A 115,343-nucleotide genomic window follows, 5' to 3' on the forward strand; every position below is an offset into this window, starting at 1 on the left:
AGCATCAGAAGCAACTGGCTGGGTCTTTACCTGACGGCTTGAAGAGGCAAATCGAAATGGGCCATTCCCGCGGCGACGCGGGGATGGCTTTTTCTCTTTTCAGGTCCTCGGTGCGTTAGAGAACCATCTCCTCTAACGCACCGAGGACGCAAAACCGGGCGGCTAGAGGGTCTCCATCATCTTCGTGAGATCTTCGCCACTCAACCAGGCGGTATTGGTGTCGCTCGCGTAGCGGAAATCCGGAACGACCATCTTCGCACCGCCATCGAGATAGTCCTTCATCACCCGGTCGCTGTGCGCCGGCAGGATCACGTAGCGGTCTTCAAGCTCCACCGTGGTCCGGGAATCGTCTTCCGAGATCATCACTTCATGCAGCTTCTCGCCCGGACGGATGCCAACGTTGCGCAGCGGCAGATCCGGCGCCATGGTCTTGGCGACGTCGACAATCTTCATGCTCGGGATCTTCGGTACGAAGATTTCCCGCCCCTTCATCATCTGCAGGCTGGAAAGAACGAAATTCACCCCCTGCTGCAGCGTGATCCAGAACCGGGTCATGCGTTCGTCGGTGATCGGCAGGTCCGTCGCTCCTTCGTTCATCAGCTTGCGGAAGAAGGGGATTACGCTGCCCCGCGAGCCGATCACGTTGCCGTATCGCACGACCGAAAACCGGCAGCCCTCATGGCCGGCAATGTTGTTCGCGGCGACGAAGATCTTGTCCGACGCGAGCTTGGTCGCGCCGTAGAGGTTGATCGGATTGGCGGCCTTGTCCGTCGACAGCGCGATGACCTTCTTTACTCCACTCCGCAATGCCGCTTTAACGACGTTCTCGGCGCCGTGAATGTTGGTCTGCACACATTCGAAGGGATTGTATTCCGCCGCCGGCACATGCTTCATCGCCGCCGCATGAACCACGTAGTCGACCCCGCGCATCGCCAGCTCGAGCCGGTCGACGTCGCGTACATCGCCGATAAAGTATCGGATCGGCCGGCCCGGAAGCGGCGGGAATTCCTGGGCCATGTCGTAATGTTTCTGCTCGTCCCGGGAAAAAACGATGCAGCGGCGCATCTCGTTATTGGCGAGCGCGGTGCGGATGAACTCCTTGCCGAAGGACCCGGTCCCGCCGGTCACGAGGACCGTCTTGCCGTCAAGGTCGATCAGGTTCTTGTCGAAATTGAACGCCGTGTAGCTCATGCGATCGTGGGCCTCACCCTAAGATATTCGAATCAGGCTATTTTGCCCCGTTTGCGGAAACCGGGAAACCGCCTTCACAGCTTCAGCACGGAAGCGAGTTCCTCGACCACCCGGTCGACGTCGCTTTCCTCCATCGCCGGGAACAGCGGCAGACTGAGACAGCGGGCGTAATAGGCATCGGCCCCGGGCAGGTTCAGCGGACCATATCGCCTGGCGTAATAGGGCTGACGGTGTACCGGAATATAGTGGACCTGGGTGCCGATTCCGCGTTCCCTGAGGGCGTTCATGACCTCCGTGCGTGCGGTTCCGAGCGCGTCAAAATCGATCAGCGTCACGGCCAGATGCCAGGCTGGATTGCAGCCACCGGCGACGCGCTGCATCTTCACATGCGGCCCCAGACCGGCGACGCGTTCCGCATAGCGGTCGCGCAGCGCACGCCGCTTGGCGACGAAGACATCAAGCTTCTTCAGCTGGCTGAGGCCGAGTGCCGCGTTTACGTCCGACAAGCGGTAGTTATAGCCCGGCAGATGCATCTCGTAATACCAGGGCGCCGGATTGCCGCCTTCGAAGCCCATGGCCTGATTCTGGAACCGCTCCGGCTCCCGTACCATACCGTGGTTCCGCGCCCAGCCGAGGCGGTTGGCAAGAACGTCGCTGTTCGTGGTCAGCACGCCCCCCTCGCCGGTCGCGATGGTCTTCACCGGATGGGTCGAGAACATGGTGATACCGCCGAGCGGACAGGACCCGACCGGCACCATGCCTTGACCGACATCGTACTCCCCGCCGAGGGCGTGACAGGCATCCTCGACCATGGCGAGATGGGGAAACACCTTGCGAAGCCCGGCAATGTCCACGGTGTGACCCGTCAGATGGACCGGGAAAATCGCTTTCACCGTCCCTTCGCTCAGGCCCGCGATGGCGCGCGCCACATGTTCCGCACCCATCAGCCCGGTCTCGGGGTCGACATCCGCGAAGAGCACGTCGGCGTTCACGTACCGGACCGCGTTGGCGGTCGCGAGGAAGGTGACGCTCGGCACGACGACCACATCGCCGAAATCGAGCCCGAGCGCGATGGCCGCCATGTGGAGTCCGGCGGTGCCGCTTGAGCAGGCAACCGCATGTTTCGCACCGACACGTTCGGCAAATGCCTTCTCATATGTATCGACGGTCGGCCCGGTGGTCAGGAAGTCCCCACGCAGCACCTCAAGCACGGCCTGCTCGTCCTCGGCGTCGATCTGCTGACGGCCGTAGGGAAGAAAACTCTTGGGCGGGGCCGTGTCTTTCATGGTGTCAATTTTCCCTCAAACCAAGCTCGAAGCTGCGAACCAGCGGCGCGAGCAGATATTCAAGCAGGGTCTGATCCCCTGTCGAGATAATTACGGTCGCCGGCATGCCCTGTACGAGCTCGAGCTCCGGCTGCTTGGCAAGGCTATCCCGGTCAAGTTCCACCCGTGCCTCATAATAGGGGGCGCCGCGCTCGGGCTGGACGATATCGGCCGAAACGGTGAGCAGCTTGCCGTCGATCGGCTGGGTGGTGCGCTGGCTGAACGAGGTCAGACGCACACTGGCCATGGCCCCCACCTCGACGACGTCGATATCCGCCGGATCGATCCGCGCCTTGACGACCAGAGTGTCGCCCTGGGGAACGATGCCCAAGATCGGCTCGCCCGGACCGATGACACCGCCCACCGTAAAGAACCGCAGACCGTAGACCCGTCCACTCTGCGGCGCCCGGATCCGGGTCCGGTCAAGCGCGTCGCGCGCGGCCTTGAGACGATCCTTCAGATCGATCAGTTGATCCTGAACCTCGCGCAGGCTGGTCTCCACCTCGGTCTTGAACCGCTCCTGTGTGTTGAGGAGCTGAAACTCGGTCTCGGCGATGGTCTGCTCCGCCCGGGCGATCAGCGCCTTGCGGTTGCCGATGCTGCCTTCGAGCTGGACGGCGGTGCGCTCCAGCGCAAGCAGGCGCGGCTTTCGTTCCAGTCCCTTCTCGTAGAGCACCCGGACGTCCGCGATCTCTTCCTGGATCAGTTCGTACTGCCGCGCATCCGCCCGCTGCTGGGCCAGAAGCGCGGTGATCTCTTCCCGGGTTTTCTGGATCCGTCGCTTCAGCAGCCCGAACTGGCTGTCCCGCGCGCTGATCCGGTTGGCGAAAAGCCGCTGCTGTCCGGCGATGACTTCCTGAACGTCGGGATCGGATGCCGCCGCGACCAGCTCCTGGGGAAAGTTCACCTCGGCAAGGTCGTCCCGTTCAGCCTCGAGGCGCGCCTTGGTGCCGAGATGTGTCAGGTACTGCTTGCGGAGCAATTCGAACTCGACCGAGGCACGGGTATCGTCGAGCCGGATCAGGATGTCCCCCTCGCGAACGACATCTCCGTCCCTGACATTGATCGCCTCGATGATTCCGCCTTCGAGGTGCTGCACGGTTTTCTGGTTGCTGGAGACCTGCAACTGACCCTGGGCGATCGCGCCGCTGCCAAGCGGCGCCAGCGCCGCCCACAGCCCAAAGCCGCCAAAGAAGAGTAACAGGACCACGAACCCGGCCCAGACGACCGGACGCCAGGCTTTCGGATTTTCGGCTTCCGAAAGCTCGAAGGCATCGTTCAGATCGTTGGCCGCATTCGACATCTTTGGTCCCTATTGCGGGTCGGCGTAACCGGGCCCGGGCGAAGTGTTACTGCTTGGCACGGGGGCGCCCGGAGATGGACTGAATATCCTCGATATTGAGCGCCGCGGCCGGACGGATATTGGACGGCGGAGCAACGGATATCGGTCCCCGGGACGGCTTGGCCGTCTCGGCGGGAGCCTGTGGCTCCGGCGTCGAATTGTTTGCGGGTCTCGGAGCGGGCCGGACCGGGATGGCCTGCGGCGGCGGATGCATGCGCACCGTCTCCACCATTTTCGGCGGCCGCACCATCGGACCGGAACCTTCATCTGCGGGCGCCGGAGCGGTGCCCGGGGCCGGGCCCCGGCGGGCGAGGATTTCCATCGCCTGTGCAGATCCCTGACCCAGCTTCGGACGGACGCCATGCCCGGTTCCTGGCTGCAACGTCGGCGGGATACCTTCGTTCGATCGGGCCCTGCGCGCAGACGGCATCCCCGACGGCATGGCCGGCGGCGGGGGAAGATTTGCGGCCGGCACGCCCGGAATTCCCCTACGGGCGGGACTCGGGCCCACCTTTTGCTCGACGGGCTCAGGCCGTTCTGGCGGCGGCATGCGGCGGCGATCAGCCTCCGGCCGGCCACTTTGCGGCCCGGCTTCGTCAGGTTTTCCGGACGGCCTGGCCTGCTGCGGGGGCATCGTCGTCGGCCCCATCCCCGCGCTGGCCAGCACCTCGTCGCGCGAGCCGTATTTGTTGATCATGCCCTCCTGCAACACGAGCAGCTTGTCCATGTTGGCAAGCGCCTGCACCCGGTGGGTAATCATGATGATAGTCGCCCCGCGTTCCTTGAGCTCGTTCAGCGCCTTTACCAGCGCTTCGTCGCCCTTGGAATCCAGGTTCGAGTTCGGCTCATCCAGAACCACCAGCGACGGTTCGCCATAAAGCGCCCTCGCCAGGGCAACCCGTTGCCGCTGACCGCCGGAGAGCAACGCTCCGGAATTGCCGATATCCGTGTCGTAGCCGTTCGGAAGCTGCAGGATGAGATCATGCAGCCCCGCCAGCTTGGCGGCCGCGATCACCTGTTCGGGATCCGGCTCGGAATCCAGCCGCGCGATGTTCTCGGCAATGGTTCCGCCGAACAGCTCGATGTCCTGCGGCATATATCCGATGTGCCTGCCGAGGCTTTCGGTGCTCCAGTTGTAAATATCGGCACCGTCGAGGCGTACATGCCCGACATGCGGTTTCTCGACCCCCACGATCAGGCGGGCGAGAGTCGATTTTCCGGCCGCCGACGGCCCGACAACGCCGAGCGCTTCGCCCGGTTTCACCTCGAGACTGATCCGTTGCAAGATCGGCCGCGGCGCCCCACGCGGCTGATATCCGACGCCTTCAAGCACCAGATGGCCCTTCGGCGCAGGCAGTTCCATCCGCCGTATGCCGGACTGGGCATTGACCAGCGCCGTTTCGATAGTGCGATAGGCGGAGAGCGCCTCGACCAGGTGGCGCGCCTGCCCGATCGCCATTTCGACCGGCTGCAGCGCCCGGCCGAGGATCAGCGAGCAGGCAATCATCATGCCCGGCGTCATGTCGACTTCCGGGTTGATGATCTGCAGCACGGCCACAGTCATGATCACCATCTGCAGGAGCATGCGGGCGGACTTCGAGACAGCGCTGAGGATCGCGGCCCGGTCGCTCGCCCGCCCCTGCAGGCTAAGCACCTGCTCGTTCTCGCGGTGCCAGCGCCCCATGATGTTGCGGCGCATCCCCATGCTCTCGACGACAGCGGCGTTACGCACTGCGGATTCGGCGGCGGAGTAGGCCTTGGAGGAGAATTCCTGCGCCGCGTTCAGCGCCGGCCGCGTCATCCGGTCGTTGATCACCCCGAGCGCGAACATCACGAGCGCACCGATCGCCGCGGCGAGTCCCATGGCCGGATTGATCCAGAGAATCAGCGCGAGAAAGACCGGGACCCACGGCACGTCCAGCATGGTCAGCATGCCGGGGCCGGTGAGAAACATGCGCAGCGTGCTGAGCGAACGCAGCGGGTTGCTGTTCGGCTGACTGCCGCGGTCGAGCGCGTCTGTGATGATGGAGGAAAGCAGGATCGGGCCGATGCGGCGGTCGATCCAGCCGCTGATGCGCACGAAGGCATAGGCCCGGATGGTGTCGAGCGTGGCCTGGATCGCAAGCGCGAAGCCGGCAATCCCGAGCAGCAGGAACAGCGTCGCTTCGCTGCGGCTTGCCAGAACCCGGTCGAAAACCTGGAACATGAAGACCGGCAGGGTCAGCATCAGCAGATTGACGGCGAAGCTGAACACACCGGCGGAGAAAAGCGCCGTGTAGCAGGCTCGCATCAACCGGTTGACGGTTACGGGCTGATCCGCCCCTGCCATGAAATCACCTCGGTACGACCATCCGGACACAACCGCGCAAATTTTCACGCGGCTTTTGGCTCAAAGACAATCAATACCATACATGATTCGCCGAAGCGAAACATGAAGTCTCTGGTCTTGGTTATTGATTTTTAGTCGAAAAGGCCGGATGGCCGAGACTTCAATCCTCGGTGAATTTCGCCAGGTCGATATCGCCGTGACGGAACGGGACCCAATACTTGGTCTCCGGATTGAACTGCAGACCGTAGATGTTGGTGCAGAAAATCTTGGTCGGCGGGGTCTGGCCCTCGCCTTCGGTACGGGCGACGTCGACCAGATCGGCCGGCTTGAAATAGGTTTCCCAGGCCGCCGAGACGTCGGAGCGCTCTTGCTCGGAGAGATCGTTCACCTGCATGGCGAGATCCCAAGTCTGCTCAAGATCATTCCAAAGGTCGTCGAGATACTTGCCCATCGGTCCAAAATCCACAGTGTCATGTGCGGTTTGTCTTCATCGCCTTATATCGGATCGGTTTCGGCAGGTGAAGGTATAAATTACAGCTTGGCGGAGCGCCGGGCCTTGGAATATCAAAGCGCTTCACGTGTTGTCGCACCTTTCAAGGTGCAGGAGTCGGTGTGCTTTTCAAGCTGTTCGAGAACCTGTTTTCCCACCCGGACACGACCAGTCCGCTGCTCATCGGAGCCACCGGCGGCTCGGGGACCCGGGCCCTGCACGGCGCCCTCAAAGAAGCAGGCTTCTTCGTCGGAGAGCGACTCAACCATGCCGGCGACGCGATGGATTTCGAACCGTTTCTCGATGCCAACATCAATCCGGTTCTGCGCGAAACCCGGTCCCTCGACTACAGCCTCGATGACCTGAGCGACAGTGTGCGCTCGGCGGCGGTCCGCGAATTCCGCGCCGCTCTCAAGCATTACACGCGCGAATTGCCGCGGAATGCGTCGAACTGGGGTTGGAAGAATCCTCGCAGCATGTACGTTCTGCCGATCGTAGCAGACGCCTGCCCCGGCATGCGTTTCCTGCACCTTGTCCGGGACGGCCGCGACATGGCCCTGAGCGACAACCAGAACCAGCCGAACAAGCACTACGACGCCCTCTTCGGTGAAACCTACAGCGGCGAGAGCCCCGAAAACGCGATCCGCCTCTGGGCGACCGCAAACATGCAGGTCGCGGATTGGGGCGAGCGCGTCCTCGGCCAGCGCTATGTGCGAATTCGTTTCGAAGATCTCTGCGCGACACCGCGCGCAACCCTGACGGAAGCGCTCATTGCCAACGGTTTGGAGGAGGACCTCGCCGGTCAGGTCGGCTCGGCCGCCGAAGCGGTGATCCGAATGCCGGAGTCCGTCGGCCGCTGGAATCGGCTTCCAGATCAGGAGAAGGGCAGCCTCAGCGAAATCGGCTCGAAAGCTCTCGCGCGCTTCGGCTACGCGACGTGAAAGCGCCGGTTCGCTCCCCTGTACCAGCCAATATCGCGGAACCGGGAGCTTTGTGATATCCAAGCGACCGATTACGCGAACCGCCGACAAAGAACACGCAGCGAGTCCCCAATTCATGGCAGCGAAGACCACGCCCAAGAAGAAGATGAAGACATCGACCGCGGTCGTCATTCTCGGCATGCACCGCAGCGGAACCTCTGCGCTGACCCGGGTCTGCAATATTCTCGGCGTCGAGTTGAGCGATAACCTGCTGCCGCCGGTCGAAGGCAACAACGAAACCGGCTTCTGGGAACATCTCGACACCGTCGTCACCGACGAGCAACTGCTGACCGACTTCGAGATGTTCTGGGACGACCCGCGCGCCTTGCCGGCCGGATGGACCGGAACAGAGGCGGCGGAGAAAGCCCGAAGGACAATCCTCGAATTCCTTGAGAAGGATTTCGCCGGGGCGAAGCTCTGGGGCATCAAGGATCCCCGGATGTGCCGCCTGATGCCGCTATGGGAACCCGTGCTGGAAGAGTTCGGGGCCGAGCCGGTCTACGTGATCATGCAGCGCAATCCGCTCGAAGTCGCGCGCTCCCTGCACCAGCGGGACGGGCTCTCGACCGGCCGCGGCCTCGTGCTCTGGCTACGCCACGTGATCGAGTCCGAGCGCGCGACACGCGGCAAGCGCCGCGCGTTCCTCAGCTACGACGGGCTGATGGCCGACTGGCAGGGCACGATCGAAAGCATGGCCAAGCGCCTCGACCTGCCGCTCGAAAAGGTCTCGGACGAATCGCGCGCCGAAATCGAGAGCTTCATCCGGCCCGGGCTCCGGCACTTTGCCCTGCACGACACCGAACTCTACGGATCGGAAATGCTCTCGCGCTGGGCCGGCCGCGTCTTTGCCGCCTGCCGTGCGCTCGAAAGCGATCCGGACGATGCCGCCGCCATCGCCGCCATCGACCTCGTCGCCGCGGAACTGGAACTCGCCGGCGCCTATTTCGACGATATCGTCGGCGAGGCCGCACCGCGCGAGAAGAAACAGCGCGAGGAGATCGTCGACCTGCACCGCAAGGTCGCGGAACGTCAGAACTGGGCGACGGAACAGATCAGCCGGGTGGCGGAACGGGACGCCCGGCTTCAGGAACGCGACCGGATGATCCACTCGCTGATGGTCCAGCGCGAGGATCTGCACGCGAACTACAAGCAGGCGCAGCACGACCTCAACATCGAGAATGCGCGCATCCACCGCGAGTTGCGCTTCATTACCGGCACCTGGTCCTGGAAACTCACCCGCCCGCTCCGGGTGATAAACCGGCTCTTCCTGCGCACCCTCGGCGCCATGCGGGTGCTGAAGCACGACATGCATGTCGCTTCGGCGATCCATGCCGAGGCCCTCGGCGGCGACGTCTTCCGCTCAACAGAACCGAACCCGCAGCTGATTCTCGGCTCGCCCTGGCGCTTCCTGCCGGAAGGCTGGGTCGAGGTTTCCTACGAGATCGAGGCCAAGCGCGGCGCCTCGCCGTTCCTTTTCGCCGATGTCGGCTACGGCTTCGAGGAAGCCTACCGGTTCCGTCTGCCGCCGACCCGCGGCGGCACGGGCAAGGCCATTGTCCGGCTGCCGAAAGGGATCTTCCAGCTCCGGTTCGACCCGGTGCATTTCGTCGGCACCTTCGAGATCAAGCATATCCGGATTCGTGAGGTCAGCCGCATCCTGCTCACCCTGCGCACGCTCTGGAGCCGCATCCGCGAGGTGGTCGAGCACAAGGATGCGCGCAAGAGGGTCGGCAAACGGCTGTTCGACCTGGTGGTGAAGCGGGACGTCAAGGGCTTCTTCGAGGGTGTCGCCCGGCTCGGCCCGGACCCGGTCAGCAGCTATACCCGCTGGTTCGAGCTCTATGGCACGCTGACGGACGACGACCGCGCCGCGATCACGAAACATATCGCGACGATGAAGAAGAAGCCGCGCTTCTCGATCGTCATGCCGACCTACAACACGCCGGTGCAGTTCCTGCGGAAGGCCATCGAGTCGGTGCAGAACCAGCTCTATCCGGAGTGGGAACTCTGCATCGCCGACGACGCCTCCAGCTCGCAGGAGACAAAGGATCTGCTCCGCCGCTATGCGAACGAGGACGACCGGATCAAAGTCACCTTCCGGGAGAAGAACGGACACATCTCGGCCGCCTCAAACAGTGCCCTGGAACTCGCGACCGGCGACTACATCGCCCTGCTCGACCATGATGACGAGCTGACGCCGCACGCGCTCTACATGATGGCGGTCGAGGTCCGGGATCATCCGGATGCGGACATCATCTATTCGGACGAGGACAAGGTCGACGAGAACGGCGACCATTACGCGCCCTATTTCAAACCGGACTGGGCACCGGACATGTTCCTCGGCCAGAACCTGATCAACCATCTCGGCGTCTATCGCCGCAAGCTGGTCGAGAAGGTCGGCGGTTTCCGCCTCGGCTACGAGGGCAGCCAAGATTACGATCTCGCACTCCGCGTGATCGAGCAGACAAAGCCGGAGAACATCCGGCACATCCCGCACATCCTCTATCATTGGCGCGCCGCCGAAGGCTCGACCGCGCTCGCCGAAGAGGAGAAAGACTATACCGGCAGCGCCGCGATCCGGGCGATCCAGGATCATCTCGACCGTTCGAAGATCAAGGCAAAGGTGGTGCAGGGCCGGGACATCTACAGCCAGCGGGTGATCTACGAGCTGCCGAAGAAGCCGCCGCTGGTCAGCCTGATCATCCCGACCCGCAACCGGGCCGACATCCTGAAGGGTGCCGTCGACGGCATCCGCGAGAAGAACGACTATCCGAACTGGGAAATCATCATCGTCGACAATGGCAGCGACGAGGAAGAGACCCTCGACTATCTCGCCAAGCTGGAAAAGGACGAGCGGATCCGGGTGCACCGGGACGACGGGCCGTTCAACTATTCCCGCCTCAACAACGACGCCGCACGGCTCGCCAAGGGCGAAATCATCGGCCTGATCAACAACGACATCGCGCCGATCAACGAGGACTGGCTCTCCGAGATGGTCCGCCAGGTGACGCAGCCTGGCGTCGGTGCGGTCGGGGCCAAGCTCTATTACGAGAACGATACCCTGCAGCATGGCGGTGTGATCGTCGGACTCGGCGGTGTCGCCGGACATTTCGACAAGCGCCTGCCGCGCGACAGCCGCGGTTATTTCGGCCGTGCGATGCTGGTGCAGAACTTCTCCGCCGTCACCGCGGCCTGCCTGCTGGTACCGAAGAAGGTGTTCGAGGAAGTCGGCGGGCTCGACGAGCAGAACCTCGCGGTCGCCTTCAACGATGTCGATTTCTGCCTGAAGATCCGCGAGGCCGGTCACCGCATTGTCTGGACGCCCTATGCCGAGCTCTATCACTACGAGTCGATCAGCCGGGGCGAGGATACCGATCCGGACAAGCGGGCCCGCTTCAACGCGGAATCCGAATATATGCAGAAACGCTGGGCCAAGGTCTGCGAGCACGACCCCTATTACAGCCCGAACCTGACGCTCGACTTCGAACAGCCGTCACCCGCCGATCCGCCGCGCGCGCTCAGGCCGTGGAACGACTATTTCGAGCTGGAAGACGCGGCGGAGTAAGGGGCCTAGCGGCCCTCGCGGAGCTGCTTCACGAAATCGGTCAGACCGAGCTGACGGTCGCGCTTCAGGCGCTCGGCCGTCAGGATCGCGCGCACCTTCTCCACGCTCGCCTCGAGATCGTGATTCACGATGATGTAGTCGTATTCGCGGTAGTGGCTGATTTCTTCGGCGGCCTTGGACATGCGCTGGGCGACGACCTCGGCGGAATCCTGGTTGCGGCTGAGCAGCCGGCGCTCAAGCTCACGGATCGAGGGCGGCAAAATGAAGACGCTGACGAGATCGTCGCGCGCCGCGTCGGCGAGCTGCTGCGTGCCCTGCCAGTCGATGTCGAACAGCACGTCCCCGCCGCCGCCGAGCACCTTCTCGACGCGGTCCCGGGGCGTGCCGTAGTAGTAATTGTTGCCGAGGACCTTGGCATATTCGAGGAACTCGCCCCGGTTGATCCGGAGCTGGAACTCGGTCTGGTCGATGAAGAAATAATCGGTTCCGTCGACTTCCCCCGGCCGGCGCGGACGGGTGGTGGCGGAGACGGACATCGCGAGATCGTCTTCGAGCTTCAGCAGTTCGCGGCAGATCGAGGACTTGCCCGCCCCGGACGGAGAGGACAGCACCAGCATCAGGCCGCGGCGGTGCAGCTCGGTATCGTTTTCGTAAGCGGTGCTCATTCGACGTTCTGCACCTGCTCGCGGAACTGCTCGACGGTGGATTTCAGTTCGAGCCCGATATTGGTGAGCGCCAGCGAGGCCGCCTTGGAGCAGATCGTGTTGCTCTCCCGGTTCAGCTCCTGGCAGATGAAATCCAGCTTCCGTCCGATCACGCCGCCAGCCTTGATGAGGTCGCGGCAGGCGTCGATATGGGCGTCCAGCCGGTCGACCTCCTCGCGGATATCGGCCTTGGTGGCGAGCAGCGCCAGTTCCTGACCGAGGCGTTCTTCAGAGACCGGCGGCGACTGTTCGAGCAGTTCCGCGATCTGCTGCTTCATCCGTTCGCGCTGCTGTCCCGGCTGGAGGTCGGCGGTGCCCTTGGCCGAGGCGGACAGTCCGGACAGAGCCTTGAGATGAGTCGTGAGCATCTCGGCGAGCCGCTTGCCCTCTTCCGCGCGCATCGCCGAAAGAGCGCCCAGCGCCTCTTCAAGCCCTTTCAGAAGTGCCGTGAGCAGCGCGTCCTTCTGCTCCGCATCCTGTACCGGATCCTCGTCCGTCTCCAGAATGCCGCGCACCGAGAGCAGGCTGTCGAGCCGCGGGGGAGACGGGTAGATCTTGCCTTCGGCTTCAAGCGTGGTCTGCAGTTCGAGAATCTGTTCGATCAGATCGCGGTTCACGTTGAGCGCCTTGACCGCGCTCCGGCGGGCGACCGACAGGGATACCGAGAGGGATCCGCGTCCGAGCTTCGCCCCGATCAGCTTGCGGGCCGGAATCTCCAGCGCATCGTAACCGCCCGGCATGCGGAAGCGGATATCGAGGCTCTTGCCGTTGACCGACTTGACCTCCCAGCTCCACTGCCATTCTCCGGCGCCGTCGCCAGCGTCATGGGTTCCCTCGACACGGGCGTAACCCGTCATGCTGTTGATCGCCACCGATACCACCAGATCTTTGCTATAGAAGACGCGGGCGCACTATATCCGTGCGCGGTTACGGCAACAAGACGCGGAGGCCCTGATGCATGCGCCGAAATCGATCCTGATCACCGGCGCCTCCAGCGGGATCGGTGCCGCGCTCGCCACCGCCTATGCCGCGCCGGGCGTCACCCTCTTCCTCGGCGGCCGGGACGAAGCGCGTCTCGCGGAGGTCGCCGGAGACTGCGCTTCCAAAGGCGCCTCGGTTCATACATGCCGGATCGACGTCACCGACCGGGCCGGCACGGAGCGCTGGATCGCAGAGGCCGACGCCCTGGCGCCGCTCGATCTCGCCATCGCCAATGCCGGGATCTCCCTCGGCACCGGGGACGGCGGCCCGGAACCTGCCGAGCAGGTCCGGCGGCTTTACGCGGTCAATGTCGATGGGGTTATGAACACAATCCTTCCGGCGCTGGAGAGGATGCGTCCGCGCCGCTCGGGACAGATCGCCATCATGAGTTCGCTCGCCGGCTTCCGGGGCTTTCCCGGCGCCCCGGCCTATTGCGGCTCCAAGGCCGCCGTTCGCGTGTTCGGCGAGGGCCTGCGCCCGATGGCCGCGCGCGAGGGAATCGGTGTCAGCGTGATCTGCCCGGGCTACGTCCGCTCCCCGATGACGGCTGTGAACGATTTCCCGATGCCGTTTCTGCAGGACGTCGACAAGGCGGCGAAGAAGATCCAACGAGGGCTCGCCCGCAACAAACCGCGGATCGCCTTTCCCTGGCCGCTCTACGCCGCCGTGCTGCTCCTGCAGATGCTGCCGCCCGCCTGGATCGACGGGCTGATGGGACGCCTGCCGACCAAGGGGTCGTCCGGCCACTGATCCGCGCTCAGGTTTTCCAGAAGTCTCGGTCGAAGGCGACGAGGACAGTGAAAATTTCCAGACGCCCGAGGATCATGACGAAGGAGAGAAGGATCTTCGCGCTGTCCGGCAGGCTTTCGAAGGTTCCGGCAGGGCCCACAATTGCGCCGAGCCCCGGCCCGACATTGGTGATCGCCGTCACGCTCGCCGAGTAGGAGGTGTCGAGATCAAGCCCGAGAAAGGTCAGCGCGACCGTGCTGATCGCGATGGTGGCCACGAAGAGAGCGAGGAAGGCGAGCACGCCGAAAGCCGCCTCGTCGGGCAGCGGACGGCCGTTGAAGGAGGTCGGAACCACGCGGTGCGGGCTGGTCAGTCTTTTGACATGCGCCTTGATCACCTGCAGCAGCACCTGAAAGCGATAGATCTTGATCCCGCCCGAGGTCGAGCCCGAACAGCCGCCGACAAAGGTCAGCACCAGGAACAGACCGATCGCGCCGGCACCCCATGTCGTGTAATCGTCGCTCGCGAAGCCTGTCGTCGTCACGATCGAGGTCACGTTGAAGAAGGTCAGGGTGATCGCTTCGAACAGGCTGGCCTCGCTGCGCTGATGCAGCCAGATACCCGCCACCAGACTGACGATGCAGAGAAACCCGACCAGAGCCGTGACCTGGCTGTCCCGGAACATCGCCAGGCGATTGCCGCGCGCGACCTTGATATAGAGGAAGAACGGCACCGCTCCGGACAGCATGAAGATCGTGCCGGCCCATTGCATCGCGGCACCCTCGAAATAGCCGAAGGATGCGTCATGGGTAGAGAAGCCGCCGGTCGAGATCGTCGCCATGGCGTGGCAGACCGCGTCGAACCCGGTCATCCCGAGCGCCCAGAAGGTCGCGGTACAAAGCGCCGTCAGGCAGAGATAGATCAGCAGGATGTCGACCATCATGACCGACCAGCGGGATTCGACCTTGTCGGAGGTGTCGGAGCTCTCGCTCCGGAACAACTGCGCGCCGCCGATCCGCATGAAGGGCAGCAGCACAACCGCCATGACGAGGATGCCGATGCCGCCGATCCATTGCAGCAGGGAACGCCAGAGCAGGATACCGGGTGGCAGCCCGTCGAGCCCGGTGAGCACCGTCGATCCGGTCGTGGTCAGCCCCGAGGTCGCCTCGAAGACTGCATCCGCATAGTCGAGACCGAGACCGAGAAACGGCAGCGCAGTGAAGAGGGGCAGCACGATCCAGCAGAGCCCCGTGAGCAGGAAAGCGGTGCGCAGCGACATATCGGTCGAACGCTCGCTCCAGGTCGCCAGGATGACGGATACGCTGACGAACCCCATGAACGCCGCCGAACTGGCAAACACCTTCCAGTCGGGGTTGCCTGCGAGCAGATCGACCAGCATCGGCAGCAGGGCCCCGAGGGCGGAGCCGAAGACCACAATCCCGACAATGTGGAAGACAAACTTGATCTGCATTTCGGTCTCCTTGACCGTCCCGCAAAACGCCCCGCCCGGCCATTCTGGTGAGCTTGGCGACCGTCAATGCACCGTCAGTTGGCGTCCCTGATCTTGCGCCATTTCCGGACATTGCGATTGTGTTCCGGCAAGGTCCGCGCAAAAGCATGCCCGCCGGTCCCGTCAGCAACGAAGTAGAGAAAGTCCGTTTCCACCGGATTCATCACCGCCCGGATCGCGTCGATCCCGGGATTGGCGATCGGAGTCGGCGGCAAACCGTCGATGACATAGGTATTGTAAGGCGTTTCGACTTTCAGGTCGGCGCGGGTCAGGGGGCGATCAAGGCCCGCGGGGGAGAGTCCGTAGACCACCGTCGGATCGGACTGCAGGCGCATGCCTTTCCGCAGCCGGTTGACGAAAACCCCGGCAACCAGTCCGCGTTCGCGCGCAATGCCGGTTTCCCGCTCGACGATCGAGGCGAGGATCAGCGCCTCCTCCGGAGATTCCAACGGAAGGTCCGGAGCCCGCAATTCCCACAGTCGCCCAAGCGCGTCGCGCATCGAGTCCTGCATCCTGGCCAGCAACTCGGCGCGCTGGTCTCCGTAGGAAAAATGATAGGTTTCCGGAAGCAGCGAGCCCTCGTCCGGCATCGCGACATCCCCGAACAATCCCTCGGCGCGCTGCAGTCGATCCACCACCTCCGCGGTGGTCAGCCCTTCCGGAATGGTCAGCCGCCGAACGACGGTCTTGCCGGAAGCGAGGATGTCCATCACCTCCCGCGGACTGGCCTTCGCCGGGATGTGATACTCACCGGCTTTGAGTGAACGGGCCTTCTCGAAGGCCCGCGCGCCGATCGCGAAGATATAGTCGTGGCGTATGATTCCGGCACCCCGCAAGACCGAGGCGATACCGTCCAGCCCGGTTCCCGCGGGTATGATCACGTTCCGGGCCACCTGAAGCGGACCGGGTCCGGTGAATTGGGCATAACCCCAAGCGAGGACAACCGCCACCGCGACCGCCAGAACGGTGCCCCCCGTTATCAGCCGGAGCACTGCGCGCCCCACCGGGCGTTACTCCGGAGCGGAGAAAATCAGGGAAGCGTTGGTACCACCGAAGCCAAAGGAGTTCGACAGGGCGTGCTTCACCTTGCGCTCTTTTGCTTTCAGCGGGACGAGGTCGGCCGCGCCGACCTTCTCCGACGGATTGTTCAGGTTCAGGGTCGGCGGAAGAATACCGCGCTGGATCGCCAGGACGGAATAGATCGCCTCGACCGCTCCCGCGGCCCCGAGAAGGTGACCGATCGCGGACTTGGTCGAAGACATCGACGCCCCGCCGAGATCGTCGCCCATGAGCCGCTTCACGGCGCCGAGTTCGATCATGTCGCCGAGCGGTGTCGAGGTGCCGTGGGCATTGATGTAGTCGATCTGGTCCGGCGCGAGCCCGGCACGCTTCAGCGCCGCCTTCATAGCGCGAAAACCGCCGTTTCCGTCGTCGGCCGGCGCGGTGATGTGATGCGCGTCGCCGGACATGCCGTAACCGGTCACCTCGGCATAGATCTTCGCGCCGCGCTTCTTGGCGTGTTCGTATTCTTCGAGAACGACGCAACCGCCGCCTTCGCCCATGACGAAGCCGTCACGGCCCTCGTCCCACGGACGCGAGGCCTCGGTCGGGGTATCGTTGAAACCGGTGGAAAGCGCCCGTGCAGCGGCAAAGCCAGCCACACCGAGACGGCAGACCGCGGCTTCCGCGCCGCCGGCAACCATCACGTCGGCATCGTCCAGCATGATCAGCCGGGCGGCGTCGCCAATGGCGTGGGCGCCGGTCGCGCAGGCGGTCACGACCGCGTGGTTCGGACCGCGAAACTTGTAGCGGATGGAGACATGGCCCGAGATCAGGTTGATCAGCGCGGCCGGAATGAAGAACGGGCTGATCCGGCGCGGACCGCGCTCAAGCAGCAATTGTTCGGTGCTGGCGATGCTGGTGAGACCGCCAATACCGGAGCCGATCAGCACGCCGGTACGGTCCTGGTCTTCCTCGTCTTCCGGCAACCAGCCGGAATCCTTCACGGCCTGGTCGGCGGCAGCCATGCCGAGCATGATGAACCGGTCGACCTTGCGTTGTTCTTTCGGCTCGAGATAGGCGTCGGGATTGAACAAACCGTCCCCGCCTTCGCCTTCCGGGACGATTCCCGCGATCTTGGCGGGCAGATCGGAGACATCGAACGCATCGATGCTTCTGATGCCCGAGTCCCCGTTGATCAAACGGGTCCAATTGTGCTCGACCCCGTCCCCGAGGGGCGTGACCATACCAAGTCCGGTAACAACAACGCGTCTCATCACCAGGGCATTTCCAGAAATGTCATGGGACCCCGGGCGGCATCAACCGCCCGAGGGGAATCGATAGCCGGTTAGTTGGACGACTGCTCGATGAAAGTGATCGCGTCCTTGACGGTCAGGATCTTTTCGGCGGCATCGTCCGGAATCTCGACGCCAAACTCTTCTTCGAACGCCATGACAAGTTCAACCGTGTCGAGGCTGTCCGCCCCGAGGTCGTCGATGAAGCTCGCGGAATCAACCACCTTGGCCTCGTCAACGCCGAGATGCTCGACCACGATCTTCTTCACGCTAGCGGCGACGTCACTCATTTTTGTTTTCCTCGAATCTTAAGCTCTACGGTTTTACCGGCAGCACGTCTGCGTTTACCGGCCTCAATATACCCCAAGAAACGCGCATTCCGTCATGGAGTAAGAAACACTTTGGCAGTACGCCTATGCGGGGCGGCGGGATACCACACTTTTTTTTAATTGCCTAGCATCAGAAATCCCGGCGCCATATCCCCAAAACGGCCGGAAGCGCGCGCGACTCGCCCGCTCTCCCGCTCCGCCCGGTCAGAGCATCGCCATCCCGCCGTTCACGTGAATGGTCGCTCCGGTGACATAGGCCGCTTCCTCGGAAGCAAGATAGACCACCGACGCCGCGATGTCCTCGGGCGTACCGAGTCTTCCGGCCGGCACGCCCGCCAGCAGCTTCTCGTGCTGCGCCTCGTCAAGTACGTCGGTCATCGCGGTCTTGATGAATCCCGGCGCCACGATGTTCGCGGTAATCCCGCGATTGGCGACTTCCTGGGCGAGCGACTTGGTGAAACCGACCATCCCTGCCTTGGAGGCGGCGTAGTTCGCCTGGCCCGGATTGCCGGTCGCGCCGACGATGGAGGAAATCCCGACGATCCGTCCCCAGCGCCGCTTCATCATGCCGCGCAGCAGGGCACGGGACAGACGGAAGCCCGAGGTCAGGTTGACGTTCAGCACGCTTTCCCAGTCCTCGTCCTTCATCCGCAGCATCAGACCGTCACGGGTGACGCCGGCATTGTTGATGAGAATGTCGATTCCGTCGGTAGCGACCTCTTCGGCCGTCTTCGCCAAAGCGGCGACCGAGTCCGCATCGCCGAGATTGGCGGTGACCACATGGGCGCGGCTGCCGAGTTCGTCCGCCAGCGCCTGCAGGGCCTCCTCGCGCGTGCCCGACAGCACGACCTCGGCTCCCTGGGCATGCAGCGCCTTGGCGATCGCATTGCCGATACCGCCGCTCGCCCCCGTCACCAGAGCCGATTTTCCATCCAGACGAAACATATGCCTTCTCCCTCGCCCGTTCCCGGGTCGACCAGACTTCTTTAAAGAGTTTCGAGAAACGCCGCGATCTCTTCCGGCGTGCCGACGGCACGGCCGGCGAGCGAACGGTCGATCCGCTTCGCAAGCCCGGTCAGAACCTTGCCGGAGCCGAGTTCGACGATCTCGGTGACGCCCTGCCCCGCAAGCCAGAGCACCGACTCGCGCCAGCGCACCATCCCCGTCACCTGTTCGACCAGCCGGGTGCGGATCTCGCGCGGATCGCTGATCTTGTCGGCCAGCACGTTCGCGACGAGCGGCACGACCGGCTGCCGCAGGTCTGTGGTCGCCAGCGCCTCGGCCATCGCGTCTGCCGCCGGGGCCATCAGGCCGCAATGGAAGGGGGCGCTGACCGGAAGCAGCACGCTCTTCCGCGCGCCTTTCTCCGCCGCCGCCGCGACCGCCTTCTCGACCGCAGCCTTGGAGCCGCTGATCACCACCTGCCCCTCGGCATTGTCGTTCGCGATATCGCAGACCCCGCCATCGGCCGCACCGGCCGCCGCGACTTCCTGCGCGAGCTCGAGCGAAACGCCCAGCAGAGCAGCCATCGCGCCCTCGCCCACCGGAACCGCGGTCTGCATGGACTCGCCGCGCAGCCGCAGCAGCTTCGCCGCGTCGGCGACGTCCAGCGCGCCGGCCGCCGCGAGCGCGGAATACTCGCCGAGGGAATGCCCCGCGACGTAGCTCGCCATGTCTCCGATCGACTTGCCGCTCTCGCTCTCCAGGACCCGGACCACAGCAAGGCTCACCGCCATCAGCGCCGGCTGGGCGTTGCGGGTCAGGATGAGCTCCTCTTCCGGCCCTTCGAACATCAGCCGGGACAGGGGCTCGCCCAGCGCATCGTCAACCTGCTCGAAAACCTCGCGCGCGGCGCCATAGGCGTCGGCGAGCGCTTTGCCCATTCCGACCGCCTGGGACCCCTGGCCGGGAAACGTAAATGCGCGAACCGTCGTCATGTTTGAAATCCTTGTATTTTAACCAAGGTATTGTTCTGTCCTTCCACGCCGGGCCTTGCGCCCGCGTGAAGGCGGCGTTTGCTACACGCCCTCTTTTCAGCGGCGCCAAAGAGAACGAGCCGGAAAAGCGCTGTCAAGCGGAACCGTCTCTCAGGTTGCGCGCCTCGGGGTTTTGTGTATATTCCGCCGGTCTCGCGCTAAGGCACCCCGGTGCCGGGGCGGGATTTTACATAACTCCTTGCCGGCAGAGCCGGCTTAGCAGCGTCCCTTTGAACGGGGCGTTCTGATTATCCGTAAGGAGATAAAATGCCTCTCTATGAGTGCGTGTTCATTGCACGCCAGGACATCTCGTCCGCCCAAGCCGAGCAGCTCACCAGCGATTTCTCCGAGATCATCACCAACATGGGTGGTGAGATCAAGAACACTGAGTCCTGGGGCCTTCGCTCCCTCGCTTACAAGATCAAGAAGAACCGCAAGGGCCACTATGTGCTGATGCACGTCGATGCCCCGTCCGATGCCATCCTCGAGATGGAACGGCAGATGCGCATCAATGAAGACGTGCTGCGCTACATCAGCCTGCGGATCGAGGAAGTGCCGGAAGGCCAGTCCGCGATTCTTCTCGCCAAGTCCGAACGCAGCGACCGTGGTGGCCGTGGCGGCCGTCCGGGTGGCGGCCGGTTCGACCGTGGCGACCGTCCGGAACGTGGCGACCGCCCGGATCGCGGCGATCGCTTCGACCGTGGCGACCGCGGCGACCGTGACAACAGCGAAGCCCAGGGAGACTGATCCATGAGCACTCTTACGATTTCCCGCGCCGCCGTTCGCAAGCCGTTCATGCGCCGCCGCAAGTCCTGCCCGTTCTCCGGCCCGAATGCGCCGCAGATCGACTACAAGGACATCAAGCTGCTGCAGCGCTTCCTCTCCGAACGCGGCAAGATCGTTCCGAGCCGCATCACGGCCGTTTCGGCCAAGAAGCAGCGTGAGCTGGCGAAAGCCATCAAGCGCGCCCGCTTCATGGCCCTGCTGCCGTACGTGCTCAGCTAAGGGATCAGCCGACACCTGCTTTCGCGGGTTCGACGAGGCAAGATGTGGTCAAAGTGGTTTCCCATAGGAGCGGCGGCACTCGCGAGCGCGCTCATGTATCTCTCCACGATCCTTGGATCGTTCGGAGCGATTCTGCTCGCCTTCCTGTCTCCGCTTCCGCTCTTCGCCCTCTCGCTTTCGCGGGGGTGGATGGCGGGGCTGACCGCGACCCTGGTTGCGGGGGCGATCGTTCTGGTCGCCGCCAATTCCATGGCCGGCCTGTTCTTCGTGATCATTTCCGGTCTGCCGGCGGTGCTGCTGACGCGTCAGGCGTTGCTGGCACGGCCGCTGAACGACGATCCGGAGAACACGGAGCTCGAATGGTATCCGGCCGGCATGCTGGTCATGTGGCTGACGGCGCTTCCCGCTGTGGGATTGCTGACAGCCGTTCTGGTCGCGGGCCTGCAGGGGCCGGGACTGGAAGCCATGGTCCGGACCGAGGTCGAGGGGATGTTCGCCGCGATGGGGACGGCAAGCGAAGGAATCTTCGCCCTGCCCCAGGAGCAGCTGGACGCCGCCATGAACCTCACCGTTGCCGTCTTTCCCGGCATTGCCGGACTGCAATGGTCCATGCTGACCCTCGTCAACGGCCTGCTGGCCCAGGGCGTGCTTGCGCGCTTCGACGCCAATCTGAGGCCGTCGCCCCGAATGCGGGACATCCGATTGCCGGTCTGGGCGCCCTTTCCGCTCGCCATTGCCGCCCTGGCGGCGATGCTCGCGGACGGAGCCCTCGGCTATCTCGGCTGGAACGCCGTGCCGATCCTGTGTCTGCCCTTCTTTCTCTCCGGTCTGGGGCTCATCCATGCCCTCGCCGGAGCGCCGAACGGCAAGCGCTGGCTTCTGCATGCGACCTATACGCTGATGGTCCTCTCCTTTCTGCTGCCCGCCCTGCAATTCATCTGGGTCCTGCTCGTTTTCGCGGGACTGGTGGATCACTGGGCGGATCTGAAGGGGCGGATCGCACGGAATTCGAATCAAACGTGATCCCGGTCGGAACCGGCCCGCGCCGCAGCTTCGCGGCAGAGGCCCCGGCCACAAAGGAGTAAGAGAAATGGAAGTCATTCTTCTGGAGCGTATCGAACGTCTCGGCCAGATGGGCGACGTCGTTAACGTGAAGCCGGGCTTCGCCCGCAACTTCCTGCTGCCCCAGGGCAAGGCCCTGCGTGCGAGCAAGAACAACCTGACCCACTTCGAAGGCCAGCGCGCCCAGCTCGAAGCGGAAAACCTTGAGCGCAAGGGCGAGGCCGAAAAGGTCGCGACCAAGCTTGAGGGCTTGGTGGTTCCGGTGATCCGGGCGGCCGGCGACAGCGGCCAGCTCTACGGCTCCGTCACCTCCCGCGACATCGCGGACGCGGTCACCGCCGCAGGCGTTACCGTCAGCAAGCGCCAGGTCATTCTGGACCGCGCCCTGAAAATGCTCGGCCTCGAAGAGATCCGCGTCGTGCTGCACCCGGAAGTGTCGGTGAACATCACCGTGAACATCGCCCGCAGCGCCGACGAAGCGGAACAGCAGAAGCTCCTCGGCCGCGCCGTCGGCACCGAGGAAGCCGAGGAAGAGGAAGAAGCCGGTCTGACGGCCGAAGCCGCTTCCGAGCTGCTCGAGGAAGGCCTCGCCGAAGCGGCTGCCGAAGAGGAAGAGAAGACCGCCGAGGCCTGAGCCTCTTCGCGTCCCTCTAATACTGTTCCGGAAACGGCCGCCCGTCGAGGCGGCCGTTTTCTTTTTCACAGGGCCAAGCCCTTGGATTTCGGGCCGCAAATCCAAGATATCCCCGTAATTCAGCTTTATACACAGCCGTAAGTCTTTGATAAATCACGGCTTGGGGATAAGATTGCTGGAGACGTCCACAGCCCTTCTTGGTATGTGTATTCGATGTCCAGTTCAGAGCCCTTCTCGACCATCACGTCGCTCACGCGCGCGGAACCGCAGACCAGCGAATACCGCGAGCCTCCCCACAACCTGGAGGCGGAACAGGGTCTGCTCGGCGCCATCCTCGTCAATAACCGGGCCTTCGAGAGGGTCAGCGAGTATCTGGCGCCGGAACATTTCGCCGACCCTGTCCATGGCCGAATCTTCGCTGCCTGCGGCCGGCTGATCGAGAAAGGTCAGATCGCCAACCCCGTGACCCTGAAGCCGCTGTTCGATCAGGACGATTCCCTGCAGGAGGCCGGCGGCGCGCAGTATCTGGTCCGGCTCGCCGCCTCCGTCGTCACCGTGATCAATGCGGACGATTACGGCCAGGCGATCTATGACAGCTTCCTGCGCCGCGAACTGATCGATCTCGGCGGCGAGATCGTCAACGTGGCCTACAAGCACGATCTCGACCTGCCGGCGGCCGATCAGATCGAGGCCGCGGAATCGAAACTCTTCAGTCTCGCGGAACGCGGCTCCAGTCAGGGCGGCTTCCAGGATTTCGGCGAGGCGCTCACCACTGCGGTGCGGATGGCGGAGGAAGCCTTCAAGCGGGACGGCGGTCTCGCGGGTATTTCCACCGGCCTAACCGACCTCGATGCCAAGCTCGGCGGCCTCCACCCTTCGGATCTGCTGATCCTCGCGGGCCGCCCCGCCATGGGGAAGACCGCGCTGGCGACGAACATCGCCTTCCATGTCGCGACCGCCGCGCTCAAGGACCCGGAACTCGACCGCCAGGTCGTCGCCTTCTTCTCGCTCGAAATGTCGGCCGAACAGCTCGCCACGCGTATTCTGGCCGAGCAGACCGAGATTTCGTCGGAGCATATCCGGCGCGGTGAGCTGACGACCGAGGACTTCCAGAAGCTGGTCGCCGCCAGCCAGGACCTCGAACGGGCACCGCTCTATGTCGACGACACACCCGCGATTACCATAGCCACGATGCGGGCCCGCGCCCGGCGCCTGAAGCGTCAGCAGGGGCTCTCGCTGATCGTGGTCGACTACCTGCAGCTCATGCGACCGTCCGCCGGCCAGCGGGCCGACAACCGTGTGCAGGAGATATCCATGATCACCCAGGGCCTGAAGGCGATCGCAAAGGAACTGGATGTGCCGGTCATCGCCCTCTCCCAGCTCTCGCGCGCCGTCGAACAGCGCGAGGACAAGCGGCCGGTCCTCGCCGACCTTCGCGAATCCGGATCGATCGAGCAGGACGCGGACGTCGTCATGTTCGTGTTCCGCGAGCAGTACTATCTCGAGAAGGGCGAACCGGCGCAGCGCATCGACGAATCGGACGAGAAGTTCCACGACCGGCACGACCAGTGGAAGGACCGCTGCGAGAAGTCCTACGGCAAGGCCGAGGTGATCATCGGCAAGCAGCGCCACGGCCCGACAGGCACCGTCACGCTGCACTTCGAAGGCTCGACGACCAAATTCTCCAACTTCGTCGCGGACGATCACATCCCGGACAGTTTCTGATGCTCGACACCACTTCGGCTCGAGACGGATCCGGTGCCGCATCGGAACTCGTCATCGATCTCGGCGCGGTCAGACGGAACTATCTGTCGCTCCAGGAGCGCCTCGGAAAGACCGAATGTGCCGCGGCCGTAAAGGCGGACGCCTATGGAACGGGCGCCGACAAGGTCGCTCCGGCGCTCTTCGAGGCCGGCTGCAGGACCTTCTTCGTCGCAACCGTCGATGAAGCAATTGCCGTCCGGAAGATCCTCCCCGACTGCCGAATAGCGGTCCTCAACGGGCTGCTTGCGGGCACGGAACAGGTCTTTCCGGAGCACGATCTGATCCCTGTCATCAACGACCTGGAGCAGATCGCGCGCATTCGAGAGATGTGCGTCTCCGCCGACCGGGCGTTGCCGGCCATGCTGCATATCGACACCGGGATGAACCGGCTCGGCCTCTCGCCCTCCGACATGGACCGGGTGGCCAGGGACCCGGACGTGCTGACCGGCCCCGACTGGCTCTATGCGATCTCGCATCTCGCCAGCGGCGACGATCCGGACAACCCGGAGAACGCGGCGCAACTCGCGCGCTTCGCCGAGCAGCGCGGCCGTCTGAAACGGCCGATGCAGGCAAGCCTCGCTAACTCGGCAGGGATCTTTCTCGGCCCGGATTATCATCTGGATCTCGCCCGCCCCGGCTTCGCGCTCTATGGCGGCCGGGTCGAGGACGGCAAGCCGAGCCCGATGGAGCCGGTGGTCCGGCTGCGCGCCCGCATCCTGCAGGTCCGTACCGTCCGGGCCGGTGACAGCGTCGGCTACGGAGGCACTTATACGGTGACCGAGGACGCGCGCATCGCCACGGTGGCGGTCGGCTATGCGGACGGTTATCTGCGCTGCCTTTCCGGCAAGGGGGTGGCCTGTATCGGCGACCGGCGCCTCCCCGTGGTCGGCCGGGTCTCGATGGACATGCTTGCCGTCGATGTCAGCCAGGTGGATCCGACCGAAGTCCATCCGGGCGGCTATATCGAGCTGCTCGGACCGCATTACACGGTGAACGACGCGGCCGACGATGCCGGAACCATCGGTTATGAAATATTGACAGCTCTCGGCCATCGCTATACCCGACGCTACATCGAAGCGGCGAGCGGAGAGTCCTGATCATGCGTATCCCGATGCCCGGATCCCACGAGGGACACGCCAGCGCATGACCTTCCTCGCAGCCGTGGGACGGACCTTCCTCGGGTTTCTCGCCGCCACCGGGCGGCTCGCGATGTTCACGGGCACGACGCTCGGTCATTGCGTGCGTCCCCCGCTCTACTGGCGCCTGCTCATGCGCCAGATCGTCGATATCGGGTATTACTCCCTGCCTGTCGTCGGCCTGACCACGCTCTTCTCCGGCATGGTTCTGGCCCTGCAAAGCTATACCGGCTTCGCGCGGTTCAACGCCGAGAGCGCCGTCTCCACCGTCGTCGTGCTCTCCATGACCCGGGAACTCGGCCCGGTGCTGGCCGGTCTCATGGTCGCGGGCCGTATCGGCGCCTCGATGGCCGCGGAGATCGGGACCATGCGCGTGACCGAGCAGGTCGACGCGCTGACCACGCTTTCGACCAATCCGTTCAAGTATCTCGTCGTTCCGCGGGTTCTTGCCGGCATGATCAGCCTGCCCTTCCTCGTGCTGATCGGCGACATCATCGGAGTCTTTGGCGGCTATCTGGTCGGCGTGCACAAGCTCGGCTTCAACGCCGGCACGTATCTGAAGAGCACCTTCGAGTTCCTCGAGACGCAGGACGTGGTCTCCGGCCTCGTGAAGGCGGCCGTCTTCGGTTTCCTGATCGCCGTCATGGGCTGCTATCACGGCTACTATTCGGGCCGCGGCGCCCAGGGGGTCGGCCGGGCGACGACCAATGCGGTGGTCTCCGCCTCGATCCTGATCCTGATATCGAACTACCTGATCACCGAACTCTTCTTCGCCCGCTAGGCGGCTGGAACGCACGATGGCCGAAACCACGGCGGCAACTCCCAAGATCCGGATCCGGGACCTTCGAAAGTCCTTCGGCTCCAACCATGTGCTGCGCGGGCTCGACCTCGACATCGCCGAGGCGGAATCCGTCGTGGTGATCGGCGGTTCCGGGACCGGCAAGTCCGTCCTGATCAAGACCATCACCGGACTGATGGACGCCGACGGCGGCACGGTCGAAATCGACGGCGTCGACGTGCTCAAGCTGACCCCCTCGGAACAGCACGGCATATTGAATCGCTTCGGCCTGCTGTTTCAGGCCGGAGCACTCTTCGACTCACTGACCGTTCTGGAAAACGTCGCCTTCGGCCTGGTCGAGGCGCAGCGCATGCCCCGTGCCAAAGCGCACAAGCTGGCGCTCGACTTCATGGGCCAGGTCGGCCTGGAGCCGAGCGTCGGCGCGATGTATCCGGCCGAGATTTCCACCGGCATGCGCAAGCGCGCCTCCCTCGCCCGCACCATCGCGACCCATCCCGACGTGGTGTTCTTCGACGAGCCGACGACCGGTCTCGACCCGATCATGGGCGACATCATCGACGAGCTGATCGTCAAATGCGTGAAGGATCTGAAGATCACCGCGCTCACCATCACCCACGACATGGACAGCGCGCGCCGGATCGGCGACCGGATCGCCATGCTCTACGAGGGCAAGATCATCTGGCAGGGCCCGACCTCCGAGATCGACAACTCCGGAAACCCCTATGTGCACCAGTTCATCAACGGCCTCGAGGAAGGCCCGATCGAACTGGTGACACGCAGGGCCTGACGGAGCGCGGCGATGGCGAAGTCCCAGTCCCGCTATGTCTGCCAGGAATGCGGCGGCGTGCAGCCCAAATGGGCCGGCAAATGCGATGCCTGCGGCGCCTGGAACACGCTCGTCGAGGAAGTGGTCGAGAAAAGCGCGCCGAAGGGCCTCGGCGGCGCCAAGGGCCGCAGGATCGAATTCGTCGATCTCGCCGGCAGCTCCGAGAAACGGCCGCGCCGGGTCACCAAGATCGCCGAGTTCGACCGGGTCGCCGGCGGCGGCCTTGTACCCGGCTCCGTCATCCTAATCGGCGGCGATCCCGGCATCGGCAAATCGACCCTGCTGCTGCAGCTGACGGCCAGGCTCTCCGAACATTGCCGCTGCGCCTATGTCTCGGGCGAAGAGGCGCTCGATCAGGTGCGGATGCGCGCCCAGCGGCTCGGCGTCGCCAAGGCGCCGGTGCAGCTCGCCGCGGCGACCAGCGTGCGCGACATCGTCACCACGCTGGAGAGCGAGGACCCGCCGGATGTGCTGGTGATCGACTCGATCCAGACCATGTATGTCGACGCGATCGACAGCGCGCCGGGCACCGTCTCGCAAGTCCGCGCCTCGGCGCAGGAGCTGATCCGCGTCGCCAAGCGCCGCGGCATCGTGCTGCTGCTGGTCGGCCATGTGACCAAGGAAGGCACCATCGCGGGTCCCCGCGTGCTCGAGCACATGGTCGATACCGTGCTCTATTTCGAGGGCGAGCGCGGGCACCAGTTCCGCATCCTGCGCGGAGTGAAGAACCGCTTCGGGCCGACCGACGAGATCGGCGTCTTCGAGATGACCGAGGGCGGTCTTGCCGAAGTCACCAACCCGTCCGCCCTCTTCCTCGGCGACCGGCAGGAGAGCGTTTCCGGCGCCTGCGTCTTCGCCGGCATGGAGGGTACCCGCCCGCTTCTCGTCGAGATCCAGGCCCTCGTCGCCCCCTCGCCCTACGGCACGCCCCGGCGGGCGGTCATCGGATGGGATGCGGGCCGCCTCGCCATGGTGACCGCGGTGCTGGAAGCACGTTGCGGCGTCGTCCTGGCGGGTAGCGACGTGTTCCTCAATGTCGCGGGCGGCCTGAAGGTCAGCGAGCCGGCGGCGGATCTGGCGGTCGCGGCAGCCCTGCTCTCCTCGCTCACCGGCAAGCCGGTTCCCTCCGATGCCGTCGTCTTCGGCGAGATCGGGCTTTCCGCCGAGATCCGGGCCGTCGCCCATGCCGAGGCACGGCTCAAGGAAGCGGCCAAGCTCGGCTTCGGCCGGGCGATCCTGCCGGAGCTGCGGCGCAAGAAGGGCGAGAAGGCGTCGCGCAATGATGGCCTCTCTCTCGCCACGATCCGGCAGTTACATGATCTGGTGGCGATGTTTCAGGACGAAGCATCGGTCGGACGCAAAGCGGGAGAGGCCTGAGCTTTGGAAAACCTGCCCGTGAACGTGACGGATCTCGCGATCATCGCAGCCGTGCTGATCTCCGGCATTCTCGCCTTCGCCCGCGGCTTCTTCCGCGAGGTCCTGTCGATCGGCTCCTGGGTCGCGGCCTTCTTCGCCGCGCTCTATCTCTACCCCGTCGTAACCCCGTATATCCGCCAGTTGCTCGGCTGGGGAGACATGGCCAGCCTCGCTGCCGGGATCGCCGTTTTCGTCGTCTCCGTGATTGTAATGTCGCTGTTCACCCACTATGTTGCAGCCGCATTACAGGGCAGCAGCCTGAGTGCGATCGACCGTTCTCTCGGGTTCCTTTTCGGGATTGCCCGGGGCGCGGTTCTGGTCTGCCTGCTCTATCTCGGACTGAATTGGCTGATCGAGGATGATGGCTATCCGAAATGGGTAACCGAAGCCCGCACATTGCCCCTCGTGCAGCAGGGGGCGGAAACGCTTGTCAGCCTGGTTCCGCCACATCTGCGTCCGCGAATCCGCGACGCCGCCGGATCGGCCGAAACCAAAGCCCGCGAAGAAACCCAGAAACTGCTCTACGAACGCCTGATGAGCCCACCGGCGAAATCCGATGCACCGCAAGGCGGCGACGGGTATACTGCCGAGCAACGTCGGGATCTGGAGCGGGTCATCGAGAACACGCAGTAGCGTGCTCATTCATGTCGCCAAGATCAACCACTGACGGGAGGGTGTCATTGTGACGGAAAAGGACAAACCGTTGGACCATTCCCATCAGCACGACGACGATCATCTCCACGAGGAGTGCGGGGTGTTCGGCATCTTCGGCGCTCCCGAATCCGCTGCCCTCACCGCTCTCGGTCTCCATTCCCTGCAGCATCGCGGACAGGAATCCTGCGGCATCGTTTCCTGGGACGGCGAGCATTTCCATGCCCACCGCGCGCTCGGCCATGTCGGCGAGAATTTCGGCGACGACTCCGCGAAGATCGTGGCCCAGCTCAAGGGGCACGCGGCGATCGGCCATAACCGGTATGCGACCACGGGCGCGACCAACCTGCGTAACGTGCAGCCGCTCTTCGCCGATTTCGAGTTCGGCGGCATGGCGCTCTGCCACAACGGCAACCTGACCAACGCGATCGACCTGCGCGACAGCCTGGTCCGTCAGGGCTGCCTCTTCCAGTCCACCTCCGATACCGAGACCATCATCCACCTTGTCGCCCGCAGCCCGCAGCAGACGGTTCTGGACCGGGTGATCGACGCCATGCAGAAGATCGTCGGCGCCTATTCGCTGGTTTGCCTGACGCGCGACGCGCTGATCGGCATCCGCGATCCGCACGGTGTGCGCCCGCTGTGTCTCGGCAAGGTCGGTGACGCGCATATCCTGACCTCGGAAACCTGCGCCCTCGACATCATCGGCGCCGAGTTCGTGCGCGATATCGAGCCCGGCGAGGTCGTCATGATCACCAGCGACGGCATCAAGTCGCTGAAGCCCTTCGCGGCGAAACCGAGCCGCTTCTGCATTTTCGAATATATCTACTTCGCCCGCCCCGACAGCGTGATGGAAGGCAAGAGCGTCTACAACGCGCGCAAGGAAATCGGCGCCGTTCTGGCGAAGGAGAGCCATGTCGACGCGGATGTCGTCGTCCCGGTGCCGGACAGCGGCGTGCCGGCGGCGATCGGCTACGCGGCGGCGGCAGGCGTGCCGTTCGATCTCGGTATCATCCGCAACCACTATGTCGGCCGCACCTTTATCGAGCCGACGGACCATGTCCGCCATCTTGGCGTGAAGCTGAAGCACAATGCCAACACCGCGCAGCTCAAGGGCAAGCGCGTGGTCCTGGTCGACGATTCCATCGTCCGCGGCACCACCTCGACCAAGATCGTCGAGATGGTCCGTCAGGCCGGCGCCAAGGAAGTCCACATGCGGATCGCCAGCCCGCCGACGACCCATTCCTGCTTCTACGGCGTCGACACGCCGCAGCGCGAGAAGCTGCTCGCAGCCCGCATGTCGGTCGAGGAGATGGCGGAACTGATCGGCGTCGACAGCCTTGCCTTCATCTCCCATGACGGGCTTTACAAGGCCGTCGGCGAAGCCGCGCGGAACAGCGAGCAGCCGCAATATTGCGATGCCTGTTTCACCGGCGACTATCCGATCGCGCTGATCGACCAGAATGACGGCTCCAACGTCCGGCAGCTCTCGCTGCTGGCCGAGGCCTCCTGATCAGACCAAGCAAGCTGAGAGTTTCATGACCGGAAAACTCGAGGGCCGCATTGCGGTCATTACCGGCGCCTCCCGGGGCATCGGCGCGGCCGTCGCGAAGGCTTTCGCGCGGGAAGGTGCGCATGTCGTTCTCGTCGCACGCACCGTCGGCGCACTCGAAGAGGTGGACGACGAGATCCGGGCCGCCGGCGGCAGCGCGAGCCTCGTGCCGATGGATCTGAAGGACTCGGCCGCCATCGACCGCCTCGGCGCCGCCCTCTACGAGCGCTACGGCAAGATCGACATTCTGGTCGCGAATGGCGGCATGCTCGGCACCCTGACGCCGATGCATCACTATGATCCGCAGCTCTGGGACGATGTCATCGCCGTCAACCTCACCGCCAACCAGCGGCTGGTGCGCAGCCTCGACCCGCTGCTCCGCCAGTCCGACGCCGGACGCGCGATCTTCGTCACCTGCGACGCCGCGCATGGCGAACGTCCGTTCTGGGGCGCCTATGCCGTCAGCAAGGCGGCGCTGGAAGCGATGGTGCGCAGCTACGCGGCGGAGAACGCGCGCGGAACGATCCGCGCCAATCTTCTGAACCCGGGCGCCACCCGGACAAAGATCCGGGCCACCGCCTATCCGGGCGAGGATCAGGCGACGGTGCAGGCACCGGAAGAACTGGTGCCGCTGTTCCTCGAACTCGCCTCGCCGGACTGCCTGCGCAATGGCGATCTCGTCGATGCGTGAAGCCGGGCGCGGCGCGCTACTCGCCGCCACTCTCGTCGCAGGCATATCCGCAGCTTCCTACGCAGTCGAAATCCAGGGACACCGTGGCGCCCGCGGTCTGTTGCCGGAGAATTCCCTGCCGGCCTTCGCCAAGGCCCTGGATCTCGGCGTCGACGTCCTTGAGCTGGACACGGTGATTACCGCGGACGGGATCGCAATGATCCACCACGACCGCGCGCTCTCACCGGAGCTTGCGCGGAGGAACGGCTCCTGGATCGAGGCCGCGGTACCGCTGCGCTCGCTCACTGCGGAAGAACTCGCCACATACGATATCGGGCGGATCCGGCCCGGCAGCCGCTACGAAAAGCGCTTCCCCGAGCAGAAGCCCCTGGACGGCACGAAGATCCCTCGACTTGCCGAACTCTTCCGGTTGATCGGAGACAGGGCTGATCTGAATGTCCGGTTCAATATCGAGACCAAGCGCTCGCCCCTGCATCCGTCCGACACACCGGATCCAGAGACCTTCGCCCGCACGGTGATCGATACCGCCCGGGAAGCCGACATGGCGCACCGGATCGCACTGCAGAGTTTCGACTGGTCGACGCTGATTGCTGCCAAGCGCATCGACCCGGCGATACCGACCGTGTGCCTCACCGCAGAAGCCCGCTGGCTCGACAATCTGGAAATCGGCAGGGACGGCGCCTCGCCCTGGCTCGGCGGGCTCGATATCGACGATCATGGCGGGTCGGTGCAGAAAACGGTGAAAGCCGCCGGCTGCGCCGTCTGGTCGCCCTATTACCGCAACGTCACGAAGGACGCCGTCGACGCCGCCCATGACGAAGGGCTGACGGTCGTGGTCTGGACGGTGAACGAGACGGCCGACATGAAGCGGATGGTTGAACTGGGCGTCGACGGCATCATCACCGACTATCCCGACCGCGCGGCACAGATCCGGCAATAGCGCCCCGGCATTGCCCGATTGCGCCGCTAACCTATACTGCTCGTGTGATTCGGGTGTGGACGAGGCATGAACATGGCTGATGGCGAGAGCGGGTTGATTGCCGGTATCGGCCTGCCCCAGACCGGTGCTCACAGAGATCTGGCCTGGAGCGATCTCGAAGCCGGCCGGCCCAAGGATTATCGCCTTACCTGGCTCCATCTCGACCAGAAGCAGGAAAGCGCACGGGCATGGATCCGGGAACAAGCGGGGATTCCGGATGTCGCCGCGGAAGCCCTGATCGCGGAGGAGACGCGGCCAAGGGTTCAGCGCTTCGACGATGGAACTCTGCTTGTACTCCGCGGCGTGAACCTCAATCCCGGCGCCGATCCGGAAGACATGGTCAGCCTCAGAATATGGATCGAGCCCGGCTTCATGATAACGGTCCGTATGCGCCGGCTGCTAGCCGTGCAGGACACCATCGATTCGATCCGCGAGGGCTACATGCCACAATCCGCGGACGAACTGCTGACCACGATCGCCGACCGCCTGTTCAAGCGAATGGGGCCGGTGATCGACGATCTGGAGGAACGCATCGACACGGTCGACGAGGAGCAGACCGTCGGCGATCTGCGCCAGCCGACGCGGGAACTCCAGTTGCTGCGGCTCCGGACCATCATCCTCCGGCGTTATATCCTTCCGCAGCGGGATGCGCTCAGGCAGCTCACAAACGATCCGCCCGCCTGGTTCGGCCGCCGCACCATCAGCGGCCTGACGGAGGCCGCGGACCGGGTGATCCGCTATGTCGAAAGTCTCGATGAAATTCGCGAGCGGGCCATGGTTATTCAGGACACGATCCAGAACCGGAACAGCGAGGAGCTGAACCGGCGGCTCTACCTGCTCTCGGTGATTTCCGCCATCTGTCTTCCGCTCGGGCTGCTGACCGGCCTGCTCGGCATCAATGTCGCCGGCATGCCCGGTACCGAGAGCGCCTGGGCCTTCTGGGCGGTTTCGCTTCTCATGATCGTCATCGTCGGCCTGGAACTCTGGGCGCTGAAAACGCTCAAATGGTTCAGATGATGCGAAAGGCCCGGCACGGGGAAAACATGCTGAAACGTCTTACTCTCTTCGTCGCGGCTCTGGCGCTGGCCGTGCTCTTCACCTCCGGGTTTACCGGCGACGCCTCTGCGCAGACGCTCCCGTCCGAGACCGCCCAGGAAACGCAGGCCGACCCGCTTCACAAGATCGCGCCGGAACAGATCAAGGACCTCGTTTCGACCCTGAAGGACGAGCAGGAGCGCGACGCGCTCATCTCCAAGCTCGAGGCCCTCATCGCAGTTTCGGAGAATGATACGGTCGAACAGGAAGTCGACACCGGGCTCGCGACGGCGATGTCGGATGTGGTCAAGGGGATCAGCGATTTTCTTCAGGAAGCGGTCACCAGGCTGTCGGCGGCCGCCCTTGCCCTGACGAACGTGAAGAGCCTGCTCCCGCTGATCAACGACCTCATCGACGACCCGCGCGGATTGATCACCCTCGCGGAATGGATCGGGATCATCGGCGGCATCGTCGCCATCGGGCTGGTCGCAGTGCATTTCGTCGGACGGATCATCCGGCGACCGCTCGACCGCCTGGAATCCTGGGCCAGCAACGGGACGCTGCTGCATAGCACCGCCGTACTGGTCCCCCAGCTGCTTCTCAGGGCTCTGAGGCCCGTGGTTTTCTTCGCCGTCACACAACTGATCCTGACGACCGTGGACTCGACCAACGTCCAGCTCGCCGGACGTGCCTTCGTCTTTGCGGTCGCGTCTCACCTGATCTGTCGCGCGATCATCCATACGCTGCTGAAGCCGGCCGGCCTGCTCAGCCGTTCCCTCGAAATCTCGCCCGCGACAGGTGCCTATCTGAGCATCTGGATAAACCGCGTCGTCGCCACCGGCATCTATGGCATTCTGGGTCTCCAGAGCGGTTACATCCTCGGCCTTCCCCACGCGACCTTCCTGTTCCTCGAGAAAGTCGTGTACGGCATTCTGTGGGCCCTGATGATCGCTTTCATCCTGCAGAACAGAGTGAGCTTTGCCCGAACGATCGCGCAGCGCCCGGACGGTTCGGTACGGAACCCCTTCTGGTCACTGCTGTCCGCGATCTGGCACCTGATCGCGATCGCCTACGTGACCGCCGGGCTGATATTGCTCATGTCGATGGGCGACGAGGGCTTCGTCAGGCTCGGCGAGATCGCCGCCTTCATGGTCGTGATCATGATCGTCTGGCGCATCGCCTGGCTCGCCATCGATACGGTCGGGCTCCGGCTGTTCTCGATTTCCCGGGAACTCACCGACCGCTTTCCGTCTCTCGAGCAACGGGCAAACCGCTACGTGCCGCATGTTCTCGGCGGGGCACGTATCCTGATCTCCATCGCGGCCATCGGCGCGCTTCTGGAGGTCTGGGGCCTTCAGCTTTCCACCTTCCTCGCGTCGGATAACGGTCAGATCCTGATCCGCGCGCTGGCAACCATCATTCTTGTCGGAGGCGGCGCACTCATCGTCTCCGAACTGGTCGGTCTGTTCGTCGAACGCCGTCTCAAGGTCTCGGAAGAGAACGGTACGCTGAGCGGCCGCGAAAGGACCCTGCTCCCGCTCCTCAGGCGCGCCGTCGCCATCGTCCTCGGCGTGCTCGCGGTATTCGTGATCCTCTCCGAGATCGGCGTCGACATCACTCCGCTCCTCGCCGGCGCCGGGGTGGTCGGCCTGGCGGTCGGCTTCGGCTCGCAATCGCTGGTCAAGGACGTCATCTCCGGCATCTTCCTGCTGATCGAGGACACCCTCAATGTCGGCGATTACATCGATGTCGGCGGCAAGACCGGGACCGTCGAGGCGCTCAGCATCCGCACCCTCCGTTTGCGCGACGTCGCCGGCGACCTGCACACCATTCCCTTCGGCAGCGTCGATACCATCACCAACATGACCAAGGATTTCGCCTATGCCCTGGTCGATGTCGGAATTGCCTATCGCGAGGACGCCGACGCGGTGATGAAGCTGCTGAGCGAGATCGGCAACGAAATGGTCGAGGACGAAAAGATCAAGCCGTCGATCATTGGGCCGTTCGAAGTCTTCGGTGTTCAGGATCTCGCGGATTCCAGCGTCAATATCCGCACAAGGGTCAAGACCAAGGGCGGCATGCAATGGTCGGTGCGCCGCGAGTTTCTGCGCCGGGTGAAGCGGCGCTTCGATGCCGAGGGCATCGAGATCCCGTTCCCGCACCAGACGCTTTATTTCGGCGCCGACAAGAACGGCGCCGCCCCGCCTGCCTTCGTCAAGGTTTCGCAGCAGACCCGCGAACGCAAGACGGACAAGGACGGCGCGGAAACCGGCAAGGGTGCCAACGGCTATTTCGAAACGGCCAATCCAGAGATGGCCGACGCGGAAGCTGCCCGCAATGCGGAAAAGCAGGCCCAGGAAGCGGAGCGCCGCAAGCGGGAAGAGGAGCGCGCAAAGGCGGCCGAGGAGGTCAAGGAAGCGCAGGAGGATCTCGAGCACGACGACCCGGCGAACATGGACGAGGACGACAGCGCACGATCCACCGATAAGAATAAGCCGGAATAGGGATCGGCGGCAGAGAACATGCGCAAGTTCGATTGCCTGATCGTCGGCGCCGGCGCTGCCGGCATGATGTGCGCTGCCGAGGCGGCCCGGCGCGGCCGCTCGGTGCTGCTCGTCGACCACGCGAAAGCGCCGGGCGAGAAAATCCGGATTTCCGGCGGCGGACGCTGCAACTTCACCAATCTGCGCACGGCGCCCGAGAACTTTCTCTCCGCCAATCCCCGCTTCTGCATCTCGGCGCTCCGGCGCTACACACAGCGCGACTTCATCGCCCTCGTCGAGCGCCACGGCATCGCCTATCACGAAAAGACCCTGGGGCAGCTGTTCTGCGATGACAGCTCGAAACAGATCGTCGAGATGCTGACCACCGAACTGCGCCAGGCGGGCGCGCGGCTCGAGCTCTCGACGTCGGTTGCGAGCATCGCACGGTTCGGCAGCGGTTTTCGCGTCGAACTGTCCTCCGGGAGCGTCGAAGCGGCCTCGCTGGTGATCGCGACCGGCGGCAAGTCGATCCCGAAGATGGGCGCGACCGGCTTCGCATACGGCGTCGCGGAACAGTTCGGCATCAAGGTCGTGCCGCCGCGTCCCGGCCTCGTCCCCCTCACCTTCGATCCGGACACGCTGGAGCGCCTGAAGGCGCTCTCCGGCATCTCCGTCGAGGCCGAGGTCGCCTGCGGCAAGACCCGCTTTGCAGAGGGCCTGCTCTTCACCCACCGCGGCCTCAGCGGTCCCTCGATCCTGCAGATCTCCTCCTACTGGCGCGAAGGCGATGAGATCAGGATCGATCTCGCCCCCGGCACCGAAGTTTCAGAGGCCCTGCTGAAGGCGAAATCGGACAGTCCGAAGCAGGCCGTGCAAACCGCCCTCGCCGGAACCCTCCCAAAACGCCTCGCTGCTGCGATCGCGGAGGAAGCCGGAACCCTCCGACCGCTCGGGGATACCGGCGACAAGGCGCTCAGGGCCCTCGGTGAACGGGTAAACCGCTGGCGCGTGAAACCGGCGGGATCGGAGGGCTATCGGACCGCCGAAGTTACGCTCGGCGGCATCGATACCGCCGCGCTAGACCAGAAGAGCATGGAAGCGAAAGCCGTGCCCGGCCTCTATTTCATCGGCGAGGCCGTCGACGTCACGGGCTGGCTCGGCGGCTACAATTTCCAGTGGGCCTGGTCCAGCGGCTGGAGCGCCGGGCAAGCCGTCTAGGACGCCGCGGGAGCGGCCGCTCTGCGGATTCCGAAGAGGAGCCCGCTCAGCAGAAGCGCACAGATCCCCGTCAGCACCCAGAGACTGACCGTGAAGCCGCCGGTCATGTCGTGGATCACGCCGATCGCGACCGGACCGGAGACCCCTCCGATCTCCGCGGCGGAGAAGAACAGCCCACCTGCCGAGCCCGCGTTCTTGGAGCCGACACCGCGCGCCTCGACGAGGAACAGCAGCGCGATGGTCATCATCGATCCGCGCGCGAGACCCTGGCAGACCAGTGCGACGAAGAGCCCCGGGCCCTCGCCGAGCTGCAGCAGAAGGGTGCAGGCGCCCGCCAGCACGAACAGGCCGCCGAGGATCGCGGCGCGGCGCTCCGGCGTCGCGAGACGCGGGATGGTCAGCGAGCCGAACACCCCGACCACCGTCGGCAAGGCCGCCCAGTAGCCGGCTTCAACGGCACTCATGCCGGTCGATTTCAGGATTTCCGGCAGCCAGTTGTTGGTGCCGTGGTTGAAGAAGAAGATGCCGACGCTCATCGCCAGAATGATCCGCACCACCGGGTTCGCCATCAGGTCCTTGAAGATCTCGACCTGGGAGCGTCGCGGCGCCGCCTTCTCCGCCGCCTCGCGGGCGCGGGCCTCGGCATGCTGTGCGATCAGCAGCCAGATCAGGCCGGAGGCAGCGGTGATCAGGGCGTAGTCCGTCACCACCATGCGCCAGTCGCCGTCGTGGAACGGCAGCACCATCGCGTTGGTCAGGCTGAGCGAGAGGATGCCGCCCATCGCCGGGCCGGTGATGTAGATCCCCATGGCGAAGCCGCGTTCCTTGCCCTCGAACCATTCGGCGATGATTTTCGGAGCGCCGATGGAGATCAGCGGCCCGCCGAACCCGAAGATCCCGACGGCGAGAAACAGCGTCAGGTGGTCGATCGCGACGGCGCGGGCGAGGCCGGAGGCCGCCATGATCACCGCCGCCAGCAACAGCGCCTTCCGCGCTCCGATCCGGTCGAGCAGGATTCCGCAGGGCACCGCCGCGCCGATATAGACGAAGGGCCAGGCGCCGAGCACTGTTCCCATCGCGCCGTGGCTGAGGCCGAGATCGCTTGTGATCGGCCCGACCATCGGGGCGAGCGCGCTGATCGTCAGGCCGAAGGCGAAATAGATCAGCCAGACACCGAACAGCATGGCCCAGCGGTAGGGATGCGGGGCCGGTACCGCCTCGGCGGAGGTATGGGGCTCTGACACGGGATCGGGCTCAAGCGGCTGTGACTGTGATCCCCCAAGAGTACGGCGCGCGTTCGACACCGCACAAGTGCCGGAAAGGCTTCAGGTCCTGTCGAGAATCTTCTTCATTCCCTGCGCCGCGAGGCGGAGATTGCGGGCCATCTGCTCCATCTCCTTGCGCTGGCGGTAGGTCAGGTCGTCGAAGCGGAGCGCGAACTCGATGCCCTCGGCCCGGTCTTCTAGCCGCTTCAGGCGCACATCGTCCTGCACCACATCGCGCTTGCGCTTGGAACTCAGGACCGGCGTCTCGACCTTCCAGCGGCGGTAGTAGCGCTGTTTCTGGCTCTCCGAGAGGGTTTCGTAGAGAGCGGAGATGTCGTCGATCGAGAGCTGGTGACGGGTGATACGGCGGCGGCTCATGGGCGCAATTATGCTGCGGACATCGGCGCCCTCACAAGCGCCGATCCGCCCGTTGACGAACTCGCGATCCCGCGTGAAGGGCGCCGCGTCAGCGGAGCCCCTTGCGGCGCCAGAGCTCGTGGATCTGGATCCCGTTCGCCCGCTCCAGCGCCTCGGCGGCATCGAGGGCCAGATCCTCGCGGAAGCGGCGGGCGATGAGCTGCACCGAGAGCGGCAGCCCCTCATGATACCCTGCCGGCGCGATGGAGGCCGGCAGGCCGAGGAAGTTGATCATCCAGCTGTAGACCGAGGAGTCGAAGATATCGCGGGTGCCCGCGGAGCTGTCCGCATCCTCGTTCCAGGTAAAGCCCGGCCGCATCATGAAGGGTGTCAGGACCAGCGGATATTCTTCCAGGAAGAGGTTCCAGGCCCGGAGATAGCGCGTGCGGCGGGACATCGCCTTGAGGAGACCGACGGCATCGGTCGGCGGATAGTTCTCGAAATAATAGCCGAAGACCTTCTGGATATCGGCGCTGCCGTATTTCTTGATCGCCTCGCCGAGGAAGATCTCGCAATCGGCATAGAGCGCCGGCAGGGCCTCCGCCGCCGCCTCGCGGATCATCGGCGGCGCGGCTTCCTCGACCAGATACCCGGCCTTCTCCAGCTCCGCCGCGGCGGCTTCCAGCGCCGACACGATGGCCGGGTGAATGTTGTAGCCATTGGTCTCGCGGCAGAAGGCGACCTTGATCGGCTGGTCGACCGGCGGGCCGTCGAACGGAACCGGCACCTGCAGCGGATCCCGCGGATCCGGCTGCATCAGCACGCGGGTCGCGAGCCGGACGTCCCGCACCTCGCGGGCGATGATGCCCTGCACGGACATGAGCTGCGCCAGCAGCGAGCGCTCTTCCTTGCCCGAGGGATTGTAGGCCGGCACGCGGCCCTGGCCCGGCTTCACTGTCACGGCGCCGGTCTGATAGGCCGGAAAGCGGAGCGAGCCGCCGATATCGTTGCCGTGCGCGATCGGGCAGAAACCGGCCGCGACGGCTGCCGAGGCGCCGCCCGAGGAGCCGCCCGGCGAGTGGTTGTCGTCCCATGGATTGTAGGTCCGCCCGTGCAGCTCGTTCACGGTCGTGGCGCGGAAGGAGAATTCCGGCGTGTTGCTGCGGCCGACGATGATCGCGCCCGCCTTCTTCAGGTTGCTCACGACCGGCGCGTCGCCCGGCGCGATCATGTCCTTGAAGGCGGTGACGCCGTTGCTGTTCGCCGTGCCCTCCTGGTCGACATTGATCTTGATCGAAACCGGAACCCCGTGCAGCGGGCCGATCGGACCGTTCTTCCGAAGAATCTCGTCATAGGCGGCGGCCTGTTCCAGCGCCGCGTCCGTCTGGTCCACCACGATGGCGTTGATGTGGCCGTTCTCGGCCCGGATACGCTCGACGGTGGAGGCGACGGCATCGGCGGCGCTGACGCGGCGGTCACGGATGGCGCCGGATAGCTCGACGGCGCTCCATTGCCAAAGCGGAGCGGTGGTGCGGTTTTCGCTGCTCATTGCGGATCCTCAATCGGAAAGGCGGTCTCGGGAAGGAGGTTAATGATGTCTCCTCAAAGGCCGCTTGCCAAGGGGACTGGTGAACGGACCGGAACGCGGGCTATAGATGCCGCCCGACCAATCCACCCCGTTCCGGGAGCCCCCGATGAAAGCCGTCCTCTACGAAGCCTTTTGCGAACCGCCGAAGCTGGTCACGGTTCCGGACCCGGTGCCGGAGCGCCACGGCGTCGTGCTCAAGGTCGAGGCGACCGGCGTCTGCCGCAGCGACTGGCACGGCTGGGTCGGTCATGACGGCGATATCGAACTGCCGCATGTGCCCGGGCACGAACTCGCGGGTATCGTCGCGGAAGTCGGCAAGGACGTCACCCGCTGGAAGGTCGGCGACCGGGTGACGGTACCCTTCGTCGGCGGCTGCGGCACCTGCCCCGAATGCCATGCCGGCCACCAGCAGGTCTGCGAGAACCAGTTCCAGCCCGGCTTCACCCATTGGGGCTCCTTCGCCGAACTGGTCTCGATCCACAAGGCGGACCTGAACCTCGTCGCCCTGCCCGAGCAGGTCAGTTTCGCCACCGCCGCGAGCTTCGGCTGCCGCTTCGCCACATCCTTCCGCGCCGTGGTCGACCAGGGCAAGACGTCCGCCGGCCAGTGGGTCGCCGTGCATGGCTGCGGCGGGGTCGGACTGTCCGCCATCATGATCGCGGAGGCGATCGGCGCGAACGTGGTCGCCATCGACATTTCCGACGAGAAGCTGGCGCTGGCGAAGAAGCTCGGCGCCGTGCACACGATCAATGCGGCGGCGGTCGCCGACGTGCCGGAAGCGGTCATCGAACTGACCAGGGGCGGCGCGCATGTCTCGCTCGACGCGCTCGGCCATCCATCGACCTGCTTCAACTCGATCCGGAACCTGCGCAAGCGCGGCAAGCACATTCAGGTCGGCCTGATGCTGGCGGAACACGCAACGCCGGCCGTGCCGATGGCGAAGGTGATCGCGGACGAGCTGGAAATCCTCGGCAGCCATGGCATGCAGGCGCACCGCTACGACGCGATGCTCGCCATGGTGCTCTCCGGCAAGCTCTCTCCGAATCTTCTGGTCGGCAAGGAGATCAGCCTCGAAGAGTCCATCGAGGCGCTGATGCAAATGGACAGCTTCCAGGCGGTCGGCGCGACGGTCGTCACCCGGTTCTGAGACCGGGTGAGGCCTAGTCGTCCTTCACGTAGGGATTCTTGCCGCCGCGCAGGTAAAAGCGGATCGGCACGGCCGAGAGCTTGAACATGTCGCGCAGCCCGTTCACCAGATAGCGGATATAGGCCTCCGGCAGTTCGGTCGGCTGGCTGACGAAGGCGGCGAAAGTCGGCGGACGGGTCTTGATCTGCGTCATGTAGCGCAGCTTGATCCGGCGGCCCTTGGCGAGCGGCGGCGGATGCATCTCCGTCATGTCCTGCAGCCAGCGGTTCAGGCGCGAGGTCGAGACCCGGCGGTTCCAGGTTTCGTAGGTCTCGACCACCGCCTTCAGCAGCTTGTCGAGATTGCGTCCGCGCTCCGCCGAGATGGTGATGTAGGGAATGCCCTTCACCTGAGGCAACGAGGTCTGCAGCCGGTCGCGCAGATGCCCGAGCGCCTTCTCCCTGTCCTCGACGATGTCCCACTTGTTGGCGGCGATGACGAGCGCGCGGCCCTCCTCGATCACCATGCGGGCGATCGTCAGATCCTGCTTCTCCAGCATCGTCGTCGCATCCAGCATCAGCACCACGACATGGGCGAACTGGATGGCGCGTCTTGTGTCCTCACCGGAGAGATATTCAAGCCGCTGGGTGACCTTGGAACGGCGCCGCAGACCGGCGGTGTCGAACAGCTTGAAGGGCCGGCCTTCGAACTCCCAGTCGCTCTCGATCGCATCCCGGGTGATACCGGCCTCGGGACCGGTCAGCATCCGGTCCTCGCCGAGAAGGGCGTTCACGAAGGTGGATTTACCGACATTCGGACGGCCGACGATGGCGAGCCGGATCGTGTCCGGAGTCTTTGCGTCGATCCAGGTCTCCGCGCCGTCCGGCGACTCCTCGACAATGTCGTCCGGTTCCTCGGCGTCGGCGGCGAGCGCTTCGTAATCGTCATGCGCCTCTTCCGGCGCGAAGGCGTCGAGCGCGTCATAGAGCTCGCTCAGTCCTTCGCCATGCTCGGCCGAGAGCGGCACCGGATCGCCGAGACCGAGCCCGAAGGCTTCGTAGAGGCCCGGCGCGCCCGCCCTGCCCTCGCACTTGTTGGCGACGAGGATCACCTTGTCCTTCACGCGCCGCAGCCAGCGGGCGAAGTGATCGTCCAGCGGAGTCACGCCGGCGCGGGCATCGATCACGAAGAGCACCGCATCGGCCTCTGCGACGGCCGCCTCGGTCTGCAGACGCATCCGGCCTTCGAGGCTCTCGTTCTCGGCATCCTCGAGACCTGCGGTATCAAAGAGCCGGAAGGTCAGATCGCCGACCCGTCCCTCGCCCTCGCGGCGGTCGCGCGTGACCCCCGGCTGGTCGTCGACGATGGCAATCCGCTTGCCGACGAGTCGGTTGAACAGGGTCGATTTACCGACATTGGGCCGGCCGATGATGGCGACTGTAAAACTCATGGCTGTTCCGTAGTCCCGGCATGCCCTTCAGATCAAGCAGTCTTGCGGCATGGCCGCCATGCAGCAGTGCGGCCCGAGGACTAGCGGAACGCCTCGAGATCGCCGTCGTCGGTCAGGAAATACACCGTTCCTCCCGCCACCACCGGCGGAATGAAGACTGCGGCCCCGACATCGATCTTGCCGAGAATCTTCCCGGTATAGGGCGAGATCGCGTAAACCTCCCCGGTCGACGAGCCGACCAGCAGACGGTCGCTGACAAGCACCGGCCCGGAATAGGTGATCAGGCCTTCCTTGTCCTCGGGGTTCTCGAAAACCGGAAGCTGCTGGATCCAGTGGATCCGTCCCCGCGACTTGGTCAGGGCGAGCACTTCGCCGAGATTGGAGACAACAAAGACGTAGTCTCCGGCAACCCACGGCGTCTGGTCCCCGCCGACGCGGGCTTCCCAGACCCGGCGGCCGGAATTCAGGTCGGTCGCGATCAGCCGTCCCGACTGGCTGATGGCGATGACGAGATCGTCGTCGACCACCGGGTTGCCGCGAATGTCGGACAGCTTGGACACCGCATTGATGCCGCGTACCGAGCTCAGATTGTCGTTCCAGAGCAACCGGCCGTTCTCGACCCGGAGCACGAACAACTCGCCCGAGGTATAGGGAACGATCGCGGAACCGCCGCTGACCGCAACGCTTGCGTTCCCGAGCAGAGCGGACTCCTCGGCGATCCCGGTATGGGACCAGATCCGCGTGCCGTCGTTCAGATCGAGCGCGAACGCCTGATTTCCGAGAATGGTCACGAAGACCCGCCCGTCGGCAACGGTCGGCGCGCCCCTGGCCGGCCCCGGCAGCCGGCTGCGCCAGAGTTCCTCGCCGCTCTTCAGATCGAAGGCGATGACCTCGCTGTAGCCGGTTGCTGCAATGAGCTTGCCGCCGCCGGCCGCAAGCGCGCCCGGATAGATCGTCTCGTCCTCGTCGTCAGGCTGTGTATCCGCCGACCAGACGCGCTCGCCGTTGACGGTCTTGAGCGCGGAGACTTCGCCTTCGGCGTCCATCGCGTAGATCATGCCGTCCACGACGATCGGGCTCGAGATCAGCTGGGTATCGTCATCCGAACCGCTGCCGATATCCGTCGTCCAGACACGGCGCAGCACGTCGCCGGCGGCGAGATGATGCATCGCATGCACGGCGTTGCCGCCGGGCTGTGGCCAGTCGGCATTCTCCACCGGGCGCGGCAGGATGACCCTCTGCTCGGCGAGATTGGGGTCCGGCACGAGGCTCTTTTCCAGCGCCAGGATCGGCAGCCGCTCGCCCGGAAGCGGCGGTCCTTCCTTCTCCTCGCCGAAGAACAGTCCGTCGCTGCAGCCCTGGAGCACCAGGAATCCGGCGAGAAGCGCGAAATGCGGAAGCCGCCCCAAGTACCGACCGGTCATAAAACGCTCCCGATCACTCGCGGCCGATGGCGCTGAGCAGTTCGGTCGCCCGCGCCCGCAGCTGGCCAGGCGTCTCGGCATCCGCCGTCAGTTCCTCGAGGATTTCCCGCGCCTTCGCCTTGTCGCCGGCTTTCAGCGCGATCAGCGCCTCGGCTTCGCGGGCGAGCGGACGCCACGGCCCGGTCGTGTTCGCCAGCGCCGCGATCTCGCGGGAGAGCTCAGCTGGGTCGCCGCTGTCGATCCGGTGCGTCACCGAAAGCAGACGGGCGAGATCCCGGAACAGGGCCGGGGTGCCCTGATCACCCGCCAGCTTCTTGTAGGTGATGATTGCCGCTTCGAGGTCCCCGGCTTCCACGAGCGCCGCGGCCTGCCGGAGGGCGGCCAGCGCCGCATATCCCTTGTTGCCGTCCTGGGCGAGCGCGCCGAAAGCTTCCGCCGCCCCAGCCGGGTCCTCCGCCAGGGCACTTGCGGCCGCTTCGTAACGGGCCGACTCGGCCGCTTTCTGCTTCGCGTCGTAGGACAGCCAGAAGCGGTAGCCTCCGACTCCGAGGACGATCAGAACGGCGAGCGCGATGACATAGGGTCCGTACCGCTTCCAAAGCTTTGCGGCCTTCTCCTGCTGGAGTTCCTCGTCGATCTCGCGAAAAATATCTGCCACGCCTGTCTCCGTTGCGAAGCGCCGGCCCGGCAGTCCGGTCCGGCCACGTTTCACCCGCTTCAGCGGAAGAGCGCAACCTACATGGCGCGCCCCCCGAAATCAAACCGCTCTCGCAGCCCCGGTCGGTTTGATGAACGCGGACTTTACGCCGGTGGTTTTTTCGGGAAAACTGCATCTCATGAACTGGCAAGATTTCCGTAGGTGAGCGGCCCATGGCGGACCTGATTCGGCTCAAGAAAAGCCGGTCGCCGCAGCGCGGTCTCTTCTTCACGAAAAAGGAACTCGGCCAGCTCCTTTCCCTTTATTCCAGCCGGGTCATATCGGGCGAGTGGCGCGACTATGCGATCGACCATACCGAGGACGGTGTCGCCTTCTCGATCTTCCGGCACAGCCACGAGCTGCCGCTCTTCTCCGTCTCCAAGAAACAGCGCAAGGGGCAGCGCCAGCCGACCTTCGAGCTGACCTCCGGATACAAAAAGCTCGCTTCCTCCGCCTCCCTGGTCGACGTTATCTCCCGTTTCGAAAAACTCCCCCGCCTCGTTACCGGCTAGAACCATGTCATCGCTTTCGTACTTCCTCTCCGAAATCCGGAAAGCCGCACGCCTGCCCGAACGGCCGGCTCCCCTCTTCGCGGAACCTGGCGCCTTGCCCTCGGTCTATGCCGTCTCCGATCTCGCCGCCGCCTCGGTTGCCGCCGCGGGGGAGGCGCTGTCGGACCTGATCGCCGCACGCCACGGCACGCCCGCCGAGGTCGCGGTCGACCGCCGGCTCGCGTCCTTCTGGTTCAAGAGCTCGCTCCGCCCCGACGGCTGGGAGCTGCCGCCGGTCTGGGATCCGGTGGCCGGCGACTATCAAACCGGCGACGGCTGGATCCGCCTCCACACCAATGCGCCGCACCATCGCAAGGCGGCGCTTTCCGTGCTCGGGATCCGCAATGACGAGACCGCCGACCGGACCAAGGTCGCCGCCGCGGTCGCCGAATGGGACGGCACTCCGCTCGAGGACGCCATCGTGGCCGCCGGCGGCTGCGCCGGCGAAATGCGGTCCGCCGAAGCCTGGGCCGCCCATCCACAGGGCAAGGCCGTCGCCGCCGAGCCGCTGCTGCGCCATGAAAGCTTTGCCGGCCCCGCCGCGGCCGCGTGGGAAATCGTCCCCTCCCGGCCGCTCTCCGGCATCAGGGTGCTCGATCTGACCCGCGTGCTTGCCGGACCGACCGCGACGCGGTTCCTCGCCGGCTACGGTGCCGATGTGCTGCGCATTGATCCCCCGTCGGACCTTTGGAGCGAGGCGCTGGAGGAGGAAATGCTGCTCGGCAAGCGATCCGCCGTGCTCGACTTGCGGACCGCCGAAGGGATGGAACGGCTGAAGGAGCTGATCGCGGGCGCCGACGTGATGGTGCATGGCTACCGCTCGGATGCGCTCGCCGGTTTCGGGCTCGACTCCGCGCGGCGGCGCGCGCTCAACCCGGGCCTCGTCGATGTTGCGCTGTGCGCCTATGGCTGGAGCGGTCCCTGGGCGAAGCGGCGCGGCTTCGACAGCATCGTGCAGATGAGCAGCGGCATCGCCGAGACCGGGATGCTTCATTACAAGCAAGACAAGCCGACTCCCCTTCCCGTGCAGGCGCTGGATTACGCGACCGGCTTCATCCTCGCCGCCGCGGCCCTCAGCGGCCTCGCCGAACGCGTGCGCAGCGGTGCCGGTTCCAGTTTCCGCACCTCCCTCGCGCGCACCGCAGCACTTCTGGAAGGGCGTTTCGAAGACCCGGACGCGCGTTCTTTCGCCCCCGAAACCGCAGCCGATCTGGCACCCAGGGTTGAGAACACGCACTGGGGTCCGGCGCGCCGCCTTGCCAGCCCTGTCGAACTCTCGACGACCCCGGTTTTCTGGGACTTTCCGGCCGGCCCGATCGGCACCTCCGGCCCCGTCTGGCGCTCCCGTTAGACCTGCCTGTACCGCAGTTCATGACGTAATCCGTTATGGCTGGGGATGCTTGTTCACCCCAAATGTTCTTGTTATGTTCTCACCTCGTCAGCGAAACGGGAACAGGGCGGATGGGACGCTTCAAGGACAGGGCATTGCAGCGGGACGAGCAGCGCAGCCGTCCGGCCACCCTCGCGGATCTCGCCCGCGCCGGGATCGGCGTCTTCTGCTGGTGCAACCGCTGCGGCCATAATGCCGAGGCGGCGACGGCGATGCTGATCTCGCAGCTCGGCCCGGAGTTCCCGGTGCCGGAGGTCGGCACGCGGATGCGCTGCAGCTCTTGCGCCTCGAAGGACGTCGCCACCCGCCCCGCCTGGCCGACCCGCGACCAGGTCGTCGCCCGGCACAGCTAGACGTCAAGTCCAGGACAGGGACAGGCGGCAGAATGGGTCCGGCAGATCTTGCCGCAGTCCGCGAGAAGACGGTGAAAACCGCCTCCCACGGGGCTTTCCGGGATTCGGAGCCGGCTCGTTAAGATCCGTAAAGAAAGGTTTTCGGGCACTTGCCGGAAATGGCACGGGGGTTGCTTAGAGGAACGGCATCACCCGCGGGGTGCGCCAGAAAGGGCGCTGCCGCCAAGAAAACCCGAAGACAGAACGAGGCCGCCCATGCCGCAGTCCCCCGACCAGTCCACCGTCACCTCCGGGCAAAAAGGACACGAACGCCGCCGCGCGCCGCGCGCCACCGCGCCGATGACCGCCGTCGTCGGATCGACCCCCTACACGATCGACGACTGGAACACGCTCGGCATCAAGATCGTCGGGTACTACGGCAACCTGAAACCGAACGACCGGGCCGAGCTGCGTGTGCTGGTACCGACCGCCGGCCCCGGCGCCCTCTTCGCCGCCAAGACCTCGGTCCGGCGCTACGACGAGGAAACCGCCGCCCTCACCCTGCTGTTCGACCCTGTCGAGCCTGTTGCAACCGTCACGCTGAACCGCTACTTGCATGAGATGGTGGCGCAGGGATGCGCCTGAGACCCGACGGATGAACAGTTTCACGGGAGCGCGACGCCTGATGGCCGATGACCGGACGCCGGCGGTGTTCGATCTGCGACGCGACGCTTCTGAAGACGAGAAGAAAGAGCGTGCGTCGGACTCGCCGTTCCCCAGCCTGAAACGCCGTCCCGCCGAGGAGCGGGCGAACCAGATCGTCGAGGACCTGAAGGAGGTGATCCTCAATCCGGGCCGTGGCGAGGGCAAGACCGGCATGTATGTCGGCGACTGGACCAAGCTCGCCCGCAAGGACATCACCCGCGCCATCCGAGACGCCGAGACCAGCGCCGCCTTCCGCGAACTGATGTCCGCCAACCGCATCGGCGGGCTCTGCCTGCGCATCGGCTTCCTTCTGCTCGCGTCCGTCGCCTCCTTCGCCGCCTTCTGGTGGGGCATCGTCGTGATCGGCCGCGAATACGGTCCGCTCTGGGGATTTGGCGCCACCATGTCCGCCCTCGGCCTCTCCCTCGCCTTCGTGATCGCCGGCCTCGTTTACGGTCACGAGGGGCACGAGAAGGCCCTCGACAAGGCGATGAAGAAACACACTGAGGACGAGGACCGGGAGCTTGAGGCCCGGATCAAGCGCGTGCTGGAGAAGAAGCGGGGCTAATTGCCCGCTGCTTGCCAGAGGTCGACCTTTCTCTTCGCGCCGGAACGAATTCCGCGCCGTTTTCCACTCTTTCGCAGTGCAGCAACACCGCTATAGTCGCTCCCTACAGAAACCAAATCCGAATTGGGGGGTAACCATGAAGCTCGATCTCACGGGCAAGCGCGCACTCATCACCGCCGGCGCCGGGGGTATCGGCCGCCGCACGGCCGAGCTGTTCAGCCAGGCCGGCGCGAAAGTGTTCATCTGCGACATCGACCGGGACCAGCTCGAGGACGCGCGCGACAAGGTGCCGAACCTGGACGGCACCCTGACGGACGTGTCGGACCGGGCGGCCCAGAAGGAGATGTTCGCCGCCGCGATCGACTATCTCGGCGGGCTCGACATTCTGGTGAACAATGCGGGCACCGCGGGACCGACCGCACCGGTCGAGGAAGTCAGCCTCGACGACTGGGCGGCCTGCATCGACATCAACCTGACCTCGACCTTCCTGATGACACAGATGGCGGTCCCGCACCTGCGCAATGCGGGCGGCGGCGCGATCATCAATCTCTCCTCGGCGGCCGGAAAGTTCGGCTTCCCGATGCGCAGCCCCTATTCGGCCGCGAAATGGGGCATTGTCGGCTTCACCCGCACCATCGCGATCGAACTCGGTCCAGACCGGATCCGCTGCAACGCGATCCAGCCGGGCGCCGTCGAGGGCGCGCGGATCGACCGGGTGATCAAGGCCAAGGCCGAAGCCAAGGGCATCTCCGAGAACGCGATGCGCAACGAACTTGCCTCCATCGCCTCGCTGAAGGAGTTCGTCACGTCGGACGATATCGCCTCGATGATCCTCTTCCTCTGTTCCAAGGCCGGCGCCCATGTCACCGGTCAGGCGATCAGCATCGATGCCGGTCTCGAGGGCCTTGTCTAAGTGAAAACCGGAGCGCTCTCGAACAACCTACAGGGAGCGCTCTGGATCCTCGCCTCCTGCCTCGCGGCAACGGTCATGACCGTCGGGGTCAAGCTGGCCTCCGACGGTCTCGCCTCGACGCAGATCGTCTTCGTGCGCTGCGTGCTCTCGCTTGCCATGACGATCCCGTTCCTGATCGGCTACGGCAAGCGCGTGCTGTTCAGCCGGCGCTGGAAAATGCATCTGGTCCGGGGCGCGATCGGCGCGATCTCGATGAATGCGGGCTTCTACGCCCTCTCCGTCCTGCCGATCACGACGGCCTCGGTGCTGTTCTTCTCGACCCCGCTCTTCATGACGGCGCTGGCCGGGCCGATGCTCGGCGAGAAGGTCGGCATCCACCGCTGGGGCGCCACCCTCGTCGGCTTCGCCGGGATCGTCGTCGTGGTCGATCCGAGCCTCGACGGTCTGCAGTTCGCCATGCTCTCCGCCCTCGTCAGCGCGGCGCTCTTTGCCGTCATGCTGATCCAGGGCAAGACCCTCTCGAAGGACGATCCGCCGGGCACGCTGATGGTCTATTTCATGGTGATGAGCACGCTCGCCAGCATGCCTCCGGCGCTCTCGCACTGGGAATGGCCGGACACCGATCTCTGGATCGTCCTTATCGTGCTCAGCGTCGGCGCCACCGCCCGCGTCTATTTCGACATCAAGGCCTACGCCGTCGGCGAGGCGAGCGCGATTTCGGTCTTCCAGTACCTGCGCCTGATCACCATCGCCTTCGCCGGCTATCTCGTCTTCGCCGAGATCCCCGACGAACGCACGATCATCGGCGCCGGGCTCATCGTCGCCAGTACGCTCTATATCGCCCAGCGCGAGGCTATGCGGGCGCGGCAGGCACGCGCTGCGGCGGAAGCGAGCGACTGAAGCGCGGGGTCAGCCGCCCAGTTCGCGGTCCAGCCAGCGGGCCGTGCGCAGCAGCTTGCCGTCCTCACCGGGCTTGCCCACCAGCTGAACGCCAAGCGGGAGACCGTCGAGGCTCAGCCGCGGCAGGGACACGCAAGGCACGCCGAGATAGGTCCAGAGACCGTTGAAGATGGGATTGCCGGTCGAACCGAGGCCTTTGGGCGCCGCGCCGGGGGCCGGAAGACACAGCACCGCGTCATAGCGATCCAGCAACGACGCCAGCGCATCGTTGATTTGTCCGCGCGCCAGCTGCGCCTCGACATAATCGCCGGCACGAACGTCGCGGGCCGCGGACAGGCGCGCTTTCAGCGGATCGCTGACCTTGTCGGGGCTGGCCTCGGCGTCCGGGCCGTAATAGGTCAGCATTTCCGCCGCCATAACCGTGGCATGGAAGGCGAGGACACGGTCGAACGGAGACGGCAGGCTCTCCCTGACGCAGCGGGCGCCGAGCCCCTCGACCACGCGCTCGATGGCGTCGCGCGCGCCCGCGTCCGCCTGAGGCCAGGCAGGGGTCTCGAGAAAGGCAAATCTGGGTGCCGGGGCCTCAAGATTCAGATCGGCGGTGAGACTGGAACGGCGGCCGCCGAAGCTGAAGGCATCCGTCGCATCGAACGCCGCCACGCTGTCCGCGATCAGCGCCAGATCCTCGACGGAACGGCCGTAGACCCCGACCGTGTCGAGTGTATGCGACTGCATCAGCACGCCCTCGCGCGCGATCAGTCCAAGCGACGGCTTCAGGGCATGGATGCCATTGAACGAACCGGGCCGGATGACCGACCCGGCAGTCTGGGTTCCGAGCGCGAGCGTGACCTGGAAATCCGCGACCGCGGCCGCCGAGCCCGCGGACGATCCCCCCGGCGTATGCTCCGGATTGTGCGGATTGCGGGTCTTGCTCGGACAGGTGTTCGCGAGCTCGGTGGTCACCGTCTTGCCCATGATCACCGCGCCGGCATTGCGCAGCCGGGCGACGCACGCGGCGTCGCGCCCCGTCCGCTGCCCGCGATAGAGATCGGAGCCGTTCTCGGTCGGCATGTCGGCGGTCTCGATGATGTCCTTGATGCCGACCGGCAGGCCATGGAGCGGGCCGAGCGCGTTGCCCGCCTGGCGATGCCGGTCCGCGGCCCGCGCATTGGCGAGTGCCAGCTCGGGATCGAGGAAGGCCCAGGCCCGGACCGTGTCGTCGCGCGCGGCGACTCGGTCGAGGCAGACGCGCATCAGGTCCTCGGCTGAGGCCTCCCCGGAGGCCAAAACCCGTGCGGCTTCGGACGCTGTCAGCTCGTTCAGTTCGGTCATCTGGGATTCCTCATCGACGCGGTGAACCGCTATCAGGGCATCCCGATTTTCAAATGTCGAGCGTGGTTTCACGTTCCCATTCGGTGAGATGCGCGGTGTAGCTGTTCCACTCGCCGGTCTTGAGCTTCACATAAGCCGCGGAGAATTCCTTGCCCATCGCCGCGGTCAGCCCCTTGTCGGCTTCGAAGGTCCGGATCGCGTCCAGAAGGTTGAGCGGCAGCTTCGGCGCATCGGCAGCGAGAGCGGGTTCGGCATACATGTCGTGATCGTAGCGCTTGCCCGGGTCGGCTTTGGCGGCCAGCCCGTCGAGGCCGGCCGCGATCACCGCCGCCTGCAGCAGATACGGGTTCGCCGCCCCGTCCGGCAGGCGCAGCTCGAACCGCCCCGGCCCCGGCACGCGCACCATATGTGTGCGGTTGTTGCCGGACCAGGTGACCGAGTTCGGCGCCCAGGTCGCGCCCGAGAGCGTCCCGGCGGCATTGATCCGCTTGTAGGAATTCACCGTCGGGTTGGTGATCGCGGCAAGCGCCCGCGCATGACTCATGATTCCGCCGAGGAAATGCATGCCGTCCTTCGAGAGACCAAGTTCGTCCTTCTTGTCGGCGAAGACGTTCTCCTTGCCCTTCTTGTCCCAGACCGAGACATGGCAGTGGCAGCCGTTGCCGGTCAGGTGGCTGAAGGGTTTCGGCATGAAGGTGGCGCGCAGCCCGTGCTTCTCGGCCACCGACTTGACCATGAACTTGAAGAAGGAATGTTTGTCCGCCGTCTTCAGCGCATCATCGAACTCCCAGTTCATCTCGAACTGGCCGTTGGCGTCCTCATGGTCGTTCTGGTACGGCCCCCAGCCGAGCTCCAGCATGTAGTCGCAGATCTCTGAGATGACGTCGTAGCGCCGCATCACCGCCTGCTGGTCGTAGCAGGGTTTCACCGCGGTATCGCGCGGATCGGAGATCTCGGAGCCGTCCGGCAGGATGAGAAAGTATTCCGCCTCTACACCGGTCTTCACCCGCAGACCCTTCTTCGCCGCTTCATCGACAAGGCGGAGCAGCGTGTTGCGCGGCGCCTGCGCGACCGGTTTCTCCTCCATGAAGCAGTCCGCCGCGACCCAGGCGACCTCCTTCTTCCAGGGAAGCTGGGTCACCGAGGCCGGATCCGGAACCGCGAAGAGATCCGGATGCGCCGGCGTCATGTCGAGCCAGGTCGCGAAGCCGGCGAAGCCCGCCCCCTCCTTCTGCATGTCGGCGATGGCGGCGGCCGGGACCAGCTTGGCGCGCTGGGCGCCGAACAGGTCGGTGTAGGAGATCATGAAGTATTTGACCCCCTTCTCTTTCGCAAAAGCTGCGAGATCCTTCGTCATGAACCCTCCTAAGTCCCCAATTCTCCCTGTCGATGCGCACGGCGTTCGGCGCCGCGTCGTTCGGCGTGTTCAGAGCCCGGTCTTGCCGGGTATCCAGTCGGTGCCTGCGAGCGGCACACCGGCCATGGCCGAGGCCTCGATGGTCAGCGCGCAGAGATCCTCCGGTTCGAGATTATGCACGTGGCTCTTGCCGCAGGCGCGCGCGATGGTCTGCGCCTCCAGCGTCATCACCTTGAGGTAATTGGAGAGGCGCCTCCCGGCCGCGACTGGATCGACCCGCTTCATCAGCTCCGGATCCTGGGTCGAGATGCCCGCCGGATCCCGGCCTTCGTGCCAGTCGTCATAGGCGCCGGCCGTGGTCCCGAGTTTCTGGTATTCCGCTTCCCATTTCGGATCGTTGTCGCCGATCGCGACCAGCGCCGCCGTGCCGATGGAAACCGCGTCCGCACCGAGCGCCAGCGCCTTCGCGACATCCGCGCCGCTGCGCACCCCGCCCGAGACCACGAGCTGGACCTTGCGATGCATGCCGAGCTCCTGCAGCGCCGCGACGGCGGGCCGGATGCAGGCGAGCGTCGGCAGGCCGACATGCTCGATGAAGACCTCCTGGGTCGCTGCCGTACCGCCCTGCATGCCGTCCAGCACGACCACGTCGGCACCTGACTTCACCGCGAGCGCGGTGTCGTAATAGGGGCGTGCGCCTCCGACCTTCACATAGATCGGCTTCTCCCAGTCGGTGATCTCGCGCAGCTCCTGGATCTTGATCTCGAGATCGTCCGGCCCGGTCCAGTCCGGGTGTCGGCAGGCGGAGCGCTGGTCGATGCCTTCCGGCAGGGTGCGCATCGCGGCCACGCGCTCGGAAATCTTCTGGCCGAGCAACATGCCGCCGCCGCCCGGTTTCGCGCCCTGCCCGACCACCACCTCGATCGCGTCGGCGCGGCGGAGATCGCGCGGGTTCATGCCGTAGCGCGACGGCAGGTACTGGTAGACGAGGATCTCGGAATGGCCGCGCTCCTCCTCCGTCATGCCCCCGTCGCCCGTGGTCGTCGAGGTGCCGGCGAGGGTCGCGCCGCGGCCGAGCGCTTCCTTCGCAGGGCCTGAGAGCGAGCCGAAACTCATGCCCGCGATGGTGATCGGGATCTTCAGCTCGATCGGCTTCTTCGCGAAGCGGGTGCCGAGCACGACATTGGTGCCGCAGGCCTCGCGGTAGCCTTCCAGCGGGTAGCGCGAGATCGAGGCGCCGAGGAACAGCAGGTCATCGAAATGCGGCACCTTGCGCTTCGCCCCGCCGCCCCGGATGTCGTAGATCCCGGTCGCCGCCGCACGGCGGATCTCGGAGAGCGTATAGTCGTCGAAGGTGGCGGACTGGCGCGGGACGGTCGGGGGATTGCTATAGGTCATCTGTCCGTCCTCAGTAGGCGTCGGCGTTGTCGATGTTGAAATTGTAGAGCTGGCGGGCGGAGCCGTAGCGGGTGAACTCCTCCGGCTTCACATCCGTGATCCCGGCGCGCTCAAGAAGATCGGCCAGAAGCTCCAGATGCTTCGGCTTCATCTTCTTTTTCACGCAGTCGGCCCCGAGGCTCTTCACCTTGCCGCGGACGAACAGCTTGGCCTCGTAGAGCGAGTCGCCGAGCGCGTCCCCCGCATCGCCGAGAACGACGAGCGTGCCGGCCTGGGCCATGAAGGCGGACATGTGGCCGATATTGCCCTTCACGACAATATCGATGCCCTTCATGGAGATGCCGCAACGCGAGGAGGCGTTGCCCTCGATCACCAGCAGGCCGCCATGTCCGGTCGCTCCCGCATACTGGCTCGCATCGCCCTTCACCACGACGGTGCCCGACATCATGTTCTCGGCGACGCCCGGCCCGACGCTGCCATGCACGGTGACGGTCGCCTCGGCATTCATGCCGGCGCAGTAGTAGCCGCAGTTCCCGCGCACATCGACAGTGACCGGCGCGTCGATCCCGACTGCCACGGCATGCGCGCCGCGCGGGTTCAGCACCTCGAAATCAATCTCGTTCGTACCGGCGGCCACATTGTGCAGCGCCTGATTCAGTTCGCGGAGCGGCACCTTCGCCAGATCAAAGCTCGGCATTGCTCAATGCTCCCAGAAATATACGGTTGCCGGCTCCGGCTCCCAGACCCGCGCATTCGCGATCCCGGGCAGGCCGACCAGCGCGCGGTATTCGGAGCCGAAGGCGACATATTCGTCGGTCTCGGCCATCACCGCCGGCTTGCAGGCGATCGGATCGCGCAGCACGCCGAAGCCCGACTTGGTGCCGACGACGAAGGTATAGAAACCGTCAAGATCGCTGAGGCCGCTTTCGAGCGCCGCGCCGAGATTCTGTCCCTCCGCCAGCTTGTGGCTGAGATAGGCCGCCGCGACCTCGGTGTCGTTCTCGGTCTCGAAACGGAGCCCCGCCTTGATCAGCTCGCGGCGCAGATTGTTGTGGTTGGAGAGCGAGCCGTTATGGACGAGGCACTGGTCCGGCCCGGTCGAGAAGGGATGCGCGCCGAAGGTCGTCACGGCGGATTCCGTCGCCATCCTTGTGTGGCCGATGCCGTGAGTGCCGCTCATCTTGCCGATGCCGAACCGCTCGGCCACGTCCTTCGGCAGCCCCACCTCCTTGAAGATCTCGACGCTCTCGCCCCGTCCCATGACGGTGATCCCGGGCCGGAGTTCTTTCAGCGCATCGCGCGCCGTATCCAGCTTTTCCGCCGCGAGCGAGATCACGGCATGGGTCGCCCGTACATCGACGGAGACCTCCGTGCCGATCTTCTTGGAGAGCGCCGCTCCGAGGCCCTTGAAGTCGCTTTTCGGATCGGCCGACTGGACGGTGATCTTGCCCGCACCTTTCGCGGACGGGCCATAGATCGCGATCCCGGCGCTGTCCGGACCGCGGTCGGTCATGGTGATCAGCATGTCCGAAAGCAGCGCGCCGAGCCTCGGCTCCAGCGCCTTGTCCTTCAGAAACAATCCAACGATGCCGCACATGGCCGGCAACCTCCGTTACGTGGTCTCGAACGGACGTTAGCAGGCGGCTCAGAAGAGCACAATTCTGAAGAAACAAATTTTCTTCAGAAGAATATTACGTTCACTCGGATCCGGAGCGCTGGGGATAGGAGATGATCGAGAGATAGCGGATCGGCCGCCGGATCAGTTCCTCCGGCCCGTGCGGCGCGTCGGCATCGAAGAACAGGCTGTCGCCCGGCAGCATCCGGTAGGTCGCGTCCCCGTGCCGGTAGAGCAGTTCCCCTGCCAGCATGTAGATCAGCTCGGTTCCGGGGTGCTGGAAGGTCGGAAAAACGTCAGAATCCTCTGACAGCGTGATCAGGTAGGGCTCGACCAGCACGCCGCTGGTATTGCCCTCAAGATAGCCGAGGAGATTGTACTGGTGTCCGGCTCGGGTCCCCCGGCGTTCGACCTGCACCCCCTCGCCTGCTTTCACGAAGACCGCGTTGCGCGGCTCTTCGAAACGCTTGAAGAGATCGGTGATCGGCACGCCGAGGGCACGGGCGACGGATTGCAGCGTGGTCAGCGAGGGTGAGATCGCGCCGTTCTCGATCTTCGACAGCATGCCGACGGAAAGCCCGGTCGTGCTTGCGAGATCCGCCACCGTGATGCCGAGCGCCTTGCGGAACTCGCGAACCTCCCGGCCGATGGCCAGTTCGAGATTGTTCTCCGCGGGCTCCTTGACCGCATGCGGATCCTGCGCGAGCGCGAGCTTGCGTTCCTTGGCCTTTCCCGGCTTTCCTGCTTGCGATGCCATGGTGCCTCAGGAATACCGCGCGAGGCGGTCGAGCAGGCGGGAAAGGAATTCGGGCGCGTCGATCTCCATGATCACCGTCGCGTTCGGAGCGCCGTCGCCCGCCGTATGCACGATGCTGCGCCCGGCCTCCTCGCCCTCGGTCACAATCTCCACCCGCCGTTCCTCGCCGGAGAAGAGCTCCGGCCAGAGCAGGGAGCCTACCGTCAGAACATCGTGCAGCGCCGGATCGTTGTCACTGTCGTAGAAGGTCAACATTCCGGCGGCGGTATCGCCGACCTTCGTGCCGAGCGCCCGGAGCTCGGCGATCCAGTCCGGCTTCGCGCGCACCTGGTGGGTGACGTTGAGCCCGTGCATGACGATCGGCGCGCCGCTCTCGAAGACGATGCGGGCGGCATGCGGGTCGACATGGAAATTGAACTCGGCATGGGGCGTGATGTTGCCCCGTCCGGTGCTCCCCCCCATCAGCACGATGGAGGAGACCTCGTCCGCCAGTTCGGGACGCGCCACGAGAGCATGCGCGACATTGGTCAGCGGCCCGACCGGGAGCAGCTTGGTCCCGCCGGGCGCGGCAGCGAGTTCCCGCCGCAAAACATCGGCGCCATGCCCGTCCGCCAGCCTCGAGGCCGGTTCCGGCAGCTCGCTGCCGTCGAGACCGGTCTTGCCGTGCACGTCGTCCGCCGTCACCAGAGGCTTCAGAAGAGGGCGCGGACAACCGGCATGGATCGGGATCTCGTGACGCCCCGCCAGGTCCCGGATTCGCCGTGCATTGGCCTCGGTCCGGTGCAGCGGAACATTGCCGGCTACCGTGGTGATCGCCTTCACATCGATCTCTTCCGGGCTGGCGAACGCGAGCAGCAGAGCCACCGCGTCGTCAATTCCCGGATCGCAGTCAATGATGATAGAATCGCGCTTTGTCATATAGCGGAAGATAGGCGTGCCCGGAAAAGACCGGCAAGCGCTTTCACCCGAACGCCTTGAACCGGAGCGCCGGTTCAGCTATTCCCGACGGCTCAACGAACAAAGGGGTCACCCGTGAACAAAAGCGAAATCGAGAAAGTCCAGCGCTACCTGCGCCGCACCTTCGGCAATCACGGCATCACCATCGACAGCCGCCCGAACAAGGACGATTCGGCCGAAGTCTCGCTCGACGGGGAATTCATCGGCGTCATCTTCCGGGACGATGAAGAGGGCGACGTTTCCTATGATTTTCATATGACTATTCTGGAAATGGACCTCGACTGAGGGGTCCGTTCTCCGCTCTCGCGGAAACTCCATAAAACCGACACCCCGGATGTGTCATCCTGTTCCCGCAACGGAACGGAGGACGCCGCATGCGTCTCGATGACATGGTTACGGTGACCTGCACCGATACCGACAAGACCGAGAAGGGCAAGGTGGTCCGCCTCGGACGCGACCGCGCCGACATCATGGTCGGTCCGGCGGTGATTTCCTTTCGGATGACGAAGCCCGGCCTCTATGTCGGCAACCTGCATGGCCTCGAATTCACAATGAAAACGGGCTGAGGCCTTTCGGCCTCAGCCCGCTGCTTCAAGTTCGCCGAGCCGCGATCAGAACTTCGCGGTCATGGTCAGCATGAAGGTGCGCGGACGCCCCTGCAGCAGGTAGTTCGCCCCCGGGAAACCGCCGGTCGATTTCCAGTAGGATTCGTCGGTCACGTTGTCGATCCGGCCGCGGAAGGTCACCGGCACTTCGTAGAGCTGGGCGACATAGCGCACACCGAGATCGAGGGTCGTCCAGCTGTCGAGCTCGGCCGTATTGGCCTCGTTCACATACTGCTCGCCCGTATAGGTCACACGGCCGTCCAGGGTCAGCCCCTCGACATAGGGCAGGTCCCACTCGGCGAGGAAGGTACCCTGGAACTCCGGCACGCCGATCGCCTTGTTACCCTCGTTGGTGCCGCCCTCCGTTTTTTCCAGCTCGGCGTCGACGAAGGTCACGCCGCCAAGCAGGCGGACGCCCTCCATCGGCTCGCCGAAGACGGTGAGCTCGATCCCACGGTTCCGTTGCTCGCCGTTGGCCTTGTAGGTCTGGTTCTCGACGATTGCGTTCTGCTGGGTGATGGAGAAGACGCTCGCGGTCGCCCCGAAGGTTCCGAGATCGTACTTCACGCCGACCTCGATCTGCTCGCTCTTGAACGGCTCGAGCGCCTCGCCGGCGTTGGTGATTGCCGTCCCGCCACTCGTGGCCGGCGCGATCTCGCCCGGCTGCAACGCCTCGGCATAATTGCCGTAGAGCGAGAGGTTGGGCAGGGCCTTGTAGACGATCCCGAGAGCCGGGGTGATCGCCTCGTCCGAATATGACGACGCTTCCGCACCCGTGTTGTAGTTGAAGGTCTTGGTCTCGATCTGCTGGTAGCGGACGCCAAGCGTGGTCAGCAGCCGGTCATCGAAGAAGCCGAGCGTATCGGCAAGCGCGACACTCGAATTCGTCGTCTCCTCCGTTTTCAGCGGATTGTCGAGATCGCCGCCGATGAAGAAATTCGCATCCGGAGCCACGACATCGACCGGATTGTAGAGGTTGTTGGAGAAACCGGAGAAATTGGAGAACGCATAGGCGTTCTTGCTTTCGAGATGCGTCGCGGAGACCGAGGCAACCACCCGGTGACCCACCGGCCCCGTACGGAACTCGCCGCGCACGCCGGCATCGCCGGAGACGACGCTATCCTCGCGCGTATTGTCGAAGCGATAGGCCGTGAGTGTGCCGTCGGCCGTCGATCGCGGGTTGGCCAGCACATTCGCTTCGTCGCCGTCACGCATGCCGCCCGCGAGCCAAACAGTCACATGGTCGGTCACGTCGAACTCGCCGCGGACCGCGCCGAAGAGCTGCTGCTCGTCCGCATAGGTCCAGTCCTGGGCATAGTTGGTCGTGCTGTCCGGCGCATCGGGCACGTCGCCGAGCGGCGTCACTTGCGGGCGCGGAGAGTCGATGCGGTTGTCCTGGAAACCGAGATCGGCGGAGAAGCGAAAGCGCTCACCCGCGTAATCGGTGCCGAGAGAGGTCGCGAGCAGGCTGCGCTCCTCGTCATCCACCGCGGTTTCGCCGTCGCGCCCCACGACATTGAGGCGGAGCCCCCATTCCTTCGACGGACCGAAACGCTCGCCGAGATCGATGGCGCCGAGAAACTGGCTATCGCTTTCGACGCCGCCCGTGACACTGCGGATACCTTCGTCCGGTGCCCGCTTCGGCACCAGATTGACGGTGCCGCCGACCGCGCTGCCGCCCGGCGCCGCGCCGTTGATGAAGGCATTGGCGCCGCGGAACACCTCGACGCGCTCCATCAGGCTGGCGGAGACGAACTGGCGCGGCAGGATTCCGTAGAGGCCGTTCAGCGTGATGTCGTCCGAATAGACCGGGAAGCCGCGGATGACATAGACCTCCTGGAAATTGCCGAAGCCCTTGGCGATGCGGACGGTCGGATCGTTCTTCAGCACATCGCCGATGCTGTCGGCCTGCTGGTTCTCGATCAGCTCCTGGGTATAGGCGCTGCCGCTGAAGGGAGATTCGAGGAAATCGAGATTGCCGAGCAGGCCCGCCCGGCCGCCGGTTGCGACCTGTCCGCCGGCATAGGGCTCCGTCAGTTCGACCTGCGAGCCCTCGACCACGATCGGTTTCAGTGTCTCGGTTGCTGACTTGCTCGAACTGTCCTGCGCCTTCGCGGCACCATGCGCCAGAATCGCCGTCGCCGCCGCGAAGAGAAGCGTGACCTTCCCGCTCTTAACTTTCCACATGAACACTTACCCCCAGAGAAGAAACTTGAGGGCTTGTAAATGCGAATGATTTTCATTTCAAGCCGCAGAATGCGACGAGACAGCGCCCCGTGGATCATTTCCGCGAAGCGGATGCCTGGTCAGAAGAGGGAGAAATATTCCCGTTCTTCCCATTCGGAGACCGCCTGGGCGTACCGGTCCCACTCCGCCTGCTTGATGCGGGAATAGTAATCGACATAGGCGTCGCCGAGCGCGGCGCGGAAGAAGCTGCTCCCGCGGAACAGGGCGAGCGCCTGATCGAGACTGGTGGGAAGACGCGCGGCATCGCTCTCGTAAGGGCGCTCGACGGGCGCCGGCGCCTCAAGCCCGCGCTCGACCCCATCGAGACCGGCGAGGATCTGCGAGGCGATATAGAGATAGGGGTTCGCCGCCGGCTCGCCGATACGATTCTCGATCCGGCTGGCGCCATCGCCCGGACGGGCGAGCGCCCGGATCATCGCGCCCTTGTTGTCCCTCCCCCATTGCACCCGGTCGGGCGCGAGTGTGAAGGGGCGGTAGCGCTTGTAGCCGTTCACCGTCGGGGTCGAGAGCAGGCAACCCTCGGCGGCATGTTCGAGCAGCCCGGCGACCCAGCTGCGGCCAGGTTTGGAGAGCGCCTCGCCCTCCTCCGGCACCATCAGATTGTCGCCGCTCTCGAGATCGACCAGCGACTGGTGCAGATGCCAGCCGCTTGCCATCGCATCCTTGAATTTCGGCCGGCACATGAAGGTCGCATGCAGGCCCTCGCGGCGGCAGACCTGCTTCACCATGGAACGGAACAGCACCATGTTGTCGGCATGCTCCGTCGCGGACGCCGGGTGGAAGGTCACCTCGCACTGGCTCGGCCCGAACTCGGTCTCGAAGGAGCGCACCGGCAGGCCGAGCGCAACGGCATTGCGGCGGACGAGATCGAAGACCTCTTCCAGCCGGTCGTAGCGGTCCTCCGTCAGATACTGGTAGCCGTGCGCCAGCAGCTCGGTTTCGGGCGGCGTCTCCGGCTGGCCGGTGTCGTCATGGCCGAGTTTGGGGTCGATCACGCGCAGTACATGGAATTCGACCTCAAGCCCGGTGACGAGATCGTATCCCTGAGTGTTCAGCTTCTCCACCGCGCGTCGGAGAATGCCGCGAGAACAAACTTCGAGCGGGTTGCCGTCCGTATCGGTCAGGTCCGCCTGCATCCAACTGGAGTGCGGCGACCAGGGCAGCACCCGGAACGTCGCGGGATCGGGCCGCATCAGCACATCGCCGGCGCCAGTCAGGCGCCCGGGACCGAATCCGGCATCCTCCTGCCAGACAGGGAAAACCGTGCGGTGCGAGGTGTCCTTCAGCAGAAGGGTCGAGGTCATGGCGATGCCGGAGCGGAAGGCGCTCTCCAGAGAGTCCGCCATGATCGTCTTGCCGCGCAGGATGCCGTGCTGGTCCGCGAAGGAGATGCGGACGACCTCCAGCCCCTCTTCCGCAACCCGCTTCAGGACCGCGTCGATGGCGGCCTGCTTGCCGTCTGACGCGGTCACGAGAGTGCCGCGTCCCAGCTGCAGGCCGCCCGTCGGCCGGCATCGCGGTCGGTCCAGACCGTCTCCCATGCTTCCGTCGGTCCGATGGCGTCGATCGAGATCGGCCCCTTCACCTGTTCGGCCGCGGCCTGGTCCAGTACCAGCGGCAACGCGCCCTCGCCGTCCTTGACGCTCTTGATCGCGGACCGGAGCAGGCGGCGATAGCGCACGATGGCGGCATCGGAAGAGGCCAGATGCTCGTGCCGCCGGTCCTGGATCGCGCCCATCGACTCGACCGCCCACTGATCGTGCACGTTGATGTCGAGCCCCATGCCCGTATAGGTCAGGGTCTTCTGCTCTTCCGGATCGTAGCCGTACTGGTTCGTCTTGTTGCGGATCGGCGCGAAATCCGGCAGCCGGTGTTCCTTGATCCGCTGCTCCCACATCTTCTTCTTGTCGACCGGCGCGCCGAAGCTGGTGAAGACCGAGTACCAGTAGCAATGGGTGTCGTCGACCGGCACGTGCCACTGGGTGATCGTCATCTCGTTGGACAGAGGGATGGTGATGGCACAGGGGAAAACCTGGTTGGTCACCCGGACATGACGTTGGCCGTTGCCGAGATCGCGCAGCGCGATGATGCGGAGGCCGTAGTCAGTCTCCTCCACCTTCAGCTCCGGATTGGCGAATTCGCGCAGCACCTTGGTCATCGGCATGTCGCTCTGCGCCGCCTTGTCGCGGAACTGCTTGCCGTAGCCGTCCGCCGGATCCTCGTCCTGGAGGAAGCGGTGCAGGAAGGAGGCATGCGCCGGGTCGATGCCGATCTCCAGTGCCTGAAGCCAGTTGCACTCCCAGAGCCCCTTGAAAGCGAAGACATGGCTGTCCGGCGCGCGGAAACAATCGAGCGCAGGGAAGGCCGGCGGCTCGCCCGGCCCCATATAGGTCCAGATGACGCCGGCCTTTTCGACCACAGGATAGCTGGAGATCTTGATGCGCTCGTGCATCTTCGAGTCGTCCGGTTCCGCCGGTTGCTCGGTGCATTGTCCCGTCTGGTCGAAATGCCAGCCGTGGAACGGACAGCGGATACCGCCATCCTCGAGCCGGCCGTAGCAGAGATCGACGCCGCGGTGCGGGCAGAAGCGACTCATCAGGCCAAGCGTCTCGTCCTCGCGGCGGAACAGCACCAGATCCTCGCCCATCAGACGGACCGGCACCACCGGGCGCGGCCCCTCCTCCAGCTCCACGGCAAGCGCGGCGGGCATCCAGTAGCGGCGCAGGACCTGGCCCGCCGGCCGGTCGGCGCCGACCAGCGTGATCTCGTCGTTCTTTTCCTGGCTCATCATGGCGGAAGTCTCCTTCGTCGAAGACGCGGATGAAAGGCGGCTAGTACTGGGTTTCGGGAATGGTGACGGTAAGGCCGTCCATCTCCGGGGTCAGCTTGATCTGGCAGGAGAGCCGGCTGGTCTCGCGCCGCTCGGCGGCCGCGTCATCCAGCATCGCCAGCTCGTCCTCCTGCGCCGGCGGCGCGAGCTTCATGCCTTCTTCATCGAGATAGACATGGCAGGTGGCACAGACGCAGCTTCCGCCGCACTCGGCCTCGATGCCCTCGACATCGTTGAAGACGGCGGCCTGCATGACGGACTCGCCGGTCTCGGCCTCGACGGTTTCCTGCGTGCCATCCGGCTTCACGAAGGTTACGGAGATCTTCTCTCCCACGGCAGCTCTCTCCTTGCAGGTCCTGACAGGACGCCCGACCCGCTGTTTTGTTTGACCGATTATCGAACATTCGGTCTATTATTGATCAAAGACAAAATAGACCGCAGCCATATGGCCCGGTCAAGCCCATGGGAGCACTATGACCGTCCCAGCGCCAGAGAAAGCCGCGCCACATTCCACCGCGATCGCCGACAAGGATATCTCGCTGACCTTCGCAAAGGGCATGGAGGTGCTGGAAGCCTTCGAGAGCGCGGCCGCTCCCATGACCATTCCCGATCTCGCCCGCCAGACCGGCATCAACCGGTCGGTCACGCGGCGGCTGGTCTTGACGCTCGTGCGCCTCGGCTATCTGACGGAGACGAACCGTGCCTACGCGCCGAGCCCCCGCGTGCTCCGACTGGCCAGCGGGTATCTGAGGGAGCGGCAGTTCGGCCGCACCGTGCAGCCTGTCATGGCGTCCTATTCGAAACAGCTCGGCGACGCGATTTCGCTCGCGGTCCGGGACGGCGCCGACGCGATCTATGTCGCATATTCGCCCGGCGATCCGGCCCTGATCACTTCCGGCTTCGGCATCGGTTCCCGACTCCCGCTGACCGCAACCGCAATCGGCCGCGCCCTTCTCGCCTTCAGCGGCGAGGCGGTCATCGAGGACCTGCTCGCCGCCCCGCTGCCTTCCTTCACACCCGAGACAAAGACCGACCCGGCCATGCTCCGCGCCGATCTTGGCGAAACGCGTTCACGCGGCTACGCGCTCGTCACGGGCGAATACGAGCCCGGCGTCACCTCCATCGCGGTTCCGGTTCTGGACAGACAAGGCAGAGCCAGTGCCGCGCTCGGCATCGTCGGCCCGGCGGCACGGTTTGAGGAAATCGCGGTCTGCACGCAAAAGGCGGTGGTGCTTCGGGACTGCGCGGAAACGCTCGCGAACTTCATCTGACGTCGACCGTTTCCTAAAGCGGCGAACCGGGGCTTGCGCCCCGGCCCGTCTATCCCGAGCCGGTCCCATTCGGCCGCGAGATGGAAATCGACTTTTCCGATGAAGATCCGCTGACGCTCGTTTGCCCGATCGGGCCGATGTACGCTTTGGAATGCTGTCGAAGACTGAAGGCGCGACCATACACCCGTACTCATGGCCGTCGCAAGAATTTCGCGCCACTCACGAGTTTTTCGGCCCGGGCTCCATCAAAAACAAATACCGGTATCTCATCGGGAACGGCCCAGGTCTTTCTCCGGCATTCGCCTGCTAGACGGCGCGGAAGCTCGGCAAACCGATCCCGGTCGCGTCGAAGCCGCCGTCGACGGCGAGATACTGGCCGTTGATGTAGCTCGCCCTGTCGCTGCAGAGGAAGAAGATCGCCTCAGCCAGTTCCTCTTCCAGCCCGTAACGGTTCAGCGGGATCGCGTCGTGATAGTCGGCACGGATGTCCGGCGTGTGGACCTTCTTCGCCATGGCGGTGTCCACCGGCCCCGGCGCGACGGCATTGACCCGGATCCCGAGATTGCCGAGTTCGGCGGCCTGCTGCTTGGTCAGGTGCAGCACCGCCGCCTTGCTGGTGCCGTAGGCGACACGGAGCAGACTTGCACGCAGGCCCGAGATCGAGGCGATGTTGACCACCGCGCCGCCGCCGGTCTTCAGCATCACCGGCGCCGCCGCGTTGGTGCAGAGGAACGGTCCGTTGAGATTGGTCGCCATGATCTCCGACCATTCCTCGAAGCTGGTCTCGAGCACCGGCTTGAACGTCGCGACGCCGGCATTGTTGACCAGCGCGTCCAGACGCCCGAAGGCGGCCTCCGTTTCCTCGACCGCACGCCGGACCTGCTGCGGGTCCGAGACATCGGCGAAGACCGGCATGGCCCCGTTTCGCTGCCCGAGATCCTCGACCGCCTGCTTCAGCGTGTCCGCATCGCGGTCGAGCATGGCCACGCGCCAGCCTTCGTCGAGGAACTTCCTGGCCGCGGCAAGTCCGATCCCCCGGGCCGCGCCGGTAATAAGGGCTACTTTCGACTCCGTCATCGCGCCCTCACCCGGCCTGGCGGCGATCGCGCGCCGTTCCGATCTCCGAGAGATCGAACGGCGTCGTCTGGTAGATCTCGTTGATCCAGTTGGCAAACAGCAGATGCGCGTGACTGCGCCAGCGGTTCAGCGGCGGGTGGGTCGGATCATCGTCGGTGAAGTAGCTGTGCGGAAGTTCCGGATTCATGCCACGCCCGACGTCGCGCTGGTACTCCTCGCCAAGCGAGTCCGAGTCATATTCGATGTGATTGAACATGTAGAGCGCGTGTTTGGCGCGGTCTTCCATCAGGCACGGCCCCATTTCCGGTGAGTCCATCAGGACCTGGATGCCGGCGGACGGCGGAACGTCGGCCACGCGCGTTTCCGTCCAGCGCGAGACCGGGATCGAGAAATCGTCCGAAAAGCCGCGCAGATAGCCCGAGGCCGGCGCCAGATTGCGGTGCCGGTAAACACCGAAGGCCTTCTTCGGCAGCTCGTGCTTCGGCACGCCGTGGAAATGGTGAAGCGCGGCCTGTGCCGCCCAGCAGATCATCAGGCTGGAATGCACGTGGGTCTGCGTCCAGTCGAAGATCTCGCAGAGTTCCGACCAGTAGGAGACCTCCTCGAAGGGCAGCCGCTCGACCGGCGCTCCGGTGACGACGAGGCCGTCGAACTTCCGCTCGCGAAGATCGCTCCACGGCTCGTAAAAGGAGATCATATGCTCCTGCGGCACGTTCTTCGGCACGTGATCGGTCATCTTGATCAGAGTCAGCTCGACCTGGAGCGGGCTTGCGCCGAGCAGTCGTGCGATCTGGGTCTCGGTGCGGATCTTGTTGGGCATCAGATTGAGAAGCCCGATCTGAAGCGGCCGGATATCCTGACGCACAGCGTCCGCCTCGCGCATGACCATGACACCCTCGGCCTCGAGTGCGGCGAAAGCGGGGAGGTCATTCGGAATCCTGATCGGCATGTGCAAACCCTCTGCAGTTACTGGCATCAAGCAGAGCGGACATTTTGCCGGGACCCGTTTGGTTGCCGGTCTGGCCACATCCTCCGCGACAGGAGCGCCACCTTGCTCGGGGAGCAGGTTGGCGTTGAGCGTCCGCCCAACTCTTGATGTCCGGGTCTGTCTACTTGATACGGAGCCGGTTGGCAATTCCCTCCGCACAAGGCGGAGCCTTGAGGCGATCAGGACGCCAGACGCGGCAAAGAAACCGGCGGGATCGGCTCCGGCAGCAGCGCGAGATCGGGCACACCGGCACCGATATCGACGAACCGGTTGTCGTCCCCGACCGGGTTCTTCTCGGGGTCGAGTTGGGGAAACTGCATGGACACGTTCCGCATCGGCTGGCGGATCGTGAAGAGCTGCACCGGGGCGCCAGGCGCATTCGCGAATACCGGTAGACAGAGATATTCGGACACGGCGTCCTCGCCGACGCTGTATCTGAAATTGGCGCGGAAAGTGATCCCGCAGGGCTGCACCGCCATCGCCTCGTTGACCCTGGACCGGGCAGGCCAGTCCTCCGGCCGGGAAAGCTCCTTCAGCGTGGTCCCGGTCAGCTCGCGGCCGCGGGCCTCGTTGATCTGCGTGCCGACCAGACGAAAAACCTGCTCCTCGCGCGACCGGATCTCGAGCACGCTCAGCAACGAAAGCCAGCAGGCGATCTCCTCAAGACGGATGTCGGCCCGCTTCGGCGCGACAGCCGATCCGCGCCATCGGTTCCACGCTTCGGCAAAGTCGCGGCAACAGGGCGTTTCCAAAATCGACAGCAAGGGTTCGGACATCAGGCCATCCACAAGACACACCCCCACCGGCGCGCGATGGAAGCGGGAACGCCGATCTTTTAGCCTGCAATGGTTAACGATTGGCTAGCCGGGTCAGAACGAAGTCGTAGCGCGAACGCCAGAGCGTATCGCCATCGATCCGCTCGAACGGCGCGACCAGGCTTTCCTTGACGCCGAAGACCGCGTCGGAGGTCAGATAGGGATCGCCCTCCACGAAGGTGTGCGTGACGAGTTTCTCGAAGCCCGGCGCGGTGATCAGGAAATGCATGTGCGCCGGGCGCCAGGCATGGCGCCCGAGCGCCTTCAGCATATCGCCGACCGGCCCGTCTTCCGGGATCGGATAGGAGACCGGCTTGATGCCGGTGAAATTGTAGGCGCCGTCGGGACCGGTCACGAAGATACCCCGGTTGTTCCATTTCGGCTGTTCGTCAGGTTGTTGCACGGAATAGAACCCGTCGGCGTTGTCGGACCAGACATCGATCCGCGCGCCCTCGATGGGGTTTCCTTCCAGATCGAGGATCCGGCCTTCGAAACGGCAACTCTCGCCCTTACCGTCCAGCGAGATCGTATCGCCCATCTCGCGGACCGGGGCCCCGGCGACATGGAACGGCCCGAAGACGGTGTTCTCCGTCGCGCCGGCGGGACGGCGATTGTTGATCGCGTCGACCAGCATGGAGAAACCGAGCACGTCGGAAAGGAGGATGAACTCCTGGCGTTCTCCGGAGCATTTCTGTCCGGTCGCGGTCAGAAAGGCGATCGCCTGCTCCCATTCCTCCTGGGTGAGACCTGTCTCTTTCGCGAAGGCGTGCAGGTGCTTCACGAGCGACGTCATGAGTTCCGCCACGCGCGGGTTCGCGGTGCCTGCCATCCGCCCGTTGACCACGTCGGCGGAAGAGTCCTCGGTGAAATATCCGCTCATGTCCGTCTCCTTCATCTCACCCGCCCTGCTTGCGGAAGCCCGCGGTGTTCCGGTAGCCGGCAGCGACCTCCTCGAGTTCCTCCGCCGAGATCAAATCCTCGATCCTGTCCCCGGGCCCCTTCACGCGGGCGGCCGCGATGTCGAGGACACGCTCGGGGCCGGACCGCCGGTTCGCCAGAACGATCTCCGCCGTCGCCGGTCGCCGCGCGGCCTCGTAGGCGAGCAGGCCTTCCGGTCCCGGCATATCGGCCAGCGTATCGGCAAGAACCCGGCCGTCAATGATCGCCTGGGACGCCCCATTCGCGCCGATCGGATACATCGGATGCGCCGCATCGCCGAGCAGGGTCACGCGGCCGTCGGTCCAGAAATCGACCGGATCGCGATCCACCATCGGAAACTCGGTGATCGTCCCGGTCGCTTCCATCAGGCTGACGATGTTCATGTCCCGCATCATGAATTCCCTGAAGGACTCGATGAATTCCCGCGTCCCCTCGCGGGTCCAGTCCGCATCCTCGATATCGCGGGGTCGGTCGCGGCGCAGCTCGGCGACCCAGTTTGTCAGTGCCCTTCCGCCCCGCCGCGCCCGCTCGCTGATCGGATAGGTGACGAACTTCATGTCGTGATCGCCGGCGATAACCATCGTGCGGCCGTCGGCGATCACGTCGGACTCGACAGCGCCGCGCCACATCATCGTGCCCTCGTAATGCAGCGGCCCCTCGTCCGGATGGATCTGCCGCCGGACGGCGGAATGCAGGCCATCGGCGCCGATCAGAAGGTCGCATTCCAGACGGCCTCCCTCAGCGGTGTAAACCGTCACGCTCTCTTCGCTCTGACTGAAACGCTGCACCGCCTTGCCGGCGAGAACCGCATCCTTGCCGAGCCTCTCCCGCACCGTTTCAAGCAGCAGGAACTGCAGCTCGCCACGGTGGATGGAATATTGCGGCGCCGCGAACCCGGCCTCGACGTTGCGCGGGTCGCTCTGGATCACATGGCCGAAGCGCGTGCGATATTCGATGCAGCGGGTCCGTATGGCGATCTCGCCCAGCGCTTCGGCAAGACCGAGGCCGTGCAGCACCGCGGAGGCATGGGGCATCAGGTTGATCCCGACGCCGAGAGGCCGAAGCTCTTCGACCGCCTCCAGAACGCGGACGGGGAAGCCTTTTTCATGCAGGCAGAGCGCCGCCGTCAGCCCGCCGATCCCTGCGCCTGCGATGAGAATTCGCGTCACTTAAGCCTCCCGTTTCAATTTCCGACTTCGGATCGAGCGATCAGAAGTGGAATTTTCCTTAGAGTTTCGGGCGCGATTCGTATGCGATCAAGTCATCGTCATGATAAAAACTTGCACAAATCGAACATCGGAAGGTGACGCAGATGGCCGAGGCCGGACCGGACCATGAACGATATGTCCTCGGCATGCCGTCCGACCATGTCGGCCTGCTGAATTGCGAGCGGATCGCCGATCGCCGCCATATCCACGTCTGGACCGTCGAGCCGCATTATCATGACGGGCTGGCACAGCTTTTCCTCTTCGCCGGCGGAAGGGTCACCGGACGGATCGACGGAGAGCGGCGGACGATCGAGGCCCCGGCGCTGCTCTGGATGCCCGCCCTCTGCCGCCACGGCTTCGACTACGAGCCCGGCATGCTTGGCTGGGTGATCACCATCCCAAGTGCGGACGTCACGCGCCTCGCCGGCGGACAGGCCCGGTTGCTGGACCGGGTCCGGCAGCCGCAGGTCATATCCGGACCCGCCCATTCGGAGCGGCTCAAGGAAGCGGAGCAACTGGTCCGCCGGATCGAGCTGGAGCACGGACGGAACGGCGAGGAACAGAACATGGTGCTTGAGGCCCTGTTCAGCTTGCTGCTGGTCTGCCTCTGCCGGACCGATCCGACGCCCTCCGCCCCGGCGCCCGGCCCGCGTGATCGTCAGCACGATCTGGTCCGGCGCTTCCGCGAGCTGGTGGAGGGAAATTTCCGGACCGTTCGCTCGGTCGCCGGTTTCGCCGCCATGCTCGCGATCACGCCGACCCACCTCACCCGCACGGTCAAAGCGGTGACCGGGCAAACGGCGGGCGCGATCATCCAGGACAGGATCCTGCTGGAAGCGAAGCGTCGACTGGTGTTCAGCGACCAGCCAGTCGCCGAAATCGCCTACGATCTCGACTTCTCCTCGCCCTCCTATTTCTCCCGTTTCTTCACCGCGCGGGCGGGCGCCGCCCCGCTCGTCTACCGGCAGCAGGCGCGGCGCGCCGAGGCGTCCTAACCAGCTTCGGCGAGCCTGTAGTGCGATGAGCGGCGGAGAAATCCTTTCTCGACAAATCGCCAGGAGAGAAACGCCATCGTCAGGGTAACGAGCACCGAAACCGCGAGGCCGAGAGATGGACTTGTCCTGAAAAGGCCCAGATGCGTTACCAGCTGCAGGGTCGGGAAATGGAACAGATAGACACCGTAGGAGAGGTCGCCGAGGCGGCCAACTCCGAGCGAGAGACCCGGCACCTGCGAGAGGCCGATGACGAAGAGCGGGTAGGCTAGCATGTTCAGCATGCCTGAGGCCGGCGCCGGAACGCTCAGCAGGAGGTAGATGGCACTGATAGCGAGTGCCGCGAACAGGGTTCTCCGCCCGACATCGGCGACGGCAAGAAAGCTGCCAATTGCGAAATATGGCAGCTGCCCCGGAAACTGCCGGGCGATCGCGGCGCCCGCCGGGTGGTCGAAGCCGTAAGTGAAATAGCCGTACCAAGCGACACCGAGAGCCAGCGCCGCCAGCAGCCCACCTAAATGTCCTATCCGCCGGTAGAGCAGGAACAGGACCGGCAGCACGCAATAGAGCATGAGCTCGATCTTGATCGTCCAGAGTGCCCCGTTCACCGCCATGACGGGGTTGCCCGCGAACACCCCCGGAAGCGTCGGCTGGAGGAAATTCAGGAAGGCCAGATTCGCGCCGAGATAACGGTAGGTCGCGAGGTCGGTCAGGAAGGCCGCAACCCCGAGATCGCTCGCGAAGAGCCCGACGAGGAAACAATAGAGAATGGCGAGCGCATAGGCCGGAACGATCCGGCGCAGGCGCTTCTCGAAATATTCAAAGGTAGTCCGGCTGGAGAGAAAGCTCCGGGAGACCAGGTAGCCGCTGATCGCGAAGAATCCCTTCACGGCGAAATCGGCGTCGAACCAGTCCGCCATCCACGCCAGATCCGCAGCGCTGGAGAGCTCATGCGCATGCGCGAAGAGGACGATGCATGCCAGCGCCAGCCGGATCTCGTCGAAACAGTTCCGCTCCGTGGGCATACGGCCCCTACGCAATGGAGACGGAGAGCGAAACGATCGTGACGGTCATGTCACTCAACCGCAACCCGAGAACAAGCAATTGATTTCAAATATGCTTTTTTCACTTCCAAACTTCTTTCCGGTTTTCTACACCATTTCGCACGCGCATCGCAGCCAACACATCGCTTCATTGTCTACAAATTGGCAATCCAGCAATGCAAAATCCACCAATCATGAAATACTTACCGCACGCAAAGAGACTCTCTATCGAATAGAATAAAATATTTTGATCTACAAATGCACATTCCAAACACCCTCAAAATCAAATTACAATCCAATCACCATCAAATAAATCCAACATCAACAAGAATGTGAATTACTCAAATATCAGAAAATAAAAATAATAAATTATAATTATTTTATAATCCTCTGCATAACCAAACCGCTTATTTCATAATTACATTTTCTATAAAACTCCACATTATGCTCCTGGCATTGAAGAGCGACTTTGTGGCAGCCATTCGCTTTCGCAATGTCAAACAACGCACCCAATATAGTCTTACCTATGCCTTTCTTTCGATAACCCGGATGCGAAACGATATCTTCAACATGCCCCATCGTCCCGCCTCTAATTTTTGTTTCAAACACAACGGAACCATATCCCACAATCTTTTCACCAATAGTTGCGACTATTGAATAAACATGGGTCTGCTGGCACAATTTTTCCCATATGTGAGGGTAATCACTTTCTGACGGCTTGAATTCTGACATCGACTGCAAAAGCTCAATCACATCAGCCATATCGGCTTGCTCAAGCTTTCTTATCGAAATGCTTTCTTCACCCATAATTCAATCCATCTATATTCAGACAATAGTCTCTGAGGCTTCTAACTCTCCAACATTGCAGATAAGAAGCAAGTTGCGGCAAAAAAAACGGGCCGGCCCGCAACTACTTTCTGTTTTTTATTTCTTGTACATCAAACACTTGAGAGCAATGAATTATTCCCACTCGATGGTTCCCGGGGGCTTCGAGGTGATGTCGTAGGTCACCCGGTTGATACCCTTGCACTCGTTGATGATCCGGGTGGAGACCCGGCTCAGGAACTCGTGGTCGAAGTGGTAATAGTCCGCCGTCATGCCGTCGGTCGAGGTGACGGCGCGGAGCGCGCAGGCATAGTCGTAGGTCCGGTGGTCGCCCATCACGCCGACGGTGCGCACCGGCAGCAGGACCGCGAAGGCCTGCCAGATCGCGTCGTAGAGGCCCGCATTGCGGATCTCTTCCAGATAGATCGCGTCCGCCTTGCGCAGGATGTCGAGCTTCTCGCGGGTGATGTCGCTGCCGGGAATGCGGATCGCGAGGCCGGGGCCCGGGAACGGGTGACGACCGACGAGGCTTTCCGGCAGGCCGAGCTCGCGGCCGAGCTCGCGTACCTCATCCTTGAAGAGTTCGCGCAGCGGCTCGACCAGCTTCAGGTTCATCCGCTCCGGCAGGCCGCCGACATTGTGGTGGCTCTTGATCGTGACGCTCGGGCCGCCGGTGAAGGAGACGCTCTCGATCACGTCCGGATAGAGCGTGCCCTGGGCAAGGAACTGGGCGCCCTCGATCTTGTTCGCCTCTTCCTGGAAGACGTCGATGAAGAGCCTGCCGATGGTCTTGCGCTTCACCTCGGGGTCGGTCTGTCCGGCGAGTTCGCCGAGGAAGAGATCGCTCGCGTCCTTGTGGATCAGCGGAATGTTGTAATGGTCGCCGAAGAGCCGCACGACTTCTTCGGCCTCGCCCTGCCGCAGGAGGCCGTGATCGACGAAGACGCAGGTCAGCTGGTCGCCGATCGCCTCATGGATCAGCACCGCCGCGACGGAACTGTCGACACCGCCGGAGAGACCGCAGATCACCTTGCCGTCGCCGACCTGCTCGCGGATCTGCCGGATCGCCTGTTCCTTGAACGCCTCCATGGTCCAGTCGCCGGCGCAGCCCGCGACCTTGTGGACGAAGTTGGAAAGCAGCGCGGCGCCGTGCGGCGTGTGCACCACTTCGGGATGGAACATGGTGGCATAATAGCGGCGCTTGTCGTCGGCGATCACGGCGAAGGGCGCACCCTCGCTGGAGGCGACGACCCGGAAGCCGTCCGGCAGCTCGATCACCCGGTCGCCGTGGCTCATCCAGACCTGCTCGCTGGCGCCGACCTCCCAGACCCCGTCGAAGAGGATGCAATTGTCGGTCACGTTGACGAAGGCGCGGCCGAATTCGCGATGGTCAGAGGTCTCCACCCGGCCACCCAGCTGATGGCAGAGGGTCTGCTGACCGTAGCAGATGCCGAGGATCGGAAGCCCGCTCTCAAACACAAGTTCCGGTGCCCGCGGCGTCGCCTCGCCGATCACCGAGGCGGGGCCGCCGGAAAGGATGAAGGCCTTTGCCCCGAACTCCCTGATCTTCTCGACCGGCGTGTTGAAGGGCATGATTTCGCAATAGACACCGGCTTCACGCACGCGGCGCGCGATCAGCTGGGTCACCTGACTGCCGAAATCGAGAATGAGAATACGATCGGTCATCGGGCACCATTTGGCTCGGCGGGAGAGAAGCGCAGGAAACTACCCGATGCGCTGCACTGCGGCAAGGCTGGTGACCGCGTACATTACGGAGGCGTCGCTCCCCCGGAGAAATGTGTCCCCTTCGGCGGACCCTGGCGCTCCGAATCGCTCGCATGACCGCGAGAACCGCGGAGCAAAAAATGGTTGTCGAAATGCTCTGTTTACCCGCAAGTAGAGAAAGTCATTTGGGTATTTGGACGACATGGTTTCTTGCCCCCCGAACACGTCGGACGGCGGAACGAGACTCAGGAAAAGACATGCTGCAAAAAGCTGCACCCGAATTTACGACCGACTGGTTCCAAATCTCCAGATCGGTCTGGGAATCTCTCATCCCCCGAAGAAAACCGGCAAGAATTCTTGAGATCGGCTCTTATGAAGGGGCAAGCGCCTGTTTCGTCGTCCAGAAACTCGCGAACGAACAGCAGATCGAGATCCATTGCATCGACACCTGGGAAGGCAGTGTCGAAACGAAAGAGCGCGACATGGGCGCCGTCGAGCGCCGTTTCGATATGAATATGGCGATCGTGACCGAAGCCGCCACTCATGAGGTGAAGCTGACGAAACACAAGGGCAGATCGGATCTCGTCCTCTCCCGCCTTCTGGCGGAGGGCTATGCCGGCTATTTCGACCTGGTCTATGTCGACGGCTCGCACCAGGCTCCGGACGTGCTGTGCGACGCGGTGCTCGGTTTCCGGCTTTGCCGGACCGGCGGCGTCATGGTCTTCGACGACTATCTGTGGCGGGACCCGTCCGACCCTGCGAAAAACGTCATGCGGACGCCAAAGCCGGCCATCGATGCCTTCACGAACATCTACAGCGACAAGATCAGGTTCTTCTCCGCCGCGCTCTATCAGGTCTATCTGGAAAAACTCTCGGACTGAGCAGCAATCGCGCTCACCCCACGGCGCCGGCCAGCCGGTCCTGCAAGGCCCGGATATCGGGCCACCGGTAGACCGTCTCTTCCGCCGTCACACCCATGACGGTGCATTCCATCGGCAGGTCCGCCGATCCGTCGAGCTTCTCATAGAAAGCGACGCCCGACCGGTTGGCGCTCAGGACGGTGAGGAGGAGCGAGCCGAAACCCTCCCCGGCGAGGCTGTCCACGACACGTCCCATCATTGCCGTTCCAACGCCGAGCCCCTGAAAGCTCGGATCGACGTAGAGCACGTAGATTTCGGCGATCTCTCCGACCTCGTTTCCCGCCGCCTTTATGTCCTGACGCCGCGGGCCGCCCTGGCAGAAGCCGACGATACGGCCCTGCCATTCGGCGATCTGGAAAAAGCCCGGCACACTGTTCTTGGCGATCGCGTTCGACCATTGCGCGGCGGAACGGACAGCGCGCATCTCCAGCAGAACACGGTCAGGGAGAATACCGACATACGCGTCCTGCCACGTCTCGACCTGCACCTTGCCGACCGCCGAAGCGTCCTTCGCCTCGGCGGGGCGGATCTTGATATCTCGCGGATCCGGCATGGCTTTCCCTTCGGAGTTCTAAACTCCTCCGGGAATCATAGTGAAGACCGCTGCGGGTTCAATGCCGAATAAGCACTCAGCTTTCGGCCGACCGCTCAAGGATCTGGACGAAAAAACCATCCGTGTTGTGGCGATGGGGCGTGAGCCGCAGGTGCGTGCCCTCCACCGGGCAGGCGCCGCCGCCAAGAGCGACGACGGTCTCGTTCCACACCGTGGCGATGTCGAGGCTGCGGAACTCGTCGCCGCGCTCCACCAGGAAGGCGTCGACGATCGCCTCGTTCTCTTCCGGCAGCAGCGAGCAGGTGACGTAGGCGAGCCGGCCTCCCGGCTTCACCAACCGCGCGCCGCGCTGCAGGATGACCGCCTGCAGCTTCGTCAGCTCCGCCAGATCCTCTTCCGAGTAGCGCCAGCGCGCATCGGGATTGCGCCGCCAGGTTCCGGTGCCTGAGCAGGGAGCGTCGACCATGACCCGGTCGAACTTGCCGGCAAGACGCTTCACGCGCCGGTCGCTGCCTTCCGCCAGTTCGTGCCGCTCGACATTGTGCAGACCCGCACGGCGGGTGCGGACGCCGCAACGCTCGAGCCGGCCTTTGGAGGTATCGAGCGCGAGTACGCGGCCCTTGTTCTCCATCAGACCTGCCATGACCAGCGTCTTGCCGCCGGCCCCGGCGCAATAGTCCGCGATCTGCATGCCCGGCGCGGCACCGAGCAGAAGGGCGGCGATCTGCGCCCCCTCGTCCTGCACTTCGATCAGCCCCTCCTTGAACAGCTTCAGCCCGTCGATCGGCTTGCGGTCCGCTGAGCGGAGGCCGAAGGGCGAATACGGGGTCGGCTCAGTGATCAGGTCCTGCTTGGCAAGCGCCTCGCGAACAGAGTTCCGGTCGGCCTTGTGCAACGGATTGATGCGGAGATCGAAAGGCGCTTCCGTGCCCATCGCCGTCAGCGCGTCCGCCCGCTCGTCGCCGAGAACCGGTTCGAGGCGGCGATAGACCCATTCCGGGGTTTCCAGACGCACGGATGCCGGCATCGCCTCGTCGCCGTCGAGCGTCTTGTCCCTCAACGCGGAGAAAGCCCGGTTCTCGATTTCGCCGAGAACGGCCGGAGAATGCTTTTCGCCGGAGAATAGTTCCTGCACCGCCTTGCCGGTCAACTCGTCCGTCAGCACCAGGTCTGCCATGACCCGAAGCCGGGCCGTCGGCCGTTCCACGACACCGGTGCGCTCGAGATGCCAGTCAATCCGGGCCCGGCGGCGCAGAATGCCGTAGACACGGTCGCGGATCGCATGGCGGTCCTTCGAACCGGCATAGCGGCGCTGACGGAAATAGCCTTCGAGCACCCGGTCGACCGGGCGCGGATCCGCTTCGGCTTCTTCGAGAATCTCGATCGCGGCGAGAAGGCGGGCCGCAGGGATCATGGACAGTGCTTTCCAAAGTTCCCGGGGCGCCGATGGCGCCCCTGGAGGTTACATGCTCGGCCGGTAGTTCGGCGCTTCGCGGGTGATGGTCACGTCGTGGACATGGCTTTCGCGCAGCCCCGCGTTGCTGATGCGGAGGAACTTGCAGTTCGACTGCATGTCCTTGACCGTCGCGTTCCCGGTATAGCCCATCGCCGCCCGCAGGCCGCCGATCAGCTGATGCACCACGGCTCCGACCGGCCCCTTGTAAGGCACCTGGCCCTCGATCCCTTCCGGAACGAGTTTCAGATTATCGGAGACTTCCGCCTGGAAATACCGGTCGGCGGAACCGCGCGCCATGGCGCCGAGAGAGCCCATGCCGCGATAGGCCTTATAGGACCGGCCCTGGTAGAGATAGACCTCGCCCGGGCTTTCGTCCGTGCCGGCGAAGAGCGAGCCGATCATGGCGCAGTCGGCACCCGCCGCGATCGCCTTGGCGAGATCGCCGGAATATTTGATGCCGCCGTCCGAGATCACCGGCACGCCGGCCTTGTGGCAGGCTTCCAGCGCCCCCGTGATGGCGGTCAGCTGCGGCACGCCAACGCCGGCGACCATGCGGGTGGTGCAGATCGAGCCCGGGCCGATACCGACCTTGACCGCATCCGCGCCGGCATCGATCAGCGCCTGCGCGCCGTCGCGGGTGGCGACATTGCCGGCAATGATCTGGGTGCGGTTGCTGAGCTTGCGGATCTCGTCGACGGAGTTGAGCACGCCCTGGGAGTGGCCGTGCGCGGTGTCGACGACGATGATGTCGACCTCGGCGTCGATCAGCGCCTCGGCACGGGCGATGCCGTCCTTGCCGGTACCGGTCGCCGCGGCGGCGCGAAGGCGCCCCTTCTCGTCCTTGCAGGCGTTCGGATGGCTCTGCGCCTTGTCCATGTCCTTGACGGTGATCAGGCCGATGCACTTGTGATCGCCGTCCACCACCAGCAGCTTCTCGATCCTGTGCTTGTGCAGCAATGCGCGGGCTTCTTCAGGCGTGACGTCCTCGCCCACCGTGATCACCTTCTTGGTCATCAGGTCTTTCACCGGCTGCGTCAGCTCTTTCGCGAAGCGCACGTCGCGGTGGGTCAGGATGCCGACCAACTTGCCGGTCTTCGACCTGACCACCGGAATGCCGCTGATCTTGAAGCGGGACATCAGCGCCATCGCGTCCGCGAGGCTCTGCTCCGGGGCGATCGTGACCGGGTTCACCACCATACCGGCCTCGAACTTCTTCACCGCGCGAACTTCGTCGGCCTGCCGGGATGCGTCCATGTTCTTGTGAATGACCCCGAGACCGCCGAGCTGCGCCATGGCAATGGCGAGCTGGCTTTCCGTCACGGTATCCATCGCCGCGGAAATCACGGGAATACCGAGACGAATGGTGCGGGTCAGCTGCGTAGACGTGTCGACCTGGGTCGGGAGAACCGAGGAAAGGGCTGGTTCGAGAAGGACGTCGTCGAAGGTCAGAGCTTCGCGGATATCCATGGTGCCTCCGAATGCTGCGGTGGCACGGCCCTATAACACCGCCCCCCCAGACTGCCAAGTACGAAGTGCCGAAGCATCCGTGAAGATTGTGCAAAGCTGCCATGCAGCCGCATTCGCCGATCCTATCCGGCGGCGGCGACCAGTCTTGCCGTCAGGGAATCGAGTCCGCGCTGTGCCGTCTCGTCCGCGAGGTTCCCGTCGGCAGCGAAGGCGCTGCCCGCTCCCGGCACCGTGACAAAGCCCTGCACCGGGATACAGCCGAGTTCACAGAGACAGTCGCGCAACCGCGGGATCACCCGGACTCCGCCGAGCCGTCCCGGAGAGGCGGCCATGATCGCAACATGCTTGGATTTCAGGACGTCTTCCGGACCGCCCTTGTCCGACTTGCGGGAAACCCAGCTGAACGTGTTCACCAGCAGCGGCGGCACGAAGCCGTTATATTCCGGCGTCGCAATCAGCAGTCCGTCATGGTCGGCGATCATCTGCTTTAGAGTGAGGATATTCTCGGGTACCCCGTGCGCGTCCTCGTCGTCTCCGTGATAGATCGGCGCCGGATAATCGTTGAGATCGATAAGCGTCGCCGAGCCGCCGGCCCGCCGCACGGCTTCCGCACCGGCAGCCGCCAGCCTCTTGTTCAGGGAGTTTTCGCGCGCACTGCCCGCGAAAACTAGGATCTTCGCATTGCTCATGGAGGAGTCCTTGCCGGGTTTGAAGAAATGGAACCGGATGGATCGGCCGGATTGAGGAGTTAGAGATGTGGCGTTCAGGCCTCAAGGCAACTCAGATATCCCGGGAAAGGTAGAAGCGGCTGTTGCCGCTCGGATAATCGAGTGTGCCGAAGACGGAGAATCCGAGCGCCTCATAGAAGGCGCGGGCCTGGAAATCGTAGGTATCGAGCATGATCTTGCCGGCCTGCAGATCCCGCCCCTTCTCCACGACCGTTTCGACAAGGCGCCGCCCCCAACCGTTTCCGCGCAGGTCGTTGTCCAGCCAGATCGTCGACACCTCGACAATCCCGAGATTGACGCGCGCGCCCGCGCCGCCGCGCAGTTTGCCGTCCGCGTCACGGATCTCGACCGTGAAATAGCGGCTGTTCCAGTCGGAGCGCTCGCGGTTGAACGCGACCAGGCGCTGGTCAATTTCGTAGAGACCGTCTGTCTGACCGTCGATGACGTTAAACGTCAGCTCCGTCATCCCCGTTCTCCGTATCCCCGTCTTCCCCCTGCTCGTTCTCCGGCAGTCCCCTGAAGCCCGTGCACACGACATAGGCTTCCGGCGATTCCGGCCGGCTCGCGGCGGGCTTGGCATGGCGCACGGTGCGAAACGCGAGTTTCATGCGCCGGAGCATTTCCTGCTCGCTGCCGCCCTTGAAGACCTTGGCGACGAAGGTTCCGCCCTCATCCAGCACTTCTATGGCAAATTCCAGCGCCGCCTCGCAGAGGGCCGCGGTCCGCAGATGATCGGTCGGGGCGTGTCCGGTGGTCGACGCCGCCATGTCGCTCAGCACCACATCGACCGGCCCTTCCATTCGTTCGCGCAAGGCAGCCAGACCCTCGTCGGTCATGAAATCGCCCTGGAACAGGTCCGCCCCGGGAACCGGCTCCATCTCCAGAAGGTCGATCCCGACGACCGTACCTCTATCCTTGTCGGCCCCGACGGCCGCGACCGCGATCTGGGTCCAGCCTCCGGGCGCGGCACCGAGATCGACGACTTTCGCGCCGGGCTTCAGGAAATGGAACTTCTCGTCCAGCTGCAGCAGTTTGAAGGCCGCGCGGGAGCGGTAGCCGAGCTTTTGCGCCTCGGCCACATAAGGATCGTTGAGCTGACGCCGGAGCCAGCGTTGCGAAGAAGGTTTGTGCCGGCGCGCATTCTTGAGCTCGACACTGGTCATCCGGGACCCAGAGCCGCGCCCGCCGCGCCGTCCGCCGCGTTTGCTTGTCATGGGCGCCTAAGTGCGCCGGAAGCGGCAGGCTCGTCAAGCGGCGGGGCGCTATTCCGCCGCCGTCACCTGCTCCAGAAGGTCGAAGAGAATGCCCTCCCGCAGCCCTCGGTCGGCGACCCGAAGCCGGCCGACGGGCCAGCGCTCGCAGATCCCCTGCAGGATCGCGCATCCGGCGACCACAAGGTCCGCGCGTTCCGAACCGATGCACGGCATTGCCGCCCGCTCGCGGAAGCCGACCGATGCGAGCCGTCCGGCGATTTCCTCCATCTCGTCGAAATCGAGATAGGTGCCGTCCACGCGGTCGCGGTCGTAGCGCCTGAGATTCATGCTGATACCGGCCAGCGTGGTCACGGTCCCGGAGGTTCCGACCATCTGGACCGCGCCGTCACGGATCGCCGAACTGATGTCGAAGCGGGCCTCGAAGGCGTCGAGCGCGGCACGGGTCTCGTCCACCATCCGGCGATATGTCTCGCGGTCGAAACGGTCGCCGCCATGGCGCTCGGCCAGGGTCACCACCCCGACCGGCAGGGAAATCGCATCGAGTGCTCCACGCCCATTGCGCGGGCTATCCGTCTCGTCGCGGCGATGCCACACGAGTTCCGTGCTGCCGCCACCGATATCGAAGACCAAGGCATTCGGAATATCGGGGTTGAACAGCGGGACACAGCCCGCGAGCGCCAGCTGGGCCTCTTCATAGGTCGAGATGATCTCGATTTCGAGATCGGTTTCGGCGGCCACACGCTCCAGAAAGGCGTCGCAGTTCCGGGCCCGGCGGCAGGCTTCGGTCGCCACCAGCCGCGACAATGTCACGTTCCGCTTCGCCATCTTGCGGGCACAGATCTTCAACGCCTGAACCGTACGTTCCATCGCGTCGTCGGACAGTTTCTGGTGTTTCTGCAGGCCCTGTCCGAGGCGGACGATCCTGGAAAAGGCATCGATCACGCGAAATCCGGAGTCGGACGGGACGGCGATCAGCAGGCGGCAGTTGTTGGTTCCCAAATCCAATGCCGCCAGAACAGGCTCGCTGCCTGATCCGTTTGAGCGGCGGTCGGCACTGTCCAACGGTTTCGGCGGACCTTTGCGCACCGGCGGACGCGGCCGCGCGAAACGCCCCTTTTCCCGATCGTTCTCCGTCGAACGGCCTCCCCGGCGTGTCGATAACGAACGGCCGGCGGACATGGTTCACTCATCTCAAATGTCGCGCCCCCGGCCCTGCCGGAAGCTGTTTCAACGATGAGTGTAGTCACAATGTCCGACCTTGCCTACTCTGCGCGCGGCCTGAAATTGCATTTTGTGATAAATGCGTGACAGCGCCCGAAGCGGCCGGCCCACGGGCCTGCTAGTCCACATCGCTCTTTCCGGCTTCGAGCTGCCCGGCGATCCATGCGTAGGTCTTACCGAGCCCGGCTTCGAGGACCTCCGCCGGAACCCAGTTCAGCTTCCGCCGGATGAGATCATTGTCCGAATTGCGGCCCCGGACTCCGGTCGGGCCGGTGACATGTTTCCGGCCGAGCTGCTTGCCGGCGATCGTACAGACCATGTCGACGAGCGTGTTGATGCTGACCATCTGCTCCGAGCCGATATTCACGGGACCGGCGAAATCGGAGCGGGTCAGACGCAACACCCCCTCCAGGCATTCGTCGATATAGAGGAACGAGCGTGTCTGCTCGCCATCGCCCCAGATCTCGATCTCGCCGCCATCCGGCACCTCTGCGACCTTGCGGCAGATCGCGGCGGGCGCCTTCTCCCGCCCGTCGTTCCAGGAGCCTTCCGGGCCGAACACGTTGTGGAACCGGGCGATGCGGCATTCGAGGCCATAGTTGCGCGCGAAGGACATGAACATCCGTTCGCTGAACAGCTTTTCCCAGCCGTACTCGCTGTCCGGATCGGCCGGATAGGCGCTGTCCTCGCGGCAGTTCGGATTGTCCGGGTCGGTCTGGTTCTCCTGCGGATAGATACAGGCGGAGGAGGAATAGAAGATCCTCCGGATCCCGTTTTTCGCGGCCGTTTCCGCGACATTGAGATTGATCATCGCGGAATTGTGCATGATGTCGGCGTCGTGGCTGCCGGTGAAGACGAATCCGGCCCCGCCCATATCGGCAGCGAGCTGATAGACCTCGTCGAACGGGCGGTCCATCGCGGCCCGCACATTCACGGGATCGCGCAGATCCGCGATGAGGAACTCGTCAGCCGCGGTTTCTGAATAGCGTGGATATTTCAGATCGACGCCGCGGACGCGGCATCCCTCGGCCTTCAGGCGCTTCACCAGGTGGCTGCCGATAAACCCGCCGGCGCCCAGCACAAGAACCTGTTTCATTTCCACTCCCTTCGCGCGGCGCGACCGTCCCGTCGGCCTGACTGAACTGACCCGGACCGGGTCCGGTTCGGTCATAATCCGCGAAAGTATAAAAAACGTGAAGAATACCGAATAACCGGAAATTCATTGTGAAAACGATAGAGGTGTTTTCCGGCCAGGCTACCCGTCGGGATCCCCTTTTCTCTTCCGCCGCCACCGGGCCGGCGGGCCGATCCAGCGCTTGCGGAAGAAATAGGCCAGCATGCACCCCGCACAGATCGCCATCAGTCCGAGCGCGAAGGGATAGCCGAAGACCCAGCCGAGCTCCGGCATGTTCCACGGCGAGACCGAACGGTCGAAATTCATCCCGTAGAGGCCGGCGATGAAACCGAGCGGCATGAAGATCGTCGCGATCAGCGTCAGCACCTTCATGATGTCGTTCAGCCGCGTGCTCATGCTGGAATGATAGAAGTCTCCGAGATCGGAAGCGATTTCGCGGTCGGTTTCGACAAGATCGATCAACTGCACCAGATGATCGTAGCAATCGCGCAGATAAATGCGGGTCTGGTCCTCGAACAACGGGATATCGCCGCGAATCAGGGCGTTGACCAGGTCGCGGTGCGGCCAGATCGTGCGCCTCAGGTCGAGCAGCTCGCGCCGGAGGCGATGCACCTCTGACAACTGGCCTGGATCTGGACGGATGGTGACTGCGTCCTCGAGCTTCTCCAGCCGCTCTCCCAAGCTTTCGACGAGCGGGAAATAATTGTCGATTGCCGCGTCGATCAGGGAATAGGCGAGGAAATCCGCACCGTACTGACGAATGCGCCCGCGCCCTTTGCGCAAGCGCTCGCGCACCGGTTCCAGACATTTCAGGTCCTGCCCCTGGAAGGTCAGGACAAACCCGGGCCCGACGAAAATGGACATCTGGTCCGTGAGCACCCGGCTCGCCTCGACGGCGGTATGGACGACGATGAAGACGTGATCGTCGTACTCCTCGACCTTCGGGCGCTGGTGGGTATTGACGACATCCTCGAGCGCCAGGCCGTGTAGGCCGAAGACCGCACCGAGGTCCTCGACCATGCCCACATCGGCGAGCCCGGTGACGCTGACCCAGAGGAGCCCCGCACCGCCCTTGAGCGCCCGCACCTCCTCTACCGTGAGATCCGTGCGCTCGAAAAACTGAGTCCCGTCATACCCGATCGCACTGATGCTGGAGCGCGCCGCCTCGGGATCGGCGACGAGCGTGCCCGGGGCCGAGCCGGGAGGCGTCCGGCGCCTGTAGCGCTTGCGGGTCATAGGGCTCGCCCGTACACCGGACGAGGGTTCGCCGAAACCTGGTCGAGCGCCGCGTTCGTCATTCCGCTTCCCCCGTCTCTTCCCGCCTCGAGAGATCTCGAATTCTAGGGATCGAGGGAGGTTCCGTCGAGGGCTCCGCATCCGCACTCCCGGCGCTCGGAACGACACGACGGCACCCTCGAAATTCACACTTGCCATATACCTGCAAGATAGCTAGTTTCCGGCCCCTGCCGCGAGCGCACCCGTTGCGCCGGTCCCGTTGGGGGATAGTTTAACGGTAGAACAGCGGACTCTGACTCCGTCAGTCCTGGTTCGAATCCAGGTCCCCCAGCCAACTCCAAAAGTGAACGGACAGAAACCGACCAGAGCAGTCGGCAGAGCAGCCTGCAAAATGCTCAGACCTTGCCTTTCAGATTCATGTCGACAAGAGAGTAACCATCCTGCCTGGCATATCCTTTGGCATTGTGGCGGCAGACGGATCGGCAATGAGGCAATAGCCGGGCAAAGCCAGCGATTGCCTCACAAATTCGTTCGCCTGCCCGGCGGCTACCCAAGTCGTCGGCCTTGCCCAAATCCGGGCCCCGACAGAGCGAACCGGCGAACTATCCGACGTAGAGCCGATCAGGCAGCAATCCGGTTTGCCGTAGCCTCGACAACACGTTGATTGGCCGCGTCAAGCGAGAACCGTAGCCGCGTCGAATCGCCGATTTCGACAATCTGTGCCGAAAGTCGTTGCCCCTCAATCACTAGCGAAACTGTGTCGCCGATCCGGCCGGCAACGCGGCCAGAGAAATTCGCCCCTCCCAGCCCTATGTCCAAGAGCTTACCGTTGACTGTTCCGATAGGCGTCTCGACAGAGGCCGGTATGTCGCACTTCTTGCGTTCAAAATTCCGCCGTTCCCCGGCCCGGTTGATCTCGGCCAGGAAGCTGTCAATCTCGGATCGCAGGGTCGCGGTCTGGCCCGCGAGGTGCGAGGCGGTACCAGAAACGCTCTCGGCGGCACCTCTGGAATCAGCGGCGGCCGTTCGGACCGAGCCAATGCTCTCGGCGACCATAGTAGTGCCGCCAGCAACTTCCTCCACCGATCGCACGATTTCTTGAGTAGCAGCGTTCTGCTGATCCATCGCCGCGGCGACGGACGCACTGATGGAATCGATTCGATCGATGATCTCGGCGATCTCGCCTATGGCATGGGTGGCGTCGCTGGAAACCTGCTGCATTTCCTGAATTTGACGAGTGATATCAGCGGTGGCCTGGGCCGTCTGGGTGGCGAGGCCTTTGACCTCGCCAGCCACGACGGCGAAGCCCTTACCGGCTTCGCCAGCCCGGGCGGCCTCGATTGTCGCGTTTAGCGCCAGCAGGTTTGTCTGGGCAGCGATTGAACTGATCAAATCGACAACCTCTGTAATCTGGTCGGTCGCAGCCTGCAGCCGACCGACCGTAGCAACGATGTCACTGGCCTGCTGCTGCGCTTCTCCGGTCACGGAATTGGCCGCACCGACCTGGCGCGCGACCTCGCTGATCGAAGCCGCCATTTCCTGTGCAGCGGCCGAGACAGTTTGAACATTCGTGCTGGCCTGCTCGGCTGCAGCACTGACTGCAACAGCCTGATCTGTGGTGGTCGAGGCGCTCTGGTTCACGGTTTCGGCAGTGCTGGACATTTCTCTTGATGCGTCGGAAAGCCCCTCGAGAACACCGGCCATCGTGGCGGAAAAGTCGTGGACCAGACGCTCACTGGCTTCGCGCCGCCGATCCTTCTCAAGCTGCTCGGCAGCCTGCCGACGGGCGAGATCCTGACGCTCACGCAACTTCGACTTGAAACTGGCAATTGCTCGCGAAAGGTCACCGATCTCGTCCTTGCGGTTTTTGTCGCCATCCTCGACGCTTAGATCCTCGTCAGCGAGACGCTGAACCGCTGCTACCGAAAAGGTTAGGGGGCGCGCAACATTGCGCGCAAACAGCAAGGTGAAACCCAGCATGGCGGCGGTTACGATAAGTACGGACAGGACGATCCGTACGGCAATCGATCGAAACTCCGCTTGCACGTCGTCCAGATACACACCGCTACCGACGACCCAGCCCCACCCCGGCAGCAACCTTACGAAAGATGTCTTCTCGACTGGCTGCTCGAAGCCGGGCTTCGGCCACAGGTAATTGACGAATCCGGCCCCATCCGACTTGACCGCATTAACAAACTCACGAAAGACAAACGTGCCTGCGGGGTCTTCAAGACCGGAAACATCCTGACCGTCGAGCGCTGGCTTGATCGGATGCATCACGACGACATGGCTCATATCATTGACCCAGACATAGTCACCGTCGCCGTAGCGCAGCGCTCTCAACGCTTCCAGCGCCGCCAATTTCGCCTCGTCGACCGACATCTCCCCAGACTGCGCCAGGGATTCGTAACCGGCTGCGATCGAGTATGCAGCCTCAACGACCGCCGTGATCTGACTCCGCTTGCCGGACATCAAGACCTCGCGCTCGGAGTAAAGAGCCCACGCGCCCCAAGCCACATTCAGGACGGTAACCACCGCAACAAACGCCACCATTTTTTGGGTAAGCGGTAGATTTTTGAAGTTCACAGAACGCTCCTGACGCACATTTCTTAAAGACAAAACAAAATCAAAAAAAGCTTCATTGTAATATGAAATTATTAATTTAAATTATTTCAATCAATAAGCCCCCCTCTACTTGAAGACCCACACCACGCTGACGTGAACGCCAGCGCACAGACCCGAACACAGTTTGCGTGTGCCGAATTAAAAAACTGTAAAAGGGCCGCCTGTATTTTGCCGACTACGATCGTGACCCCTGCATGCATGTTGGTGATCGGGCCCGGCAAGTTTTCCTATGTCGAAATGACGATCGTGTCGGTCGCACTGCGAGGCCGGAGGAGCCTTACGAAATTCTCGGACTTTCCCCCGTAAATTTCCGTTTGCTCGACATCCCACCAAACATGCAAGGGAAACGCCGCCGTCCTGCGACCGCCGATCCCACGGCCAGAGAGGAGTGAATTGCCAACGAGCCTGAAGCTGGCTCCGCCCAGATCCCAACATTCGACTTCGCGGTGGGATGCCAGTCGGAAGGCCGCTAAACTTGCCCCTTCGGGTAAATCTTCACGATCGAGCAGCCGTCCTCCTCCGCATGGCCCCGGGCGACGTGGAGACGGAAGAGCGTCAAGGCCTGTCCTGCCATCGGCATGGCGAGCGGCAGGTCCTTGGTCGCGCTGTGCAGCATCTCAAGGTCCTTGAGGATCTGCCGCGCATAGCCGGTCGGGGTGAAATCCTCGGCGGCCAGCCGCGGCATCAGCGTCTTCAACAGGTTCGAGCCGGCATGACCGGTTTCCAGAGCCTCCGGGATTTTGCTCGCGTCCACGCCGAAGGCCTCCGCAAGGCGGAAGGACTCGGCGATGACACAATAATTGGTCAGCACCAGGGACTGGTTGACCAGCTTGGTCGCCTGTCCGGCGCCGACCCCGCCCATCAGAGTTGCCCGGCCCAGCCCGTCGAGGATCGGGGCGACCCTGGCGAAATCCTCCTCGCGCCCGCCGGCCATGATCGCGAGCGTTCCGTCGCGGGCCGCCTGCGGTCCGCCGGAGACCGGTGCGTCGACGAAGCCGATGTCCGCTGCGGCGAGGACCTCGTCGAGCGCCCGCGTCAGAGGAATGTCCGTTGTCGAGTGATCCACCACCACCAAACCGTCGCGGCCCGGTGCCGACAGGATCCCGCCCTCGCCGCGGATGACGGCGTCCACGGCCGCTGGCGTGGTGACGCAGATCAGCACCAGGTCGGCTTCGGCCGCCACCTCGACCGCCGAGTTCACGGTGCGAGCGCCGAGACTTTCGGCGGACGCCCGCGCCTCCGGCCTCACGTCGCTGCCGACAACCGAGTGACCATTGGCGATCAGCCGCTCCACGAACCCCAGCCCCATCAGGCCGAGGCCGACAAATCCGACGGTGACAGTCATGACAGCCCTTTCTAAGACGTATGTCCGGAAAGGCGATTGTTGTCTTCGGGAAGGGCCGGGGGCAAGCGGGAGACGGCGTCGGGGGTTAAATAGACCGACCTACCGCTTGGAAGCTCAATCGACAACTCCGTCAAATAGCAGATCTAGATGCTTAATAAACACCTTCTTAAAAAACCGGACCTCATATCCAAGCTAACTCCAGGACGGACCCAAAAGAACAGGGGCAGAAAATCTTCGCAGATGCACGTTGAAGGCCGGAATGTCCTAGGTAAACTCTGTTTCACAACGCCGCCGAAACAACCCGGAATCCGGATGCAGAACCCATTTCGGTAAGAGTTTGAACTATTTCTTTTTGACCAAAAGCATAACCCTCAAGAACGGTCATATCGTCACTCTTGGAAACGTGACGCAAAATCATATCGCAAAAATCGCGCTCACGACCACCTTCAGTAAGTTTTTTGACAAACATTTCCACTTCATTCTCAACGAGACTTTCTCGTATAAAATCTGAAATCGGATGCACGTAACTTTCCTCACGCTTTAATTTTCCAAGAAGAAAGTCAGTATGGATTGTTCGAATACCTTGCCTTGAAAGCAAGCGACTAAAAACTGTTTTCCCAGACTTCGAGGCTCCGCCGACCAACAAAATTGTTGGTTGTAGCGGCTTACAATGAAAGACATACCGCGGCACGGGATCGCCAGACTGATCAACAGATCGCCCAACATCTCTTACAGCATATCGCGAAAGTAACTCTTCTGTAAGATAACGAAAACTCGGAAAACGTAACATTCCGTCATGCCTCTGCACCAACCTCCAATCTATCGCATCCGCACCCAATACGACCCCGCACTCCAGTATCAAAGTCCCATTCGGCGTTAGTCGGGAGACCATATAATCCAAAAGTTTTTTTTGATTTTCCTCATAATGAATTGCAGACAAAAATATAATATAGTCGAACTTTTCATTCGGTAAATTATACCATGAGGAGTTTATAAATTCTGCTTCAGGAACACGATTTTTCGCTTTATCAATTATTTCTGCATTAAAATCTATTCCAACAACTTTTTTTGCACCTCTCTTAATAGCTGCCTCACAAAAAAAACCTTCATTACACCCTACATCCAATAGAGATTTTCCATCCAAGACGTCAGGGAGAAGTATTTTTTCCAATTTTTTCTGAGATTTACTGTCTCCATTAACCCCATCAAAGCTCTGATATCCCATACCTATATTCCTTTTCTATTTTTTAGAATCTATTATCAAATAATCATAAATATCAATTTCAAATTTATTGATACAAATTTAGACACGATACTTATGTTTTTCGCCTAAGAAAATATTCTGAATTCAATCACCACCAACACTCACAAAAACCTTTCCTAAACTACTGCACACCTTATTTTTTCCTATAAAATTAGCGAGATGCAAATCTGCGACCTCATCATATGACGCAGGTGGCGATATTTCTTTCTCGAGAGAGTCCCAAAGCAAGACATCCCCGGCCGCGCGCCTTATGGTCGCGGCCCACTCAAAGATGTTTCCCTTCTCGACATGAAGACCGCTCCGCCCGGGTGTAACTTTCTCGGCCATGCCGCCAATCCCGGAGCAAATTACAGGTCTGCGGTGATGGAAGGCCTCCTGGATCACCATCGGGGAGTTTTCCCACCATATGGAGGGCACGACCACCCAATCGATATTCGCCATTCTCTGAGGGAGTTCATCCGGCTCGTAAGGCCCCACCCACTGCAGGATTCGCTTTCGCTCCAGTTTCTCGCGCAGTTTGCCGATCCGTTCCTGAAACTCTTGCGACTGCCCCTCCAGATTCGCGCCGTGTATTTCGACTCTGATCGGCGTTTCGCTTTCTTTTGCGGCGATTTCAACGCCCTGCAGAAAGACATCGACACCCTTGTATTGCGTCAATTGCCCAAAAAATCCGAAGCGGTTGCGGTATTCTCCGGATGTTAGCGGCCTGTGCGGAACAGGCTCTCGCATTTCCTGTCCGTTCTCGATAACGACGATACGATCCGGCGAAATTCCCCAGTCTACATACCTCTGGCGCAAGAACTCGGATGGCGAAAAGAATCCATCCACGGCATCGAAATGGCGCATGATAAAGCGCTTGCGGAGCCAGAAACTCTCCCGGGAGATCGAGGGATAACACCGGTGGCAATCATCGATCGACTCACTGGAGCATAACCGGTTGCCGCCCGGGCGGACCATCTGCCCATTGTGCTTGCAGATCGCCATATATTCGTGGAGCGTGACGAACAGTTTCGCGTCGGGACACACCCGCTTGATAAGTCTGAATATTTCCAGTCCCATATGGGCATAATGGTGAGCGTGCACGACATCGGGCCGGACCGACTGCAGCCAATCGCTGAACCTGCGGAGCGCTTCTTTCCTGTCCAGACCGCGAAAGCAATCCCAATCATGCATCGCCTGGTCCCAGAGGTACTCTCCCTCACGGCGGAGCGTTATAGTGCCGGACGGGTGGGGGCCGCGACTGCAGCGCGCAAGAAAGACCGCCTCTTCGACTCTCGGATTTTCGCGATATCCCTTGAAGAGATTGTAGGCGGCCACTTCCGCGCCACCGACGCTGAAGTCCGGGTGACCGTGAGAGATCACGGCAACTCGAAGAGACTTACGCATGTTCCATCTCCTGCGTGGCGGGAGCCGACAGTTTCTCGATCGTTCCCCCCCAACGGCGCTCGTGACGCACCGCATTGAAAATAACGACTTTTTGCCGAAAATCGTTGCCGCCAATCCCCCTGAAGGACTGTCGTTCCAGATGCGTTAGTTCGATGCCCGGATCGTACCCGGGCAGGAGTTTCGCGCCGCGATACTTGAGACAGAGGTCCGTGTCCTCGAAGTCGCCGATCAGATACCCGGGATCGAAACCGCCGAGTTCGATGAACTGGTCGCGCCGAACCGCCATGCACGCGCCTGTGACAGCCGGCCGCTCGACGAGCCTGTCTTCGGTATCGGCCCTTGGCGGCAAACCGAACAGCGGGTGATCATTCAGCCAGGTTCCGAGCCCCTCGTCGTATCGGAAGCAGATGCCGGCATGCTGGATCCCGCCATCGGCCAGCAGCAAACGCGGCGCGACAATGCCATAGTCGGGATTCTTGTCGAGTTGCCTCACAAGACCAGAAACCCATCCCGGGCGATTGGGGAAGGCATCGCTGTTCAGAAAGATCAGAATCCGTCCCTTCGCCTTTTCCGCGGCCAGATTGTTTGCGCCGGAATAGCCGCGATTTGAATGCCCCCAGAGGATGCTGAACGGCACTCCGTAGAGATCGTGGAGTTCCTGCGCCGCGGCCAAAAACGGGGAAACAAGGGACGGATCGTCGATGACGTAGATGAGCTCGGCATAGCCGCCGAAGGCCGGATCCGCGCTGAACTCCAGCAATTGGTGCTCGACGAAATCCCAACGGCCGTAAAGCGGTACGATGATGCTTGCTTCGGGCCGCGAAAGGTAAGGGCCGAAGTCCCAGCGATCAACCGGCAGCTTCTGCAGAGCCGCGTTCTTGCGCGAGATGAGTTCCTCGATCAGCGGCAAATCATGGCGGGACAGCCGTTCGACAAAGCTGTACTCGGGTGTTGGTTCGGACAGAATACGGCGGGCGAACTCAATCGGGCTGGCATGCGCTTGTGCCGCCTCAGTCTTTGCCAGGTTGAAAAACCCGTCTTCCTGGACGTTTACCAGAAGGATTTCCGTATTCGGCAGGATATCGCCCTGAATACATGCATAAAAGCCCGGTTCGGAAGACCAGTTTTCGAACTCAGTCCCATAAGCATCGATCACGTCCTGGCGCATCACAGGCTCTGCTGAGGCGAGCTCCAGCCAACGGCCGTTTTCCGCCACAAGGTATAGCGAGGCGGGATCATCCGAGATGCCCCAGCCTGACACCGCGATCCCGGCCCCCTCGACGCACAGCGCCATGTCGATATGTCCTTTGGCGCGCGATGTGCTGTCATTCGTGATTTCCCGATAGAGAACATTCCCCCATCTTCCCGACTTCACCAATGCAGGCAGAATCGATGGCAATCGTGGCTGCTGCTCGGCCAGGATCATGCTAACAGCCTCTGAGTCTTGTGCCGGCTCGACGATTGTCTTGAACTTGCGTCCGGAGGCGGTGAAAAAGACCTCGACTTTGTCCAGGTTTCTTACGTTCGCGACGATAACGAAACCTTCCGAGTTGCGCCCGAACTGTTGCTCGACGTCAGGCCGCCTGTAGGTGATGCAAAGGCAGAGGCCGGGCGCACCGACGCCGGTGCTATTCGTCTTCCAGCCGGTAATGACCACATAGCCGTCGAGTCCAACCGCGCGGTCGACTTTGATCAGCGCGTTTTTCTCGAGTATTCCAACCCTGCTGACGACATCCGTTATCGACAACTCCTTGTCGCCGCCGCCAACTTTCGCCGCAGCTCCGGCCCTACTGTCACCACGGGGAGAACCCGGCGCGTGTGATATGGTCTCCGTTGTGTACGCCATCCATCAATCCCCCACTTCCACAGACAAGACATGTCGGTTCCGGCGGGCGGTCCGGCTCGAGATGGAGCATGCTGCATGGCGCACCTGATCTATCAGGCGGCAATGCTGCGGATTCCACTTCAGCTCCTTTTTCACGAGCGAGGCAGAGGCGATTAACCTCGCGGGATCACCCGAACGCCGTGACGCTTCGCGGACGCGCATCGGCTTTCCGATCACGGCCTCAACAGATTTGGACACCTGCCTGACGGAGAATCCCCTTCCAATTCCGAGATTGGCCGTCAGATTGCCCCCTCCATCGAGTAGCCGTCGCACCGCCAGCACATGCCCTTCGGCCAGGTCGCTGACATGCACGTAGTCTCTGATGCACGTCCCGTCGGGCGTGTCGTAGTCGGTACCGAAGATCACGAGTTCGTCGCGCAGGCCGAGCGCGGCCTGGATTGCGAGCGGGATCAGATGCGTCTCGGGATCGTGATTCTCCCGGAGTTCTCCGTCCGGATCGGCACCCGCGGCGTTGAAATAACGCAGCGCGCAATAGCGCAGCCCGTATGCCGCCGCCGCATCGGCGAGAATGTCCTCCACCATGTTCTTGCTGCGCCCATAGGGATTGATCGGCCGGCGCGGATGGGTTTCGGGGATCGGCACGATTTCCGGCTCGCCATAAACCGCAGCAGTCGATGAGAAGACGATCCTGTCGATCCCGGACCTGCGCATGCAGCGCAGCAGCGTCTGCGAACCGCAGACATTGACATCGTAATAATCGAGCGGCTCGCGGACAGAGGTTCCGGCCTCGATCAGGCCGGCGAAATGCAGCACGGCCTCGGGACGGTAGGTCGTCATCACCGAATAGAGCCTCGCCTCGTCCCGGATATCTCCGATCTCGAGTGGTCCCCACCGCACCGCTGCGGCGATCCCGTTGCTGAGATCGTCATAGGTCACGGGCAGGTATCCTGCGCGCGACAGCGCCTTGCAGGTGTGGCTGCCGATGAAGCCGGCCCCGCCCGTGACCAGCACGGCCGGCCGCGCCGCTCCGCCCACCAGGTGGCTATGCGAACGCGCCCCGCTCATTTCTGGAACACCAGAATGTCCTGGAAAGGCGTGCCCGGCTCGGGATCGGCATAAGGCCAATGCCCTTCGGCGCGATTGACGAGCGTGAATCCGCACCGGCGGAGCGCGCAGTCGAGCAGCCAGTCTTCCTCGATCGCCGCGGCCGCAAATCCGGTATCTTGAGGCGGCGTGTAGACCGGTCCCGGCGCACCGAGATCGAACGGATAGCGATGGTTCACACCCGCCAGCGGCCGGGTCCGCTCGTCGATCACGAAGAAGGTCGCGAACAGCCGTCCACCCGGCAAAAGGATCCGGCTGACCTCGGAGAGATATCGCTCCGTGACCGCTGCGGACAGATGCGTGAAGACCGAAACCATGAGAACGAAATCGAAAGTCTCGCCCGCGATCGGCAGCGTGATGTCCTCGGCGCCGAGCCTTCCCCCCGGATTGTAGAGCGGGTGCCGGACGTCGACGTGAAAGAAGCCGAACCGCTCGCGCTCGTCGCGGATATTCTGCAGGCACCACTCGACATTCTCGCGGACCACGTCGAAGCCGAAATAGCTGGCATCGGGACCGAGATAGTATTTCAGAGGCTGCGCAAGCCGCCCCAGCCCGCAGCCGATATCGAGCACGCTCGAGTCCGGTTCGAGGCCACCGAGATCGACCATGAGGCGCAGGAATTCCGCACCGATGGCGGCATAGTCTCCGTCGCCGATTTTTGCATTGGCGTCCTCCGGCAGCGTGTCTTCCCGTGCGGACAAGTAACAATCTATCGCGAGTTCGGCCCGGTCCCGCGTCGCATGATCCAGCATCACGCCGCCCTCCGTCGCTCGAAGAGCGCCAGATAGTCGGACGCGGCCTCATCGAGAGTCCGGACCGGCGCAACGCCGGCGCTCAGTTTTCGCCAAAGAATCTCGTTGCCGGAGACATGCTCGATAGCCTCGCGCCAGGCCGCCACGTCTCCCGCCCGGATATGCAGCCCGTCGATGCGATCTCTTACGGCCTCCGCCATGCCGCCGATGTCGCTGCACAAAACCGGGCGCTTGAAACTGAAGGCCTCGTTGATGACCAGAGGCGCGTTCTCCCACCAGATCGACGGCACCAGCACCCAGGCAGCGCGCCGCAGCGCCGGAGCCAGATTGTTCCGGTCATAGCGACCGTGCATCCGGACAAGGTCTCCGGCGCCGTCGACGAGGGCCGCGAGCTCTTCTTTGAATTCCTCGCGCTGATAAAGTGCCGAGCCGTAAATGTTCAGGATCGATTTCCGCTCGCTTGCCTCTGCGGCTTCGAGAAACGCGCGGATCGCAACCAGCGTTCCTTTGGTCTCTCGGAGATTTCCGAAGAGCGCGAAATTGCGGAGGTCAGGCGGCTGCGTCTGCCGGTCTCCGCCGTCGAGCGACCAGCCGTTCCGGATCACCGCGATCCTGCTGCCCGGAAGCCCCCATGCGAGGAAGCGCTCGCGGAGAAACGCGCTCGGCGCGATCAGCAGATCCGCAAGGTTCAAATGCTTCAGGACGAACTCTTTGCGCGCCGCGAAACTCGCGGGCGAGCGATCGGGAAAACATTTGAAACAACGATCCGGGGTCGGCTCGGAGCAGCGTTCCCCGTCCGAATTGAACAGCAGTCCGTCGCGCCCGCAGATCAGATAGTAATCGTGCAGCGTCACATAGATCCTGGCCCGCGGAAGCTCCTTGCGAACAAGCTGTAGAAGCTCGAGACCGAACTGGTTGAAGTGGTGAATGTGGACAATGTTCGGCCGGAAATCGCGCAGGAACCAGGCCACATCATACAGAAGCGGCTCCAGCGAATGGCGGGACTGCTCGACGGGGTCGAAGCCCGGCGCGCGGAAGAAGAAGATTGAGGGATCGGTTTCGAGCGCGGTAATGGCCGTTCCCGGGAGCCCCGGGCGGAGCCCGGGATCCACCGCGGCAAGCAGTCTCGCCTCCACTCCGGGACGCTCCCGGTAGGCGCTGTGCAGCCCTTCCGCCATCATTTCTGTGCCGCCGGGATGCAGGGATGAATGATTGTGAACGACGGAGAGAACGCGCATCGGTCAATGGCCTCCGTAAGTGGCGTAGAGCATGACGAAAACGAAGAGCAGACCGACCCCCGCGACAGCGCCGAGCGCATGCACCCGCTCGAACCAGCGCAATGCCCCCGGATCGTCGAGACGGTTCAGCCTGGTTTCAGCCTTCTTCAGCCTCTCGTCGCTCCGCATGGCGAAACTCTCGAGCGAAGCGACCTCCTCCCGGAGGGCCTCGATCGAGGCCTGCAGTTCTCCGGACTTGGCCGCTTTCTGTTGTTCGTAGTCCGAAGCCGGATGCGCCATGTGGACGAGACTGACGAGCGCCCGTTCGATGGATTCCATACGGCCAAGCAGAGCATCCATGTCCGGTCCTCCGCCTCCGGCCGGATTGTCCCCGGAGCTGGGCGCCTCGATCTGCGTCCCGGCAACCGGTTGAAGCTTCGTACAGCGAGGCCCCCGCAGCAGCGGCACGTTGGAACCCGCAAAGCAGGCATAGAAGGCGGCCGCATCTTCCCCCCAGAGCTCTTTCGGCAGCGTGAAGACGAAAGCGTGCCGGCCGGAACCACCGCCATACTGCACGAGATCTTCGCGATACCGGTCGGCGGTCACCTGTCCGATCAGTTCCGGACCGCGGAACAGATCGATTTCCAGCTTCTTGTCCGGATCTCCCGGATCCAGCGCCCAGCCGAAGATTCTTCCGTCCTCGACGGCCTCGATGAACCCTTCATAAGCGGCGGCAACGATGTCGAAATCGCCGTTCGTATCCCTCGTCCGGCCGCTCTTGCGCGATCGCCTGGTCATTCTCTAGTCCTCCCGAAAGCCGAGGAAGAGCGCGCGGGAGACCGGCGACAGCAGGTACTCGACGAAGGTCCGCTCCTGCGTGGTCAACACGACATCGGCCGGCATGCCGGCCTGCAGCTTGAGGTCCTTCGCCCGCTCCAGCGCGTCCTCGGTAAGCTTCACGAACACTTCGTAGTAGGTCGCGCCGTTGGACGGATCGGTCAGACGGTCGGCCGAAATGTGGGTGACCGTGCCCGGAAGCGGATCGGAGAAGCGCTGGTTGATCGCCAGCAGACGAACCTCGGCGGCCTGCCCCTTGTGGACCGCGTCGATATCGGTCGGACGAAGCTTCGCGCGGACGAAGAGCGCGTCATGCGCCGGCAACAGATCGAATATCCGCTCGCCGGGACCCGCGACGCCGCCGCTGCCGAAAAACTGCAGGTCGACGACCGTTCCGCGGGCCGGTGCGCGCAGAACGGTGTTCTCGAGTAAAGAAGCCGCGCTCATCCTCTGTTCGATCGCATCGCTCAGCGCGCCTTCGGTCTCGGTCAGCTCTCCCGCGACGCTCATCGTGCGCTCGTAGTCGAGATTGGCGAGTTCGAGCCGGGTTCCGTTCTCGGCTTCCTGGATGCTCAGAAGCGATGCGCGCAGGGAGTCGATCTCGCCCTGAAGTTCCGCACCGTCGCGGCGCAGAGCGAGCAGTCGCGGGCGGCGCTCGTATCCGCGCTCGACCAGCGAGGCGACGTCTTTTTCCTCAGCACGGGTCAGTGCCAGGCGCTCTTCGCGGCTCGCGATCTCGGCGTTCACGCCGTCACGCCGCTGGCGCAGCTCCTCGATGTTCGATTGCAGGACCTCGCGGCGTCCTTCCAGATACTGCCAGCGTGCAGAAAGCAGGCCCTTTTCGATATCCATGAGCTGGTCGACGAAGATCTCGCCGGACCGTTCCCGGATTTCCTCCGGCCAGGCGATCTCTGCCGCTTTCGAGAGTTCGGCCTTGAGCCGTGCCCGCTTCGCGAGAGCCCGGAGATAGCGGGCATCGGCTATACCGAAGTTGGCCTGCGCCTGAACCGGATCGAAGGTCACGACCGTGTCACCGCGCTCGACCACCGATCCTTCGCTCACATGCAAGGTCGCGATTGTGCCGCCATCCTTGCTTTCCACACTGCGCCGGTTGGCCTCGACGCTGAACTCGCCATTCGCCACCACACCGCCCGCCATCGGCAGGAAATAAGCCCAGCCTGCGAACGCCAACAATCCGAGGCAGAGAAAGAGCAGGACACCGCGGACACTCGAGGCGATCGGGGGATAGCTGTCGCTCCGGGAGTCATGCCCGAATCCCGGTGAGCCCGCGGACTTTGTCGGAACCAGGATCGTCATGATTGCCCCCCGATGCCAACGAGCTGGCCGCCGCGACGTCCTTGTCCCTTCACCCCGATGAAACCGCGCTCGTCGAACAGCAGATCATCCGGGCGGGCGATCCGCTCGATCGTTCCTTCGCGCATGACGATGATGCGGTCGGCGAGCTTGATGAGCGCCGGCCGGTGACTGACGACCAGAGAAGTGCTGCCGCCCGCCTTCGCCTCCTCGAGAGCCGAGACCAGGGATTGCTGGCCTTCCATATCGAGGCTCGCGTCCGGCTCGTCGAGCACGAGAAACGGCGGATTTCCGAACAATGCCCGTGCAAGCCCGATACGCTGGGACTGGCCACCGGTGAGCTTGGCCCCGAACGTTCCGACATCGGTATCGTAGCCATGCGGGAAACGCCCGATCATCGCATGCACGCCGGCACGCTTCGCCGCCTCGATCACCTTCGGCGCCGGGGCTTCGCTCAGCCTCGATATGTTTTCCCGCACCGTGCCGGAAAACAGCTCGACCTGCTGCGGCAGGTACCCGACATACTGGCCGAAATCGTCGCGGTTCCAGGTATAGACATCGTGTCCGTCGAGCCGGATCGATCCGGCCGTCGGGGCCCACACACCGACCAGGAGCTTCGCCAGCGTGGACTTGCCCGCCGCGGACGGTCCGATAATGGCGACAAACTCGCCCGGCTGAACGGAGAAACTGACATTGCGGATGATCGGCTGCGGCGCGCCGGGCGCGGCGAAGACCAGTCGGTCCACCTCAAGCAGGCCGTTCGGCCGGGGCAGCGGCATCGTCGACCGTGGCCGCTTTTTCAGATCTTCCGCCACCAGTGCGTTGAGGCGCTGCAGTACCGCGCGGGCATTGACCCATTCCCGCCAGCTCGAAATGACGGAGCCGAAAGGCTGCAACGCCCTGCCGGAAATCATCATCGCCGCGACAAGCGTCGCCGCGCTGACTTCGCCTTGGACAACGAGATAGGCACCGGCGGCGATGATGCTCATCTGTCCGACAAACTGGATGCCGCGCGAGATCGAGCGCACCTGGCTTGCCCTTTGCTCGGCAACCTGGCTGGTCCGGATTGTCTGGTCGTTCGCGCGCCGCCAGCGTTGCAGGACATGGCGCATCAGCCCCATACCCTCGATCACCTCGGCGTTGCGCAAGGCGTCGCTAAGATCGTTGTAGGCCACCAGCGCCAGATGCTTCGCTTCGGCGGTCGGCTTGCGGACCAGAATTTCGTTGGCGATCGCGAGAACGACCAGCACGGCCGCGCCGGCGAGCGCGACGGTGAAATAGACCGGATGGAGAATGAAGAGCGCGAGGAAGAATATCGGCGACCAGAGAAACTCCATCCCGGCGGAAATGTTCTGGCCGCTGACGAACTGGCGCAGATCGCCGATATCGCGCAGAGTCTCGCTGACATTCCCTTTGCCGCGGAGCGAACGGCCGAGCCCGGCCTCCAGCAGGCTCTCGTTCAGCCGCTGCCCAAGCCAGGTTCCCGTCAGAAGAAAGATCTTCGACCGGAAGAAGTCGAAGACGACATAGAGCGAGACGCCGATGATCGCCGCGACGGAAATACCGACCAAAGTCGAATAGCTGTGGCTCAACAGGACCTTGTTGAAGATGTTGATCATGTAGAGCGGCGGCACAAGCATCAGCAGGCTGGTGACAAGGCTGAGGAGCAGGGCAAAAAGCACCGCCCTGGTCGACCTGCGCAGAACCGACGTGACCGGATTGCCGGCGACCGACGGAGATATCTCGTGCTGCTCGCTCATGCGGACACCGTCACTTTTGTAATTTGAGGGGTGGCGATCTGCCTCGCGCTCGGCATCTGCGCCGGGAACCAACGGTTCTGATGGAGCCACCGGTTGTATTGCGCGGCGCAGGAGGTTCGATGCAGCTGGTGTTCCCCGATCGATTGCCGCTCGTAATGCCCGAGCGAGACGCGCGGCTCGTAGCCGAGCAGCCACCCGGCGGCCCGCAATTTCAGACAGAGGTCAGTGTCCTCGAAGTCGCCGACGATGTAGTCCTCGCTCAGTCCTCCGACCGCCTCCCAGGCATCCCGCCGGATCAGAAGGCAGGCGCCGGTCAGCGCGTCCGCACGGGCCGATCTGTTGGCCGCGCGGTGATCCGCGGGATAGCCCTTGAAGAGGGAGCGGTTGAAAACGCGTCCGCGGGAGTCCCTGTCGAAACCGAGTCCGGCATGCTGGATCGTCCCGTTCGCGAACAGCAGTTTGGGTCCGACAGCTCCCAGGTTCGGACGGCGGGCGAGCGCGCGGAGAAGCCCTCTGACCGGGGCCCGGGTCGTCGGAACGACGTCCGAATTCAGCAGCAGCAAGTGGCCGGCGCGAGCGAGCCCGGCTCCCGAATTGACCGCGGGCGCATAGCCGAAATTGGCCCGATGAACGATCACACGGCAGGCAAGGCCATATAGCTGGTGCATGGCCCGGAGCTGCGCTTCGACGCGCGAGGCGCTTTCCGGGTCGTCCACGACATAGATGAGCTCATCGCGCGCGCTGTCCTTCTCCATTGCGAGCGCACTGTATTGCGCCCGCAGGAACGCGAGATTCTTGTAGAGCGGGATGACGATGCTCACTCTCGGAGACGCGGCAATCTCACCGATCTCGACCTGCCGCTCTATCCGGTCGCCGCCGACAAACGTGCCATGAAGCGCGGAAACGGTTTTCGCGAGGCCGGACTCGAACAGACTGTCCGATTGCTCAGGATCGGCCGGCAAGGACAGCAGAAGATCCCGCGCAACCCGCGCGTCTCCGGTCGCCGGTCCGACCACGAGGGTCTTCGCGTTCCCCGAGACAAGACTGACCCGAAACACCTCGCTTCCGAGGGCAACGGACGCGGCCGGCGTGCGTATCGTAGCGCAGAAGCCACGGCGGATAGCGCGATCGGACTCCGTCGTGTCAGGCTTCGGAACACCCCGATGCGTGACCGGCACCAGCGCGTCATTCAGTCTGACGGATGTTCCCCCCGGCCCGATCCAGCAAATCTGGTCCATCAGTTCGTGTGGATCCTCGATCCAGCCGAACACCGTCATGTGCCCCTCGGCCGTCCTGACTGCCGCGGTGAGGCCAACCGAAACCGGCCCCGGAAAGGCGGCCACCGGCATCTTGCTCGCGGAGGCGGAAGCGTCCAGCTCCCTTAGGAAACCCGGGAGCTTGCGATTCACCTTCCCAAGGAGACCGACGGCATTCTTCAGCCACTGGATTGCATTGGCCGCGTCCGGGCCAGACGCCGCGCACAACTGAAGAAGATAACTGGTATCAACGAGCCTGGCGTGCCCCGGCTCGATCCGATGCATCTGTCCCGCAGACCAAAGCAGGACACTCCCCCGCCAGAGATCGTCGCGCGGAATATCCAGCATCCAGAAACCGGTCTGCTGCTCCGAGAGGATCAGGGACCGCCCCGACGACCTCCGGAAGCCGCCCTCGCCCAGCACCTGAACGCTTTCCACCCCGCCGATATCCGAAAGGCCGGTCACGACCAGAAGCATGGAGCCCGGGGCGAGTTCGACGACACAGCCGGCGTCCGGGAGAGCGACAGGTTCCAGCGCATCCGCCAGTGCATCCGCGAAGGCAAGCGCTTCGGGGTCGTCCGACCGCTTCATGTAAACCAGGATGAACTCGATCAGTTTCCGCGCGAGATCGACGCGTGCCGGGCGGTCCTCGCATGCGCCCAGAAGATCCCCAGCATCCGCCTGTTCGAAAACGGCCGCCTCGGCCGCCATCCCGTCGGCCAGAAGCTCGCCGGAGATCGACCAGCTCAGATGCATCTCGGGTTCCAGAGCGGCCGAAAACAACGTCAGTACGAGTTGCCTCGTGTCCGACTCCCGAACCGGAACCGAAATGAGCGGGCTCTTCACCGCACGCCCGTCGACAACGATGGAAATGTCCTTCAGGTCCCGATGCAGCTCGCAGAGCCCCAGCAGGACAAAGAGGTTCGGCGCAATTCTCAGACACGCCGGCCTCTTGTCCCTCGGGGAAACCGCAAGCCGGGACTCCCGGCTTGAAATCTGTCCCACGGCACAGCCCGCCCGGACAAACGTCCGGACGCCCCTCAAAGAAAATCAGACAACCTGGATGTAGAGGCCGATATTGGCCTGAATGTCCGTTGCGCTAATCCCCACGACGGTCACCTGGTTGCCGGCTCCGAGGTCGATCACGGCGTTGCCGCTCGCGTCTGAGGAAACCCGGGTCAGCAGATCCCCCGGCTGGGTGACGGAGAGGCCGTTGATGTTGGACTGGACCTGGATGACGTCCGCTCCGGCCGTGAAATCGAAAACCACGTCGGAGCCGCCGTCCGTCTGGAAGACGAAGACATCGTCGCCCTGGTTGCCGAACAGCGCGTCGTTGCCCTTGTTGCCGAACAAGGTGTCCTCGTTCTGGCCGCCATAGAGCGTGTCGGCGCCCTGGCCGCCATAGAGTGCGTCGTTCTGCTGGTTGCCGTAAATGATATCGTCGGCCTGGTTGCCGTAGATGATATCGTTGTCGCGCTGCCCGAACGCGATGTCGTTCGCGGCGCCGCCGGCGATCTCGTCATTTCCGATGCCGCCATAAAACAGATCGTCGCCTTCGTCCGAGCCGATCGTGTCGTCGCCCACGCCGCCCTCGATCGTATCGTTTCCGAGACCGCCAAAGACGACGTCGTTTCCGAGACCGCCATTGACCAAGTCGTCGCCCACCCCGCCGGTGAGGCTGTCGGAACCACCCCCGCCGAGAATATTGTCGGAACCGCCTCCACCGATAACATTTGCGTTGCCGGAGCCTGCCACAATCACTGTTTTCGCAGTCGTTCCGGAAAGTGCGATCGTTGTCGTCTGGCCTGCCGAGAGTGAGACCGTGGACGTCGGCGTCGTGTCGGAAATCGTCGTCGTCCCGCCAACGGATGCGGTTACTGTGGTGATGGAGGTTTCGGTAATCCCGAGTGAGTCGAGGAACGTACTGATTTGCGCCCCTTCGTCCGCCGTCACGGTTCCAGTATCAAATATTCCACCTGCAATTGTCGCCATGAGTGCCCCCTAATATCATTCGAAACCTGAAATGCATTTGTTTCTATCGAACTCGGCTGCCATGAGAACGCCGGCGCGCCTTTCGATAAAATGCATCTCATGTTTGATTTTTCGGGACAATTTTTCTATTTTCAGAAAAATAGTGAAATCGTTTCTATATTATAAAAATATTCGATTTAACTTCACGTTGGATAATCACTGAAATAACGTTGAATTTACGAAGGCATGTTTTTTAGCATCGACACGCCATGATAGCGTGAAAGCAAACTGAAGGACCGGGGCACAAAAAGCATATTATTCGAAGCACCACGTCTGCCCCGCATAAGAACGGACTTTGAACGAAAAAATTCTCTGAGTTACTTAAATATAGCAAATATTATATTACGACATTTACATTCGAAGAGACAATGATAGAAAATTTCGAGCTGTCAGATTTTCCATACGCGGAATTTGCGCGCTCCCAGTTTCCCCAGTCCGTCCGGACCCTCGACATGGAACTCTTCAAGCTGGTCGAGATGGCGAGGCTCTGGGTTCGCGAACACAACTATCCGCCGTACAAGCTGGCATTGCAGGCCGATATATCGACGAGCCAATGCCACAAGATGATGGACCCGAGCTGGAATCCGTCGGTGAAGCTGCTTCGCAAGATTGCGGCAGCGCTTCCATCGGACTGGGTGCGCGCTTTCGAGCTGGATGCGAATATTTCACTTCCGCGGGTATTTTCGACCCCATACTCGAACGCGATAGACCACAGCACTGTCGACAGGATCGAGACCGATCTGCGGTTCGGACACCTGGATGCGGCCGGTGAACGGCTTGACGCCCAAGGGCTGTCTTTCCGCGAGTTCGACTTTTCGGATTCTGACCATGTCAAGGTCATGACATTCTACAGCACCGCACCCGATCCGACCGTTGACGGGACCAGCATCTCGCTGCGGAACATCCCGCCTTTCTATCCTGAGATCACCCCCAGCGGGTCGATCTCGATCACCCAGTTCCTTGAGCAAAGAAAGCCGTTCAATTATTTCGGCCGCCATTACGTGACCACAATGAGTCTCATCCAAACCGAAGACAGGAACAAAGTTCGGCAATACTGGAAGGCGAATCCAATCTTGCCGTTCTCCAGTCAGAGGCAGAAAGACCTGTTCGAACTATACAGCCAATTCCGGAAATCAAAGAGAGCAGGTTAGAATTTTCAGGTAACTCTTCGTCATACACAATAATTTTCCATTTTCAGAAAACTGAAAAAAAATCAATTATTGATTGCATATTGTTTTATGCTTTTTGAATCACACGACACTTACGGAACACCATTTTCCAATAAATCTCTTTTTATCACTGTGATAACGCTTTTCAAATTTTACAGAAAAACATCCATTAGACGAAAACCAAGAATCTCACTCCATTCTAAATTTGATTTTCGCTCAATCGAAGCGCTGAATAAAAATTCAATAAATTAGCTAGACAGCTCGCCATTATCAGAAATAAAAAGAATGGAATCAGAAATTTATACATCATTAATATTTGTATTTATCTATTTTTAACTATATCGATTAACTTATTTTTGGGTATTTAAAACTAGAACCCGTCTCGGAGCATGCAATCACGCAACCGAGACACTTATGACTGAAAAGCAATCATTCCTTCCTGAAAACGCTACTTACTGCCCTTCATGCAGCGCCGCGGCGCTCCTTGCGGCCAATATCGGCCGCCGGATTGCACCTGCGTCTAGGGGAGCGGGGCGATGATCGGCTGGGACAAAGAGATCACCTTCATCGTCAATGCGAACGTCAATTACTCAAGAGCGGCGATCCACGACGGGTTCGCGCTTTGGGAGAACGTCGCAGACATCAGGTTCAGCGAGACTGTCAATCCGGCGGCTGCGGATTTCATTATCGCCGACCTCACCGAAGTGAAGACGGCATTCGGGGCCCTGCACAATGCGGACGGGCTGAACGTTACGGTCACGGACGAAGCGGGTAACGGGCTGAAATCCTATGTCGGTCTGGATGAGTCCCGGATCAGTTCCTTCGATCTGACCCGGGTTGCCGCGCATGAGATCGGCCACGGCTTCGGTTTCACCGATAGCCCGGCCGCAGATCCGAATCAGACGCTCTACAGCTACCGCAGCTCTGACGGAGCGCATCTCGAAGCGGACGATATCGAGGCGATCCAGCGGCTCTTCGGGGCCTCCTCGGGCAACAACCTGATCCATGCCGGCGACGGCAGCGGAACCGTCAGCGGCGGCGCCGGGGCCGACACGATCATGGCCGGCGGCGGGAACGACATCGTCTACGGCAATACGGGCAATGACATTCTCTATGGGAACCGGGGGAACGACCGGCTGAACGGAGGCCAGGGCGACGACGCCATCTACGGCGGCGCCGGAGACGATGTCATCGTCGCGAGCCTCGGACACGACACGGTCGTGGGCGGCGCCGGTTTCGATACGCTGAAGCTCCGCTCGGCTCCCACCGGGATCAGCAGCACAAGCGTGCACGGCGACGGCTATCGTGTCGACCTGGTCGGGGTCGAGAAAGTGCAGTATGGCGGGCTTGAGTGGTTACTCTGAAGATGCGGGCGCGCTCAATGGTCAGCCAGGAGCGGCCGAACGCGGCCAGCCCCACCAGTCGCGAACGGCCGATCCCATAACCCGCTCTAGGTCCGCGCCGCGGAGCCAGGGAAGGTCTTCTGTGAACATCGTCACGCATTCCCGCCAGGAGCACGGCATCTTTGAGATGTCCGTGCCCCAGAAGGTCCTGTCGGGTCCGAAAGCATCGAAGACCCGCCGCACATACCCCTGCATCACGGGGAACGGATAGGTTTCGGCGGAATAGCCGGGCGCGCCCGTCACCTTGACCGCCACGTTGGGCAATGCCGCGAGTTTCAGAAGCTCAGGCATGTGAACCATGGCCTCGTGGTCCTTCAGGGTGGTGTTGCCGCCCCTTCCGCCAAGATGGTCGATGCTGAGACGGAGCCCCGGATGCCGCTCTGCAATCTCGCCAAGAAGTGCGAGCGAGTCGGTCGCGAGCACAGTCACCGGGATATTGTATCTTTCCGCCGCGTCCCAGAACCACTTGAGTTCGCCGTCATGCAACAGACGGCGGTCCTCACCTTCGAGAAACATGCAGCGCAGGCCGAGCATGCCGGTCTGCGCGCGCCAGTGCTCCATGGCCGCGCCGCTCGCGTCAGGAGTGGTGAGATCGACCGCACCGATGATCGCGAAGCGGCCCGGATATTTCCGTACGGCGTTCATCGCGAGCTCGGTCGAATCCGGGTCCCAAGACGGCGGATGGATCACGGCGGCATCGACACCGGCCTCGTCCATCAGCGCGATGGCTTCAGCCGCAGTGAAGGACGTGATCTGCCAATGGGCCGCATTGCTCGGCAGCCCGGTCTGCCAGATGTGAATCTGAGCGTCGACGATTTCCAACTTTTCCTCCCCGGCGGCCATTTGTTCCGGCTCGTCCTCGGCATGAGCCTAGCGCGCATGGCGCGGCGCTGTAAGCTGGCAATGTGACCGAGATCGAGACGGAGTCCCCAATGCGCTCAGATGTGATGGCCAAACTAGAAGAGATGGGACTTTCCCTGCCTCCCTTTCGCGGCGCGCGGGGTAATTTTCTGCCCTGGCGGCGGGATGGGAACCTCGTCTTCCTTGCCGGGCAGACCTGCGACTGGGGTAGCGAAGTGACCCATCTCGGCCCGGTGATCGCGCCGGGCCAGACGCCGCCGCCGGACGGGCCGCACGTCACGATCGCCGAAGGTCGGAAGGCCGCCGAAATCTGCGCCCTGAACCTGCTCTATCACCTGAAGGATGCCTGTGACGGCAATCTCGACCGGGTGCGGACCGTGATGCGGCTCGGCGGTTTCGTAAATTGCCTTCCCGGCTTCGACAGCTCGCCCGAAGTCATCAACGGAGCGTCTGAACTCCTGATCGCGCTCTATGGAGAGAACGGCCGCCATGCACGGACGGCCGTGGGCGTCTCCGGACTGCCGGCAAACGCCTCCGTTGAGGTTGACGCGATCGTCCTGATCGAGTGAGGCCAGCGCCCCTCGTCAGGCCTCGCCGCGGTGAATCGGGTCGACCCACTTGACCGCTTCCGGCTTCTCGACCGGATCGATCTCGAGATTGACCACGACATTCTCGTTGTCGCTGCGTACCAGCACACAGTCGAGCGGCTCGTCGGTAGAGGCGTTGATCTCCTGATGCGGCACATAGGGCGGCACGAAGATGAAATCTCCCGGACCGGCCTCGGCGACGAATTCGAGATTGTTGCCCCAGCGCATGCGGGCGCGGCCGCTCACGACATAGATCACGCTCTCCAGTGCGCCGTGATGGTGCGCGCCGGTCTTCGCATTCGGGTGAATCTTCACCGTTCCGGCCCAGAGCTTCTTGGCCCCGGCCCGCGCGGTGGTAATCGCCGCCGCACGGTTCATGCCGGGCGTCTGGGCAGTGTTCGCATCCAGACTGTCACCCGGGATGACCTGAACCCCCTGCGTCTTCCAGTCGATCTCGCCGTCATGCGCGTGATCGTGGCCGTGCTCGTGCCCGTGATTATGATCATGATCGCTCACGCCATGTTCTCCCTTGCCGGTGTTACTTGCCGGAACCGAAAACGGCCGTCAGCGCGTTGTCGATCGCGCCGGTGATCTGGTCGATGTCCGACTTGGTCGCGATCAGCGCCGGCGAGAGGCAGAGCGTGTTGTTGTAGCCCGGGATCGAGCGGTTGGTGACGCCGATGATGACGCCCTCCGCATTGCAGTGACCGACCACGGCCTGCCCCTTGATCTCGTCCACCGGCTCCTTAGTCTCGCGGTCCTTCACCAGCTCGGCGCCCCAGAAGAGGCCCTTGCCGCGGACATCCCCGATCACCGGATGCTTGTCCATCAGCGCGAGCAGGTTCTGCTCCAGACGCGCGCCCATGGCGGTGGTGTTCTCCAGCAGCTTCTCGTCCTCGATGATGCGCATGTTCTCCAGCGCCGCGGCCGGGCCGGAGGCGCAGCCGCCGAAGGTCGAGATGTCGCGGAAATAGCTCAGCGGGTCGGAGGCGTCGTCCTTGAACATGTCGAAGACCGCCTCGGTGGTCACGGTGCAGGAGATAGCCGCATAGCCCGAGGCAACGCCTTTCGCCATGGTGACCATGTCCGGCTTGATGCCGTAATGCTGGTAGCCGAACCACTCGCCGGTCCGGCCGACGCCGCAGACGACCTCGTCGAGGATCAGCAGGATGCCGTATTTCTGGCAGATGTCCTGCACCCGCTCCCAGTAGCCCTTCGGCGGGGTGATGACACCGCCGCCGGCGGTGATGGTCTCGAGGCAGAGGCCGCCGACCGTGTCCGGACCCTCGCGCAGGATCACCTCCTCGATCGCATCCGCGGCGCGCTCGCCGTAATTCTCGGTCACGCCGTACTGGTTCCGGTATTCGAGGCAGTGCGGCACCTCGACGAAGCCCGGCGTGAAGGGGCCGTAGTGGGCAGCGCGCTGCGGCTGGCCGGCCGCCGAGAGGGCGGTGATGGTGGTGCCGTGATAATCGCGCTCGCGATAGAGGATCTTGGACTTCTTGCCGCCGTGATGGCGCGCGGAGATCTGCCGCACCATCTTGAAGGCCTTCTCGTTCGCCTCCGAGCCGGAGTTCGAATAATAGACCCGGGTCATGCCGGGCATCTTGGAGATCAGGCGCTCGGAAAAGCGGGCGCCCGGCACCGAACCGAGGGCACCGGCGAAGTAGTTCATCTTCACCAGCTGCTCGCGCACTGCGTCGGCAATGGTGTCGCGGCCATAGCCGACATTCACCGTCCAGACGCCACCGGACACGGCATCGAGGTGCTCCTTGCCGTTGATGTCCCAGACCCGCATGCCCTTGCCTTCGACGATGATCCGCGGGTCGGCCGTCTCGAAGGCCTTGTGCTGGGCGAGATGGTGCCAGACATGCGCCTTGTCGGAGGCGACGACGTCGGAAAGATCGTTTTCGAACTGCTTGGTACTCACGGCGCGTGTCTCCTAAACCTGATCGCGATGCAGAAGCCACTTGGGGCCGGTCCGCGCCGAGGGGCGGACGGCGGCCCTGTGGAAGGCAAGACCCGACTCAAAGCACAGATGAGACGCGAACGCCACCATGACGTTCACGGCAGCGGTGCGGATCTATTGGGTCCTGACCGTCCCGATTACGGAGACCCGTCCGATCCGGTTGCTGGCGGTCTGGTGGATCAGCAGAGACTTGCCGTCACGGCTGACCCTCATGTGCCGCAGAATGCCGGCATGCAGCCCGCCCGACGGAATCGGCCAGCTCTGGAAGCTTTCGGTCTCGGGATCGAAACGCACCAGCATGTCAGGGCGAACGCCGGATTCGTTGTACCAGACCGCACCGTCGAACCAGGCAATCGCGTAGGGATGCGACGAGGGCCCGCTCGGCGAGGGCCATTCGCGGATCGCCCCGGTGACAGGGTCGTAGACGCCGAGCCGGCCGAGCCCCGAATTCACCCACCAGATCCGCCCGTCCGGTGCGATATCGAGCCGGCGGACCGTGGTTCCCTCTTCCGGCAGCTTGACCTCGGTGACGTCCATGCTCCCGGGATCCAACTTGAGCAGGCAATTGGAGCCGTTGCAGGCGATCCAGACATCTCCGTTCTCCGCGATCTTCACACCGTAGGGTTTGGAGCGCGGCGTCGGCGCACTCACAAGCCGGACCTCCCCGCTCGCCGGATCGAGGCGGCCGATCATGTTGCTTTGCTGCAGGCTGAACCAGAGGATGCCTTCCGCATCGAAGACATGGGTGTGCGGATCGCGCGTTTCCGGATCAGGCATCGGATACTCTGTGATCTCGCCTGTCGCCGGGTCGAACCGGCCCATGGTTCCGTTCTTGTTGCCGGTGTACCAGATGCTTCCGTCCGGTCCGATCTCCACCGAATGCGGCTTGGCGCCAGACGGAAGATCGTACTCGGTCATCGCGCCGCTCGCCGGATCGATCCGTCCGAGAATGTCGGCCCACTGTCCGACCCACCAGATCGCACCGTCCGCCCCCTCGACCGGATCCCGGGCACGCTGTCCGAGGGTCGGCACCTGCCATTCCTCGAAGGAAAGCGCGAGCGGACCCGGAGCCGGGAGAGCAGCCCGGTTGCCGCTCGGCGGGAAGGCAGCAGAGAGATAATCGAGGATCCGGCTGTGCGTGTCCGCATCCCCCGACAGGTCGATCATCGTGGCCGTCAGTTCATCCCAATGCGCGCGGCTGTAACCGCTGCTGCGCTGGATCAGGTTGACGTTGTGACAGCCAGTGCAGACCGCCTCGACCAGTTTGCGGCCGTCACCGTCCGGCAAGCCCGGTCCGGCAGCGTACGCCTGGAAGGATGTCTGGAAAGCAGCGCTGCAAAGCAGTGCAAACATGAACCTGCGCATCGGAACACACTCCCACCGTCAATGCCTGACGCGAGTGTGACTCTATGGCAGAAGCGAGCCGTCAGCAATTGCGGCGAGAGGGCCGCGGAGGCACATTTCCGTGCGCTCAGTCAACCCAGGGCGCCTTCGGCTTCGACTCGCCCTTGCGATGCTTTTTCTTGGCTTTTTTCGGCGGATGCCTACCGTCCGCCGTTTTCGAACCGGCGGGCTGGCCCTTGGCGAATTTTCCACCCGGCTTGCCGGGTTTCCGCGGCTTGCGGCTCTTGTCGAACTTCCGCGGCTCGCCTTTGACGTCAGGAACCTCCTTCGCGACCGTACCGGGGCGTTCCGCCGAAGCCGGCTGCACGGACCGTTCCGGCCTGCGTTCCTTGTCCCACTTCCTGGCCGGCTTGCGGTCGCCAGGCTCCTTGTCAGACCTGAAGTCTTTTTCCGCCCTGGGTTTCCGGGCGGCTCTTGGAGGACGCGACTCCACGATGTCCTCGAGCGCTTCCGGACTACCTGCAAACCGGTCGACCGTGATCGACTTCTCCACTTTCCGGCTCGGTCCGACGGCTTCGAGCAGGGACTCGGCCGCCGCCGGAAGCATCTCAACGTAGGTCTCGTTCTCCTGAATCTTGATCCGGCCAATATCGGCCTTGGTTATGTTCCCTATGCGGATCAGCATCGGCAGGATCCAGCGCGCTTCGGCCCGGTGACTGCGCCCGACGGAGAGACGGAGCCAGACCCCGTTCTCGAAATCCTGACGTGTCTTGGGAGCGCTCCGCTCGCCGCGCCTGTCGTCCTGCGGCCCGTCCAGGAGGTCCTCCGGTGCCGCGAGCCCGGCCATGCGCTTGCGCAGGAAAGCGACGGCAACCGCCTCGGCATCATGCTTCGCCAGCAGTTCGGCCGCGAAGGCGCGCTCTTCCTCGGTTGTCTCGCCACCGAGATCCGGATCTTCAAGAATGCGCTTCCTGTCCAGCGCGAGGATCTCGTCCGCGGACGGCGGCTTGCCCCAGGTGGCCGTCACATTGGCGAAGCCGAGCAGGCGCTCGGTCTTCCTGCGCATCGAATAGGGCACGATCAGGGTGGAGACGCCCTTGCGCCCCGCCCGTCCGGTCCGCCCGCTCCGGTGCAGCAGGGATTCCTCGTTCTTCGGCAAATCCGCGTGGATCACCAGCTCGAGGTTCGGCAAATCGATGCCGCGGGCGGCGACGTCGGTCGCGACGCAGACCTTCGCCCGCCCGTCCCGTAGCGCCTGCAGCGCGTAGGTCCGCGCGCTCTGGTTCAACTCGCCGGAAAGCGCCACCACCGGAATGCCCCGGTTGGTGAAGCGGCTGGTCAGATGGGCGACAGTCGCACGGGTGCTGCAGAAAACAATGGCCGAGGGCGCATCGGTATGGCGCAGCACGTTGATGATCGCATTCTCCCGGTCGCTCGGGGCGCATACAAGCGCGCGGTATTCAATGTCGCCGTGCTGGCGCTTCTCGCCCGCCGTGGAGATACGGACCGCATCGCGCTGGTAGCGCTGGGCGAGCGTGACGATGGGCTTCGCAACAGTCGCCGAGAACATCAGGGTCCGGCGCTCTTCCGGCGCGGCGCCCAGGATGAATTCCAGATCCTCCCGGAAGCCGAGATCCAGCATCTCGTCCGCCTCGTCGAGGACGACGACCTTCATCTGCGAGAGGTCGAGCGCGCCGCGCTCGATATGGTCGCGCAGCCGTCCCGGCGTGCCGACGACGATATGCGCGCCGCGCTCCAACGCCATGCGCTCACGCCGCGGGTCCATACCACCGACGCAGGACGTCACCGAAGCCCCGGTGAATTCGTACAGCCACTCGAGTTCGCGCTGCACCTGCATGGCGAGTTCGCGCGTCGGCGCCACGGCGAGCGCCACCGGGGATTCAGGCCGGCCGAAACGGCCACTCTCATCGAGCAGGGTCGGCGCCATCGCGAGGCCGAAGGCCACGGTCTTGCCGGAGCCGGTCTGCGCCGAAACCAGCGCATCCGCGCCTTCCATCTCCTCACCGAGCACCGCCAGTTGCACAGGGGTCAGGGTCTCGTAACCGCGCTTCGCCAATGCCTTGCCGAGCGCGGGAACAACGCCTTCGAATTCCGTCATGTCTTTTCTTTCGGAGTGTCCGCGATCTGCCGACCGGTTGAAGTTCTTCCCGAGCCGGGGATCAGCGGTGCCGCGCCGTCAGCGCGAAATCAAAATCAGTGGCGCGCAACATAATGACGCGCGCGCGTAAAGTACAGCGTCGCGGGAGAGAAGCAGCCATGCATGGAAACTGGCCTCGGCACGCCGATGCCGTTAGATTGGGACGATAAATCGCCAGGGAAATACAGATGCATCGCGTTGGGATCATCCCGTTCGATATCAGAGACGATCTGATCGCCGTTCTCTTCGTCACCTCGCAGACGCGCGGCCGCTGGATCCTTCCAAAGGGCAAGCGCAAGAAGGACGAGACCCAGACCGAGGCCTGTCTCAGAGAAGGTTTTGAGGAGGCCGGCGTCAAGGGCGTGGTGCTCAACGATTTCCCGATGACCCAGGTCATCACCAAGCTGACGAGCTCCGGGAAGGTCGAGATTCCGGTGACCTACTATCCGTTCCTCGTCACCGAGCAGTTCGACGAATGGCCGGAAAAGGCACTTCGCCAGCGTCATTGGGCTCTATTGGAAGACGCCCCGCGGGTCGCCTATCGCGAGGACTATCTCCCGGTCCTGCGCCAGTTCGAGGCGCTGAGCAACTGGATCAGAGAGACTGCAAGGCAGCATAAACAGCCGCAGCAAGCAGAGCTGACGCCGGCACAGTGATGATCCAGGCGGCGGCGATCGACAGCACGAAATTGCGCCGCACCAGCCTGCGAACGGAACGATAGTCCTTGCTGTTGAACGCGTCCTGTGCGGTCGCGTTCAACTTGTGGCCGGGACGCAGCTTGCGCGTGTTCGGATTCTCCATGAATTCCCGAAGGAAGCCGACACCGAAGACGGCGCCGACCGCAATATGCGTGGAGCTGACCGGCAGGCCGAGCGTGGTCGCGATCAGCACCGTCACGGCGGCGGAAAGCGCGACGCAGTAGGAGCGCGGCGAGTTCAGCCGTGTGATCTTCTCGCCGACGACCGCGATCAGTTTGGGTCCGAAAAGGCCGAGCCCGAAGGCAATCCCGAAGGCGCCGATCGCCATCACCCAGATCGGGATCGTGACATTGCTCGAGATTCCCGCACCCTCGCCCGCCGTCGAGACGATCGCGGCGAGCGGCCCGACGGCATTGGCGACGTCGTTCGCTCCGTGCGCGAAGGACAACAAGGCCGCGCCGGCGATCAGCGGAATGTCGAAGAGCCGGTAGACACCCTGCCGGGTGTTCTCGAGACTCAGAACGCGACGGGCGATGTACGGCTTGGACAAAAAGTACGAGACCGCAAAAGCGAGCAGCGAATAGAGCACGATCTCGAACAACGACGGGTGCCAGATCTTCTTCAGCCCCTTCATCGCCATGTAGGCGGCGAAGGCACAGGCCATCAGCCCGATCATAATAGGCACCCAGGTCTTCGCGGCCGCCAGCTTGTCCTCGACGAGAAGGATCTTCTTCTTGATGACGAAGAGTATGCCTGCCGCGCAGATCGCGCCGAAGACTGGAGAGATGACCCAGCTGGCAGCGATCGCGCCCATGGTGCCCCAGTTGACGAGACCGAAGCCCGCCGCCGCAATTCCCGCACCGAGCACGCCGCCGACGATCGAGTGCGTGGTGGAGACCGGTGCGTTCAACATGGTCGCGAGATTGATCCAGAGCGCCGCCGCGAACAGCGCGCTCAGCATCAGGTCCCGGAACTCGCCGACAGAGACGCTCTCGCCGGGCGAGATGATGCCTTTCGACACCGTCTTCACGACGTCGCCGCCCGCGAGCAGAGCGCCCGCGCTTTCGCAGACGGCAGCGATCAGGATCGCGCCGGTCACCGTCAGCACCTTGCCTCCGACCGCCGGCCCCATGTTGTTGGCGACGTCGTTGGCACCGATATTGAGCGCCATGTAGCCGCCGACCACCGCCGCGACGGCGACGATCAGCCAATCCTCGCCGAGATTTTCCTGCGTGCTCCCGACATAGATCCCGACAATCGCGAGAAATACGACCGAGAGACCGAGCGGAACGGTCACGCTCTTCAGGTTACCGAACTGGGACTGGAAGAAGTCGAGACGGCGCAGATCGTTGACGTACCGGTTCTCGATTTTGCGGGGATTGGAAGACACTGCAGCGACTGCCTATAGGTCGTTCGAAGCGATCGTTCACACTTTCTCGGCACCAACGGCGCGGGCTGCGTGACATCGTCCGCCCCGCCGCAAACCGGCCAGTTCAGAGCAGCTGTCGCGCTCCTGCACCGCGTGCCTTGCCCCGGTTCGAGGTCTCCTAGCACTGACTCGGCATTGACGGAAACAGTTTCCAAGGGGTTTGTATGCTGACATACTGACATACCATCGATCCATCCAAAGCTTTCCAAGGTTTTCGAATGAAACTTTTTATGGTCGGAGCATCGCCCTATGCGCGCAAGGTGCGGGCCGTCGCGGTCACGCTCGGCATTGCGGACCGCATCGAGCTGGTCATTGCCAATCCGCATGAACGCCCGCCGGAACTCGTACGCCACAATCCGCTCTCGAAGGTGCCGACCCTCGTTGCTGACGACGGCACCGCCATCATCGACAGCCTCTCCATCTGCGAATACCTCGCAGAGCTGGTCGAAGGGCAGTCTGTTATCCCCTTCACGCCCGGCGAAGAACGGCGGCAGATCCTGTTCCGCCACGATCTCGCCCATGGGATCATGGATTGCGCCGTGATCCGCCGGGTCGAGAGCCTGAAGGCGCAGGAGCCGGACCGGGCGGACTGGATGGCACGGCAGGTCGCGACCATCGGGCGGGTGCTCGACTGGTTCGAGACGTCCGACCGGCTCGATGGGCCGATGACGCTCGACCGCCTGACGCTCGCGGCCGCCCTCGGCTTTCTCGATTTCCGTTTTCCCGACGACGGCTGGCGCGAGGGCCGGCCACGTCTCGCCGATTGGTACGCCGAGGCCGCGAAACTGCCGGCACTCGCCGAAACCGAACCCTTC

The 115,343-nt window shown here is 63.4% G+C and carries 103 protein-coding genes, 1 tRNA gene and 1 riboswitch (1 of these 105 running past the window's edge); of the genes, 38 read left to right on the forward strand and 66 right to left on the reverse strand.

Features of this window, described 5'->3' with window-relative positions; genetic code table 11:
• Positions 1-162: 162 nt before the first annotated feature.
• From pseB to JJ959_RS09345, 5 genes are all read right to left on the reverse strand, one after another.
• The gene (gene pseB / locus JJ959_RS09325) at positions 163-1,191 is read right to left on the reverse strand and encodes a UDP-N-acetylglucosamine 4,6-dehydratase (inverting) (protein WP_292882522.1); all 1,029 of its coding nucleotides are present in this window, start codon (positions 1,189-1,191) and stop codon (positions 163-165) included.
• Between the two features lie 74 nt (positions 1,192-1,265).
• On the reverse strand, positions 1,266-2,477 hold the full coding sequence (gene pseC / locus JJ959_RS09330) for a UDP-4-amino-4,6-dideoxy-N-acetyl-beta-L-altrosamine transaminase (RefSeq protein WP_292882525.1): 1,212 nt from the start codon (positions 2,475-2,477) through the stop codon (positions 1,266-1,268).
• A gap of 4 nt (positions 2,478-2,481) precedes the next feature.
• Positions 2,482-3,819, reverse strand: a complete 1,338-nt coding sequence (locus JJ959_RS09335; RefSeq protein WP_292882528.1) for an HlyD family type I secretion periplasmic adaptor subunit — start codon at positions 3,817-3,819, stop codon at positions 2,482-2,484.
• A 46-nt stretch (positions 3,820-3,865) separates the two neighbouring features.
• Entirely contained in the window at positions 3,866-6,187 is a 2,322-nt protein-coding gene (locus tag JJ959_RS09340) for a type I secretion system permease/ATPase (RefSeq protein WP_292882531.1), read from the reverse strand.
• 160 nt (positions 6,188-6,347) lie between these two features.
• Positions 6,348-6,638, reverse strand: a complete 291-nt coding sequence (locus tag JJ959_RS09345; protein WP_193182220.1) for a hypothetical protein — start codon at positions 6,636-6,638, stop codon at positions 6,348-6,350.
• A 161-nt stretch (positions 6,639-6,799) separates the two neighbouring features.
• Between JJ959_RS09345 and JJ959_RS09350 the strand changes: the two genes are divergently transcribed.
• Together JJ959_RS09350 and JJ959_RS09355 are read left to right on the forward strand one after the other, a co-directional pair.
• The gene (locus JJ959_RS09350; RefSeq protein WP_292882538.1) at positions 6,800-7,618 is read left to right on the forward strand and encodes a sulfotransferase; all 819 of its coding nucleotides are present in this window, start codon (positions 6,800-6,802) and stop codon (positions 7,616-7,618) included.
• A 115-nt stretch (positions 7,619-7,733) separates the two neighbouring features.
• On the forward strand, positions 7,734-11,222 hold the full coding sequence (locus tag JJ959_RS09355; RefSeq protein WP_292882541.1) for a glycosyltransferase: 3,489 nt from the start codon (positions 7,734-7,736) through the stop codon (positions 11,220-11,222).
• A gap of 5 nt (positions 11,223-11,227) precedes the next feature.
• On the opposite strand, the gene gmk is transcribed toward JJ959_RS09355, so the two are convergent.
• Positions 11,228-11,887: a guanylate kinase gene (gmk, locus tag JJ959_RS09360; RefSeq protein WP_292882544.1), complete on the reverse strand. Its 660-nt coding sequence runs from the start codon at positions 11,885-11,887 to the stop codon at positions 11,228-11,230.
• Positions 11,884-12,798 carry a YicC/YloC family endoribonuclease gene (locus JJ959_RS09365; RefSeq protein WP_292882546.1) on the reverse strand — a complete coding sequence of 305 codons (915 nt, stop codon included), beginning with the start codon at positions 12,796-12,798 and terminating at the stop codon, positions 11,884-11,886. Before JJ959_RS09365 ends, gmk begins: the two co-directional genes overlap by 4 nt.
• A gap of 82 nt (positions 12,799-12,880) precedes the next feature.
• Here JJ959_RS09365 and JJ959_RS09370 point away from each other — a divergent pair, with 82 nt between their 5' ends.
• Positions 12,881-13,657: an SDR family NAD(P)-dependent oxidoreductase gene (locus JJ959_RS09370; protein WP_292882549.1), complete on the forward strand. Its 777-nt coding sequence runs from the start codon at positions 12,881-12,883 to the stop codon at positions 13,655-13,657.
• Between the two features lie 7 nt (positions 13,658-13,664).
• Here the strand turns inward: JJ959_RS09370 and JJ959_RS09375 are convergent, their stop codons facing one another.
• The 6 genes from JJ959_RS09375 to fabD form a co-directional block, all read right to left on the reverse strand.
• On the reverse strand, positions 13,665-15,107 hold the full coding sequence (locus tag JJ959_RS09375) for a TrkH family potassium uptake protein (RefSeq protein ID WP_292882552.1): 1,443 nt from the start codon (positions 15,105-15,107) through the stop codon (positions 13,665-13,667).
• A gap of 74 nt (positions 15,108-15,181) precedes the next feature.
• The gene (mltG, locus tag JJ959_RS09380) at positions 15,182-16,150 is read right to left on the reverse strand and encodes an endolytic transglycosylase MltG (RefSeq protein ID WP_292882555.1); all 969 of its coding nucleotides are present in this window, start codon (positions 16,148-16,150) and stop codon (positions 15,182-15,184) included.
• A gap of 6 nt (positions 16,151-16,156) precedes the next feature.
• A complete protein-coding gene (gene fabF, locus JJ959_RS09385) occupies positions 16,157-17,422 on the reverse strand; it encodes a beta-ketoacyl-ACP synthase II (protein WP_292882558.1) in 1,266 nt (421 codons plus the stop codon).
• Positions 17,423-17,493: 71 nt separating this feature from the next.
• A complete protein-coding gene (locus JJ959_RS09390) occupies positions 17,494-17,730 on the reverse strand; it encodes an acyl carrier protein (RefSeq protein ID WP_193182234.1) in 237 nt (78 codons plus the stop codon).
• Between the two features lie 243 nt (positions 17,731-17,973).
• Positions 17,974-18,714: a 3-oxoacyl-[acyl-carrier-protein] reductase gene (fabG, locus tag JJ959_RS09395; RefSeq protein WP_292882563.1), complete on the reverse strand. Its 741-nt coding sequence runs from the start codon at positions 18,712-18,714 to the stop codon at positions 17,974-17,976.
• Positions 18,715-18,755: 41 nt separating this feature from the next.
• Positions 18,756-19,706, reverse strand: a complete 951-nt coding sequence (fabD, locus tag JJ959_RS09400; protein ID WP_292882566.1) for an ACP S-malonyltransferase — start codon at positions 19,704-19,706, stop codon at positions 18,756-18,758.
• Between the two features lie 306 nt (positions 19,707-20,012).
• Here fabD and rpsF point away from each other — a divergent pair, with 306 nt between their 5' ends.
• The 16 genes from rpsF to JJ959_RS09480 all read left to right on the forward strand — a co-directional run bounded on the left by rpsF (position 20,013) and on the right by JJ959_RS09480 (position 36,996).
• Positions 20,013-20,492, forward strand: a complete 480-nt coding sequence (rpsF, locus tag JJ959_RS09405) for a 30S ribosomal protein S6 (protein WP_292882569.1) — start codon at positions 20,013-20,015, stop codon at positions 20,490-20,492.
• 3 nt (positions 20,493-20,495) lie between these two features.
• Positions 20,496-20,750 (forward strand): 30S ribosomal protein S18, encoded by a 255-nt coding sequence (gene rpsR / locus JJ959_RS09410; RefSeq protein WP_193182243.1) that lies wholly within the window; start codon positions 20,496-20,498, stop codon positions 20,748-20,750.
• A gap of 42 nt (positions 20,751-20,792) precedes the next feature.
• Positions 20,793-21,773, forward strand: a complete 981-nt coding sequence (locus JJ959_RS09415; protein ID WP_292882573.1) for a DUF2232 domain-containing protein — start codon at positions 20,793-20,795, stop codon at positions 21,771-21,773.
• Positions 21,774-21,840: 67 nt separating this feature from the next.
• Positions 21,841-22,446: a 50S ribosomal protein L9 gene (rplI, locus tag JJ959_RS09420; RefSeq protein WP_292882576.1), complete on the forward strand. Its 606-nt coding sequence runs from the start codon at positions 21,841-21,843 to the stop codon at positions 22,444-22,446.
• Between the two features lie 213 nt (positions 22,447-22,659).
• Positions 22,660-24,171 carry a replicative DNA helicase gene (locus JJ959_RS09425; RefSeq protein ID WP_292882579.1) on the forward strand — a complete coding sequence of 504 codons (1,512 nt, stop codon included), beginning with the start codon at positions 22,660-22,662 and terminating at the stop codon, positions 24,169-24,171.
• Positions 24,171-25,307, forward strand: coding sequence for an alanine racemase (alr, locus tag JJ959_RS09430; protein ID WP_292882581.1), 1,137 nt, complete (start codon positions 24,171-24,173; stop codon positions 25,305-25,307). The genes JJ959_RS09425 and alr overlap by 1 nt, the downstream gene beginning before the upstream one ends.
• Positions 25,308-25,353: 46 nt before the next feature.
• Positions 25,354-26,127, forward strand: coding sequence for an ABC transporter permease (locus JJ959_RS09435; protein WP_292882584.1), 774 nt, complete (start codon positions 25,354-25,356; stop codon positions 26,125-26,127).
• Between the two features lie 16 nt (positions 26,128-26,143).
• Positions 26,144-26,932 carry an ATP-binding cassette domain-containing protein gene (locus tag JJ959_RS09440; RefSeq protein WP_292882587.1) on the forward strand — a complete coding sequence of 263 codons (789 nt, stop codon included), beginning with the start codon at positions 26,144-26,146 and terminating at the stop codon, positions 26,930-26,932.
• A 12-nt stretch (positions 26,933-26,944) separates the two neighbouring features.
• Positions 26,945-28,348, forward strand: coding sequence for a DNA repair protein RadA (radA, locus tag JJ959_RS09445; RefSeq protein WP_292882589.1), 1,404 nt, complete (start codon positions 26,945-26,947; stop codon positions 28,346-28,348).
• A gap of 3 nt (positions 28,349-28,351) precedes the next feature.
• The gene (locus JJ959_RS09450) at positions 28,352-29,020 is read left to right on the forward strand and encodes a CvpA family protein (protein WP_292882592.1); all 669 of its coding nucleotides are present in this window, start codon (positions 28,352-28,354) and stop codon (positions 29,018-29,020) included.
• 49 nt (positions 29,021-29,069) lie between these two features.
• A complete protein-coding gene (purF, locus tag JJ959_RS09455; RefSeq protein WP_292882595.1) occupies positions 29,070-30,551 on the forward strand; it encodes an amidophosphoribosyltransferase in 1,482 nt (493 codons plus the stop codon).
• A gap of 25 nt (positions 30,552-30,576) precedes the next feature.
• On the forward strand, positions 30,577-31,281 hold the full coding sequence (locus tag JJ959_RS09460) for an SDR family NAD(P)-dependent oxidoreductase (RefSeq protein WP_292882598.1): 705 nt from the start codon (positions 30,577-30,579) through the stop codon (positions 31,279-31,281).
• Positions 31,259-32,221, forward strand: coding sequence for a glycerophosphodiester phosphodiesterase (locus tag JJ959_RS09465; RefSeq protein ID WP_292882600.1), 963 nt, complete (start codon positions 31,259-31,261; stop codon positions 32,219-32,221). The genes JJ959_RS09460 and JJ959_RS09465 overlap by 23 nt, the downstream gene beginning before the upstream one ends.
• A 66-nt stretch (positions 32,222-32,287) precedes the next feature.
• Positions 32,288-33,277: a zinc transporter ZntB gene (locus tag JJ959_RS09470; RefSeq protein WP_292882603.1), complete on the forward strand. Its 990-nt coding sequence runs from the start codon at positions 32,288-32,290 to the stop codon at positions 33,275-33,277.
• Between the two features lie 26 nt (positions 33,278-33,303).
• The gene (locus JJ959_RS09475) at positions 33,304-35,799 is read left to right on the forward strand and encodes a mechanosensitive ion channel domain-containing protein (RefSeq protein WP_292882606.1); all 2,496 of its coding nucleotides are present in this window, start codon (positions 33,304-33,306) and stop codon (positions 35,797-35,799) included.
• 18 nt (positions 35,800-35,817) lie between these two features.
• Positions 35,818-36,996 (forward strand): NAD(P)/FAD-dependent oxidoreductase, encoded by a 1,179-nt coding sequence (locus tag JJ959_RS09480; protein ID WP_292882609.1) that lies wholly within the window; start codon positions 35,818-35,820, stop codon positions 36,994-36,996.
• On the opposite strand, the gene JJ959_RS09485 is transcribed toward JJ959_RS09480, so the two are convergent.
• From JJ959_RS09485 to JJ959_RS09495, 3 genes are all read right to left on the reverse strand, one after another.
• Positions 36,993-38,240 (reverse strand): MFS transporter, encoded by a 1,248-nt coding sequence (locus tag JJ959_RS09485; RefSeq protein WP_292882612.1) that lies wholly within the window; start codon positions 38,238-38,240, stop codon positions 36,993-36,995. The genes JJ959_RS09480 and JJ959_RS09485 overlap by 4 nt on opposite strands.
• 81 nt (positions 38,241-38,321) lie before the next feature.
• Positions 38,322-38,639 carry a hypothetical protein gene (locus JJ959_RS09490; RefSeq protein ID WP_292882614.1) on the reverse strand — a complete coding sequence of 106 codons (318 nt, stop codon included), beginning with the start codon at positions 38,637-38,639 and terminating at the stop codon, positions 38,322-38,324.
• Between the two features lie 88 nt (positions 38,640-38,727).
• Complete coding sequence (locus JJ959_RS09495; RefSeq protein WP_292882617.1) at positions 38,728-40,167, reverse strand: amidase; 1,440 nt, start codon at positions 40,165-40,167, stop codon at positions 38,728-38,730.
• Positions 40,168-40,312: 145 nt separating this feature from the next.
• Here JJ959_RS09495 and JJ959_RS09500 point away from each other — a divergent pair, with 145 nt between their 5' ends.
• On the forward strand, positions 40,313-41,353 hold the full coding sequence (locus tag JJ959_RS09500) for a zinc-dependent alcohol dehydrogenase family protein (RefSeq protein WP_292882620.1): 1,041 nt from the start codon (positions 40,313-40,315) through the stop codon (positions 41,351-41,353).
• A gap of 13 nt (positions 41,354-41,366) precedes the next feature.
• Here JJ959_RS09500 and der read toward each other — a convergent pair whose 3' ends face one another.
• From der to JJ959_RS09515, 3 genes are all read right to left on the reverse strand, one after another.
• A complete protein-coding gene (gene der, locus JJ959_RS09505) occupies positions 41,367-42,782 on the reverse strand; it encodes a ribosome biogenesis GTPase Der (protein WP_292882623.1) in 1,416 nt (471 codons plus the stop codon).
• An 80-nt stretch (positions 42,783-42,862) separates the two neighbouring features.
• Positions 42,863-44,206, reverse strand: coding sequence for a PQQ-binding-like beta-propeller repeat protein (locus tag JJ959_RS09510; RefSeq protein ID WP_292882626.1), 1,344 nt, complete (start codon positions 44,204-44,206; stop codon positions 42,863-42,865).
• A gap of 13 nt (positions 44,207-44,219) precedes the next feature.
• The gene (locus JJ959_RS09515; protein ID WP_292882629.1) at positions 44,220-44,864 is read right to left on the reverse strand and encodes a tetratricopeptide repeat protein; all 645 of its coding nucleotides are present in this window, start codon (positions 44,862-44,864) and stop codon (positions 44,220-44,222) included.
• A gap of 212 nt (positions 44,865-45,076) precedes the next feature.
• On the opposite strand from JJ959_RS09515, the gene JJ959_RS09520 reads away from it, so the two are divergent.
• The 7 genes from JJ959_RS09520 (at position 45,077) to JJ959_RS09550 (ending at position 50,262) form a co-directional block, all read left to right on the forward strand.
• A complete protein-coding gene (locus JJ959_RS09520) occupies positions 45,077-45,415 on the forward strand; it encodes a DUF2794 domain-containing protein (protein ID WP_292882631.1) in 339 nt (112 codons plus the stop codon).
• 4 nt (positions 45,416-45,419) lie between these two features.
• Positions 45,420-46,805 (forward strand): CoA transferase, encoded by a 1,386-nt coding sequence (locus JJ959_RS09525; protein WP_292882634.1) that lies wholly within the window; start codon positions 45,420-45,422, stop codon positions 46,803-46,805.
• 110 nt (positions 46,806-46,915) lie between these two features.
• Positions 46,916-47,197: a hypothetical protein gene (locus tag JJ959_RS09530; protein WP_292882636.1), complete on the forward strand. Its 282-nt coding sequence runs from the start codon at positions 46,916-46,918 to the stop codon at positions 47,195-47,197.
• A 255-nt stretch (positions 47,198-47,452) separates the two neighbouring features.
• Complete coding sequence (locus tag JJ959_RS09535) at positions 47,453-47,821, forward strand: hypothetical protein (protein ID WP_292882638.1); 369 nt, start codon at positions 47,453-47,455, stop codon at positions 47,819-47,821.
• 10 nt (positions 47,822-47,831) lie between these two features.
• Positions 47,832-48,449, forward strand: coding sequence for a hypothetical protein (locus JJ959_RS09540; protein WP_292882641.1), 618 nt, complete (start codon positions 47,832-47,834; stop codon positions 48,447-48,449).
• A 136-nt stretch (positions 48,450-48,585) separates the two neighbouring features.
• Complete coding sequence (locus JJ959_RS09545) at positions 48,586-49,362, forward strand: SDR family oxidoreductase (protein WP_292882644.1); 777 nt, start codon at positions 48,586-48,588, stop codon at positions 49,360-49,362.
• Positions 49,363-50,262 (forward strand): DMT family transporter, encoded by a 900-nt coding sequence (locus JJ959_RS09550; protein WP_292882647.1) that lies wholly within the window; start codon positions 49,363-49,365, stop codon positions 50,260-50,262.
• A 9-nt stretch (positions 50,263-50,271) separates the two neighbouring features.
• On the opposite strand, the gene JJ959_RS09555 is transcribed toward JJ959_RS09550, so the two are convergent.
• The 7 genes from JJ959_RS09555 to JJ959_RS09585 form a co-directional block, all read right to left on the reverse strand.
• Positions 50,272-51,594 carry an amidase gene (locus JJ959_RS09555; protein ID WP_292882649.1) on the reverse strand — a complete coding sequence of 441 codons (1,323 nt, stop codon included), beginning with the start codon at positions 51,592-51,594 and terminating at the stop codon, positions 50,272-50,274.
• 49 nt (positions 51,595-51,643) lie between these two features.
• A complete protein-coding gene (glnT, locus tag JJ959_RS09560) occupies positions 51,644-52,951 on the reverse strand; it encodes a type III glutamate--ammonia ligase (protein WP_292882652.1) in 1,308 nt (435 codons plus the stop codon).
• Positions 52,952-53,020: 69 nt separating this feature from the next.
• Positions 53,021-54,349, reverse strand: a complete 1,329-nt coding sequence (locus JJ959_RS09565; protein ID WP_292882655.1) for an FMN-binding glutamate synthase family protein — start codon at positions 54,347-54,349, stop codon at positions 53,021-53,023.
• Positions 54,350-54,359: 10 nt separating this feature from the next.
• On the reverse strand, positions 54,360-55,046 hold the full coding sequence (locus JJ959_RS09570; protein WP_292882658.1) for a GXGXG domain-containing protein: 687 nt from the start codon (positions 55,044-55,046) through the stop codon (positions 54,360-54,362).
• Positions 55,047-55,049: 3 nt separating this feature from the next.
• The gene (locus tag JJ959_RS09575) at positions 55,050-55,946 is read right to left on the reverse strand and encodes a glutamine amidotransferase family protein (protein ID WP_292882661.1); all 897 of its coding nucleotides are present in this window, start codon (positions 55,944-55,946) and stop codon (positions 55,050-55,052) included.
• A 100-nt stretch (positions 55,947-56,046) separates the two neighbouring features.
• A complete protein-coding gene (locus JJ959_RS09580) occupies positions 56,047-56,721 on the reverse strand; it encodes an XRE family transcriptional regulator (RefSeq protein ID WP_292882663.1) in 675 nt (224 codons plus the stop codon).
• A gap of 6 nt (positions 56,722-56,727) precedes the next feature.
• Positions 56,728-57,639, reverse strand: a complete 912-nt coding sequence (locus tag JJ959_RS09585; RefSeq protein WP_292882665.1) for a nucleoside hydrolase — start codon at positions 57,637-57,639, stop codon at positions 56,728-56,730.
• A 114-nt stretch (positions 57,640-57,753) separates the two neighbouring features.
• On the opposite strand from JJ959_RS09585, the gene JJ959_RS09590 reads away from it, so the two are divergent.
• Both JJ959_RS09590 and JJ959_RS09595 read left to right on the forward strand, forming a co-directional pair.
• Positions 57,754-57,963 carry a DUF3126 family protein gene (locus JJ959_RS09590; RefSeq protein WP_292882668.1) on the forward strand — a complete coding sequence of 70 codons (210 nt, stop codon included), beginning with the start codon at positions 57,754-57,756 and terminating at the stop codon, positions 57,961-57,963.
• A gap of 89 nt (positions 57,964-58,052) precedes the next feature.
• Entirely contained in the window at positions 58,053-58,244 is a 192-nt protein-coding gene (locus tag JJ959_RS09595) for a hypothetical protein (protein WP_292882671.1), read from the forward strand.
• Positions 58,245-58,289: 45 nt separating this feature from the next.
• Here JJ959_RS09595 and JJ959_RS09600 read toward each other — a convergent pair whose 3' ends face one another.
• The 4 genes from JJ959_RS09600 to JJ959_RS09615 all read right to left on the reverse strand — a co-directional run bounded on the left by JJ959_RS09600 (position 58,290) and on the right by JJ959_RS09615 (position 63,694).
• On the reverse strand, positions 58,290-60,470 hold the full coding sequence (locus tag JJ959_RS09600; protein WP_292882674.1) for a TonB-dependent siderophore receptor: 2,181 nt from the start codon (positions 60,468-60,470) through the stop codon (positions 58,290-58,292).
• Between the two features lie 119 nt (positions 60,471-60,589).
• On the reverse strand, positions 60,590-62,002 hold the full coding sequence (locus tag JJ959_RS09605) for a glutamine synthetase family protein (RefSeq protein WP_292882677.1): 1,413 nt from the start codon (positions 62,000-62,002) through the stop codon (positions 60,590-60,592).
• Positions 61,999-63,321, reverse strand: a complete 1,323-nt coding sequence (locus JJ959_RS09610) for a Rieske 2Fe-2S domain-containing protein (protein ID WP_292882680.1) — start codon at positions 63,319-63,321, stop codon at positions 61,999-62,001. Before JJ959_RS09610 ends, JJ959_RS09605 begins: the two co-directional genes overlap by 4 nt.
• A gap of 40 nt (positions 63,322-63,361) precedes the next feature.
• On the reverse strand, positions 63,362-63,694 hold the full coding sequence (locus JJ959_RS09615) for a 2Fe-2S iron-sulfur cluster-binding protein (protein ID WP_292882683.1): 333 nt from the start codon (positions 63,692-63,694) through the stop codon (positions 63,362-63,364).
• Between the two features lie 139 nt (positions 63,695-63,833).
• Here JJ959_RS09615 and JJ959_RS09620 point away from each other — a divergent pair, with 139 nt between their 5' ends.
• On the forward strand, positions 63,834-64,631 hold the full coding sequence (locus JJ959_RS09620; RefSeq protein WP_292882686.1) for an IclR family transcriptional regulator C-terminal domain-containing protein: 798 nt from the start codon (positions 63,834-63,836) through the stop codon (positions 64,629-64,631).
• Positions 64,632-64,937: 306 nt separating this feature from the next.
• On the opposite strand, the gene JJ959_RS09625 is transcribed toward JJ959_RS09620, so the two are convergent.
• The 5 genes from JJ959_RS09625 to JJ959_RS09645 all read right to left on the reverse strand — a co-directional run bounded on the left by JJ959_RS09625 (position 64,938) and on the right by JJ959_RS09645 (position 69,619).
• Complete coding sequence (locus tag JJ959_RS09625; RefSeq protein ID WP_292882689.1) at positions 64,938-65,708, reverse strand: SDR family oxidoreductase; 771 nt, start codon at positions 65,706-65,708, stop codon at positions 64,938-64,940.
• Between the two features lie 7 nt (positions 65,709-65,715).
• On the reverse strand, positions 65,716-66,657 hold the full coding sequence (gene metA, locus JJ959_RS09630) for a homoserine O-succinyltransferase (protein ID WP_292882692.1): 942 nt from the start codon (positions 66,655-66,657) through the stop codon (positions 65,716-65,718).
• 48 nt (positions 66,658-66,705) lie between these two features.
• A riboswitch (SAM-I-IV-variant riboswitch) is annotated at positions 66,706-66,812 on the reverse strand.
• A 63-nt stretch (positions 66,813-66,875) separates the two neighbouring features.
• On the reverse strand, positions 66,876-67,472 hold the full coding sequence (locus JJ959_RS09635) for a PAS domain-containing protein (protein ID WP_292882695.1): 597 nt from the start codon (positions 67,470-67,472) through the stop codon (positions 66,876-66,878).
• Between the two features lie 73 nt (positions 67,473-67,545).
• A complete protein-coding gene (locus JJ959_RS09640; protein ID WP_292882698.1) occupies positions 67,546-68,391 on the reverse strand; it encodes an intradiol ring-cleavage dioxygenase in 846 nt (281 codons plus the stop codon).
• Positions 68,392-68,407: 16 nt separating this feature from the next.
• Positions 68,408-69,619 carry a flavin-dependent oxidoreductase gene (locus JJ959_RS09645; RefSeq protein WP_292882701.1) on the reverse strand — a complete coding sequence of 404 codons (1,212 nt, stop codon included), beginning with the start codon at positions 69,617-69,619 and terminating at the stop codon, positions 68,408-68,410.
• A gap of 143 nt (positions 69,620-69,762) precedes the next feature.
• Between JJ959_RS09645 and JJ959_RS09650 the strand changes: the two genes are divergently transcribed.
• Positions 69,763-70,653: a helix-turn-helix domain-containing protein gene (locus JJ959_RS09650; protein ID WP_292882704.1), complete on the forward strand. Its 891-nt coding sequence runs from the start codon at positions 69,763-69,765 to the stop codon at positions 70,651-70,653.
• On the opposite strand, the gene JJ959_RS09655 is transcribed toward JJ959_RS09650, so the two are convergent.
• The 3 genes from JJ959_RS09655 to guaA all read right to left on the reverse strand — a co-directional run bounded on the left by JJ959_RS09655 (position 70,650) and on the right by guaA (position 74,204).
• The gene (locus JJ959_RS09655; protein ID WP_292882706.1) at positions 70,650-71,675 is read right to left on the reverse strand and encodes an acyltransferase; all 1,026 of its coding nucleotides are present in this window, start codon (positions 71,673-71,675) and stop codon (positions 70,650-70,652) included. The genes JJ959_RS09650 and JJ959_RS09655 overlap by 4 nt on opposite strands.
• 393 nt (positions 71,676-72,068) lie before the next feature.
• Positions 72,069-72,500: a GNAT family N-acetyltransferase gene (locus JJ959_RS09660; RefSeq protein WP_292882708.1), complete on the reverse strand. Its 432-nt coding sequence runs from the start codon at positions 72,498-72,500 to the stop codon at positions 72,069-72,071.
• A 153-nt stretch (positions 72,501-72,653) separates the two neighbouring features.
• Complete coding sequence (guaA, locus tag JJ959_RS09665) at positions 72,654-74,204, reverse strand: glutamine-hydrolyzing GMP synthase (RefSeq protein WP_292882710.1); 1,551 nt, start codon at positions 74,202-74,204, stop codon at positions 72,654-72,656.
• Between the two features lie 296 nt (positions 74,205-74,500).
• On the opposite strand from guaA, the gene JJ959_RS09670 reads away from it, so the two are divergent.
• Positions 74,501-75,124 carry a class I SAM-dependent methyltransferase gene (locus JJ959_RS09670; RefSeq protein ID WP_292882713.1) on the forward strand — a complete coding sequence of 208 codons (624 nt, stop codon included), beginning with the start codon at positions 74,501-74,503 and terminating at the stop codon, positions 75,122-75,124.
• A gap of 13 nt (positions 75,125-75,137) precedes the next feature.
• On the opposite strand, the gene JJ959_RS09675 is transcribed toward JJ959_RS09670, so the two are convergent.
• The 9 genes from JJ959_RS09675 to corA all read right to left on the reverse strand — a co-directional run bounded on the left by JJ959_RS09675 (position 75,138) and on the right by corA (position 84,173).
• Positions 75,138-75,716, reverse strand: coding sequence for a GNAT family N-acetyltransferase (locus JJ959_RS09675; RefSeq protein WP_292882715.1), 579 nt, complete (start codon positions 75,714-75,716; stop codon positions 75,138-75,140).
• 76 nt (positions 75,717-75,792) lie between these two features.
• Positions 75,793-77,130, reverse strand: a complete 1,338-nt coding sequence (locus tag JJ959_RS09680; RefSeq protein ID WP_292882718.1) for an RsmB/NOP family class I SAM-dependent RNA methyltransferase — start codon at positions 77,128-77,130, stop codon at positions 75,793-75,795.
• 48 nt (positions 77,131-77,178) lie between these two features.
• Positions 77,179-78,639, reverse strand: a complete 1,461-nt coding sequence (guaB, locus tag JJ959_RS09685; RefSeq protein ID WP_292882721.1) for an IMP dehydrogenase — start codon at positions 78,637-78,639, stop codon at positions 77,179-77,181.
• Between the two features lie 122 nt (positions 78,640-78,761).
• Positions 78,762-79,328 (reverse strand): NAD(P)H-dependent oxidoreductase, encoded by a 567-nt coding sequence (locus tag JJ959_RS09690; RefSeq protein WP_292882723.1) that lies wholly within the window; start codon positions 79,326-79,328, stop codon positions 78,762-78,764.
• A gap of 91 nt (positions 79,329-79,419) precedes the next feature.
• Positions 79,420-79,833: a GNAT family N-acetyltransferase gene (locus JJ959_RS09695; protein WP_292882726.1), complete on the reverse strand. Its 414-nt coding sequence runs from the start codon at positions 79,831-79,833 to the stop codon at positions 79,420-79,422.
• Positions 79,814-80,530: an RlmE family RNA methyltransferase gene (locus tag JJ959_RS09700; RefSeq protein WP_366816963.1), complete on the reverse strand. Its 717-nt coding sequence runs from the start codon at positions 80,528-80,530 to the stop codon at positions 79,814-79,816. Before JJ959_RS09700 ends, JJ959_RS09695 begins: the two co-directional genes overlap by 20 nt.
• Before the next feature lie 99 nt (positions 80,531-80,629).
• A complete protein-coding gene (locus JJ959_RS09705; RefSeq protein ID WP_292882731.1) occupies positions 80,630-81,580 on the reverse strand; it encodes a Ppx/GppA phosphatase family protein in 951 nt (316 codons plus the stop codon).
• A 340-nt stretch (positions 81,581-81,920) separates the two neighbouring features.
• Positions 81,921-82,898: an NAD-dependent epimerase/dehydratase family protein gene (locus JJ959_RS09710; RefSeq protein ID WP_292882733.1), complete on the reverse strand. Its 978-nt coding sequence runs from the start codon at positions 82,896-82,898 to the stop codon at positions 81,921-81,923.
• Positions 82,899-83,057: 159 nt separating this feature from the next.
• Positions 83,058-84,173 carry a magnesium/cobalt transporter CorA gene (corA, locus tag JJ959_RS09715; RefSeq protein ID WP_292882736.1) on the reverse strand — a complete coding sequence of 372 codons (1,116 nt, stop codon included), beginning with the start codon at positions 84,171-84,173 and terminating at the stop codon, positions 83,058-83,060.
• A 260-nt stretch (positions 84,174-84,433) separates the two neighbouring features.
• On the opposite strand from corA, the gene JJ959_RS09720 reads away from it, so the two are divergent.
• Positions 84,434-84,507: transfer RNA gene (locus JJ959_RS09720), tRNA-Gln, on the forward strand.
• 287 nt (positions 84,508-84,794) lie between these two features.
• Here JJ959_RS09720 and JJ959_RS09725 read toward each other — a convergent pair.
• The 13 genes from JJ959_RS09725 to JJ959_RS09785 all read right to left on the reverse strand — a co-directional run bounded on the left by JJ959_RS09725 (position 84,795) and on the right by JJ959_RS09785 (position 102,871).
• Positions 84,795-86,759 (reverse strand): cache domain-containing protein, encoded by a 1,965-nt coding sequence (locus JJ959_RS09725; protein ID WP_292882739.1) that lies wholly within the window; start codon positions 86,757-86,759, stop codon positions 84,795-84,797.
• 508 nt (positions 86,760-87,267) lie between these two features.
• Entirely contained in the window at positions 87,268-88,143 is an 876-nt protein-coding gene (locus tag JJ959_RS09730) for an NAD(P)-dependent oxidoreductase (RefSeq protein ID WP_292882742.1), read from the reverse strand.
• A gap of 280 nt (positions 88,144-88,423) precedes the next feature.
• Positions 88,424-89,368 (reverse strand): class I SAM-dependent methyltransferase, encoded by a 945-nt coding sequence (locus tag JJ959_RS09735; RefSeq protein WP_292882744.1) that lies wholly within the window; start codon positions 89,366-89,368, stop codon positions 88,424-88,426.
• A 123-nt stretch (positions 89,369-89,491) separates the two neighbouring features.
• Positions 89,492-90,793, reverse strand: coding sequence for a glycosyltransferase family 4 protein (locus tag JJ959_RS09740; RefSeq protein ID WP_292882747.1), 1,302 nt, complete (start codon positions 90,791-90,793; stop codon positions 89,492-89,494).
• Positions 90,786-92,639, reverse strand: a complete 1,854-nt coding sequence (locus tag JJ959_RS09745) for a glycosyltransferase (RefSeq protein ID WP_292882750.1) — start codon at positions 92,637-92,639, stop codon at positions 90,786-90,788. Before JJ959_RS09745 ends, JJ959_RS09740 begins: the two co-directional genes overlap by 8 nt.
• Before the next feature lie 3 nt (positions 92,640-92,642).
• Positions 92,643-93,704, reverse strand: coding sequence for a UDP-glucose 4-epimerase GalE (gene galE, locus JJ959_RS09750; RefSeq protein ID WP_292882753.1), 1,062 nt, complete (start codon positions 93,702-93,704; stop codon positions 92,643-92,645).
• Positions 93,701-94,495 (reverse strand): class I SAM-dependent methyltransferase, encoded by a 795-nt coding sequence (locus JJ959_RS09755; RefSeq protein ID WP_292882756.1) that lies wholly within the window; start codon positions 94,493-94,495, stop codon positions 93,701-93,703. The genes galE and JJ959_RS09755 overlap by 4 nt, the downstream gene beginning before the upstream one ends.
• Complete coding sequence (locus tag JJ959_RS09760; RefSeq protein WP_292882758.1) at positions 94,495-95,733, reverse strand: glycosyltransferase family 4 protein; 1,239 nt, start codon at positions 95,731-95,733, stop codon at positions 94,495-94,497. Before JJ959_RS09760 ends, JJ959_RS09755 begins: the two co-directional genes overlap by 1 nt.
• 3 nt (positions 95,734-95,736) lie before the next feature.
• Positions 95,737-96,510 carry a hypothetical protein gene (locus tag JJ959_RS09765; protein WP_292882760.1) on the reverse strand — a complete coding sequence of 258 codons (774 nt, stop codon included), beginning with the start codon at positions 96,508-96,510 and terminating at the stop codon, positions 95,737-95,739.
• 3 nt (positions 96,511-96,513) lie between these two features.
• Entirely contained in the window at positions 96,514-97,866 is a 1,353-nt protein-coding gene (locus JJ959_RS09770; RefSeq protein WP_292882763.1) for an HlyD family type I secretion periplasmic adaptor subunit, read from the reverse strand.
• Positions 97,863-99,623, reverse strand: coding sequence for a type I secretion system permease/ATPase (locus JJ959_RS09775; RefSeq protein WP_292882766.1), 1,761 nt, complete (start codon positions 99,621-99,623; stop codon positions 97,863-97,865). The genes JJ959_RS09770 and JJ959_RS09775 overlap by 4 nt, the downstream gene beginning before the upstream one ends.
• The gene (locus tag JJ959_RS09780; protein ID WP_292882769.1) at positions 99,620-101,884 is read right to left on the reverse strand and encodes a glycosyltransferase family 2 protein; all 2,265 of its coding nucleotides are present in this window, start codon (positions 101,882-101,884) and stop codon (positions 99,620-99,622) included. Before JJ959_RS09780 ends, JJ959_RS09775 begins: the two co-directional genes overlap by 4 nt.
• 45 nt (positions 101,885-101,929) lie before the next feature.
• Positions 101,930-102,871, reverse strand: coding sequence for a calcium-binding protein (locus tag JJ959_RS09785; RefSeq protein ID WP_292882772.1), 942 nt, complete (start codon positions 102,869-102,871; stop codon positions 101,930-101,932).
• A gap of 491 nt (positions 102,872-103,362) precedes the next feature.
• Here JJ959_RS09785 and JJ959_RS09790 point away from each other — a divergent pair, with 491 nt between their 5' ends.
• Complete coding sequence (locus JJ959_RS09790) at positions 103,363-104,061, forward strand: hypothetical protein (protein WP_292882774.1); 699 nt, start codon at positions 103,363-103,365, stop codon at positions 104,059-104,061.
• A gap of 554 nt (positions 104,062-104,615) precedes the next feature.
• Positions 104,616-105,443: a matrixin family metalloprotease gene (locus JJ959_RS09795; RefSeq protein ID WP_292882777.1), complete on the forward strand. Its 828-nt coding sequence runs from the start codon at positions 104,616-104,618 to the stop codon at positions 105,441-105,443.
• A 21-nt stretch (positions 105,444-105,464) separates the two neighbouring features.
• Here JJ959_RS09795 and JJ959_RS09800 read toward each other — a convergent pair whose 3' ends face one another.
• The gene (locus JJ959_RS09800; RefSeq protein ID WP_292882780.1) at positions 105,465-106,304 is read right to left on the reverse strand and encodes an amidohydrolase family protein; all 840 of its coding nucleotides are present in this window, start codon (positions 106,302-106,304) and stop codon (positions 105,465-105,467) included.
• A 110-nt stretch (positions 106,305-106,414) separates the two neighbouring features.
• Between JJ959_RS09800 and JJ959_RS09805 the strand changes: the two genes are divergently transcribed.
• The gene (locus tag JJ959_RS09805; protein ID WP_292882783.1) at positions 106,415-106,912 is read left to right on the forward strand and encodes a RidA family protein; all 498 of its coding nucleotides are present in this window, start codon (positions 106,415-106,417) and stop codon (positions 106,910-106,912) included.
• Between the two features lie 15 nt (positions 106,913-106,927).
• Here JJ959_RS09805 and JJ959_RS09810 read toward each other — a convergent pair whose 3' ends face one another.
• From JJ959_RS09810 to JJ959_RS09825, 4 genes are all read right to left on the reverse strand, one after another.
• Complete coding sequence (locus JJ959_RS09810; protein WP_292882786.1) at positions 106,928-107,446, reverse strand: cupin domain-containing protein; 519 nt, start codon at positions 107,444-107,446, stop codon at positions 106,928-106,930.
• Between the two features lie 22 nt (positions 107,447-107,468).
• Positions 107,469-108,860, reverse strand: a complete 1,392-nt coding sequence (locus JJ959_RS09815) for an aminotransferase class III-fold pyridoxal phosphate-dependent enzyme (protein ID WP_292882789.1) — start codon at positions 108,858-108,860, stop codon at positions 107,469-107,471.
• 153 nt (positions 108,861-109,013) lie between these two features.
• Positions 109,014-110,264: a hypothetical protein gene (locus JJ959_RS09820; protein ID WP_292882791.1), complete on the reverse strand. Its 1,251-nt coding sequence runs from the start codon at positions 110,262-110,264 to the stop codon at positions 109,014-109,016.
• Positions 110,265-110,370: 106 nt separating this feature from the next.
• Positions 110,371-112,362 carry a DEAD/DEAH box helicase gene (locus tag JJ959_RS09825; protein WP_292882794.1) on the reverse strand — a complete coding sequence of 664 codons (1,992 nt, stop codon included), beginning with the start codon at positions 112,360-112,362 and terminating at the stop codon, positions 110,371-110,373.
• Between the two features lie 227 nt (positions 112,363-112,589).
• Between JJ959_RS09825 and JJ959_RS09830 the strand changes: the two genes are divergently transcribed.
• Positions 112,590-113,057: an NUDIX domain-containing protein gene (locus JJ959_RS09830; protein WP_292882797.1), complete on the forward strand. Its 468-nt coding sequence runs from the start codon at positions 112,590-112,592 to the stop codon at positions 113,055-113,057.
• Here JJ959_RS09830 and JJ959_RS09835 read toward each other — a convergent pair.
• Positions 112,996-114,489 (reverse strand): inorganic phosphate transporter, encoded by a 1,494-nt coding sequence (locus JJ959_RS09835; RefSeq protein ID WP_292882800.1) that lies wholly within the window; start codon positions 114,487-114,489, stop codon positions 112,996-112,998. The genes JJ959_RS09830 and JJ959_RS09835 overlap by 62 nt on opposite strands.
• Positions 114,490-114,758: 269 nt before the next feature.
• Between JJ959_RS09835 and JJ959_RS09840 the strand changes: the two genes are divergently transcribed.
• Positions 114,759-115,343 carry the 5' portion of a glutathione S-transferase family protein gene (locus JJ959_RS09840; protein WP_292882803.1) on the forward strand. The gene runs 6 nt beyond the window's last position, so only the first 585 of its 591 coding nucleotides appear in the window; the start codon lies at positions 114,759-114,761; its stop codon lies beyond the right edge, outside the window.

The organism is Nisaea sp., from assembly GCF_017640745.1.
Taxonomy (GTDB): domain Bacteria; phylum Pseudomonadota; class Alphaproteobacteria; order Thalassobaculales; family Thalassobaculaceae; genus Nisaea.

Coding starts and splice junctions, on each gene's coding strand:
- JJ959_RS09655 (WP_292882706.1), bottom strand. CDS start 71,675: ATGCCCACGGAGCGGAACTGTTTCGACGAGATCCGGCTGGCGCTGGCA.
- corA (WP_292882736.1), bottom strand. CDS start 84,173: ATGACCCGCAAGCGCTACAGGCGCCGGACGCCTCCCGGCTCGGCCCCG.
- JJ959_RS09475 (WP_292882606.1), top strand. CDS start 33,304: ATGCTGAAACGTCTTACTCTCTTCGTCGCGGCTCTGGCGCTGGCCGTG.
- JJ959_RS09480 (WP_292882609.1), top strand. CDS start 35,818: ATGCGCAAGTTCGATTGCCTGATCGTCGGCGCCGGCGCTGCCGGCATG.
- JJ959_RS09600 (WP_292882674.1), bottom strand. CDS start 60,470: ATGTGGAAAGTTAAGAGCGGGAAGGTCACGCTTCTCTTCGCGGCGGCG.
- pseC (WP_292882525.1), bottom strand. CDS start 2,477: ATGAAAGACACGGCCCCGCCCAAGAGTTTTCTTCCCTACGGCCGTCAG.
- JJ959_RS09695 (WP_292882726.1), bottom strand. CDS start 79,833: ATGACGGAGCTGACGTTTAACGTCATCGACGGTCAGACAGACGGTCTC.
- JJ959_RS09830 (WP_292882797.1), top strand. CDS start 112,590: ATGCATCGCGTTGGGATCATCCCGTTCGATATCAGAGACGATCTGATC.
- JJ959_RS09500 (WP_292882620.1), top strand. CDS start 40,313: ATGAAAGCCGTCCTCTACGAAGCCTTTTGCGAACCGCCGAAGCTGGTC.
- JJ959_RS09525 (WP_292882634.1), top strand. CDS start 45,420: ATGTCATCGCTTTCGTACTTCCTCTCCGAAATCCGGAAAGCCGCACGC.
- JJ959_RS09650 (WP_292882704.1), top strand. CDS start 69,763: ATGGCCGAGGCCGGACCGGACCATGAACGATATGTCCTCGGCATGCCG.
- JJ959_RS09415 (WP_292882573.1), top strand. CDS start 20,793: ATGTGGTCAAAGTGGTTTCCCATAGGAGCGGCGGCACTCGCGAGCGCG.
- JJ959_RS09730 (WP_292882742.1), bottom strand. CDS start 88,143: ATGACTGTCACCGTCGGATTTGTCGGCCTCGGCCTGATGGGGCTGGGG.
- JJ959_RS09790 (WP_292882774.1), top strand. CDS start 103,363: ATGGAACTCTTCAAGCTGGTCGAGATGGCGAGGCTCTGGGTTCGCGAA.
- guaA (WP_292882710.1), bottom strand. CDS start 74,204: ATGACCGATCGTATTCTCATTCTCGATTTCGGCAGTCAGGTGACCCAG.
- guaB (WP_292882721.1), bottom strand. CDS start 78,639: ATGGATATCCGCGAAGCTCTGACCTTCGACGACGTCCTTCTCGAACCA.
- JJ959_RS09770 (WP_292882763.1), bottom strand. CDS start 97,866: ATGACGATCCTGGTTCCGACAAAGTCCGCGGGCTCACCGGGATTCGGG.
- JJ959_RS09740 (WP_292882747.1), bottom strand. CDS start 90,793: ATGCGTAAGTCTCTTCGAGTTGCCGTGATCTCTCACGGTCACCCGGAC.
- JJ959_RS09510 (WP_292882626.1), bottom strand. CDS start 44,206: ATGACCGGTCGGTACTTGGGGCGGCTTCCGCATTTCGCGCTTCTCGCC.
- JJ959_RS09805 (WP_292882783.1), top strand. CDS start 106,415: ATGCGCTCAGATGTGATGGCCAAACTAGAAGAGATGGGACTTTCCCTG.
- JJ959_RS09760 (WP_292882758.1), bottom strand. CDS start 95,733: ATGCGCGTTCTCTCCGTCGTTCACAATCATTCATCCCTGCATCCCGGC.
- JJ959_RS09555 (WP_292882649.1), bottom strand. CDS start 51,594: ATGACCGAACTGAACGAGCTGACAGCGTCCGAAGCCGCACGGGTTTTG.
- JJ959_RS09335 (WP_292882528.1), bottom strand. CDS start 3,819: ATGTCGAATGCGGCCAACGATCTGAACGATGCCTTCGAGCTTTCGGAA.
- galE (WP_292882753.1), bottom strand. CDS start 93,704: ATGAGCGGGGCGCGTTCGCATAGCCACCTGGTGGGCGGAGCGGCGCGG.
- JJ959_RS09460 (WP_292882598.1), top strand. CDS start 30,577: ATGACCGGAAAACTCGAGGGCCGCATTGCGGTCATTACCGGCGCCTCC.
- JJ959_RS09465 (WP_292882600.1), top strand. CDS start 31,259: ATGGCGATCTCGTCGATGCGTGAAGCCGGGCGCGGCGCGCTACTCGCC.
- gmk (WP_292882544.1), bottom strand. CDS start 11,887: ATGAGCACCGCTTACGAAAACGATACCGAGCTGCACCGCCGCGGCCTG.
- JJ959_RS09680 (WP_292882718.1), bottom strand. CDS start 77,130: ATGATCCCTGCGGCCCGCCTTCTCGCCGCGATCGAGATTCTCGAAGAA.
- rplI (WP_292882576.1), top strand. CDS start 21,841: ATGGAAGTCATTCTTCTGGAGCGTATCGAACGTCTCGGCCAGATGGGC.
- fabD (WP_292882566.1), bottom strand. CDS start 19,706: ATGACGACGGTTCGCGCATTTACGTTTCCCGGCCAGGGGTCCCAGGCG.
- JJ959_RS09545 (WP_292882644.1), top strand. CDS start 48,586: ATGAAGCTCGATCTCACGGGCAAGCGCGCACTCATCACCGCCGGCGCC.
- JJ959_RS09775 (WP_292882766.1), bottom strand. CDS start 99,623: ATGAGCGAGCAGCACGAGATATCTCCGTCGGTCGCCGGCAATCCGGTC.
- fabF (WP_292882558.1), bottom strand. CDS start 17,422: ATGAGACGCGTTGTTGTTACCGGACTTGGTATGGTCACGCCCCTCGGG.
- JJ959_RS09585 (WP_292882665.1), bottom strand. CDS start 57,639: ATGACAAAGCGCGATTCTATCATCATTGACTGCGATCCGGGAATTGAC.
- glnT (WP_292882652.1), bottom strand. CDS start 52,951: ATGACGAAGGATCTCGCAGCTTTTGCGAAAGAGAAGGGGGTCAAATAC.
- JJ959_RS09530 (WP_292882636.1), top strand. CDS start 46,916: ATGGGACGCTTCAAGGACAGGGCATTGCAGCGGGACGAGCAGCGCAGC.
- JJ959_RS09440 (WP_292882587.1), top strand. CDS start 26,144: ATGGCCGAAACCACGGCGGCAACTCCCAAGATCCGGATCCGGGACCTT.
- der (WP_292882623.1), bottom strand. CDS start 42,782: ATGAGTTTTACAGTCGCCATCATCGGCCGGCCCAATGTCGGTAAATCG.
- JJ959_RS09625 (WP_292882689.1), bottom strand. CDS start 65,708: ATGACGGAGTCGAAAGTAGCCCTTATTACCGGCGCGGCCCGGGGGATC.
- JJ959_RS09690 (WP_292882723.1), bottom strand. CDS start 79,328: ATGAGCAATGCGAAGATCCTAGTTTTCGCGGGCAGTGCGCGCGAAAAC.
- JJ959_RS09785 (WP_292882772.1), bottom strand. CDS start 102,871: ATGGCGACAATTGCAGGTGGAATATTTGATACTGGAACCGTGACGGCG.
- JJ959_RS09635 (WP_292882695.1), bottom strand. CDS start 67,472: ATGTCCGAACCCTTGCTGTCGATTTTGGAAACGCCCTGTTGCCGCGAC.
- JJ959_RS09575 (WP_292882661.1), bottom strand. CDS start 55,946: ATGTGCGGCATCGTTGGATTGTTTCTGAAGGACAAGGCGCTGGAGCCG.
- JJ959_RS09820 (WP_292882791.1), bottom strand. CDS start 110,264: ATGCGCAGGTTCATGTTTGCACTGCTTTGCAGCGCTGCTTTCCAGACA.
- JJ959_RS09470 (WP_292882603.1), top strand. CDS start 32,288: ATGAACATGGCTGATGGCGAGAGCGGGTTGATTGCCGGTATCGGCCTG.
- JJ959_RS09765 (WP_292882760.1), bottom strand. CDS start 96,510: ATGACCAGGCGATCGCGCAAGAGCGGCCGGACGAGGGATACGAACGGC.
- JJ959_RS09355 (WP_292882541.1), top strand. CDS start 7,734: ATGGCAGCGAAGACCACGCCCAAGAAGAAGATGAAGACATCGACCGCG.
- JJ959_RS09795 (WP_292882777.1), top strand. CDS start 104,616: ATGATCGGCTGGGACAAAGAGATCACCTTCATCGTCAATGCGAACGTC.
- metA (WP_292882692.1), bottom strand. CDS start 66,657: ATGCCGATCAGGATTCCGAATGACCTCCCCGCTTTCGCCGCACTCGAG.
- JJ959_RS09340 (WP_292882531.1), bottom strand. CDS start 6,187: ATGGCAGGGGCGGATCAGCCCGTAACCGTCAACCGGTTGATGCGAGCC.
- JJ959_RS09670 (WP_292882713.1), top strand. CDS start 74,501: ATGCTGCAAAAAGCTGCACCCGAATTTACGACCGACTGGTTCCAAATC.
- pseB (WP_292882522.1), bottom strand. CDS start 1,191: ATGAGCTACACGGCGTTCAATTTCGACAAGAACCTGATCGACCTTGAC.
- radA (WP_292882589.1), top strand. CDS start 26,945: ATGGCGAAGTCCCAGTCCCGCTATGTCTGCCAGGAATGCGGCGGCGTG.
- JJ959_RS09435 (WP_292882584.1), top strand. CDS start 25,354: ATGACCTTCCTCGCAGCCGTGGGACGGACCTTCCTCGGGTTTCTCGCC.
- JJ959_RS09610 (WP_292882680.1), bottom strand. CDS start 63,321: ATGATGAGCCAGGAAAAGAACGACGAGATCACGCTGGTCGGCGCCGAC.
- rpsF (WP_292882569.1), top strand. CDS start 20,013: ATGCCTCTCTATGAGTGCGTGTTCATTGCACGCCAGGACATCTCGTCC.
- JJ959_RS09490 (WP_292882614.1), bottom strand. CDS start 38,639: ATGAGCCGCCGCCGTATCACCCGTCACCAGCTCTCGATCGACGACATC.
- JJ959_RS09390 (WP_193182234.1), bottom strand. CDS start 17,730: ATGAGTGACGTCGCCGCTAGCGTGAAGAAGATCGTGGTCGAGCATCTC.
- fabG (WP_292882563.1), bottom strand. CDS start 18,714: ATGTTTCGTCTGGATGGAAAATCGGCTCTGGTGACGGGGGCGAGCGGC.
- JJ959_RS09735 (WP_292882744.1), bottom strand. CDS start 89,368: ATGGGATATCAGAGCTTTGATGGGGTTAATGGAGACAGTAAATCTCAG.
- JJ959_RS09745 (WP_292882750.1), bottom strand. CDS start 92,639: ATGGCGTACACAACGGAGACCATATCACACGCGCCGGGTTCTCCCCGT.
- JJ959_RS09375 (WP_292882552.1), bottom strand. CDS start 15,107: ATGCAGATCAAGTTTGTCTTCCACATTGTCGGGATTGTGGTCTTCGGC.
- JJ959_RS09570 (WP_292882658.1), bottom strand. CDS start 55,046: ATGCCGAGCTTTGATCTGGCGAAGGTGCCGCTCCGCGAACTGAATCAG.
- JJ959_RS09520 (WP_292882631.1), top strand. CDS start 45,077: ATGGCGGACCTGATTCGGCTCAAGAAAAGCCGGTCGCCGCAGCGCGGT.
- rpsR (WP_193182243.1), top strand. CDS start 20,496: ATGAGCACTCTTACGATTTCCCGCGCCGCCGTTCGCAAGCCGTTCATG.
- JJ959_RS09710 (WP_292882733.1), bottom strand. CDS start 82,898: ATGAAACAGGTTCTTGTGCTGGGCGCCGGCGGGTTTATCGGCAGCCAC.
- JJ959_RS09660 (WP_292882708.1), bottom strand. CDS start 72,500: ATGGGTGAAGAAAGCATTTCGATAAGAAAGCTTGAGCAAGCCGATATG.
- JJ959_RS09425 (WP_292882579.1), top strand. CDS start 22,660: ATGTCCAGTTCAGAGCCCTTCTCGACCATCACGTCGCTCACGCGCGCG.
- JJ959_RS09535 (WP_292882638.1), top strand. CDS start 47,453: ATGCCGCAGTCCCCCGACCAGTCCACCGTCACCTCCGGGCAAAAAGGA.
- JJ959_RS09345 (WP_193182220.1), bottom strand. CDS start 6,638: ATGGGCAAGTATCTCGACGACCTTTGGAATGATCTTGAGCAGACTTGG.
- JJ959_RS09755 (WP_292882756.1), bottom strand. CDS start 94,495: ATGCTGGATCATGCGACGCGGGACCGGGCCGAACTCGCGATAGATTGT.
- JJ959_RS09675 (WP_292882715.1), bottom strand. CDS start 75,716: ATGCCGGATCCGCGAGATATCAAGATCCGCCCCGCCGAGGCGAAGGAC.
- JJ959_RS09595 (WP_292882671.1), top strand. CDS start 58,053: ATGCGTCTCGATGACATGGTTACGGTGACCTGCACCGATACCGACAAG.
- JJ959_RS09825 (WP_292882794.1), bottom strand. CDS start 112,362: ATGACGGAATTCGAAGGCGTTGTTCCCGCGCTCGGCAAGGCATTGGCG.
- JJ959_RS09620 (WP_292882686.1), top strand. CDS start 63,834: ATGACCGTCCCAGCGCCAGAGAAAGCCGCGCCACATTCCACCGCGATC.
- JJ959_RS09640 (WP_292882698.1), bottom strand. CDS start 68,391: ATGAGCGGATATTTCACCGAGGACTCTTCCGCCGACGTGGTCAACGGG.
- JJ959_RS09580 (WP_292882663.1), bottom strand. CDS start 56,721: ATGGCATCGCAAGCAGGAAAGCCGGGAAAGGCCAAGGAACGCAAGCTC.
- JJ959_RS09540 (WP_292882641.1), top strand. CDS start 47,832: ATGAACAGTTTCACGGGAGCGCGACGCCTGATGGCCGATGACCGGACG.
- JJ959_RS09565 (WP_292882655.1), bottom strand. CDS start 54,349: ATGACCTATAGCAATCCCCCGACCGTCCCGCGCCAGTCCGCCACCTTC.
- JJ959_RS09495 (WP_292882617.1), bottom strand. CDS start 40,167: ATGAGCAGCGAAAACCGCACCACCGCTCCGCTTTGGCAATGGAGCGCC.
- JJ959_RS09700 (WP_366816963.1), bottom strand. CDS start 80,530: ATGACCAGTGTCGAGCTCAAGAATGCGCGCCGGCACAAACCTTCTTCG.
- JJ959_RS09370 (WP_292882549.1), top strand. CDS start 12,881: ATGCATGCGCCGAAATCGATCCTGATCACCGGCGCCTCCAGCGGGATC.
- alr (WP_292882581.1), top strand. CDS start 24,171: ATGCTCGACACCACTTCGGCTCGAGACGGATCCGGTGCCGCATCGGAA.